This window comes from Enterococcus sp. DIV1094 (assembly GCF_017316305.2).
Taxonomy (GTDB): domain Bacteria; phylum Bacillota; class Bacilli; order Lactobacillales; family Enterococcaceae; genus Enterococcus_B; species Enterococcus_B mangumiae.
The window spans coordinates 1-115,343 of sequence record NZ_CP147250.1 but is presented as its reverse complement, the minus strand read 5'-3'; the positions used below and the strand labels follow the sequence as shown (position 1 = coordinate 115,343).

Below are 115,343 nucleotides of genomic sequence, written 5' to 3'. Positions count from 1 at the left end.
GCAGGTTTATCTGTTTCCCGTGTTGGTGGTTCAGCGCAAATCAAAGCAATGAAAAAAGTTGCCGGAACATTGCGTCTAGACTTAGCAAGTTACCGTGAATTAGAAGCATTTACTCAATTTGGTTCTGATCTAGATGCAGCGACACAAGCGAAATTGAATCGTGGCCGTCGTACTGTGGAAATCTTGAAGCAAAAATTACATGCACCTCTTGCAGTAGAAAAACAAGTAGTCATCTTATATGCGTTGACACACGGTTACTTAGACAGTATCCCTGTTGATAGCATTTTAGACTTTGAACATGAATTATTTGAATATCTAGAAACAAACCATGCTGATCTCTTTGAAACGATCCGTACAACGAAAGATCTTCCAGAAGAAGAAGCGTTGAATCAAGCGATCCAAGAATACAAAGATATTTTTATGGCAACAAAAGGTAACAATTCTTCAACAGAAGACAAATTGAAATCCATTCAAAATGCATAGTGAGGTGAGATGAATGGGCGCTTCATTAAATGAAATCAAGACACGAATCGCGTCAACGAAAAAGACGAGCCAAATCACTCGTGCCATGCAAATGGTCTCAGCCTCTAAATTGACAAAATCTGAAGCTTCTTCACAGAAGTTCCAGATTTATGCCAACAAGGTCAGAGAAATCGTTACGCATCTAACAGCGACACAATTAACTGACATTGCTTCTTCTAATCCAAGAGGAGATGTCAATTATAATAGTATGCTGATCAGTCGACCAGTTAAAAAAACCGGATATATCGTGATCACAGCTGATGGTGGATTAGTTGGTGGCTACAATAGTTCTATTTTGAAACAGACCATGTCTATTTTGGAAGAAGACCATCAATCACCAGACGAATATGTCATGATCGCTATTGGCGGTACCGGAGCGGATTTCTTTAAAGCTCGTGACATCAACTTAGCGTATGAACTGCGCAATTTGTCTGATCAACCTAGCTTTGATGAGGTTCGTAAAATCGTGAACATGGCAACAACCATGTATCAAAATGAAGTATTCGACGAATTGTATGTATGTTATAACCATCACATCAATTCATTGACTAGTCAATTTCGTGTAGAAAAAATGTTGCCAATTTCAGACTTAGATCCGGGCGAAGCGAAAAGCTTTGAGCAAGAATATATTTTTGAACCTTCGAAAGAAGAAATCTTGGCTCAACTATTGCCGCAGTATGCCGAAAGTTTGATTTATGGCGCGATCGTCGATGCGAAAACCGCAGAACATGCTGCTGGTATGACCGCTATGAAAACCGCAACAGATAATGCTGCGAATATCATCGATGATTTGACGGTTTCATACAACCGTGCAAGACAAGGGGCGATCACCCAAGAAATTACCGAAATTGTTGCCGGAGCATCGGCACTAGAATAGCAAGGAGATTGGAGGAAAAAAGATGAGTTCAGGCAAGATTGTTCAAGTAATCGGTCCCGTTGTCGACGTGGAATTTTCTTTAGACCAATCCTTACCAGATATCAACAACGCATTAGTTGTTTATAAAAATGATGAGAAAAAATCAAAAGTTGTTCTTGAAGCAGCGTTAGAATTAGGTGACGGAGTGATCCGTACGATTGCAATGGAATCTACTGATGGATTGCAACGTGGGATGGAAGTCATTGACACAAGTAAAGCAATCTCTGTACCAGTTGGAACAGAAACGTTAGGTCGTGTGTTCAACGTATTGGGCGAAACGATCGATTTAGAAACACCATTTCCAGAAGATGCGCAAAGAAGTGAGATTCATAAAAAAGCACCAAATTTTGATGAATTAAGTACAAGTACAGAGATTCTTGAAACAGGGATCAAAGTTATTGACTTATTAGCCCCTTATTTAAAAGGTGGGAAAGTTGGATTGTTTGGTGGTGCCGGTGTTGGTAAGACTGTTCTGATCCAAGAATTGATCCACAACATCGCCCAAGAGCATGGTGGGATCTCAGTATTTACCGGTGTAGGTGAACGTACTCGTGAAGGGAATGACCTATACTATGAGATGAAAGATTCTGGCGTTATCGAAAAAACAGCGATGGTGTTCGGACAAATGAACGAGCCACCTGGTGCACGTATGCGTGTCGCACTAACTGGTTTGACGATCGCGGAATATTTCCGAGATGTCGAAGGACAAGATGTGCTCTTATTTATTGATAATATTTTCCGTTTCACACAAGCAGGTTCAGAAGTATCTGCCTTGTTAGGACGTATGCCATCAGCGGTTGGTTACCAACCAACGTTAGCTACTGAAATGGGACAACTTCAAGAACGGATCACTTCAACGAAAAAAGGTTCCATCACGTCGATCCAAGCAATCTATGTACCAGCGGATGACTATACTGACCCAGCGCCAGCAACGACATTTGCCCATTTAGATGCAACGACAAACTTGGAACGTAAATTGACAGAACAAGGGATCTACCCAGCGGTTGACCCACTTGCTTCTTCATCAAGTGCGTTGTCACCTGAAATCGTTGGAGAAGAACACTACAAAGTAGCAACTGAAGTCCAACACGTACTGCAACGTTACCGTGAATTGCAAGATATCATCGCTATCTTAGGGATGGATGAATTATCGGATCAAGAAAAAGTGTTGGTTTCACGTGCGCGTAGAATCCAATTCTTTTTATCACAAAACTTCAATGTAGCTGAACAATTCACAGGTCTTCCAGGTTCTTATGTACCGGTCGAAGAAACGGTTAAAGGTTTCCGTGAGATCCTTGAAGGTAAATACGACGATCTTCCTGAAGAAGCGTTCCGTAGTGTGGGCCGAATCGAAGACGTTGTCGAAAAAGCGAAAAAACTAGGCTACTAGAAAGGGGTGCCCCATGGATCAATATTTAACTGTTAATGTGGTTACTCCCGATGGTTTAGTTTATGATCACCATGCGGCAATCGTTGTTGCACGAACTACTGCCGGCGAACTAGGTATTTTACCGCAACATGCGCCCATCATCGTGCCATTAACGATCGATGAAGTGCGTGTCAAACGGACAGATTCAGATACACACGTTGACTGGATCGCTGTCAATGGCGGCATCATGGAAGTGCGTGATAACTTAGTTTCAATCGTCGCAGATAGTGCGGAACGTGAACGAGATATCGATGTATCTCGAGCAGAGCGTGCAAAACAACGTGCTGAACGTCAAATCGAAGAAGCCAAACAAAAAGAAGATAAGAACGAATTGAAACGGGCAACTGTTGCTTTACACCGAGCAGTGAACCGAATCAATGTATCGAAGCATAAGTAATTACTGATCAACTAAGTAGTAATTGAATGGAGTGAACAACTCCAAAAGAAGAGAACGAGATACCTTTGGATGCATCAGCTTCCATGAGTGTCTCGTTCTCTTCTTTTTTTTACACAGTGCTGATTGCTTGCAGTACACCATATTAAAAAACTCTAAGTTAATTTCGTTGCTATAACTCATCATCGCTAGTCCTTAATAATAAATGAATTGAAATTTATTATATATATGATGTAAATGAATGTTTTTTTCATTCATTTTTCAGAGTTTGTCAAGAAAATTACAGATATTTATCATTTTTGCAACCAATAATTTCTACTTTTATAAAATTTATGGTATCATCAGTGTGTTAGTTATCAAAAAACATTTGTTAGAAAGGGCGTAATGATGCAAGTATATGGTATTGATGCAATCATTCGGATCGTTAGTCACTTGGCATTTATTTACTTAGCCTTTTGGTCTTTGCGTTCTTTACGCGTTGACGCTTTTTTTCGGTCAATGCATACGACACAAATTAGAATGGCAATTGTCCTTTTTTCAATTTTTTTAGGGTATACAGCGAGCAGTTTTTTCTTAGAGATCATTGCGCTATGTCGAAATCTTTTCGTCAGCCTATAATTTTAAAAAAAGGTACTATTTTAAAACAAGAAGTGATATAATAAAAAAGATTTTGAGCGAATGTATACTCAACGGATTTTTTTTGGGGGGAACAACATGGAAGAGATCATCGTAAAAGGTGGCAATCAATTAAAAGGAACAGTAAAGATTGAAGGAGCAAAGAACGCGGTTTTACCGATTTTAGCCGCAAGTTTATTGGCTGAAGAAGGAACAACCGTTTTAGATAATGTGCCAATTCTTTCTGACGTGTTCACTATGAATCAAGTGATCCGTCATTTGAACGTAGATGTAGCGTTTGATGAAGAAAATAATCGTGTGACACTTGATGCATCGAGAGAATTAGAAATTGAAGCACCTTATGAATACGTAAGCCAAATGCGTGCCTCAATCGTAGTAATGGGACCATTACTAGCTAGAAATGGTCATGCAAAAGTTGCGATGCCTGGTGGATGCGCGATTGGAAAACGTCCGATCGATCTACACTTGAAAGGCTTCCAAGCATTGGGAGCAAAAATCATTCAAAAAAATGGTTATATCGAAGCAATCGCGGAACAACTGATTGGAAATACGATTTACCTTGATTTCCCAAGTGTTGGTGCGACACAAAATATCATGATGGCTGCTGTCAAAGCAAAAGGCACAACGATCATCGAAAACGTTGCACGTGAACCTGAGATCGTCGATTTAGCGAATATCTTAAATAAAATGGGTGCAAACATTTATGGCGCTGGTACAGAAACGATGCGTATTGAAGGCGTGGATCATTTGCATGCAGTCAATCATTCGATCGTCCAAGACCGTATTGAAGCTGGAACCTTTATGGTAGCAGCAGCAATGACTGAAGGCGACTTATTGATCGCTGATGCCATTTCTGAGCATAATCGTCCATTGATCTCTAAATTGATCGAAATGGGCGCAACGATCACAGAAGAAGCTGGTGGCGTTCGTGTCATCGGTCCAAAACACATTTTACCGACAGATGTTAAGACAATGCCTCATCCAGGGTTTCCAACGGATATGCAAGCACAAATGACTGCTATCCAATTGGTTGCAGAAGGAACGAGCGTTGTGACTGAAACAGTCTTTGAGAACCGTTTCCAACATCTAGAAGAAATGCGCCGAATGAATGCACATGTGAAAATCGATGGCAATATTGCGATCATGGATGGCAATCATGAATTACAAGGTGCTGAAGTTTATGCAACAGATCTAAGAGCAGCAGCAGCACTTGTCTTAGCCGGTCTGAAAGCAAATGGCATCACACGCGTTCGTAATCTTAAATATTTAGATCGTGGCTATTATAATTTCCATATTAAATTGCAACAATTAGGTGCAGATGTGGAACGAGTAAACGTAGAAGAAACACCAATCGAAAAAACACCACAAACAATCGCTTAAGGATGTGACGAGAGATGACGAATTCACGCTATATTTTAATAAGTATGGTAAAAATTTTAGCTGTCATATTACTTGTACTCCTGCTGTTCATCATTGGGACAATTATCGGATATGGTTTGATTGGCGGTGGAAGTCCATTTAAGGTCTTTCAACCGAGCTTATGGTTGCATATCTTCGATTTCTTTAGTTAAGTATGTACACTAAGAAGTAGATAAGATAAAATAAAGAGGCTGGCAGCTACTGTCTTGCCTCTTTTTTATGGAGATGAAAATATGAAAAAAGTTTTGATTTATTTAGTCCGAGGGTATCAGCGGTTTATTTCGCCTGCTTTTCCGCCAAGTTGCCGATACTATCCAACTTGTTCTAATTACATGATCCAAGCGATCCAAGTGCATGGCGCGCTTAAAGGAACACTGATGGGTACAGCACGGATCTTTCGTTGCCATCCATTTGTGAAAGGCGGAATCGATTATGTTCCTCGGAACTTTCGCTTGACTCGTAATAAAGAAGATAAAGAAATGCCAGAATACAAAAAATACACGAAAAAAAGGCACTGATTTTTCAAGATAGGAGAATAAGATGTTTGAACAATTGAACAAAAATGATTTGCCATGGGCGTTGCTATTAGAAGCAGATCCTGACAAAGATAAAGTGATGGCGTACGTCACAAATGGCGATGGTTTTATCTGGAAAGAGCAAGATGAAGTGATCGGTGTACTTGTTTATGAAATTAGAGACACAGAATTTGAGATCATGAATGTTTCTGTTGCTGATGCGCATCAAGGGAAAGGCATCGGAGGTAAGCTGCTTGATCATGCCATCGAACGCTTGAGCAAAGAAAGTGGGCAACAAACAAAAATCTTGATCCGTACAGGAAGTATCACCAATCCAGCGTTACATCTTTATCAGAAAAAAGGATTTGAAGAAGTATCAAGGGAAAAGGATTACTTTATCAATAACTATCCAGAACCAATCTATGAAGAAGGGATCCTTCTCAGAGATCAAGTAACCTTAGCCAAAAAACTGTAACTCAAAAAAGAAAGCGTTTCATAATAAGGGAAATCAAGTACTGAGGAGGAAGAAGTAAAAATGGGTATTTTAGCATTCGACTTTGGCGGTTCAGCTGTCAAGTATGGTTATTGGGAACAAGAAACACTTACGCACAAAGATCAATTCACGACACCGGCTACATGGGAAGAAATGAAAGCGCAATTATTATCGGTATTCCAACGATTGTCACAAGAAGTAGCAATCAGCGGGGTTGCTTTTAGCGCACCTGGTGTAGTTAATAGTGAGCGACAAGTGATTGAAGGCATCAGCGCGATCCCTTATATCCATGGCTTCGATATTTATACTGAATTGCAAGAATTATTTGGCCTACCAGTTGCTATGGAAAATGATGCGAATTGCGCGGGTATGGCTGAATTTTATGAAGGTGCTGCTCGTGACTATCAAAATGTTGCTTTCGTTGTGATCGGTACAGGAGTAGGGGGTGCAATGTTCACCAATGGCGAGTTGAATAAAGGTGCCCATCTATATGGCGGTGAATTTGGCTTGATGTTTCTGAATGGTGAGCATACCTTCAGTACGTTAGGGACAGCCGTCCAAATGGCGTGGCGATACTGTGAGCGCAAAGGCTTAGATAAACATACCTTTAGTGGAAAAGAAGTGTTTGAATTAGCTGAAAAAGGTGATCCAATCGCACAGGAAGAAGTTGAATCTTTTTATGATTATTTAACTAAAGGATTATTTAGTATCCAATTTTCATTTGATCCTGAAATAATCGTATTAGGTGGCGGCATCTCAGCGAAAGAAGGGTTATTGTCAGAAATCAATCAACGCATGAAAAAATTGACATCTCATTTTGGGTTAAATGATTTTGATCCGTTGATTTCTTTATGTGAATATCGCAATGATGCGAATTTAATAGGAGCAGCAGCTAATTATTTAGCACAACAAGAATCTATGAAATAAATTATCAGTTAGAAAACACACAGTGAATGTTTTCTGCCGTCAAATGTGATAAACTATTGAGGAGGTGGAGAATGATGTCAAAAAAGAATAAAGATATTGAAGTGCGTACCGAAGAGATCAAAAAAACGATCAAAGGGAACACATATGATGTAACACAGTTATTTATTGGTAAAAAAATGATTGGTGAAATTTTAGCTTATGGGCCCAAAGAATTTGAGATTTTCTTGGGCGAAGAAGATTTCGGTAAAGAAAAAAGTCTTGAAAATGCGATAGAAACAGTGATTCGTCATTGGAATCTACACGAATAAAAAAATATCAAAAAAATTTTCAATAAAGGGTTGCAATCACTTGGAAAATTAGGTATTATAACTAAGTCAGGTTGATACAAACCTTTCGGAGGAGTAGCGAAGTGGCTAAACGCGACGGACTGTAAATCCGTTCCTTAGGGTTCAGTGGTTCGAATCCACTCTCCTCCATTTCATTGGGGTATAGCCAAGCGGTAAGGCAAGGGACTTTGACTCCCTCATGCGTTGGTTCGAATCCAGCTACCCCAGTTTCTAGAGTGATCCGTCGAAGATCACTCTTTTTTTTGTGTAAAACACCTTGTTTCTTGCTGATTTTTCTATTATAGGCTAGAGTAGATATAAGAAGAAAAAAGGAGGCGGCACAAATGAAATGGAAACAAAAAGTAGATGAAACAGCAGAAAAAATTTACGACCTGATCAAATCAGAAAAGTACAATGTAGAGATCCAAGTACCGAAGAAATCAGAAAAGTTTGTCCAAATCAAAGCAAAACGTCCGACGAATCATACGAAGAAATGGTTGTCTAAAAATCGTTAAGAATAACAAAAGCTCTGAAGTTCACATAATCTTGTGTTCTTCAGAGTTTTTGTTATTTTTCAATCTCAATACCTAAGACGGTCAAGTGACCATTACCAACTAATTTGATGACTAAAGCGGCCAATTGTTTTGGTGTCATGTCCGTATCACTTGTGACCCACCAGTGTAAAGTGCCAGTGAAAATGGCAGTCATGTACTCCGTAATAAAGTCAATGGGTACCTCTAATTCGTTTTCGGTGATTCTCAAATGGTCAAAAATGGTGGCGTATTTATCCGACAAAAAAATTTTTAACTTCTTTCTGAAAAACTCGATCGACGTGCCATCTAACGTCGTTATAAATATCGCTTTGTTTTCAGCAATCAATTGATAAATTTGGGTCAATGCTCGATTGACCCGTTTCAACTTCAGTTTATTCCCTTCCATCAATGGCTCCAAGTCTAAGATCGAAGTAAAGGTCTGGATAGCGATGTGGAATAAATGTTCATAAAGATCTTGTTTATCTTTGAAATGGGCATAAAAAGTTGCCCGATTGATCATTGCTTCATCTGCAATCTCTTGGATCGTGATCTGTTCCATGCTTTTTGTTTCTAGTAAACGTAAGAACGCTTCAATAATCATTTTGTTGGTACGCTTCACTCGAAGATCATTTTTCTTCATCATCAAAATCTCCTCACTTTTGGTCGACAAATCGTTCACAATTGTTGTTTATCTCACAAACGGACGGTTATTGCTTATTGTAATCGATAAAAAAGGTTTTAAAATAGATATATGTAGTATAACAGACGGTTTGTTCAATATTCAACAAAGTGTCTTTTTTAAGAAGGTGGCGAGTCGATGAAAATGTACGGAGGTATCGATGTTGGATCTACGACAGTAAAATTAGTGATCCTGGATAAAGACGGAAAAGCTCTTTTTACTAAATATGAACGACATTATGCAGATATTAGAAAAGCAACCATCAATATATTAGAAGAGGCCCAAGCCAAGCTCCAAGATCAGGCGATTGCTTTTGCGATCACAGGTTCTGGTGGTATGGGCTTAGCGGAACAGTTGCAATTGCCATTTATCCAAGAAGTGATTGCTTGTACAAAAACGATTGAAGAAAGAATCCCTGAAACAGAAGTGGCCATCGAATTAGGTGGAGAAGATGCAAAAATCACCTTTTTTGGTTCTTCTTTAGAACAACGGATGAATGGTAGCTGTGCAGGTGGGACAGGGGCATTTATCGATCAGATGGCTGCACTCTTAAAAACAGATGCGAATGGCCTGAATGACTTAGCCAAAAACTATCAACAGCTATATCCGATTGCTTCTCGTTGTGGTGTATTTGCTAAAACAGATGTACAGCCTTTGATCAATGAAGGAGCAGCTAAAGCGGATATCGCCGCAAGTATTTTCCAAGCTGTCGTCAATCAAACGATTGCCGGCTTAGCAGCAGGGAGAAAAATCAAAGGGAAGGTCGCCTTTTTAGGTGGACCACTTTATTTTATGTCTGAATTGCGTCAACGCTTTATTGAAACGCTTGATCTTTCATCAGAAGATGTGATTTTTCCAGAAAATCCTCAACTATTCGTTGCGCTAGGTGCAGCGTATCACGCAAAAGCTTCTGAGGAAGAGATATTGAGTCAATTGATCCAGAAGTTGAAAAGCCAAAACAAAGAGTCGCTTGATAGTTCTCGTTCTTTAGCGCCTCTTTTTCAGACAGAACAAGAGTTAAATGAGTTTCACCTTAGGCATGAAAAAGCAACAGTGAAAGAACGTCCCCTCGCTACTCATCATGGGGTGGCATTTTTAGGCATCGATGCGGGTTCGACCACGACGAAAGTCACCTTGATCAATGAATCAGGAGATCTATTGTTCTCGTTTTATGGAAACAATGAAGGTCAGCCCTTAGAAACAACGATCAGTGTATTGAAAAACATGTACCAACAAATGCCTACAGGCTGCTTTATCGGAAAAGCAGTAGTGACTGGCTATGGCGAAGCATTGATCAAGAGTGCCTTGAAGATCGATATCGGCGAAGTCGAGACGATGGCGCATTACAAAGCAGCGAATTTTTTTCAACCAGGTGTTGATTTTATTTTAGATATCGGCGGACAAGATATGAAGGCGATGACGATCAAGGACGGCGCGTTATCCTCGATCCAGTTGAATGAAGCGTGCTCTTCGGGCTGTGGTTCATTTATTGAAACATTTGCCAAATCATTGGGATACGAGATCCAAGATTTTGCTAAAGCGGCGATCACTGCCAAACATCCAGTAGACTTAGGTTCAAGATGTACGGTCTTCATGAATTCGAAAGTGAAGCAGGTACAAAAAGAAGGGGCTTCGGTTGGAGATATTTCAGCTGGACTCTCTTATTCTGTGATCAAGAATGCGGTGTACAAAGTGATCAAAATCAGAAAACCAGAAGATTTGGGCAGTAAAATCGTTTGCCAAGGCGGAACGTTTTACAATGATGCAGTCTTACGAGCTTTTGAAAAAATCAGTGGGCGTGAGGTCGTTCGCCCGTCGATCTCAGGATTGATGGGCGCATATGGTGCTTCTTTGATTGCATTAGAAGCCTACCAAAAAGGCGAAAAGAGTGAACTACTCTCATTAGAAGAATTGTCGCAATTGACGACAGAAAAAGAATTGACGCACTGTGGGTTATGTGAGAACAATTGCTTATTGACTGTCACTTTATTTTCAGATGGCAGAAAGTTGATTTCTGGGAATCGTTGTGAACGAGGTGCACAGATCAAAATCAAAAAAGCGGATAAGAAAATCAATTTAGTGGCTGAAAAATCCCGACAGTTATTTCGTTACCGGCCATTGCGAAAAACGGAAGCTGTCAATGGCGAGATCGGTCTTCCAAGAGTGTTGAATATGTATGAAAACTTTCCGTTATGGCAGACGTTCTTTCGGTCGTTAGGCTTTCGAGTGGTCTTGTCGCCTCGTTCGAGTAAGGAAATCTATGAACAAGGGATCGGCACGATTCCTAGTGATACCGTCTGCTATCCAGCGAAGCTCGCCCATGGTCATATCCAATCATTGATCGATGCTGGTGTTTCTTGTATCTTTTATCCTGGTGTGATTTTTGAGCAAAATGAGAATCGCCAAGCGGACAATCATTTTAATTGTCCCATCGTCCAAAGCTATCCAGATGTCATTAAAAACAATATCGATGCGATTCGTGAAGGGCGAATCGATTATCGTCATCCATTTCTGAATCTAGCAAACGAAGCATCTGTCGCAAAAACGTTACATCAAACATTTGCTGACTACGGTTTTTCAAAAGAACAAATAGCAGAAGCCTTACATCAAGGATACGAAGCATTAGCAATGTTTAAAAAAGATCTTCAAAAGAAGGGCGAAGAAACATTGAGGATGCTTCACGAAAACAATGAACGGGGTATCGTCCTTGCAGGGCGTCCGTACCATCTCGATCCAGAAATCAATCATGGGATCGCAGAGTTGATCACACAAGAAGGTTTTCATGTCCTGACAGAAGACAGTATTGCCCATCTAGGAGATGTCGGTCAGTTACGTGTAGTCAATCAATGGGTCTATCAATCACGACTGTATGCCGCGGCACGTGTCGTTGCCAAGTCCAACGAGTTAGAACTCGTGCAATTAAACTCCTTCGGTTGTGGCATCGATGCGGTGACAACGGATCAAGTCGAAGAAATAATGGCGCAATATGGCAAGTTGTACACGGTATTGAAAATCGATGAAGGCGCAAATTTAGGCGCAATCAGGATACGCTTGCGTTCATTAAAAGCGGCGGTCAATGAACGAACAAAACAACAGTTCTATCCGACGAAACAATTTGCGGAACCGAATAAAATCACGTTTACCAAAGAAATGAAGAAAAAGCATACGTTATTGTTACCAATGTTAAGCCACATCCATCAATCTGGCTTAGTCGATGTCGCATTGAATGCTTCTGGGTATCAAGTCGTTTGTTTGCCAGAAGAAAGTGGAAATGCCATTGATGTGGGATTGAAATATGTCAACAATGATGCGTGCTATCCAGCGATTATTTCAATTGGACAAATAGTAGAAGCATTAGAAAGCGGAGCATATGATTTAGCACATACGAGTGTGATGATGACACAGACAGGCGGTGGGTGTCGAGCGACCAATTATATTCCACTTCTGCGAAAAGCGCTTGATGAAGCGGGATTTCCGCAAATTCCAGTCGTTTCTGTTTCTTTCGGCAATCAAGGAGTCGAGTCATCTCCAGGCTTTACGTTCACTTTGCCTTTATTGAAACGTTTAGCTGTCGCATTTTTATATGGCGATCTTTTTGAGCGGGTCGTTTACCGCACGAGACCTTATGAGATCGAAAAAGGGGTGGTCGATAAGTTACACCGTGACTGGCTGGAACAAGTAAAAAGCAATGTGAAAAATGGTTCTCTGATACGATTCAACCGTAATATGGAAAAAATCATTCGTGATTTTGATACGATCCCGCTAACCAATCAAACGAAACCAAAAGTAGGAATCGTTGGAGAAATACTCGTCAAATACTCATCGACAGCCAATAATAATATCGTTCGTCTATTAGAAGAAGAAGGAGCTGAAGTCGTTGTACCTGACATCATGGGTTTTATGAATTACTCGTTATACAACCAAGTTTGGAAATATGAACATTTAGGTCATGCGAAAAAAAGTAAATGGGTCGCTCAATTTCTTATTCGATTGATTGAACAAGTGGTCAAACCAATGGATAAAGCGTTAAGACAATCGCAACGTTTCGATGGGATAACGCCGATCAGTCAATTAGCAGAGGAAGCAAGTCAGATTCTATCCATCGGTAATCAGACGGGTGAAGGGTGGTTCTTGACAGGAGAAATGATTGAATTGTTGGAAAACGATGTCGCGAATATCGTTTGTATGCAACCATTTGGCTGTCTACCGAATCATGTGGTAGGAAAAGGGGTATTCAAAGAATTGCGTTATCGTTATCCTAAAGCTAATATCACAGCAATCGATTATGATCCAGGAGCTTCGGTAGTCAATCAACTGAATCGTATTCGTTTGATGATGGCGACTGCAACGAAAGCCTTGAATCAATAGCTTGTAGGATGACTTCCGTGGATGAATCGCCTATTTACTGAGTAATAATCAAGTGCGCGTGTTACTTTAAACCGATACTTTAGTAGAGTTGATAATCAAAGAAACTTAGATAAAGGCTGGTACGTCAGTTTGTTGGAACTTTAGCGAACAGTATCCGTTTACTCTTTTTGGTTGTGAATTAGGTATATACCAGTTATAATAAAAGAAATGAAAGGGCGGGTAGATGTTATGTCGAATCAATTACCGGTATATATACAAATCCATGATCAAATCAAAAGTGAAATCGAGCAAGGCGTTTGGAAGATCGGGGATCGTCTTCCTTCAGAAAGAGAATTAGCCATTAAGTTCAATGTCAGTCGAATGACTTTAAGACAAGCCATCCAAAACTTAGCAGACGAAGGGATTCTTGAAAGAAAAATCGGTTCGGGAACTTACGTTGCACGAGAAAAGGTTCAAGAAAAAATGTCTGGCGCAACAAGTTTTACCGAAATCATGGAGTCACAAAATCGTGTGCCATCCAGTCGAACGATTTCTTATTTTCTGACTTCACCAAGTTCAAGTGAGATGGAAAAATTGCAACTAAATAAAGAGGATACGATCTTACGAATGGAACGTATTCGTTTTGCTGATGATATCCCGATTTGTTTTGAGATTGCCAGTATTCCTCAAAAAATCATCGATGGGTACAGCAAAGCGGAGATTACAGAGTCGCTTTATCGAACCCTTGAAGAAAAAAGAGGGAATAAAATCGGTGCGGCCAAACAAACGATTTCAGCAGTTCTAGCTTCAGAAAAAATTGCTGAATATTTGGATGTCAAACGAGGAGATGCGGTCTTACGATTAAGACAAATCTCTTATTTCGAAGATGGTACACCTTTTGAATACGTACGTACGCAATACGTGGGCGATCGTTTTGAATTTTATTTAGAAAGATGATCGTACGTGAACAAAAAACCAGAGGATAGGAGGCTGCGATGCCATTGCCTACTCTCTGGTTTTTGTTATACAGTGCTTAAATCAATCTTTTGGTTGAACGAGCTGTTCATAATAGGAGACAGCTCCCTCAGTAAAGTTCACTTGACCACTCAATAGCTCAATGATCGACTCTTGAAATGCAGTGATTTCTTTTTCGTTGACCATACAAACAACGATCACTTTATCCGTATAAAGGATCTCTTTGACATTGACCTGCTGGAGCTCTAAAAAATTCTCTATTTTTCCTAACTGTGGATAGGCAAGATGAATCGACAACTCTTGCTGTAATGTCCCTTCAACGATTCCGATTTCCTGCAATGCGTGGGAAACCGAGTGCGCATAAGCTCGGATCAAACCTCCAGCGCCTAGTTTGATTCCGCCAAAATAACGAGTCACGACAGCCGCGACGTTGATCAATTCATTTTTTTTGATGACCTCTAACATCGGTACACCGGCAGTACCGCTCGGTTCTCCGTCGTCACTACTTCGTTGGATCTCATTTTTTTCGCCGATGACGAAGGCGCTGCAATTATGGTTGGCTTTCCAATGTTCTTTTTTTGTTTCTTGGATAAATTGTTTGGCTTCTTCTTCCGTTTCGACACGTTTCAGTGAACAGATAAAACGTGATTTTTTTATTTCGAGTTCACTTTGACCATTTTCTTTGATCGTATAATAACGTTCTAACATCTGTCTCACTACTTTCATTGGTTTGTTCTTCTCTCTTTTCAAGTATAGAGAATTTTTTTCTTCATTTCAATTATGTTAATAGTTGCTTAACGAAAGGAATATGGGATAATGAAGAAAAGAGAGGGGGCGTAAAAATGAAAGAACGAGTCAAAAAATATGATGCAATCACTCATTATTTAAAAACGAATGGTGGTTCTCAGATCACGTTGACTTTCACTCAAATCGATGAATTGCTTTTTCCAAGCAGTGCCTTGCCCCGTTCTGCGCGAGAAAGTACGGATTGGTGGGCAAATGATTACAAACATCCTGAAAAAGGAGCCTATGGTTGGATCAATGCAGGATATGAAGTCGTTGTGATCAATCTAGAAAAAGAATTTATCGTATTTAACCAATTAGTCAAATCCAGCTGGTTGTTTGACGAATAACCATTCTTCGACTGGATGAAGATCCAAGCACTTGCTTTTAGTCCAGTTCCAGGGACTAGCTACATATATCAGTATGATGTGAGAGGTTACTTCTGCTCCCGCCGTTTATTCGTTTTTTAGGTATACAGCAAAAGTAAATTTTACTTTTTTCTCAGACTCCAGTTTCATACTTTTTTTGTATCTCCTTTGCACGTGAGAATCTTTTTTTTTTCGTATTTATTTTACGAAAGGAGAGAATTGAACATGCAAGTGGAGGATTTTCATGGGCGCCGTTTATTGTCGAGAGAAGTCGACGGGAATGAACATTATTTTACGGAATCAAAGTATAAAGTGGTCGATGCAGTCACACTAAAAAGAAAGCAAGTTTACTGCAATCGTTGCAGCCAAAGAACGCCATTACAAGAAGCAAAGATCAACGAATCTTGTTATTACTGTCCCCATTGTCTACTTTTAGGGCGTTGCGATAACTTGCAACAACTCTACTTATTCGAACAACCAAAGGGGCAGGAACGCCGTGTAAAATACTGCTGGGAAGGACAACTGACAGTGTTGCAACAACGGATTTCGAGTGAACTCAGTGAGCAGTCTGGTCAGCATTTGGTATGGGCAGTCACAGGATCAGGTAAAACTGAAATGCTTTACGAGAGTATCCGCAAGACATTAGAAAAAGGCAATAGAGTCGCTATTGCCTCACCAAGGATCGATGTCTGTCAGGAACTATACCTCCGACTAGTGAATGTGTTTCCTGAAGAAACGATTGGTTTGCTTCATGGAAAAGCAAAAGAACCTTATCGATACAGTTCCGTAGTGATCTGCACAACGCATCAGTTGTACCGTTTTTATCAGGCATTTGCCTTATTAGTAGTCGATGAAGTCGATGCTTTTCCATTTGTTGGTGATCTAGGCTTGAACTACGCAGTGAGAACAGCTTTGCAACCAAGCGGAAAACTGATCTATTTAAGCGCGACACCAGACGACCGATTATTGAAAAAAAGTCGAACCACGATGGCTATCCACCAGCTGGCTTTGCGCTTTCATCAACGGTTATTGCCGGAACCTAGCTTGCTTTTTTGGAACAAGTGGGCGAGTCGCTGTCTGCACCCAAGAAAAAATCGACCGTTGCGCCGTTTGATCCATGAACTGATCAAAGAGAATCACGTCTTGTTGTTTTGCCCAAGTATCCAATTAATGGAACAACTGGAAAATCAGTTGAAAAACCAACTTTCATGTCGCATTGTATCTGCCTCTTCAAAAGATGAGAGGCGTAGCCAAAAAGTCCAGAGCATGAGAGAACAGCAATACGATCTTTTTTTGACTACGATGATCTTAGAGCGTGGTGTGACCTTTGAGCGAATCTCAGTCATCGTTTTAGGTGCTGACCACCCTGTATTCAGCAAATCGTCCCTAGTCCAAATCGCAGGGCGGGCGGATCGAAAGGGAGGATTTACGAATAGCCAAGTCTATTTCTTGTATGAAGAAAAAACACTGGCGATTGCAAAAGCATGTAAAGAAATCAAGCAAATGAACAGAAAAGGAAAAGCGCAACGTGATGAAATGCGTCTATTGTAAGAAACCATCCATCAGAAATTTGCAATTAAGTGAATTGCTTGGGCTGGCAAAAATCCCTAGATGTTGCGCTGCCTGTCATTCCTTATTCCAACGTATCCAACAAGAAGACAACCGTCACTGCCAGGGATGTCAAAAAGGAGTGAGTAACCTTGATATTGCTCAGAGCAGGTATTGTCAAGACTGTTTGACTTGGATTGCGCGTTACCCTAACTATGCATTTTGCCATCGAGCTTTTTTCCATTATGATAAAGCGTTCCAAGCTTGGCTCAAACAATATAAGTTTATGGGAGACATCCAGTTGGCACAGACATTTATCGTAGAATTGCAAGAATTGAGAAAACGCTACAAGTCGTTTATTTTTTGTCCAATTCCATTGTCTGAGGAAAGAATCAAAGAAAGAGGGTTCAATCAAGTCAGCGAAATGTTAAAAGCTGCGGGACTTCCTTTTCAAGAATTATTGCTGAGAGAAAAACACCAGACACCACAAGCAAAGAAGACAAGGGAACAACGTCTTGCTACGCCACAGCCGTTTGTATATCAAGAAGATAAAAATAAAATCGAAGGAAAAAATATCTTGTTGATCGACGATGTTTATACGACTGGTCAAACAATGTTTCATGCAGCCTCATGCCTCTTTCCGCAGTCACCGAATAAAGTACAGACGTTCTCACTTGCTAGATAAGCTTTTTATAGAAACCATCGTAAAATGACAGCGATTTAGTTTGCAAAAGCCTAGGAGTTCGATATAATGGATATAAGAAGAGGGAAAGAGTGGTCCTTCTCCTTCTTGATTGTGGTAGATGAAAGGGGTAGTTTTTATGTTTAGATATAATGTACGCGGCGAAAATATCGAAGTAACTGAAGCGATTCGTGACTACGTTGAGAAAAAAGTAGGGAAATTAGAACGTTATTTCAGCGATGCTCCCGATGCTACGGCGCATGTGAATTTAAAAGTTTATACTGAAAAAACAGCAAAAGTGGAAGTTACGATTCCATTACCTTATCTCGTATTACGTGCCGAAGAAACTTCACCAGATCTATATGCAAGTATTGATTTGGTTGTTGATAAATTGGAACGTCAAATCCGCAAATTCAAAACAAAAATCAATCGTAAATCTCGTGAAACTGGCTTGAACACAGCGAACGCTGCGGTTATGTTCAACAATGAAGACGAAGAAGAAAACGAATCTGAATTAGATATCGTTCGCACAAAACGTTTGTCATTGAAACCAATGGACAGCGAAGAAGCAGTCTTACAAATGAATATGTTAGGCCATAACTTTTTCATCTTTGAAGATGCTGAAACGAATGGTACAAGCATTGTTTACCGTCGTAAAGATGGCAAATATGGATTGATCGAAACTGATTGATAAATAACGAAATAATAACATGAAAAAAACTTGCAGTGGCCTATGATGGCTACTGCAAGCTTTTTTTTCGCTTGAGCATATGAAAAAGAATATGAAATAATTATGAAGATATTACTTTAATTGACGTAAGTTATTTCATTTATCCACAACTAATGATAAAATAGGAAAAGAGTCTACATAGTTTGGATATTATATAAAAGGAGATTACACAACGCATGGCCAATTTTATTCGTTCGATTATCGAAAATGATAAGAAAGAACTAAAACGTTTAGAAAGTATTGTAAAAAAAATCGAAGCTCATGCTGATGAAATGGCAGCATTAACAGATGAACAATTACAAGCAAAAACAACAGAATTCAAAGAAAGATATAAAAAAGGGGAAACATTAGATCAACTTTTACCAGAAGCTTTCGCAGTGGTTCGTGAAGCAGCGAAGCGCGTATTAGGTTTGTACCCTTATCCTGTCCAGTTGATGGGGGGGATCGTCCTTCATGATGGGAATATTCCAGAGATGCGTACCGGTGAAGGGAAAACCTTGACTGCTACGATGCCTGTTTATTTAAATGCTTTGACAGGAGAAGGCGTTCACGTTGTCACAGTCAATGAATACCTATCCACTCGTGACTCCAATGAAATGGGTGAATTATATAACTTCTTAGGTTTGACAGTTGGTTTGAATATCAATTCAAAATCAGCAGACGAAAAACGTGAAGCTTACAATTGTGACATTACGTATAGCACGAACAATGAACTAGGATTTGACTATTTGAGAGATAACATGGTCGTATACCGTCATCAAATGGTACAACGTCCATTGAACTATGCAATCGTCGATGAGGTCGATTCGATCTTGATCGATGAAGCTAGAACACCATTGATTATTTCTGGACAAGCAGAAAAATCAACTGCTTTATATACTCGTGCAGATAATTTTGTCAAACGCTTGAAAGAAGAAGAAGATTATAAGATCGACGTACAATCAAAAACGATCAGTTTGACTGAATCAGGGATCGAAAAAGCAGAAGAAACTTTCGGTTTGGATAACTTATACGATATCGAAAATTCTGCCTTGACGCATCATATCGATCAATCATTACGTGCGAACTATATTATGATCTTAGATATCGATTATGTGGTTCAAGACGGTAAAGTAATGATCGTTGACCAATTTACTGGTCGTATCATGGATGGACGTCGTTATTCTGACGGGTTGCACCAAGCAATCGAAGCAAAAGAAGGCGTGGAGATCGAAGATGAAACCAAAACAATGGCTTCGATCACCTTCCAAAACTATTTCCGTATGTACAAAAAATTGTCTGGTATGACAGGGACAGCGAAAACAGAAGAAGAAGAGTTTAGAGAAATCTATAACATCCAAGTAATCCAAATCCCTACAAATCGTCCGGTCATTCGTGATGATCGTCCAGATTTACTTTATCCGACATTAACTAGCAAGTTCAATGCAGTTGTTCAAGACATCAAAGATCGTTACCGTAAAGGTCAACCCGTTCTTGTAGGTACGGTTGCAGTTGAAACATCTGAATTGCTTTCTGATCTATTGAACCGAGAACGCGTCCCTCATGAAGTCTTAAATGCGAAAAACCACTTTAAAGAAGCCGAGATCATCATGAATGCTGGTCAAAAAGGAGCAGTGACGATCGCGACGAACATGGCCGGTCGGGGAACGGATATCAAGTTAGGTTTAGGAGTCCGTGAGTTAGGCGGTTTAGCTGTTATTGGTACAGAGCGTCATGAATCAAGACGTATCGATAACCAGTTACGTGGACGTGCAGGTCGTCAAGGAGATCCAGGGATGTCACAATTCTACTTGTCTCTTGAAGATGATTTGATGAAACGATTTGGTTCAGAACGAATCAAAGCATTCTTAGAACGCATGAAGATCGGTGAAGAAGATGCGGTGATCCAAAGCAAGATGTTGACGAAACAAGTTGAATCTGCGCAAAAACGTGTCGAAGGAAACAACTACGATACACGTAAAAACGTTCTTCAATACGATGACGTGATGCGTGAACAACGTGAAGTCATCTATAAACAACGCCAAGACGTGATCATGGAAGAAACAAGTTTATCTGAACCATTGATGAATATGGTCAAACGCACGATCAGTCGAGTGGTGGATGCACATACACAACTTGAAAAAGAAAACTGGAATCTTGAAGGGATCGTTGACTTTGCCGGTAGTACACTTGTCCATGAAGACAGCATTTCAATGGCTGATCTAGAAGGCAAGACACCACAACAAATCAAAGATTTCTTAAATGAAAAAGCGCAAGAAATCTTTAACACGAAAGCAGCACAACTAAATGGCCCTGAGCAATTGCTTGAGTTTGAAAAAGTTGTGATCTTACGTGTCGTCGATTCTAAGTGGACAGACCATATCGATGCGATGGATCAATTGCGTCAATCGATTGGATTACGTGCCTACGGACAAAACAATCCGCTTGTTGAATATCAAACAGAAGGATATAAAATGTTTGAAGACATGATCGGTGCGATCGAATATGAAGTGACACGTATCTTTATGAAAGCTGAGATCCGTCAAAACGTTCAACGTGAACAAGTGTCTCAAGGACAACCTGTTCAACCAACGGAAGGTGACGCGAAAGAAAACAGTCGCTTGAATGTGAAATCACAACCTGTCAACGTCAACAAAGTGGGACGTAACGACCCATGTCCATGTGGCAGTGGCAAGAAATTCAAAAACTGTCATGGTAAAAATGCTAATTAACCTTTAGTGATCAGAAAAATAAATCATTGAGATTGATTAGCGCTACTTGAAAAATATAGAAGAAAAAACTTCGCTCACACCTTTCTGAGCGATTCTCTTTACAAACAAAAATAGTTAGGGGATTCCTAAAATCCAATTTTCGATTGGTATGGATACCCTGAGGTCAAGAAATATTCAGCCTCTAATAATAAGGTGGAATCCGCAAAAATTGTTCGTTGAATTTTTGTGGATTTCACCTTATTTCCGAAGAGGTTGCTTTTGGCACACACAAATCTCTACTATTTATAAGAACTGGGTGAGAGGAAGAAGCACGTGCAGTCGCATCTTATTCTTTCTGTTCGCACAAGATTCTGGTAGACTAAACAATGAAGATTAGACAGAAAGAAGGAAATCGAAATGGAAATTTCTGAGATTCGAAACCTCCTAACCGAAATGCAAGAGAAAGTCACAAGTTTTAGGGGGTCTCTTTGACTTAGATCAGCTGGAAGAAGATATTGCTGAAGCAGAAGCAAAAATGGCTGAACCAGGTTTTTGGGATGATAGTGAAGCAGCACAAAAAGTAATCAATGAAAACAACACAAACAAAGAAACCTATGACCAGTTCAATGAACTTGCTCAAGAGTTAGAAGAATTAGAGTTGATGGTGGAAATGTTACAAGAAGAGCCAGATGCGCAAATGCAAGAAGAGGCGCAAGAACGAATCAGCCTTTTAGCAGAAAAGATGACGACTTATGAATTAGCGATGTTATTAGATGGACCTTATGACCGCAACAATGCGATCGTTGAGCTTCATCCAGGTGCTGGTGGAACAGAGTCTCAAGACTGGGGAAGTATGTTGTTGCGCATGTACACACGTTGGGCAGAGCAACACAGTTACCAAGTAGAGATGTTAGACTATCAAGCAGGTGATGAAGCGGGTATCAAAAGTGTGACATTGTTGATCAAAGGGCATAATGCTTATGGTTATTTGAAATCGGAAAAAGGGGTGCATCGCTTAGTCCGGATCTCACCGTTTGATTCTGCGAAACGCCGACATACATCCTTTTGTTCGGTGGACGTGATGCCGGAACTAGACGACATGATCGATATCGAGATCAACCCTGATGATTTGAAGATCGACACTTATCGCGCAAGTGGAGCTGGTGGACAGCACATCAATAAAACTGAATCTGCGGTTCGAATCACTCATTTGCCAACAGGTACTGTCGTTGCCAGTCAGGCACAACGCTCACAATTAAAAAACCGCGAACAAGCGATGGGGATGCTGAAAGCCAAACTTTATCAATTAGAAGTGGAAAAGAAAGAGCAAGAAGCAGCTGCGTTGCGTGGCGAACAAATGGAAATCGGATGGGGTTCACAGATCCGTTCTTACGTTTTCCATCCTTATTCAATGGTCAAAGATCACCGAACAAATGTAGAAACAGGTAATGTTCAAGCGGTGATGGATGGTGAATTAGACCCGTTCATCGATGGTTACTTAAAAATGCACATTTAAGAGATGATCGTCTTGGCAGTAAATTGAAATAAAATTGTAAGATTTCGCAAGCAAGCTGAAACATTCCCATGCTATAATGACTAAAGACTGAAAAGATATGGAGAGAACGCCATGATTGAAATGAAGGATGTAATGAAGAAGTACTCAAATGGTACCACGGCTATCCGAAATCTCTCGATCGTCATTGACCAAGGAGAGTTTGTCTATGTAGTAGGACCATCTGGTGCTGGTAAATCTACATTCATCAAGTTGATGTACCGAGAAGAAAAAGCAACGAAAGGCACGTTGAACGTTGCTGGCCATGATCTAATGGAAATCAAGGATCGTGAAGTACCTTATTTACGTAGAGAAATTGGAGTAGTGTTCCAAGACTATAAATTATTACCTCGAAAAACGGTATACGAAAATGTCGCTTATGCGATGCAAGTAATCGGCAGAAAGCCTCGCGACATTAAAAAACGGGTAATGGAAGTGTTAGACCTCGTTGGCTTGAAGCATAAAGTACGTGTTTTCCCAAGTGAACTATCAGGTGGGGAACAACAACGTGTGTCGATTGCACGAGCGATCGTGAATACACCGAAAGTACTGATTGCAGATGAACCGACAGGAAACTTGGATCCGGAAAACTCATGGGAGATCATGAAGTTATTGGATCGAATCAATGCACAAGGAACGACTGTCGTTATGGCGACACATAATAGTACGATCGTTAATACAATTCGTCACCGAGTAATCGCTATTGAGAATGGCCGGATTATTCGTGACCAAGCGGAAGGGGAATATGGATACGATGATTAGAACCTTTTTCCGCCATTTATTAGAAAGTATCAAAAGTTTAAAACGAAACGGTTGGATGACGATCGCCTCGATCAGTGCAGTAACGATCACATTGACACTAGTCGGTGTATTTATGGCGATCATCATGAATGCGACTAAATTAGCTGAAGATATTGAAGGCAACGTAGATGTCTCAGTATTCGTTGATATCGGAACAAGTGAAAAAGACATGGAAACACTCGAAAAAGAGTTGAAAGAGCTTGATCATGTCAAGAACGTTGATTTTTCAAGTAAAGATCAGGAATTAAAGAAAATCCAAGATCAAATGGGTGATTCATGGAGTTTGTTTGAAGGGGACGGCAATCCGTTGTATGATGTGTACGTAGTAACAACGACAGAACCTTCACATACAAAAGAAGTTTCTGAAGAAGCAGCGAAGTTGAAAAATGTTTTCCGTTCGGATTACGGCGGAACTTCATCTGACCGTATCTTTGATATCGCCGCTGCTGTTCGTACGTGGGGCTTAGCAGCTGCTGCATTACTATTGTTCGTTGCGATGTTCTTGATCTCAAATACGATTCGTATTACGATCATTTCCCGCCAAAGAGAAATCCAGATCATGCGCTTAGTTGGTGCCAAAAATGGCTATATCCGCTGGCCGTTCTTCTTGGAAGGTGGTTGGATCGGTTTGATCGGTGCGATTCTTCCTGTATTGATCATTACATTTGGGTATCAACAAATCTATGGTTTACTCAATCCAACCTTGTTGCGCTCAAATTACTCGTTGATACAGCCACAGGAGATCGTTTGGAAAATCGACGTATTGATGGCCGGTATTGGTGTCATCATTGGTTCATTAGGTTCGATTATTTCAATGAGAAGATTTTTGAAATTTTAATTTACGATATGAAACAGACCAGTGGGAGCGATCCTGCTGGTTTTTTTGTACGCAAAATTTTTCTTATTTTATTAGGAAAGTTGTTTGTCTAAGTTAAAAAACGCTCTGACCAAAGCATATAACAGGTAAATCGATACTTTTTCTTTACTTAACAAAACAACTTCGCTATCCTAGAGAAGATAGCCAGACAAGAGGTGAAACAATGGATATTATTTTTGATAATTTTTCAACGATCTTGCTACTTACGAATACACTATTATCTCTAGTAATCGTATTTACAGAAAGAAAAGAGACTGCTCAGACGTGGGCATGGTTGCTGGTGTTGACTTTTATCCCGATCCTTGGTTTTTTCCTTTACATATTCTTTGGGCGAGGCATTTCAAAAGATAAGATTTTTGATTTGAAGATCCAAGGAAAGATCGGGAAGAACTTAGAGATCGAAGAGGATCGGCAGGCATTGATGCGCGGGCTTTACCCGCACCCGCCTACTGGACAAGTTGATGTAAAACAGTTGATCTACATGTTGACTGTTGGTGAAAGCACCTTGTACACCACAAGTAATGATGTCACATTATTTACCGATGGTCGTGAGAAATTTGACCGTCTGATCGAGGATATCGATCAAGCGACCGATCACATCCATTTACAGTATTATATCTATCGTAGTGATAGCTTAGGCGTTGAAGTATGCCAAGCATTGACTGCGGCTGCAAAAAGAGGCGTCCAAGTGAGGGTCTTGTTAGATGCGTGGGGATCAACAGAAGTTTCATCTAAGTTCTTCCATGAGTTAAAGGAAGCTGGCGGAGAAGTGGCTTTCTTTTTCCCGCTTTTTGTTCCTTATTTGAACCCGCGGATCAATTATCGCAATCACCGAAAAATCGTAGTGATCGATGGACAGATTGGTTATACCGGTGGATTCAACGTCGGAAATGAGTATTTGGGACTCGTACAAAAATTTGGTTATTGGCGAGATAATCACCTACGGATCTATGGTGAAGGAGTCTATGCGTTACAAAACCGTTTCTTGATGGACTGGAATTCCCAACATACAAAAGAAGTAAACTATGCGGCACGCTATTTCCCAAGCATTGCTTCAGGCGGGGAGATTGCTTTACAAGTCGTAACCAGTGGTCCAGACTCAGAACATGAACAGATCAAAATGACGTACCTTAAAATGATCTCACTTGCTAAACGAGAGATTTTGATCCAAACACCGTATTATATTCCAGATGAATCGATTCATGAAGCCTTGAAATTGGCTTTATTGTCGGGCGTGAAAGTCCATTTACAGATTCCTAACAAACCAGATCATCCATTAGTCTATTGGGCAACATATTCTTTTGCTGCAGAACTGATTGAATATGGTGCAATCATCGAAACCTATGAAAATGGTTTTATCCATGCGAAAACAATGATCATCGATAGCGGCATCGTTTCCGTAGGATCTGCAAATATCGACGTGCGTTCTTTCCGTCTAGACTTTGAAGTGAATACATTGATCTATGATGAACGACTCTCCACGCAAGTTCGCGGTGCTTTTTTTGAGGATGCGAAAGTTTCTGAGCGCCTGACAAAAGAACGCTATGAGGCACGAGGTTTGGTGATCAAGCTAAAAGAGGGCTTGGCTCGTCTTGTCTCCCCACTCTTGTAAAAAAGTGAACAAAAAAGGACATGAAATAGACTCGTTAGAGTAGATTTTCATGTCCTTTTCTATCGGGGCCATTTCTGTAGTTCATTACAAGAAATGGAGAAAGCGTCTCGCAAGAGCGGGAATTAACTTTTGGGGTATTTCTTGTTTTTTGGGGAAAGCAAGAAATAAGTTAATGCTTGCTTGGTACAGAGACACATTTCAATGCCAGTATAGCATAGAAAAATTTATTGAGATAGTATTTTTTTCAATTATATTAAATTATTTGTTATTTAATAAAATCAATTGATTTTCAAGTAATAATGAAAATGTTAAAATGGATTTACTTTAGGATTGAAGGAGATTTCTAATGAAAAAATTACGTTTATTATTACCAATGATTGTACTAGCCATAACAATGTCTGGGTGTTCAAACCTAGTCGATCAAGGAGAATCAATCACAGCGGTCGGATCATCCGCTTTACAGCCTTTAGTGGAGACGGTTGCTGAAACTTACCAGTCAGAAAATCCTGGTAAATTTATCAATGTACAAGGTGGAGGAAGCGGGACTGGTTTATCTCAAGTCCAATCAGGAGCTGTGGAGATCGGGAATTCTGATTTGTTTGCAGAAGAGAAATCAGGAATCGATGCAGCTGCATTGATCGACCATCGAGTGGCAGTTGTCGGTATCACACCGATCGTCAATAAAGAAGTCGGTATCGAAAACATTTCAATGGAAGATTTGAGAAAAGTTTTTACTGGTGAACTAACGAACTGGAAACAATTAGGTGGGAAAGATCAGCCCATCGTCATCTTGAACCGCGCAGCAGGCAGTGGAACTAGAGCTACTTTTGAAAAATGGGTCTTAGACGGCGAGACAGCGATTCGTTCACAAGAACAAGATTCTAGTGGAATGGTTCGTCAAATCGTTGCTGATACACCAGGAGCAATCAGCTACGTGGCCTTTTCTTATGTATCAAAAGATGTAGATACATTGAAAATCGACGGTGTGGAACCAACTGAAGAGAATGTAACGACAAATGATTGGACGATCTGGGCATATGAACATATGTATACACGAAAAGAAACAAGTCAATTGACGAAAGACTTCTTAGCTTACATCTTGTCTGATGAAGTACAAAACAATATTGTCGGTGATCTAGGCTATATTCCGGTTTCGAGAATGGAAGTTGAACGCGATTGGGAAGGTAATGTGGTGAATTAACCATCTTTACACAAAATTTACAAAGTTAGCAAAAAATTTACATGTTATTAAAATCAAATTGATATTCGCTTAGTAGACTGTATAGGTATGTTAAAGGACCAAGGAGGAATCATCTGTGGAAGATGTAAAAAAAGCACTAGTAACTAAATCCAAGCGCTCGAAAATGGAACAACGTGGAAAGTTTATCAGCTTTTTATGTATTGCGTTGATCGTAGTGGTTGTTTTAGCAATATTTTATTTTGTTGCCAGCAAAGGGTTAGCGACCTTTTTTGTTGATAAAATCAATATCTTTGATTTCTTGTTTGGAACAAATTGGAATCCGAGTGCGTTAGGGCCGGATGGCAAACCAATGGTTGGAGCCCTACCGATGATCGCGGGCTCGTTTATCGTCACTTTTTTATCTGCTATCATTGCAACACCGTTTGCGATCGGTGCAGCCGTTTTTATGACGGAAATTTCACCCAAAAACGGAACAAAGATTTTACAACCGGTCATTGAGCTACTTGTAGGGATTCCTTCAGTTGTTTATGGTTTTATCGGTCTATCAGTCATCGTTCCATTTATCCGTGGCATTTTCGGTGGAACTGGTTTTGGTATTTTAGCCGGAACATTTGTCTTGTTCGTCATGATCTTACCGACAGTTACGACAATGACTGTCGATGCATTAAAAGCTGTTCCAAGACATTATCGTGAAGCTTCGCTTGCATTGGGAGCGACAAGATGGCAAACAACGTATAAAGTAGTTTTACGTGCGGCAGTTCCAGGAATCTTGACAGCGATCGTTTTCGGGATGGCTCGTGCCTTCGGTGAAGCCTTGGCGATCCAAATGGTTATCGGTAATGCTGCATTGATGCCAACAGGCTTTACAACACCAGCTGCGACGCTGACATCGATCTTGACAATGGGTATCGGGAATACGATCATGGGAACTGTTGAAAATAATGTTCTTTGGTCATTGGCTCTGATCTTACTCTTGATGTCATTATTCTTTAATATCGTTATCCGCTTGATTGGTAAGAAGGGAGAATTGAAATAATGAATGCAAAACGTTCTGATAAAATAGCAACAGGTGTTTTATATGTGATTTCAGGCATCATTGTCCTGATCCTCGCTGCGTTGCTTCTTTATATTTTAGTTCGCGGTATTCCACATATCTCATGGTCATTCTTGACTGAACCGTCAAAAGCGTATCAAGAGGGCGGCGGGATCGGGATCCAATTATTCAACTCTATCTACTTACTGATCATCACAATGATCATCAGTTTTCCAATCTCACTTGGTGCAGGGATCTACTTGTCTGAATATGCAGGGAAGAACTGGTTGACAGATGTGATCCGCACATCGATCGAGATCCTTAGCTCATTACCTTCTGTCGTTGTCGGTTTATTCGGTTTCTTGGTTTTCGTTATCCAATTCCAATATGGATTCTCGATTATTTCAGGTGCCTTAGCCTTGACAGTCTTCAACTTACCTTTGTTGACTCGGACAGTCGAAGAATCATTACAAGCTGTCCATTACACACAACGTGAAGCCGGTTTAGCTTTAGGCTTGTCTCGTTGGGAAACAGTGCTTCGTGTGGTCGTTCCTGAGGCGACACCAGGGATTCTAACAGGAGTCATCCTAAGTTCTGGTCGTATTTTCGGAGAAGCCGCAGCTTTGATTTATACAGCTGGTCAAAGTGCACCAGCCTTAGATTTTACCAACTGGAATCCATTAAGCATTTCCAGCCCGATCGGTATCTTCCGACAAGCTGAAACACTAGCTGTCCACATTTGGAAAATCAATACAGAAGGAACGATGCCAGATGGTGTTTCCGTTTCAGCAGGAGCTTCTGCGGTATTGATCATTGCAGTGTTACTATTCAACTTTGGTGCTCGAGCAATCGGAAAACGTCTGCACCGTAAAATGACTTCAGCTTAAGGAGAAGAAGCAGAATGAAAGAATATAATATGAATGAAACCAACATCATCAAAATGGGCACTGAAAAAGAAGTCGCTCTATATACAGATGATTTGCATGTATGGTATGGCGATAACGAAGCCATCAAAGGGGTAGATCTTGAATTTGAAAAAAACAAGATCACGGCTTTGATCGGACCATCAGGATGTGGGAAATCTACGTACCTTCGTTCGTTGAACCGGATGAATGATGGAATCGCTAATACGAAGATCACCGGAAAAATCATGTACAAAGAAGTTGATGTCAATGCACCGCAAATCGACGTTTACGAAATGCGTAAAAGAATCGGTATGGTGTTCCAACGTCCGAACCCATTTAGTAAATCGATCTATGACAATATCACGTTTGCACTGAAACAACACGGTGAGAAAAATAAACAAAAATTAGATGAAATCGTTGAAACGAGTTTGAAGCAAGCAGCGTTATGGGATCAAGTAAAAGACAGTTTACACAAAAGTGCCTTGGCACTTTCAGGTGGACAACAACAACGTCTATGTATCGCTCGTGCGATCGCAATGAAACCTGACATCTTGTTGCTTGATGAACCAGCGAGTGCCTTAGATCCGATCTCAACAGGGACGGTAGAAGAAACATTAGTCAATTTAAAAGAAGATTATACGATCATCATTGTAACGCACAATATGCAACAAGCTGCCCGTATCAGTGATTATACTGCTTTCTTCTATCTTGGAAATGTGATCGAGTATGACAAGACGAACAAGATATTTACTAGACCAAAGATTCAGGCAACCGAAGACTATGTGTCCGGTCATTTTGGTTAAGACGGAGGACTTGCTATGACAAAAGAAATTATCTCATCAAAAGATCTTCATCTGTATTATGGGGAAAAAGAAGCCTTGAAAGGCATTGATCTAAGTTTCAATAAAGGCGAGATCACGGCGATGATCGGGCCATCTGGTTGTGGGAAATCAACTTATTTACGTTCATTGAACCGTATGAACGATTTGATCCCAGGTGTGACGATCACTGGTAGTGTGGTTTATAAAGGCAAAGATATCTACAGTCCTAAAACGGATATCGTTGGCCTACGTAAAGAAATCGGCATGGTGTTCCAACAACCAAATCCTTTCCCTTTTTCCATCTATGAAAATGTCATCTATGGATTGAAGATCAAAGGGGAAAAAGACAAAAAAGTTTTAGACCAAGTAGTCGAAGAAAGTTTGAAAGCAGCATCTGTGTGGGAAGATGTTAAAGATAAACTGCATAAAAGTGCGTTGTCTTTATCCGGCGGACAACAACAACGTGTTTGTATCGCCCGTGTGTTGGCAGTCAATCCCGACATTATTTTGCTAGATGAGCCAACAAGTGCCCTAGATCCGGTTTCTACTGGTAAAATAGAAAGTATGTTGTTAGAGTTAAGAGAACGCTACACAATGATCATCGTGACACATAATATGTCACAAGCATCACGTATCTCAGATAAAACAGCCTTCTTTTTAGATGGCAATTTGATTGAATTCAACAATACGAAAAAAATATTTATGAATCCAGAGAAAAAAGAAACCGAAGATTACATCTCAGGACGATTCGGATAAGGAGGAAAGAGGATGTTACGAACACAATTTGAAGAAGAATTATTGAACCTTCATAATCAATTTTACGAAATGGGAATGATGGTCAGTAATGCCGTGCATAAATCAGTGCGCTCTTACACAAAACACGACAAGGTTCTTGCAAAAGAAGTGATTGAAAATGACATTTTGATCAATGATATGGAAACACGCTTAGAGAAAAAAAGCTTTGAAATGATTGCTTTACAACAACCAGTGACGACCGATCTACGGACGATCATCACAGTGATGAAAGCAAGTTCAGATCTAGAGCGTATGGCTGACCATGCTGTATCGATCGCCAAATCAACGATTCGTCTTAAAGGAGAAACACGAATTCCTGAAATCGAAAAAGAAATCTCTGATATGTCAGATTATGTCAAAAAAATGGTAGATAACGTCTTAGTCGCATATGTCAAAACAGATGAGAAAGACGCACGTACGATTGCAAACATGGACCATCGTGTCAACGAATCGTTCAATCGCATCTACAATGCAACGATCAAAAACATGCAATCCAATCCGGAAACAGTGATCAGTGGAACAGACTATGTGAACGTGGCAAGTTATTTAGAACGTATCGGTGACTACGTAACAAACATCTGTGAATGGATCGTGTATCTAGCCACAGGTAAAATCACTGAGTTGAACACAAACCATAACGAAGAGTCTAATCAACGATAAAAAGCATCAATTGATTTTTATCAAATGCTGAGCAGGATTTCTGAGAGATAAAAGCCAACCTCCGAAAATAGAGTCCTATTTTTGGAGGTTGGCTTTTACATTAAGTAGGGAATGATTATTTGTAATTTGGTGATGACTGATGCTCATTGTTGACCATTTTATAAATTTCATGAATCTTGGACATAAGTGTCTTGTGCCCTTAAAACTGAAAAAATGGTGTGCAAGAAGCTGACTACTTCTTTTACAACCTATGATAAACGGTGTTCAAGAAGCAACACTTCGGACATAAGGCAAAAAAATCAAAAATGAAAAAGCCATTTTCAATTTTCTTGCCTTATGCCTTAGTGCTAAACGCTTCTTTCACAACCCAGATAAACGGTGTTCAAGAAGTAGCTCCTTCAGAAATAAGCGGGAAGCCCCAAAAATTTGAAGAACAATTTTCGGTTCTTCCCGCTTATTTCTCGGAGCTGACCACTTCTTTCACAACCTATGAAAGGAAGGCGTATGCAGAATAAAATTCGATTATTGATCAAATGTTTGATCCTTTGTAGTTGTTTCCTCGCCGCATGGGCAATCCAAAACACGACATTTTGGTATGAAGAACCAATCATGCAAGTCCAGCAAGCTTCGATAGAAGAGGAACAACAAGTGATCAAAGGGGAATTAATGAATACAGAAGCGAAAGGAACGATTCTTACTCTGGCTGTTCCGTATCAAGAAAATCAAATCGAACACGCGAAAGTCCAACCTGATCAACTTTATCTCGTAAGAAAAATCGGGGATGAATGGCAAATAATGAGCAAAAAGAATGATGGTTGGATGTTTCTTTTTACAAGTTTATTTATATGTGCGTTACTATTCATCGGCGGCAAAGCAGGGGTGTTCACTTTGGTCAGCGTGGGTCTCAATCTCTTTTTACTGATATTCCTTCTGCAAGGCTTCACACAGACACAAGGAATATCATTAGTTATGACGAGTATGCTTTTTGTCTTTTTAGGGACGATCATCGGTGTTTTTGCGTTAGATGGTTGGCAAAAAAGCGGACTGGTAAAAATCGTAGCGACTATTAGTAGTGTAGGTATCGCATTTCTAATTTGTTTATTGGTAATGGAATACTTAAATGATAATGGCTTGCGTTATGAGGAAATGAGCTACTTGACTCGACCTTATCGTTCCGTTTTTTTGGCTAGTTTATTAGTCGGAATGACCGGTGGTGTGTTGGATACGGTCGTAACTGTCACGACGACTTTGGATGAATTGGTGAGCAAACAGCCAAACCTAACCATGAAACGATTGTGGCAGTCCGGTCAAATGGTCGGGCAAGATGTGATCGGCTCGATGACCAATATTTTACTATTCGTTTATATTAGCGGCACGATCCCCATGTTACTTGTTTACTTTAGTAACGGTTGGCCTTTGAGAGATGCAATTGAATTGCATCTTTCGTTGGAATTGTTACGGGTGATCAGCGGGAGTCTGGGAATCGTCCTTTCGATTCCGATCTCCCTCTTGTGTTACTTAGGTCATTTGAACTATCGGAGGGCGAGTCGATGAATGTACTATTATTATTGACACTTCTTTTAGTGCTTTTGATTTTTTTAGTGGGAGGCAAAAATGGTCTGTATACGATTTTAGGATTGTTTGCCAATGTACTTTTGTTTTTTCTCTTATTGCTTCTTTACCATTTTCGTTTGCCAGTATTGCCAAGTGCTGTAGGTATCTTTTTATTGATCACTTGTGTGACGTTGTTTTTTGTTAACGGCTATAACTTAAAGATGAAAGCAGCATTTGTTAGTGTAGTATTCTTTCTAGTTGTCTTTTTATTCGTGACGCCACTTTTATCTGAATTGGCGATACAAGGTTTTACAAGAATCGAATTAGATGAGCTGACAGGTTTTGATTTACATGTGTCATTGGATTTTCTCGCATTGACCCGGGCGATTTTATTGATCAGTGTGAGCGGGGCAGTCTTAGATGCAAGTGTATCGATCGCCAGTGCGACCTATGAGGTATACCTTGCAAATCCAGTACAAACCTATCGTGAGTTAGTAAGATCAAGTCTGCGGATCGGCAGAAAAATCTTAGCGACCACAGTGACGACATTGGTCTTTGCTTTTATGGGAAATTGTTTAGCGCTGATTTTATGGTTTATCGATCTAGAATTATCTTTTGGACAATTGATCAACGAAAAAACGTTCGTTTTAGAATATGTAACAGTAATGATCACGACAAGTGCAGCAATCCTTGTTTTACCGATAACATCAGTCATTTCTTCATTTTTTTTCACTCGGCAAGAAAAATCATCCTAAGAATGAGAGAAAGTTACAACTTAAGTCCTATGACTTTTTCTTCAAACCATTGCATAATATGTATGTAAGGAAAAGCTTGCAAACAATTTTTGCTATAAGGAGGCAATTTCCATGAAAGAAAGAGAACGTATTTTAGAACTAGTTAAAAAGGGCATCCTTTCAACAGAAGAAGGCTTAGACCTATTGGAGAGTATGGCAACTGAAAAAGACGAAAAGCAAATCGCAAAAGAGGCAGATCGTGTACATGCTAATCATAAAGAAACAGATGAAGCGAGTCGCTTGATCGATGAACTTGAAAATGGCAGAGCTGAACGTGAAACGGTAGAAGCAGATCCAAAACAAAAAGAACAAGAAGATCAAGAAAATCTAGAAAAAATCTTAGATGAGTTGGCAACTGAAGCAAACAAAGCTTCTGCTCACTTGGATGAAGTCAACGCAAAACTTTTTGAAAATAAAATTGCACGCAATGAAAAACAGGAAACATTGATGCAATTGAATACAAAAGAAGAGTTAGATCAATTGTCTGAAGAAGAGTTAGCACAACGCCAACAACTTGAACAAGAAATCAAAGAACTAGAAGAAGCTGGCGATCTTTTATCAGAAGAACGCATCAAGCTTGAAGCTGAGTTGAAAGATATCCGTAAAAATCAGTGGAACGAGAAAAAAGATACGTTTTCTGAAAAATTTGACTTACCAGAAGATTGGAAAGAACAAGCCAACGATACGTTGAACCAAGTTGGCGAGAAAATGACTGAAGCTGGAACGCAGTTAGGTAAATTCTTAAAGAAAACCTTCCAAACTGTATCTGTAACAGTCAATGACAATATGGAATGGAAAGATGTCAGCTTACGTGTACCTGGAATCGCTACGACTAAATTCGAGCATGAATTTTACTACAGCGCACCACAAGCAAGTATCATCGACATCAAAGCAGCAAACGGAAACGTGACTGTGAAGACTTGGGATAGCGAAGACGTAAAAGTGGAAGCGAAAATCAAGCTTTATGGAAAAATGGGTGCTGAGCCTTATGAAGCATTTGCTGAACGTAGCCAGATCGAAGTCAACGATGAACACATTTCGTTCCAAATCCCGAACAAACGCGTGCGTGCTGATCTAGTTTTCTACTTACCAAAACGCACATACGACCACACAGCAATCAAATTGCTAAATGGTAATATCCAAGTTGAAGATTTAGATGTCAAAGATATTTACATGAAATCAACGAATGGGAATATCGTGGTTGATCAAATGGCCGCAACGATGCTTGAGATTGGTGGAGTAAATGGGAATATTGACGTACGTAATGGCGATATCTTAGATTCCATCATTGAAACTGTCAATGGCACAGTTACTTTTGGGGCAACACCTGAAAACTTAGCGATTTCATTAGTCAATGGCGATGTTCGCTTGACTGTAAGAGAAGATCGTTTGAAAAAAATCGAAGCAAGCTCAGTCAACGGGAACGTAAAAGTTGCATTGCCAACGACTATCGGCATGGACGGACATGCAAAAACTAGCCTAGGTAGTATCAATAGTCGTCTTTCTGACTATGAAGTGATCCGTGAAAAGAAAGAGCGCACGAATCAAATGTTAGAATTCCGTCGTCTTTCTGAAAATGAAATGGCGAATATCCAATTGTCTACGACAACAGGTAGCATCTATCTAAAAGACACAGATAAATAATTTCTTTCGCTTCGACTTTCTGAAAAGGGGAAGCTCGAAGCGAAAATCGTACTTATATGAATCAAAAAGATTTACGATTCAATAAATCTTTTGAAGTAAGATTGTCAGACCAGTTTTCTTCCATTAAAATAGTAGAACAGAGGTGAAAGATAATGAGAAAAAAGTTGACAAAATCAAATAAAAATATCGTATTGACTGGTACTTTAGCAGGGATCGCTGAATATATCGGTATTGACCCAACAGTAGTACGTGTAATCTACGTATTTTTAAGTTTAGTTGCATTTGGAAGCCCGATTATTTTATATATTCTGTTGGCTTTACTTGTGCCGTCAGGAAAAAGAGATTCACGACGTTATGGACATGACAACGATTATTATCAAAAAAATAACTACAGAGAACAAACCAATAAACGAAAAGAGGCAGAGAAAATCAACGATGACGAATGGAGTGACTTTTAATGTCTTATCTTCAACGTATTGTTGTTAGTACGCTGACGTTTATCTCTCTGGCAGTCATCTTTCCAAATATGATTTTTGTAAATAGTATTTGGACGGCAGTCGTGGCTAGTTTTGTTCTTTCTGTATTGAATCTATTGATCAGACCGTTTATCATGTTTTTTTCCATCCCGATTACTTTATTGACTTTCGGCTTGTTCACTTTTGTTATCAACGCACTGATTTTACAAATGACCTCCTTCTTTGTCGGAGCAGCTAATTTCAGCTTTTCGTCATTTGGCTCAGCGTTGGTGATTGCAGTGATCATGTCATTCGTAAATATCGTGGTGAGTAAACGGAATTTCGACAAGAACCATTAGAAAACAATGCAAAGAACATTGTATCATCATAGAATAAGACAAATGAGGAAGTGGCAAATGTCGCTTCCTCTTATTATTTAGTGGAGTTTTAATAGCGCTTTCTTCTTTAACGACTGATAGAAAAAACGAGTGTAATGAAAAGGATATCCTTTGTTCTTTTTATTGGTAGTACTTTTTTCGATAGAATGATAAAATAAAAGAGAACAGTTTAATAGAAATGAGGGTACACGAATGGCAGAAATGGTAAAAGTTAGCCAATTAGTAGAAAAACTATCATTAGAAATCGTCACTGGTGACGAGCAAAGTTTAAATCGTGTCATCGTAACTGGTGATATCTCCAGACCTGGTTTGGAATTGACCGGTTATTTTAATTATTATTCTCATGATCGACTACAGTTATTTGGGAGTAAAGAAATCAGCTTCGCAGAACGTATGATGCCAGAAGAGCGTTTAATGATCATGCGTCGCTTATGTAGTGAAGATATGCCAGCATTTATCATCTCTAGAGGATTAGCTGCGCCAGAAGAAATGATCCAAGCAGCAAATGAACACGGGATGGCAGTCTTGCGCTCGCCAATTTCAACTTCACGGTTGCTAGGTGAGCTATCAAGTTATTTAGATGGACGATTAGCACCTAGGACAAGTGTTCACGGTGTATTAGTCGATGTCTATGGGTTGGGTGTCTTGATCCAAGGAGATAGTGGCATCGGGAAAAGTGAAACGGCATTAGAGTTGATCAAAAGAGGCCATCGTTTGATTGCAGATGATCGAGTAGATGTCTATCAACAAGATGAACTGACCGTTATTGGTGAACCACCAAAGATCCTTGAACATTTGATTGAGATCCGTGGCATCGGGATCATTGATGTAATGAATCTTTTTGGAGCTAGTGCAGTCAGAGGTTCGATGCAAGTCCAATTAGCTGTCTACTTGGAAGCTTGGGCGAAAGATAAAAAATATGATCGTTTAGGTTCTGAAGATACCTCTGTTGAAATTGCAGAAGTTGGGATTCCACAAATCAAGATCCCTGTGAAAACCGGACGAAATGTCGCAATCATTATTGAAGTTGCTGCGATGAATTTCCGTGCAAAAACAATGGGATTCGATGCAACGAAAACATTTGAAGAAAGATTGAGCCGTTTGATCGAAGAAAATTCAGGCGGACAATAATACCAAGGAGTGAAAGCATGGTTGCACAAATCAATCGGGTCGCCTTTGACCTTTTAGGAATCCCTATTTACTGGTACGCGTTGATCATTGTTTCAGGCATCATCATTGCCATGTGGTTAAGCAGCCGTGAAGCAGTAAGAGTTGGAATGAAAGCCGAAGATGTCACTGACTTTATGTTATGGGGATTACCCCTTTCGATCATCGGAGCGCGTTTGTATTATATATTATTCGACTTGCCACAATATATCGAAAATCCCATCCAGATATTCAATATTCGCTCAGGTGGCTTAGCGATTTATGGCGGTTTGATCGCTGGTGGAATCACGTTATATTTTTATACCAAATATCACTTTATTGATATTTGGACATTCTTAGATGTTGCGGCACCAAGTGTTTTGTTAGCACAAGCAATCGGACGTTGGGGGAATTTCATGAATCATGAAGCATTCGGCCCAGATACAACGAGAAGTTTTTTAGAAAGCTTATACTTGCCAAATTTTATCATCGACAATATGTATATCGATGGCATTTACCGCCAGCCAACGTTTCTTTATGAATCGTTGTGGAGTCTTGTTGGCGTGATCATTCTCTTGCTGTTACGAAAGAAAACCCATCTTTTGAAAAAAGGAGAAGTCGCACTTGTTTATTTGATGTGGTATAGTTTTGGTCGTTTCTTCATCGAAGGTCTGAGAACGGATAGTCTTTACCTCTTTGATGTGATTCGAGTATCGCAGCTTCTATCCGCTGTACTTTTCATCGGAGCGATCGTGCTATTCATTTTACGTCGAAAAAAAGGAAATGTACCGGATTACGACCGATCTTTAGGGAAAAATCAATTGATTATCTAAGGTCCAAGTCGAAAAAAATGAAAAAATTTGCAGGAGTGGTAAAATGAGATATAGGGTAGCGGTTTTAGGTGCTGGCTCGTGGGGAACAGCATTAGCACAAGTGCTAGCTGAAAATGGTCATGACGTTCGACTCTGGGGGCATCGTGCCTCACAGATCACTGAAATCAATCAAAAGCATACCAATGAGCGTTATTTGCCAAATCACCAATTGCCCGAATCGATCATTGCTTATACAGACATGGCTGAGGCAGTTTCTGATGTAGACGCTGTGTTGTTCGTAGTACCAACCAAAGCGATTCGTTCTGTCAGTCAGGACCTTGTCCAAGTATTGCAGACAAAACCAGTGATCATCCATGCAAGTAAAGGCTTGGAACAAGGCACACACAAGCGGATCTCTGAAATATTAGCAGAAGAGATCCCAGCAGAAAAAAGACAAGCGATTGCTGTCTTATCTGGTCCAAGTCACGCTGAAGAAGTGGCTCGTCGGGATATCACGACGATCACGGCAGCAAGTACAGAAGCAACAGCTGCTCAATTTGTTCAAACATTGTTTTTGAATCATTATTTCCGCATCTATACGAATCCTGATGTTATTGGGGTTGAAATGGGTGCCGCTTTGAAAAACATCATTGCTATTGGAGCGGGTGCAATCCATGGACTAGGTTTTGGTGATAATGCCAAAGCGGCTATCATGACAAGGGGATTAGCTGAAATCAGCCGCTTAGGTGTCGCAATGGGCGCGGATCCTCTGACTTTCATAGGACTAAGCGGTGTCGGAGATTTGATCGTCACCTGTACAAGTATCCACTCAAGAAATTGGCGTGCTGGTAATCTCCTTGGACAAGGCCATGAGTTAAACGAAGTCTTGGACAATATGGGCATGGTCGTGGAAGGTGTGCAGACCACACGAGCAGCTAAAGAATTAGCTGAGACCATGGGGATCGAGATGCCGATCACTCAAACGATTTATGAAGTGCTGTATGAGCACAAAAACATAAATGAAGCAGCAACAGAAATCATGTTGCGCGATGGCAAACAAGAGAATGAATTTCACTAACATTTTTAAGGGAGAGAAAAAAATGAAAGTAAAAAAAGCAGTTATTCCAGCAGCAGGTTTAGGAACAAGATTTTTACCTGCAACAAAAGCGATGGCAAAAGAAATGTTACCGATCGTTGATAAACCAACGATTCAGTTTATCGTAGAAGAAGCGTTGAAATCAGGAATTGAAGATATCTTGATCGTCACTGGAAAAGCAAAACGTCCAATCGAAGATCATTTTGACTCAAATATTGAATTGGAAACGAACTTAGGCGAAAAAGGAAAAACTGAATTATTGAAATTAGTTGAAGAAACAACTGACGTCAATCTTCATTTCATTCGTCAATCGCATCCTAAAGGGCTAGGACATGCTGTTTTACAAGCAAGAGCATTCATCGGGAATGAACCATTCGTTGTCATGTTAGGCGATGACATCATGGAAGATGAGATTCCATTGACACAACAATTGATCGATGACTACGAGCGTACACATGCATCAACGATCGCCGTTATGCAAGTACCACATAAAGATACGTCTAAATATGGGATCATCAATCCAGGAGAAGAATTAGAAGACGGTTTATTCAATGTAAAAGATTTTGTTGAAAAACCTGAACCAAGTAAAGCACCAAGTGATTTAGCAATTATTGGACGCTATTTATTGACACCAGAGATTTTTGATGTGTTAGCAGAACAAAAACCAGGTGCAGGTAACGAGATCCAATTGACAGATGCAATCGATACATTGAATAAAACACAACGCGTTTTCGCTCGTAAGTTTACTGGAAAACGTTATGATGTGGGCGATAAATTTGGCTTTATGAAAACGAGCATCGAATATGGATTGACGCATCCAGAAGTGGGTGGACCATTAAAAGAATATATCATGTCATTAGGTAAGTCTTTAGCAGCAGAGGCTCCTACATCTTTAAATAAACCAACAGAAACTTCTCAAGCAACCGACAAAAAATAAACAAGCGAGATGCTTCAGCTGCTGATCAAACTGTAGGTAGTTGAAGCGTTTTGCTATTTTATATTTGTTTAAAAAATACGAAAATGCTATCCTTATAGCAAGAAGAGGAGAAGGGGGCTTGATTATGACAGTTGGAGAAATTGCTGGCTTGATTGCAGCAATTGCTTTTGCGATACTCGTGGTCTTTCTAGTACGCGTATTGATTCGATTAGCAAAAACGATTGAAAAAGCGGAACAAACCGTAAATGAAGCAAACACAACGATCGAAGTCGTTACAAAGGATGTTGATCTTTTATCGAGGCAAGTCGAGGGCTTGTTAGTAAAAAGTAACGAATTGTTGAATGATATCAATGGAAAAGTAGCAACGATCGATCCTTTATTTACAGCTGTCGCTGATTTGAGCGAGAGCGTGTCAGAATTGAATTCTTCAAGTAGAAACATCGTAACGAAAGTCGGTGGCATCGGGAAAACAACAGCAAAAGCAACTGTTGCCGGAAAAGTCGGTGGTACTGCAATGAAATTCTTCAAACATAAAAAAACAACAACAGACACGACAGGAGGAAAATAATCATGGCAAAAAAAGGTGGATTTTTACTAGGTGCAGTGATTGGTGGGACAGCAGCAGCGGTGGCAGCTTTATTACTTGCACCAAAATCAGGTAAAGAATTACGTGATGAATTAGCAGCACAAGCAGATGATTTTCTAGATATGGCTTCTGATTATACAGATATGGCAAAAGAAAAATCAACTGAATTTACAAGCATTGCAAAAGAAAAAGCACACGATCTTTCACAACAAGCTGGCGACTTAGCTGGCAATGTAAAACAAACAGTTTCAGACGCTACAGCAGATGCAGGAGATGAATCTGAAGATATTTTAGTTACATTGAAAGAACAATCAGCTGATCTATCTGATCGCTTCAAAAAATCTGCTGCTGACTTAGGCGACACTGCGGCATCTGCTAAAGACGATATCTTGATCGATGTCAAAGATACAGCAGACCAAGCGGGTAGCACGATCAAAGAAGGTATCGAAGAAGCGAAACCAGTTGCCGAAGATGCAAAAATCTTGTCTGAGATGGCAAAAGAAGATGCAGCGAGTGCAAAAGAAGACTTAAAAGATACGTTTAAATAAGCGAGAGTAACCAGTAAAAGCAAAAAGGCGCGATCAGATAGCCATCTGTTTCGTGCTTTTTTTTACTCTTCTATCATGAAGTTAAGGAAGGAGTTTGATGATGTTTGAAATCAAGAAAAGCGATATTGAAAAAAACGAAAAGAAAATCATTGCAGTATTGAACGAGCAATATACGCAATCTTTTACTGGAAATGAACCCTTAACAGCGAAGACAATTTCGATCAGTGCCATCAAGGATGAAAAATGGCTCGGAGGAGCAGTGGCATCTTTATTTGGGAATACCTTGCACCTCTCATTGCTCGGTGTAGAACAATCGCACCGTCATGAAAGCATCGGCTCACGATTGATCGAAGCCGTTCAACAAGAAGCCATGGAAAATCAATGCCTGTATATGACGGTCAATACCCAAGATTATCAGGCACGAAGATTCTATGAAAAATACGGTTTTGACGTATTTGCTTCGGTCGAAGATATGCCTTTTGTGGGGACGACAAAATTTTACTTGAAGAAACAATTATCAAGTCAATAGCAAAAACCGAGTACGTGATGAATCAGATATTTCTCATTGAAAAAAAGCGATGATCCCCGAAAATAGTTTCCTATTTTTTGGGATCATCGCTTTTTTTAGGAGAAACTATTTTCTCAAGTTCTACCTTAATACTCGGAGCTGAACGGCTTTCTCACAACCTAGATAAACGGTGTTCGAAAGCCAGCCCCTTCAATAGTAAGTCGAAACGTGAAAAAATATGGAAAGCTATTTTCCCACGTTCCGCCTTACTATTCGGAGCTGAACGGCTTTCTCACAACCTTACTCCACTACTAATAATTCTTTTGGTGTTGTTGTAAATGGCACGCAGCCGTTGCTTGTGACATAGACGCAATCTTCGATTCTTACGCCGACTTGATCTGGGATGTAAATACCAGGTTCCAATGAAAAACACATGCCTTCTTCAATCACTAGATCATTGCCAGCTACAAGGGATGGATATTCATGGACAGTCGTGCCGATTCCGTGTCCTAAACGATGATTGAAATATTCGTCGTAGCCATAGCTTTCAATCACGTTTCGAGCGATTTGATCGAGTTCAGCGGCTGTTATCCCGGGACGAACTGCTTCTTGTGCTGCTAATTGTGCTTCAAGTGTGATCTGATAGATTTTCTCTTGAAATTCCGTTGGCTTGTGGTAGGCAACAGTTCGGGTGGCATCACTGCAATAGCCATCCCATACGACGCCTAGATCAAATAGGACCAGTTCATTGGGTTGGATCGTCGTGCTGCCAGGAGTTCCATGAGGGCTTGCGGCATTTGTCCCAGCTAAGACCAATGTATCAAAAGACATTTGAGAAACACCTTGTTTTTTTAATTGATATTCGATTTCAGCGATGATTGCTTGTTCTGTGACACCTTCTTTAATCGAACGAAAACCAATCTCAAAAGCAACATCTGCCCATTTTCCTGCGGCAATCAATTGATCTTTTTCTTTTGTTGTTTTGATCAATTGTAATCGTTGGATAGCAGGAGTCAGATCAGCATACTGAACAGTACCTGTCATTTGTTGTGATAACGCATCAAAGCGGTCAACCGTCAACGCATTTTTTTCGATCCCGATTGTTTTAAGTTGTGGATAACGTGTGCGGATCTCCTGACCGATCAAGACCCAAGGATCTTCACTATCAAGGTAACCACGTACATCATAAGACCAACTGCTATTTTGCGCATCTTCTACTTCTAAAGCTGGCGTGAATAAGAAAGGATCTTGCTCAAGTGGCAGGAACAGCGCGAGGACACGCTCATGTGGCTCACTTTCATAGCCGGAAAAATAGGCGATATGACCTGGATCACTGATATAAGCAAGGTCGATTTGTTTTTGGGCCATCCATTGGCGTAATTCGTTGATTTTTTCAAGATTCATTTAGACATCCTTCTTTCACATTTATGACATGTTTCGATAATTCATTGTACCACTCTTATAAAAAAAGACCAATTGACTAAAAGTGAAAAAGGTGTTTTTTTTCATGAAAACGCTAGTAAAACGGTTGCAATTTCTGTCAATCTTTGATATCCTGTTTTAGAAATGTAAATCGTATTTTCAGAAAAGATATAAAAACAGAATAGGAGAACAACGATGGAAAAACAAACTATCACTATTTATGACGTAGCGAGAGAGGCAAATGTTTCGATGGCTACTGTTTCACGTGTTGTCAATGGGAACCCAAATGTAAAACCTGCGACACGAAAAAAAGTATTGGAAGTTATTGATCGCTTAGATTATCGTCCAAATGCTGTCGCTCGTGGACTTGCAAGTAAAAAAACAACAACTGTTGGGGTTATTATCCCAGATGTCAGCAATATGTTCTTTGCTTCATTAGCACGTGGGATCGATGATGTTGCGACAATGTACAAATATAATATCATCTTGGCAAATTCAGACGGAAATGATCAAAAAGAAGTGAACGTATTAAACAACTTGTTAGCAAAACAAGTGGACGGCGTGATCTTCATGGGTCACCATATCACAGATGAAATCCGTGGTGAGTTCTCACGTTCAAAAACTCCTGTTGTTTTAGCTGGTTCGATCGATCCAGACGAGCAAGTAGGTAGTGTCAATATCGACTATACTTCAGCAACAAAAGATGCAGTGACTAAATTAGCTAAAAATGGCAACAAAAAAATTGCTTTTGTCAGTGGTGCATTGATTGATCCAATCAACGGGCAAAACCGTTTGAAAGGCTACAAAGAAGCATTAAAAGAAAACGGTCTGACTTACAGCGAAGGATTGATCTTTGAATCAAGCTATAATTTCAGAGATGGCTTGTCATTAGTCAATCGCATCTACAACAGTGGGGCAACTGCTGTTTATGTTACTGATGATGAATTAGCAATCGGTATTTTAGATGGCTTGATCGACCGCGGTGTGAAAGTGCCAGAAGAATTTGAGATCATCACAAGCAACAACTCATTATTAACAGAAGTTGCTCGTCCACGTTTGACAAGTATTACTCAACCATTGTATGACTTAGGTGCAGTATCGATGCGTCTATTGACAAAAATGATGAACAAAGAAGAAGTGGAAGAAAAAACGATCATCTTACCATATGGAATCGAAGAAAAAGGTTCTACAAAATAAGACGGTTGAGTTAGCGTTCAAAAGATTTATTTCTTAAAAACGATGATCAAAGTGGCTGAAATGACAAAAAGTTCATTTCAGCCACTTTTTTGTGTGAAAATAGAAGTGGGTTTCTGCTGTTTCCATAAAGAAAAACAAAAAAATGAGTCTGATTTTGACGTGTTTGATCAAAATCAGACTCATTTTATTTTGAGAAAGAGTAGTTACCTTAGACTTTTTTAATCGTCGTCTTTGTCGTCATCTTTGTTCTGTGGATTTTCACGTTCAAATGTGCCGACAGTGTTCCAGTAATCTTTATAGTTCTCATCCGTTCCACCTACACCAAATTTGAAGGTGCTTTTCTCAGGACCGTCTTTTGCCCAAAGTGATTCGACAGTTTTGCTCGGTGTATTGATGGATCTGCGGTCAACTGTTACTTTTCCAGGTAATTGTCCTGTAAAGGCAGCGACATCTTCTTTCTTCACATCAGAAGCGAGTGAGAATTTCTGATCAGTACCGAAAATCGACGGGTTGACTTGATACACTTGATTGATCAAGTTTGCGAGATATTTTGAAGAACGGAATCTCGCTTGAGAATCCATTCCGGTGTTATCGTCGTGTCCAGCCCAGCTACTGATCGTGATAGACGGTGTGGAAACAACTAACCAAGAATCACGGAATTCATTCGTTGATCCAGTCTTACCGATCCAGTCCGCTTGACCTAAACTTCCATTAAGGCTAGAGATATCATCTTTGAATGGTGTAGTGATCTTTTCATCGATGACGCTACGCATCATGTCATTGACGATCGAAGCAGCCGCTTCAGAAAAGACACGTACTGGTTTGTGTTCGTGCTGATAAATGACATTTCCATCGTTATCAGTGATCGAATCAATGATATATGCTTGCTGGAATTCACCATTGTTTGCTAATGTTTGGAAGCCATTGGTTTGTTGAAGCGTCGTTACATCAACTGTTCCAAGTGGTGCAGATTCAACGCCCCAGTTGGCATTTGTTGGATAGTTCATTTTTGATAAATATGTTTCATATGCGTATTGCTTTGAGCCACCATTATTCAAAACGTCTTGATATAAGTGGTAGGCAGGAATATTGTTCGACCATTCCAATGATTCACGCACTGTTTGGAAGGTATTTGAACCTTTGTTTGTCGCATTAACGATGTCTTCACCGGCATTCGCGCCTTCTTGCCAAGTGGTTTCATAATCAGAAACACGTGATTCAGAACCAACTAAGCCCATATCGATCGCTGGACCATAAACGAGCATCGGTTTGATCGATGAACCTGCTTGTCTTTGAGTATCAAAAGCATGATTATTTTGATTCAATGCATAATTACGACCACCGACAAAACCATACACGCGGCCTGTTTTATTGTCCATCAGAACGTTACCAGTCTCAACAGGAGTACCTCTTCCGTCATCAAGTAAGTAACCAAAATTGGCAACGCCTGCTTGCATCGCTTCATAGATGTCTTTGTCGATCGTTGAATGGATCGTGTAGCCTTGATTTTGGATCGTTTGTTCTGCGCGTTGATAGTATGCATTGTAGACATCTGCATCAGAAAGATCTGCTTCGTCTTTTTCTCCTAATTGTCTCGCAATGATATCTGTCGCAGCATTCATCACTGTGTAATATAAGAAGTCGCGGTCACTTTGTTCTGCCACTTGTTGACCTAAGAAATCTTGGGTTAAGTCATAGGCTTTTGCTTCTTCATATTCTTCTTTCGTGATTTGGTGTTCACGGTACATGCTAAATAGCACGATGTCTTTTCTTTCTAAACCAGCAGATAGGTCTTCTTTCAATGCCCCTGTATTTGTGTACGGGCTGTAAGTGATCGGACTTTGTGGTAAGCCTGCGATAAATGCGGCTTGCGGTAAAGATAAATCACTCGCATTGACGCCGAAGATCCCTTGTGCAGCTTCTTGGACACCGGCAATATTTTGTCCTTTATTGTTTCTTCCAAAAGGCGAGACATTCAAATAAGTTGAAATAATCTCATCTTTTGTAAAGTGCTTCTCGACTTGAGCAGCTAACAAAATCTCATTTGCTTTACGTTTGAAGGTTGTTTCATCAGTCAAGATCTGTTGTTTCACTAACTGCTGTGTCAGTGTCGATCCACCGGATGAACCAATCCCAGTTGCTTCAGAGAAGAGCGCTCGGATCACTGCTTTAGGAACATAGCCTTTATGCTCTTCGAAATATTCATCTTCTGTGCTGATGATCGCAGATTTTAAATAAGGAGACATTTGATCTGAAGGCACAGTTGTACGCATCAAATCAGTTTGGATCGTCGAAATCTCTGTATTGTCAGCATAGACAAGTTTTGATGTTTCGGTTATATTGCCTAGCTCAGATTGTAACTCAGATTTGGAAGGAAGCTTTGTATCTTCAACTAGATACGCAAAATAGCCGGCGCCAACTCCCACACCTAATGCAGCGAATAGAATGATAAGAACCATGATAAAAACGGTTAATGATTGAAAAACGCGAAAAATGACCTTAGGAACAAACCACTTTTCTTTTGTTCGTCGTGCTTGTTTTCTTCGTGTATTATTACGTGGCAAAGGTTTCACCTCAACTAATGGTTTTATTTCGCTAATTATAGCAAATAATAGAACAAAAAAACAGACATGGCTTTTTTTCTGCTATTTTCGAATACTGATTTTGAGAAAATATTAATGAATACCATGGTTATTTTACTTATGCTCCGAGCAATGGACAGTTTTCAAACTTTTCTTTCAAATCAGTTTCAGTTAAGATAAAAGTAGAGTGAGAAAATCCATTCACTGAGCGACCAGCCGAGAGGGCTTTATAGGAGGTAACACGATGTTATTAGGTTCACATGTCAGCATGAGCGGTAAAAAGATGTTATTAGGTGCAGCAGAAGAAGCAGCGAGTTATGGGGCTTCTACATTTATGATCTATACGGGGGCACCACAAAATACCCGAAGAAAATCAATTGAAGAAATGAATATTGAAGCTGGAACAAAATATATGGAAGAAAATGGTCTGACAAATATAGTAGTCCATGCACCGTATATCATCAATTTAGGAAATACAACCAAACCAGAGATGTTTCCTTTTGCTGTCCAGTTTTTAAGAGAAGAGATCGTTCGAGCGGAAGCATTAGGTGCTACTCAGATCACTTTACATCCAGGTGCCCATGTCGGTGCTGGTGCAGAGGCAGGGATCGCAAGGATCATTGAAGGCCTAAACGAAGTCTTGACGAAAGAACAGACCGCTCAGATCGCTTTGGAGACGATGGCGGGAAAAGGTACAGAGATCGGCCGTACATTTGAAGAATTGGCACAGATCATTGATGGCGTGACATTGAATGAAAAACTGTCAGTGACCTTTGATACATGCCATACCAACGATGCCGGTTATGATGTGGCAAACGATTTTTATGGCGTAATGGAAACGTTCGATAAAGTAATCGGCTTAGATCGTTTAAAAGTCTTACACATCAATGATTCAAAAAATCCACAAGGTTCACATAAAGATCGCCATGCCAATATTGGATTTGGTACGATCGGCTTTGACGCCTTGAATAAAATCGTCCATGAGCCGATGTTCAAAGATGTTTCAAAGATCCTTGAAACACCATATGTGGGTAAAGATAAAAAATTAGCCTATGCGCCTTATGGCAAAGAAATCGCAATGTTCAAAGCTGAAAGCTTTGATCCGGAAGTATTCCCAGAATTATTAGCAGATGTAGAAGCCTGATCAGTCAGTAAAGTGTAATCTTACTGGAAAAAGTTCAGACAAAGAAAAAAGCCTAGGTAACCAAAAATGTCTAAACATATTTTTGGCTATCTAAGCTTTTTTTATTTAGTTTAAAAACAGCTGATCAAGACAACTCTTGTAATCGTTCGGCATAGCGTTTATTTCCCTTATAAAGATCCACGATCGTCCAAGCGAGTAAAGCGAGAACAGCCACGATGATGATGTAAGCGATCCGATCAGCAAGGGCGATAGACGCACTGGAAGCTTGATCGCCGAAAAAGGCTTCGATTTGTCCAGGGAGACCACGTAAGTTTAGGTACGTCAAACTGATAACGGAAAACCAGCCGAGTATTTTGACGATGAGTGAATTTTTGAAACGATTGCCCATTTCTGCTTGGCTGTTAGTCATCATCAATAAAGGAATCATTGAAAAAGGTAAAGCAAAGGCTAAGAAAACTTGAGATTCATTCATTAGATTGTTCAATGCTGTATGTTCTTCGATCGTACCTTTTGAGCTGGTGAACAAGACACAAAGAAGTACTGGGATGACGGATAATAGTCGAGTCACTAAGCGACGCAACCAAATCGGCATACGCATATGGATAAAGCCTTCCATGATGACTTGTCCAGTCAAGGTACCGGTAATCGTTGAATTTTGACCGGAAGCAAGCAGTGCCACTGCGAATAAGGTCGATAAAATCCCGGATTTTGCTACGGCGATCAAGACACCGTTACTCATGGCAGAAGGATCAGAGAGTGCTTCATACAAGCCGAAGAATGATGGGTCTTGTACGGCGCCAGTTTTAAAGACCGCAACCCCCATGATCAACAGTAAAGCATTGACAACGAAAGCCATTGTCAATTGAATATTTGAATCCCAAGTGGAGAAACGGACGGCTCTTGCAATATCTTCTGGATCTTTTCGATCGATCTCTCGTGTTTGAGAAACAGCAGAATGTAAATAAAGATTGTGGGGCATCACTGTCGCACCGATGATCCCTAAAGCGCCTGTCAAGGGTGTTTCTCCGCCGATTTTTGGTTCTTCCGCAAATGTTTGGCTGTTAGGAATAAATCCTTTGAACAAACTAGCCCAATCAGGATTTGAAAGAGCGACTTGATAGACAAAGACAAACAGGATAACGAAAATCAAACAAACGACTAATGCTTCGATTTTCCGAAAACCGATCTTTGTCAAAAGGAGCAAGACAAAGACATCCAAAACAGTAATAAAGACAGCGATTGCCAAAGGAATATCAAACAATAAATAAAGAGCGATTGCGGCACCGATGACTTCGGCGATATCTGTAGCCATGATCGCTAACTCTGTTAAAATCCAGAGAATGACGCCTAATGTTTTGCTTGTCCGAGCGCGTATCGCTTGTGCCAAATCCATTTGGCTAACGATCCCAAGTTTGGCAGCCATATATTGTAGCAACATGGCAATCAAACTGGACATCAGGATGACTGACATCAATAAGTATTGAAAATTTTGTCCGCCGGTGATCGAGGTTGACCAATTGCCGGGGTCCATATAACCGACTGCGACGAGTGCGCCGGGGCCGGAATAAGCAAGCAAAGTCCGAAAGAAACTTTTTCCTTTTGGCACTTTGACTGTGCCGTTTACTTCTGAAAGGGATAACCCATTAGTATGTTCGATCCATTTATGATTCTTTTCGTGATTCTTCAAAGGAAAACCACCTTTCTATTTCTTTTCGAATTCATTCTACACCCAGAAACAAAAAAATAAAAGAAAAAAATTCGGTTAACCTAAAAATTAAATGTGGCTTACTTTCTAAATCAGGTCTTTTTGGATAATCATGAAATAAAAATGACTTTTTTTACATATTATTAAGAAAACGCCTTTCTTTTTTTTGTAAGTTTTAGTAGAATGTATCATTGAGAGCAATTAGGAAAAGGAAAGGAGAGATTTACATGGTATCAACAGGAATCGTTGTACTTATTGCAGTTATTGCATTATTAATCGGCGCAGTCGGTGGATTCTTTCTTGCGCGTAAATATATGAAAGATTACTTAGAAAAAAATCCTCCCGTTAATGAGGAAATGTTAAGATCAATGATGATGTCTATGGGGCAAAAACCATCTGAAAAGAAAATTCGTCAGATGATGCAACAGATGAAGAACCAAGGGAAGAAGTAGGTTCTTGACCGACAACATCAAAAAGCGGGCTGATTGATTTCAGCTCGCTTTTTTCTTTTTCTCAAAATGAGAAAAGCGCATTCATTTACGCCGTTAAGCAATTATTTTATAAAAGTATGATGATCAGATTTTTTCGATTGTGATCAACGATATCAGAGGACGCAATTCGACCTCTGAAGTAAAATGAAATTTTTAGGAGTTAGAAGGAGGAAATATATGTCGATTTTCAGAAAATTGGGTTGGTTTTTTAAACAAGAGAAAAAGCACTATTTGATTGGCGTATTTTCTTTGTTCGCGGTCGCATTAGTGCAATTGATCCCACCTAAAGTCATTGGGATCATCATCGATGAGATCGCCGATCAAAACATCTCGATGCAAATCATTTCATTGTGGATCGGGGTACTGATCGTAGCTGCTTTTTTACAATATTTATTCCGCTATATTTGGCGAATGAACATTTGGGGAAGTGCAGCAAGACTTGAAAAAGAATTACGTCAACGCCTATTTGCCCATTTTACTCGAATGGATAGTTTGTTCTATCAAAAATACAGAACAGGCGACTTGATGGCCCATGCGACAAATGACTTGAACGCCATCCAAAATGTGGCAGGTGCTGGGATTTTAACATTTGCAGATTCAGTGATCACTGGCGGGACGACGATCATTGCGATGGTTCTATTCGTTGATTGGCGTTTGACACTGATTGCCTTGATCCCATTGCCTTTACTGGCGGTCACTTCAAGGATCTTAGGTTCAAAATTACATGATGCTTTTCGTGATTCACAAGAAGCATTTTCAAGTATCAATGATAAAACGCAAGAAAGTATCACAGGTATCAAAGTGATCAAAACGTTTGGACAAGAAAAACAGGACTTGGAAGACTTCCAAGAAAAAATCGATGATGCCATCAAGAAAAATAAGCGTGTAAACTTTTTAGATGCGCTTTTTGATCCATTCATCACATTGATCATTGGCTTGTCTTATGTGGCGACGATCATTTTAGGTGGACGTTATGTACTGAATGGTACGATTTCAATTGGGCAGATGGTTTCTTTTATCAGTTATATCGGGATGCTTGTTTGGCCAATGTTTGCCATCGGACGTTTATTCAACGTGTTAGAACGTGGGAATGCTTCCTATGATCGTGTCAATGAGTTATTGCATGAAAAAACACATATCGTCGAAAAAACTGGGGCAGAAAGCACACCCGCTAAAGGGGAGTTGAATGTTGCAATCACGCAATTTACTTACCCTGACGATAAACAACCAGCGTTAGAACACATCAAATTTGCGATCAATGAAGGAGACACGTTAGGGATCGTTGGTAAAACAGGAGCCGGCAAGACTACGATCATCAAATTATTGATGCGCGAATATGACCATTATCAAGGAGAAATCAAGTTTGGCGGACGAACAATCAAAGACTACTCCTTGGATGCGTTATTACGCTCGATCGGTTATGTACCACAAGATCATTTCTTGTTTTCGATGACGATCTTAGATAATGTCCGATTCTCCAATCCACAAAAATCACCAGAAGAAGTGGAAGAAGCAGCGGAATTGGCGTATATCAATAAAGAGATCAAAGGTTTACCAGAAGGTTATCAAACCATGGTCGGTGAACGTGGCGTTTCTCTGTCTGGTGGACAAAAGCAACGTTTGTCGATCGCTCGTGCATTGATCCAAAGTCCAGAATTATTGATTTTGGATGACGCACTATCTGCTGTCGATGCAAAAACAGAAGAAGCGATTTTGCGTAACCTTAAAGCAGAACGGAAAAACAAAACAACGATCATTGCCGCGCATCGTTTAAGTAGTGTCATGCACGCCAATGAAATCATCGTTATCGATCACGGACGGATCGTTGAACGTGGGACACATCAAGAATTACTAGCTCTTGGTGGTTGGTACGAACAAATGTGGCAGAAGCAACAATTAGAAGCAAAAATTGAAGGAGGCGGTGAATAATGGAAGATCAATATCAGTCAGAATGGTCAAAATCCATGACCTTCAAAGAACAAGCCTCGATCATCAAACGTTTGATGCACTTTGCGAAACCTTTTCGCTCGACATTCATCATTGCAATTTTATTTGCTTTCGCACTGTCAGTCATCAATGTTCTTTTGCCGAGGATCATCCAAACATTCATGGATGAGCATTTAGCCAAGCAGTCAGCGACAACTCAAGTCATTCTTTTCTTTGCTGGGTTATATCTTTTTGGGGTCATTGTCAAAAGTATCATTTGGTTTTTCCAATGGTATTTATATTCGATGGCTTCATTGAAGACGTATCAGCATATCCGTGTGAAGTTATTTGAGAAACTTCATACGTTAGGTATGCGTTACTTCGATCAAACACCCGCAGGTTCCACTGTATCTCGTGTGACGAATGATACTGAGACACTTTTTGAATTTTGGTATGTCTTTCTAATGGTTTTAACAGGTATTTTTGCGGTCGTCTCCTCATTTATCGCAATGTTTCAGATCAATGAAAAAATCGCGTTATGGTGCTTGATCTTCTTGCCGATACTTGGTGTAGTGATTTGGTATTATCAAAAATTCAGTTCAAGGATCTATCGCAATATGCGTGAACGTTTGAGTCAATTGAATACAAAATTGAATGAATCGATCTCTGGGATGCGTATCATCCAACAATTCCGTCAAGAATCACGTTTGGCAAAGGAATTTGAGGAAGTCAATGAAGAATATCTTGCGACACGCTATGCCATGATCAAGACAAACTCGATTCTTTTGAGTCCGATCATCAGTTTTCTATATGCCTTAGCGATTGCTTTGACATTGACCTTATTCGGACTTGATGCATTGAATTCACCAGTTGAAGTCGGTTTGATCTTTGCCTTCACGACGTATGTGCAAGGATTTTTTAACCCGATGTCACAAATGATGGACTTCTTGAGTGTCTTTACAGACGGAACGGTCGCGGGTAGTCGTATCTTGAAGATCATGGATACGGAAGAATATGCCCCACAGCAAAACGAAACAGCGGATCGTACAATCACTGCTGGGAAGATCGAGTTTCGTAATGTCAGCTTTTCTTATGATGGAAAAAACAATGTATTGAACAATATCTCATTTGTTGCAAATCCAGGAGAAACAGTCGCATTAGTCGGTCATACTGGAAGTGGGAAAAGTTCGATCATCAATGTGCTGATGCGATTTTATGAGTTTTATGAAGGGCAGATTTTGATCGATGATCATGATATTCGTGAATATCCAATCGAGGAATTACGGAAAAAAATGGGCTTAGTTTTGCAGGATGCTTTCTTATTTTATGGTGATATTGCAGGGAATATCCGTATGATGGACCCCGATATCACAGATGAGCAAATCAAAGCGGCTGCGGAGTTTGTCCAAGCGAATCAGTTCATCGAAGAATTGCCAAAAGGGTATCACTCAAAAGTGATCGAAAGAGGAGCGAGCTATTCGAGTGGTCAACGTCAATTGATTACGTTTGCGCGAACGATTGTTACTGACCCTAAAATCTTAGTCCTTGATGAAGCGACAGCGAATATCGATACGGAAACAGAAGTGTTGATCCAAGAGGGGCTTGCAAAAATGCGCCAAGGACGAACGACGATTGCCATCGCCCATCGACTGTCAACGATCCGCGATGCCGAATTGATCCTTGTCTTAGACAAAGGCCATATCGTGGAACGCGGCAACCACGAAACACTATTAGCTGAAGAAGGGCTATACGCCGATATGTACAAATTACAAAGTGAATAATAGCAGAACTGAAGTTTTTGTATATCACCGATCAATCAGGTGAAGAAAAATCAGTCAATGCTGACAAACAAGCTGCATCCTCCGAAAAATTTTTACGTTTTTGGAGGGGACAGCTTGTTGTTCTTTTATCATTCCTTATTTTGATAGTGAAGTGATAGCTTCTGAGTACACACGTAAAAATATTTTTGGAAATAGTAGAACAACAAAAAAGAAAGCGTTGACATTTTGAAAATAGTTCGCTAATATGAAGAAAAGAATATAATGTTGGATAGTGATTGCATTACGCAAGCTAAACCTAATTAGTCACCATGAATAGACGCCATGGCCGACTTTTTGGGTTTTTTTGTTTTTATTGGGAGTGACAATCATAGAAAGGGGATATTATGCGGATTGAAAAAATTCTAAATAATAATGTCGTTGTCACAAGGGATAAGTTGAATCGAGAAATGATCGTCATGGGAAAAGGATTAGCATTCAAAAAAAAGATTGGTGATTCGATTTCAGAAACGTGTGTCGATAAGGAATTTTATTTGACAGATGATGGACTGTCTAGGCATTTTCAAAAATTAGCAGAGGATATCCCCATGGAATATCTCGAACTATCCTACGAAATCATTGAGTATACGAAAGAAACCCTTGATGTGACGTTGAATGAGTCAATCTACATTTCGTTGACCGACCATCTATACAATGCGATCAAACGTTATAAGACAGGGGTCGGGTTATCCAATGTTTTACTTTATGATATCAAGCAATTATTTCCTAGAGAATATCAAATAGGTAAAAAAACGATCGAAAAAGTCCACCATAAATATGGCTTTGATTTATCTGAAAACGAAGCAGGGTTCATTGCGCTTCATTTAGTCAATGCCCAATCTGAGCAAGACCGTATGAATAATATGTACCAGTTTACGAAAACCATTCAAGATATTTTGAATATCGTTCGCTATTATTATCAAACACCATTCGATGAAGAATCGATATATTTTTTCCGTTTTGTGACACATCTGCGTTTTTTTCTGAATCGTGTCATGAATACCTCTCTTACCCATGAGGGGGAAGTCGAAGAAGAGCTGATCCAGATGATCCAGCGAAAATACCAGACTGCTTCAGGTTGTGTGGATAAAATCGCTTTATTTTTAGAGGAAACATTCAATTATCATATGTCTGACGATGAAATTGTCTACTTAACGATCCATTTGGCTCGTTTAGCAGATAATGATCATTTGAAAAATCATTAAAAGGAGGAACGGATTTTTTATTGAGGAAGTAACAAAGGATAGTGACATTCAGTTGGCTAAACCTTCAATCAAACAATTGGAGGAAGAAAACATGGGAAAATATCAAGACTTAGCAAAAGAAATCGTCAAATATGTTGGCGGCAAAGAAAATATCAGTAGTTTGACGCATTGTGTGACTCGTTTACGGTTCCGATTAAAAGACGAGAGCAAAGCGGCAGATGAAGTATTGAAGAATATGGATGGTGTCGTGACCGTAATGAAAAGCGGGGGGCAGTATCAAGTAGTCATTGGTAATCATGTGCCAGACGTATATGCAGACGTATTGAGTGTGGCAGGCATTTCTGAAGATGCCGAATTAGCCCCTGCCAAGGGGAATATCTTAAATCGCTTGATCGATATTCTAAGTGGCTGTTTCCAACCATTCTTAGGGGCATTAGCAGCTGCTGGTATGGTCAAAGGGTTGAATGCCTTATTCGTTTTCTTAGGACTTTATGAACAGACTTCTGGAAATTATATCATGCTGAATGGGATCGGCGATTCAATCTTTTATTTCATGCCCGTCATTTTAGGTTATACAGCAGCCAAAAAATTCAAATTGAATCCAATGGTCGGGATCGTGATCGGTGCAGCCCTTGTCTATCCGACGGTTCAAGGACCCGTATTACAAAGTAGCTTTGAAGCAGCAAATCAAGGGGCAGCCGCACCATTTAGTCTTTTAGGTTTACCAGCCTATGAGAGCTTCTTAGGTATCCCATGGGTGGGCGCTTCTTATACATCCAGTGTCGTTCCCGTCATCTTTATTATTGCATTTGCCGCACAAGTCCAAAGATTGGCGAAGAAAATCGTGCCAACAGTTGTTCAAACGTTCGTTGTGCCATTTATGGTCTTATTGATTGCATTACCGATTGGCTTTTTAGTTATCGGCCCAATCGTTAGCTTATTGACAGACTGGTTAAGTGCTGGTTTCGAAGCGTTGATGGCTTTTTCACCTGCCCTTTATGGTGGTGTTCTTGGCTTCTTCTGGCAAGTATTGGTCATCTTTGGTTTACATTGGAGTATCATTCCTTTAGCAATCATGCAGTTGGCACAAAACGGCTCAAGCCAAATGTTAGTAGCTGTTTATGGGGCAAGCTTCGCTCAGACCGCAGTTGTGTTAGCGATGTATTTCAAATTTAAAGATAAGAAAATGAAAGCTTTATGTATGCCTGCGTTTATCTCAGGAATCTTTGGCGTCACAGAACCAGCAATCTATGGGATCACACTCCCTAAAAAAATGCCGTTTATCTATTCAATGATCGGCGGCTCACTTTCTGGAATCTTCCTTATGATGAGTGGTACCACAGGCTACACAATGGGTGGCTTAGGTATTTTTGGGGTAGTCAACTTCATTGATGGAAGTGATGCAAGTGGGATGTACAATGCCTTTATTGGTATCGCGATTGCTGCAGTCATTGGTTTTACTTTGACGTTCTTATTCTGGAAAGATACGGAAGAAGTCGTGGCTGAGAAAAAAGAAAGTAAAATCAAAGAAATCGTTAAAACACCGATTCAAGGCGGGATTGCTTCATTAAGTGAAGCAAAAGACCAGGCATTTGCCAAAGGTGCGTTAGGTCGCGGCATCTTGATCTACCCAGAAAAAGGCGAAGTCGTGGCACCATTTGACGGAACTGTGATGACCTTATTCCCATCAAAACATGCGATCGGTTTAGTTTCCGCAAGTGGTTTAGAGCTGTTGATCCATGTCGGTTTAGATACGGTACAATTACAAGGAAAGCATTTTGAAGCATTTGTGAAACAAGGGGATTCGGTGAAACAAGGGGACGTCTTATTGCGTTTTGATATCAATGCAATTGAAAGTGAAGGATACAGTGTAGAAACCCCTGTCATTATTACAAATTCAGCAGATTATCTAGATATCGTCGAGAATCAATCGAAGATCGTGACAAGTGGGGATGAGTTGATCACCGCCCTGACATAACTGAGTAAAAAGCCTATAAAATCAAGGTTTTATAAGGGATGAATGAAAGACACCAAGCATTTTTCCACAGATGATCATGTTCGGAAGGTCTCTCTCCGAGAAGTAATCCGTAACATCCGAGGAACTCCCTCATGATTTGGATGTTACGGTTTTTTCTGAGGAAGTCATTTATTCGTTGCTAAAGGAGTTGCTTTTCAGCTTGGCACACGACCTAATCACCTGGCTCGAGTGGATCAGTGAAGAGTTCTTCTTTCATGATCGACGAGCTGATTTGGCGGGTGTCGACTTTTTGACCGACTTCAATCAAATAATCGAGGTTTTCGCGGTAGTGTTCAGCGAAGACACAACTATACAGAACATCCAACAAATAGGAAATCGACGTATTGATCGTGAAACTACTGATCTTTGAGTACAACCGTTCTCGTGTGGTCAACCGCAGCACGACGTCACTTGCTGTTGATAAGCTCGACTCACCAATGCTTGTCAACGATAAAATCGGCACATGCTTTTCCTTCAATATTTCAGCAGTCCGCAACATCATCTGATTTTCACCAGTATAAGAGATCAAGATCGCACAGTTCTCAGGCTGACAATTGTAGGCGTCATAATAAGACTCGCCAGAAGTCGGAACAATGGTCACTTCCTGCTTGATGCGATTCATCTTCAATTTGAATGATTGAGCGATCAGTGTGTTGGTATCACTAGAAAATAAAACGATCTTATTGGAACGTAACAAAAGCTGTTTGGCTTGTTGGAGATCATCATGCAGCAACAACGATAAGGTGTCTTGGATCGTCATTCGTTCAAGGGATGCAATTCGATTGGCGATCGTCATGATTCCCTCATTTTCGGAAAAAGGGAGGTTGGCATCTACTTCTTGAAAATTCCCTTGAAGGTATTCGGTTTCGGCAATGAACGCATCTCTAAAATCGACCCACCCGTGAAACCCCATTTTTTTAGCGATCCGAATCAACGTAGAAGGATGGACGTAACAAGTCGCTGCAATTTGTTGAATTGTTTGATCGGCTAACGTTGTTTCATTTGTTTGAAGAAAGCGAATAACTTCACTTTCTGAAGGTGAGAAGTTGATTTGTTTGAGCTTTTCCTTTAATAGCATGATTTTATCCTCTTTTTTACGTTTTTATGAAAAATATGTAAAATAATTGTAAACGGTATTATTCGGTGTGTCAATAAAAGGAATCCCCTAATTTAGGAGTCTATCTTTTGAGGTTATGTAATATAAAATGTTGGTTAATCAAATATTTTCTCCGTAGATCAGTATTCTGTTATGCGCAATAAATTTACAAATAATCGCAAGATAATCGCTCGTTTTGTAAATGAATATGCAAAGTAATTAAAAAGTATTGTGTCTTTTATTTACAAAAATGATAATAGAGTTGTAAAAAAGAAGAAGGAGTGAGGATATGAATCAAGGAATCAAGATTGCGACAATTGGTGGCGGAAGTAGCTACACACCAGAGTTAATGGAAGGATTTATCAAACGTTACGATGAATTGCCGATTCGTGAGATCTGGTTAGTTGATGTTGAAGCTGGTCGTGAAAAATTAGCGATCGTCAGTGAAATGGCTCAACGGATGTGGGATGCTTCTCCTTACGACGTGAAAATCTACGCAACGTTAGATCGTGAAGAAGCGTTGAAAGATGCTGACTTTGTCACCACACAATTTCGCGTCGGTCAGTTAGATGCTCGTGTGAAAGATGAACGTATTCCTGCTTATTACGGCATGTTGGGACAAGAAACGAATGGTGCAGGCGGCATGTTCAAAGCGTTTCGTACGATCCCGATCATTTTAGCAGTCGTAGAAGATATGAAACGTCTTTGTCCGAATGCTTGGTTGATCAACTTTGCCAATCCAAGTGGTATGGTGACTGAAGCAGTCGTTCGTTATGGAAAATGGGATAAAGTCATTGGTTTATGCAATGTTCCAGTCATGGCGATGATGACAGAACCGGTGATGATCAGTGAAAAGAAAGAAGATTTGATCTATAAATTTGCTGGACTAAACCATTTCCATTGGCACAAAGTAGCGGATGCCAATGGAAATGATCGGACAGGAGATCTGATCGAACAACTTTATGCCGAAGATAATGGATTACCAAAAAATATTTTCGATGTACCATTTTTCAGAGAGCAACTTGACCAAATGCAAATGATTCCTTGTGGGTATCATCGCTATTACTATCGTGAAGAAGAAATGTTGGCTCATGCGTTAGAAGAATACCGCACGATCGGCACTCGGGCACAGCAAGTCAAACAAACAGAAGCAGAGTTGTTTGAACTTTACAAAGACCCACAACTTGATCACAAACCAGAACAATTACAACAACGAGGCGGTGCCTATTATTCGGATGCGGCATGTGAAACGATTGCTTCGATTTACGGCAATAAAGAAACCCAAATCGTGGTCTCAACGAAAAACAATGGCGCGGTTCCTGATCTACCAGCGGACTGTGTAGTCGAAGTAACAGCCTATGTAGGAGCGCAAGGAGCAAGGAATGTTGCATTTGGATCATTACCACCAGCTGAACGTGGCTGGTTACAAGTGATGAAAAACATGGAATTGCTGACGATCGAAGCTGCTGTCACAGGTGATTATGGCACGGCATTACAAGCCTTTACGATCAATCCGTTGGTTCGTTCTGGCGCAACAGCAAAACGTATGATGGATGAGTTGTTTATTGCTCACCAAGAGTATTTGCCACAATTTAAAGAAGCAATCGATCGCTTGATTGCAGAAGGTATCGAAGTACAAGATGAACTGGCAAGAGAATTGTCAGAAAAACGTGTAGTGGAGGAAGTGTAACGATGGGATTTAGAAAAGACTTTTTATGGGGTGGCGCAACAGCTGCCAATCAATGTGAAGGAGGATACGATGAAGGTGGGCGTGGTTTAGCGAATGTAGACGTCGTGCCAATCGGTCCAGATCGTTTTCCGGTGATCACTGGGCAACAAAAGATGTTTGAATTTGATGATGAACATTTTTATCCAGCAAAAGAAGCAATCGATATGTATCATCGTTACAAAGAAGATATCGCTCTTTTTGCAGAAATGGGCTTTAAAACGTATCGTCTATCGATTGCGTGGAGCCGAATTTTTCCAATGGGTGATGAGAAAGAGCCAAATGAAGAAGGCTTGAAATTCTATGAAGATGTCTTTAAAGAATGCCAGAAATATGGGATCGAACCATTAGTAACCATCACACACTTTGATTGTCCAATGCATTTGATCAAAGAATATGGCGCATGGCGTTCAAGAGAATTAGTTGGTTTTTATGAAAATCTTTGTCACGTGATTTTTAACCGCTACAAAGGATTAGTGAAATACTGGTTGACGTTCAATGAGATCAACATGATTTTACATGCACCATTCATGGGTGCTGGTTTGTATTTTGAAGAAGGCGACAACGTCGAACAAATCAAATATCAAGCTGCCCATCATGAATTGCTAGCGAGTGCAATCGCCACAAAGATTGCTCATGAAGTTGACCCTGAAAATAAAGTCGGTTGTATGTTAGCGGCGGGAGCTTATTATCCTTACTCATGCAAACCAGAAGATGTCTGGGCATCACGCCAAGCAGACCGTGAAAACTATTTCTTTATCGATGTACAATCAAGAGGGGAATACCCTGCGTATGCGCTAAAAGAAATGGAGCGACAAGGAATCGAGATCAAGATGGAACCAGGAGATTTAGAATTATTGAAACAACATACGGTTGATTTCATTTCGTTCTCTTATTATTCTTCTCGGGTCTCAACAACAGATCCTAAACTACTCGAACAAACAGCCGGAAATATTTTTGAATCAACGAAAAATCCTTATTTAGAAGCAAGTGAATGGGGCTGGCAAATTGATCCACTAGGGTTGCGTGTAACATTGAACGATATTTACGATCGTTATCAAAAACCATTGTTTATTGTCGAAAATGGGTTAGGTGCTGTGGATACTCCAGATGAGAATGGTTATGTTGTCGATGACTACCGCATTTCTTATCTTGCTTCACACATCCAAGCGATGAAAGATGCAGTTGAACTTGATGGTGTCGATCTTTTAGGTTACACGACTTGGGGTTGTATCGATCTAGTTTCTGCTGGAACTGGTGAAATGAAAAAACGCTACGGCTTTATCTATGTTGATCGTGACAATGAAGGCAATGGTACATTGAAACGAACAAAGAAAAAATCATTTGATTGGTACAAACAAGTGATTGCCTCAAATGGAGAAAACCTGGCGAACGAATAAGATGTAATGTTAAAGTCTATTGTTTTTGTCTATCGATTTCGAGTATAATATATCTATTCGAGACTCGTAGGCAGAACAATAGACTTTTTATGTGATTGGCTGTAAAGTAAGCTTACTTGATTTTTAAAACGGAGGAATCTACATATGTATGATGTAATCGTAATTGGCGCAGGCCCTGCTGGAATGACAGCTGCTTTATATGCTTCAAGATCAAACTTATCTGTAGCAATGATCGAACAAGGGGCACCTGGCGGACAAATGAACAATACCGCAGAAGTCGAAAACTATCCTGGATTTGACTCGATCATGGGTCCAGATCTTGCTTATAAAATGTATGAAGGTGTTTCACGATTCGGTACCGAAAACATCTATGGTATCGTCCAAGATATCAAAGATCATGGCAATTACAAAGAAGTCATTTGTGAAGACAAAAGCTATGAAGCAAAAACAGTGATCATCGCAACTGGTTGTATCCATCGTAAACTAGGTGTACCAGGCGAAGAAGAATATGCTGGACGTGGTGTATCTTACTGTGCAGTTTGTGACGGAGCTTTTTTCCGTAACAAACGATTAGTTGTGATCGGTGGTGGCGATTCTGCTGTAGAAGAAGCGGTATATTTGACACAATTTGCTTCAGAAGTCATCGTTGTTCATCGTCGTGACGAATTAAGAGCGCAAAAGATCATTCAAGATCGTGCATTTGCCAATGAAAAAATCTCTTTTGTTTGGGATACGATCACTGATGAAATCATCGGTAATGAGATGGTCGTGACTGGTGTCAAAGGCCACAATGCAAAAACTGGTGAACCAATCGAGTTAGCAGCAGATGGCGTGTTCATTTATGTTGGGTTAGATCCATTGACAGAACCTTTCCGTAAAGCGGGACTAACAAATGATGCAGGCTGGATACCAACTGATCAAGACATGCGCACGAATATGCCTGGTGTCTTTGCTATTGGCGATGTAAGAGAAAAAGACTTACGCCAAATCACCACAGCAGTTGGTGATGGTGGGATTGCGGGACAACAAGTTTATAAATACTTGGAATCTTTAGAAGAAACAAAAGCGTAATAAGGTGTCTGGAACAAAAATAAAATTCATTTTTGTTTCTAACTTTAAAACGGAATAAAAGGTGTTCCCAAAGTAACACCTTTGCAGATAAGCCATACCATGACCGAGATAGGAAACTATTCTGGCTCTTTGTCAATAAGGACTGATGAGTGCAATCAAGTGAAATCCGGAAGAAGAAGTGAACACTTCTTCTCCGGATTTTCTTCGTTATTTGACGTGAATGACTTGATTCGTCAAAAAGATTCGGATGCGCATGTTCTCAAATGATTTAAAGCCATAAGACACTCGTTTGAGTGTTTTGATGTGGGTGTTTTTTGCTTCAATTTTCCCATTAGAGTAAGGATAAATCAAAGAATGACGAATCCCTTCTTCATAGCTCAGAAGATTTTGTAGTTTTAGCCGAAATTCTTTATCTAATGTTTCTGGTAACTGATGCAAGAGAGTGAAAAATGACTCGTGGTCTTTGTCACGAAAGGCATCCGCTAGTTCATGGAACGCTTGATAGGCGACTTTCAAGGCAGTTGAAGCACTTAATAAACGGTCAAGCACCATGGCTTCTGTCAGGTAAGGATACTTTGGGGCACGAAAGCTACGCCAAGTTTTATATTCTGTGTGGTTGATATTCTTCCGATTTTTGGTGAGTAAGCGCCAATGGCTTTTTAATTTCCTTGGCATTGTCCGATTGCCCGAAGCAATCAGGCGTTTCATTTCACGGACACGAAAATCTTGGAACGCTTGATTCATGTGTTTGACCACATGAAAACGATCAATGACCAGTTTGGCATGAGGAAATACTTTTTTTGTTAGTTGAAAATACGCCGCATTCATATCAGTAACTAAATAGTCGACGTCAGATGGATTCACACATGTCTGGAAATAAGTGGTCAACCGAGACAATTTTCGAGTGGGTAAGATATCAACTAATTGCCCGGTTTCCCCATCGGCACAAATAAAACTCATCTTATCTTCTGAGGATACATGGGAACGAAATTCATCGACCATCAATACTTTGGGCAGGTGGCGCTTGGCTTGTTTTGGTAAATAGGTTTTTAACGACTTCAAAATACGCGTCACCGTTGGAATAGACACCTGGCAATGCTTTGCGATAAAAGATAAGGAGACCTTTTCGGTGAGTAAAGCAATGATTTTCATTTTTACATGCTCGGCAATCGAATGATTTGGCCGAACAAAATAGCTTTGGGCTGTCCAATGGGTATGGCAGTTTCTACAGTGATAACGTTGTTTCTTCAGCCGCATGATTAGCGGTAAATGGTTGAATTGATCGAAACGAATGCAGGTCATTTTCTTGCCATTTTTGACAATGACCGTTTTCCCCTTCGAATCTCTCACGGCAGAGCCACAAGTCAAACAAGCAGAAGTAGGAGGAGCTAACACTGCGTCAATAACTAAAGTATTGGTTTGATGGAACGTTTCGTAAGAAACATCTTGGATGGTTAAATATTTATCTGTTAATCGGAGCATTTTTTTGATAGAATTTTCCATAGAGCATATCGTCCTCTCAGTTGTTTATTTTGTGGTGATTTAATCATACTAGAGAACGATATGTTTTTTAATACCCAAAAAGAAAAAGTGGACTGACGAATCAGAATTGATTCATCAGTCCACTTTATTATAGAGCCACTATTCTCGGCTGGTAGGGCTTTTTTTATTAGCTTTTTCATCACCCAGATAAAAATGTGTTCCGGGCAAAGCGCTTCTTTCACAACCTTTTCTTATGCTTTGCTATCTAAAAAGAGAATGCTATACTTAGAAAGGAACATATTTTTAGAAAGAGGTGTCAGCTTCATGTCTTGGAAACAAGTTTACGAGCAATGGGCAACTGAAGAATCATTAGAAGAAAATTTAAAAAAACAATTAAAAGAATTAAGTGAAAATCCTGAAAAATTAGAAGATGCGTTCTACGCACCTTTGGAATTTGGAACAGCAGGAATGCGCGGGATCTTAGGTCCTGGTATCAATCGAATGAACATCTATACAGTACGTCAAGCCACAGAAGGACTTGCGCAATTTATGGATGAACAAGGAACAGAAACCAAAAAACGTGGTGTGGCAATTGCTTATGATTCACGCCATCAATCGCCAGAATTTGCGATGGAAGCGGCGAAAACTTTAGCACAACATGGGATTCCATCTTTTGTGTTTGAAAGCTTACGTCCAACACCAGAGCTTTCTTTTGCGGTTCGTCATCTTAACGCGTTTGCAGGGATCATGGTGACAGCTTCTCATAATCCTGCGGCATATAACGGTTATAAAGTCTATGGCGAAGACGGTGGACAAATGCCACCTGCTGATGCAGACGCATTGACAAAATATGTCCGCAACGTAAGTAATCCATTGAAAGTGGAAGTTTTAGCGGAAGAACAAGCAAAAAATAGTGATTTGATCACGATCATCGGCGAAGAAATCGATCAAGCATACTTGGAAGAAATCAAAGCAGTGACGATCAATCATGAATTAGTAGAAACATTAGGGAAAGAGTTGAAGCTAGTCTTCACACCGTTACATGGTACAGGCAAAATGTTAGGCGAGCGTGCGTTGACTCAAGCAGGCTTTGAACAATTCGTCTTGGTTCCTGAACAAGCGGTCGCTGACCCAGACTTCACTACCGTCAAATCACCAAATCCAGAAGAACACTCTGCTTTTGAATATGCGATCCGTCTAGGCGAAAAAGAAGGCGCAGACCTACTGATCGCTACTGATCCGGATGCCGATCGACTAGGTGCAGCTGTGCGCTTGCCAGATGGTTCGTATAAAGTGCTGACAGGAAATCAAATCGGTGCATTACTCGTTCAATATATTTTGGAAGCACATCTAGAAAAAGGAACGTTACCAGAAAATGCAGCAGTCTTGAAATCGATCGTTTCAAGTGAATTGCCAACAGCGATCGCCAAACATTACGGGGCAGAAATGATGAACGTCTTGACTGGCTTCAAATTTATTGCTGAAAAAATTCAACAATTTGAAGAGACAGACTCCCATACATTTATGTTTGGTTTTGAAGAAAGCTACGGCTATTTGGTCAAACCATTCGTTCGCGACAAAGATGCGATTCAAGCGCTATTATTATTAGCCGAAGTTGCAGCATTTTATAAAAAACAAGATAAGACGCTTTATGACGGCTTACAATCGATTTTTGAAACTTATGGCTACTATGCAGAAAAAACAATCTCAGTTACGATGAGTGGTCAAGAAGGTTCAGCGAAAATCGCCCAATTGATGGAGAAATTCAGAAACGATGCACCAACTGAATTTGCCGGAGCAAAAGTCTTACAAACAGAAGATTTCAAAGCACAAACAAGAACAGATGCAAATGGACAGACGGAAAAACTAACAACACCACCTTCAGATGTCTTGAAATACACATTGGAGGAAGATGGTTGGATTGCGATCCGTCCTTCTGGAACTGAACCAAAAATCAAATTTTATATTGGTGTCAAAGGTGATTCAAATGAAGCAGCCCAAGAAAAAATCTCTGCGTTTGAAGCCAGCATCAAATCAATGACAGAAGAATAAATAGTTGAGACTGACGAAAAAAGTGGTACACTTTAGTAGTCAGTCTTTTTGACGGAGGTGAAGCTGTTGGCAATCAATCAACACATACAAGTAGATAAAGTGAGTCAACTATTCAAAGTATTAAGTGATCCGACACGTTTGAATATTTTACTTTATCTAAAAGATGGAGAAAAGAATGTTACGTCGATCAGTCAAGCAGTTCAAATGGAACAATCGGCTGTGTCCCATCAGTTACGTTTACTGCGTGAAAATCATGTGGTGAAATCCCGACGTGAAGGGAAAACGATCCTTTATAGTCTAGATGACTTCCACGTTTTGGATATTTTAGAGCAAACGATCAAGCATGTAGCGCATCAAAAAAATTAACTTGATAAACGAAAAACAGGATTTGATCCACGCATCAGCGGATTCAAATCCTGTTTTTATCATCTAAAGAGAGTTGAACTATTTTTCTTCAGATGTTTCCGTGCCGTAATAGCTATGGTCTTCCAATTCCAACTCGTTTAATATCAATGAAGCTGTTTCTTCAATAGAAAGAGATGCGACATTGATGACCACACAACCTAATTTCTCATAAAGTTCATTGGCAAATTCAAGCTCTGCACGAATTTTTTCGATATCTGAGTAAGCAGTATCCGGGTTAAGACCATACGAACGCATCCGTTCTTTACGAATGTTATTTAAAATATCAGGATTATTTGTTAAACCAACAATTTTTTTTGGATCGATTTCCCACAACTGTTTAGGGATATGTGCTTGTGGAATCAGCGGTAGATTCGCAACTTTTAGATTCTTATTGGCTAAAAACAAACTTAATGGTGTTTTAGAAGTTCTAGATACACCAAGTAAGACGACATCGGCTTCTAAAAAACCACGAGGATCTTTGCCATCATCGTATTTCACTGCAAATTCCATCGCTTTGATGCGCTTGAAATAATTTTCATTCAAGAGATGAAGTGCCCCCGGTTGACGTGTCGGTTTGATGCCAGTCAAGCGCTCGATCTCGGCAATCGGAGGTGTCAATACATCAAAGCTGTATAACTTGTTTTTTTGACAAAACTCATTAGTCAGGTCGACTAATTCTTGATTGATCAAAGTATGAAGCACTAACGCTTTTTCTGCCAAGGCATCCGTTAGCGCACGCTGTAACGTATCCGGGTCTGTCACAAAAGTTCGTCGAAATAAACTAAATTCGATCGACGGGTATTGCGCCATCGTGGCTTGGGCTAATTTTGTCGCTGTTTCACCTGCGGAGTCTGAAATGACAAAGAAGGTAACGACTTCGTTTGATTCGGCAGTCATAAATAAAAAACCTCACTTGCTTTTTTTTTAGGTTTATTATACCATACTCAAGTATCCATACTTCGTAATCATTTTGATTTGGGGGATAATCATGAATAAACAAACATTGATCGAACAATCTTTAGAAACATTGAAAAATAACGGATTTAAATACACTAAAAAGCGGGAAGCATTGCTCGCTTATTTGATAAAACGCAATCGGTATGTCTCTGCAAAGGAAGTCTTTGATTATATGAGTCAGGAATTTAAAGGGGTCAGCTATGACACGATCTATCGTAATTTGCACGATTTTTCAGAGTTGGACCTTTTGGAAGAAACCGATTTAAATGGAGAGATGAAATTCCGTTTCCATTGTTGCCAAGGCGAGATCGGACACCATCATCACTTTATTTGTACCGTTTGTGGTGTGACAAAAGAAATCCATATGTGCCCAATGAATTACTTCGAAGAGCAATTAAGTGGATGTACCATTGAAGGGCATCGTTTTGAAATATTTGGTCGCTGTGAGAGCTGTCAATGATAATTTTCAATAAAATAACAATTGAATATTTAAAAAAATCATAAGATTCTCTTGACGGTCAAAACTGCATTAGCTATAATGTTTATAGAACAGTCTTGTTTCTTGAGATTAACATTTCAATAACAATTACGGTTACTTTTTAAGCTCGGAGGGAGGGAATTAATATGTCAAAAACAGTCGTTCGCAAAAACGAATCACTTGACGATGCTCTTCGTCGCTTCAAACGTTCCGTGTCAAAAGCGGGTACTTTACAAGAATCTCGTAAACGTGAATTCTACGAAAAACCAAGTGTAAAGCGTAAGAAAAAATCTGAAGCAGCTAGAAAACGCAAAAAATTCTAGTTCTTTGATGAATTGGAGTTGGTAGTGTGTCACTACTAAGTAGATTGAACGATGACATGAAGACAGCGATGAAAGCTAAAGATAAAGAATCTTTACAGGTGATTCGTATGATCAAGTCATCTATACAAAACGAGCAGATTAAAGAAGGTCACGACTTGACAGAAGAAGAAGAACTAACAGTGTTGTCTCGCGAAATGAAACAACGCCGTGATTCTTTGCATGAATTCGAGGAAGCTGGACGTGACGATTTAGCTGAAAAAGTGAAAAGTGAAATTGTGATAGTCGAAAAGTATATGCCAGAACAACTTTCTGAAGAAGAAATTCGACAACTTGTTCAAGAAGCGATCACGCAAACAGGTGCTTCATCTGTAAAAGAATTTGGTAAAGTCATGGGAGTTATCATGCCTAAAGTCAAAGGAAAAGCAGATGGAAACCAAGTCAATGCTATCGTAAAAGAACTATTGCAGTCTTAATCTTAGCAAATGAAACTACGGACATGAAAATGTCCGTAGTTTTTTTGTGTTTCTATGAGAAATTCTCAATAAAACAGTTTTTTTACTCATCATATAAAATTTTTGGAGTAATAAAGTACTGATTTTAATGTCTAGACCGCTTGATCAATCGTTGATTCTTATTTGTAACATCTTTTTGTAAAAACGTCGCATTTTATTCGCTATATAGTTTTTCGTGATTATGGTAGAATAGGGAGGAACGATTTGAAATAAAGGAGATGTCTATTTTTGACAGAAGAGTCTAGTTCTTTGGATATTAGATTAACAGCTGCTGATGATGTCAGTATGCTTTTAGGATCACATGATAAACATATCAAACTGATCGAAGAAACAACTGAAACGACGATCCATGCAAGAGGGGAAGTCATCCAGATCATCGGCGACGAAACCGATATTTCTTTGGCCGCTTCCGTGATTCGAACATTACAAGAATTGATCAAACGAGGAATCCATGTCAGTATGCCTGATGTAGTCACAGCATTAAAAATGGCGCAAAAAGGGACGCTGGATTATTTTGTTGAGATGTATGAACAAGAAATCGTCAAAGACCGGAATGGCAAACCGATCCGTGTCAAAAACAGCGGACAAAAAAAATACGTCGATTCTGTAGCAAAACATGATGTTGTCTTTGGTGTAGGACCAGCCGGCACCGGAAAAACATTTCTGGCTGTCGTACTAGCCATTGCTGCGTTGAAAAAAGGCGAAGTCCAAAAAATCATTTTGACTCGTCCAGCCGTTGAAGCAGGAGAGAATCTTGGTTTCTTACCAGGAGATCTAAAAGAGAAAGTCGATCCATACTTACGTCCTGTGTATGATGCTTTGTATCAAATTTTTGGATTGGATCATACGAATCGTTTGATGGAGCGAGGAATCATTGAAATCGCCCCAATTGCCTATATGCGTGGAAGAACCTTAGATGATGCTTTTGTCATTTTAGATGAGGCCCAAAATACGACGGTTGCCCAAATGAAAATGTTTTTGACTCGTCTTGGTTATCAGTCAAAAATGATCGTCAATGGGGATACGAGCCAGATCGATTTGCCAAAAGGGACAATGAGTGGATTGATCCATGCTGAACGAACACTCAAACAAATCAAAAAAATCGATTTTGTGAATTTTGAAGCTAGCGATGTCGTCCGTCACCCTGTCGTGGCAGAAATCATCAAAGCTTATGAAAAAGCGGATCTTCATCAGGAATAGCTTTTTTAGGAGGATTACCACATGTTGAACAAAATATTGCAGCACCTTCAAGCGAAACTAGGTAAAGCTGCTGCTCCATTTCTCTTATTGCTTTTCTTCATTTTGATGTGTGGGATAATGTTTAGCAGTGTAAAACAAAAGCCCAATGATTTTAGAGAAGGACAAGTAGCAGAAGAAAGTATCCGTGCCAATAAAACGATTGAGAACACGGAAGAAACAGAGCAAAAAAGGAAGTTAGCTGCTGAAGCGGTCACACCTGAATACACTTATCAAAGTGATCTAGCTTCTGAACAAGATCGTCGTATCAATCAACTATTTGTATTGATCAGGCGTGCCAATGACACGATCGACAAGCAATACGAAGAGAAAGTCAGTAAGGCAAAAGAAGATGAAAATGTACCAAAACCAACCGTAGAAGAACGGATAGCAGCTTTGAAACGAATATTTGAAAATTCAAATGCTGATGATGTCGCATTCTATCAGAAATTACCAAATAGTTTTTACTCAACGATCATGGATATGTCCGATAGTGAGATCACGACGATTCGTGATGAAAGCTTGAAATTGATCGACGAACAAATGAGTAAGCAAGTTCGAGAAAGTGATCTGGACAATTTCAAACAAGAAGCAGACGAGAAGATCCAATATTTGAATGTTTCGGCTGAACAACAAGAAATGATCCGTTACTTAGTGGATCAGGGAATCGTTGTCAATGACATTCTAAACGAGAAGCGGACAGAAGAATTGAAGCAAGAGGCACGAGATTCGATTCAACCTGTCATGATTTTCCAAGGGGAGATCATTGTTCGTGAAGGAAACCAGATCGATGCAACCGCGATGAAAAAGTTAGAATTGCTAGGGTTGACGAGTCAATCTACCTCAATTTTTCCACTTGTCGCAATGATTTTAGCGGTATTGTTACAAATTGGCGTGTTATTCTACAACTCACTCCAATATAAAGATCTATTCAAACGAACAGAATATATTCTTTTTTATGTGACAGCCATGTCCATCAGTATTTTATTGATGAAATTTTTCCAAGTCTTTCAAACAGAACAAGCAACTTATATTCCGCTGCTTTATCCAGCGGCGTTCGTACCGCTTGTGTTGAACTTTTTCCTAAATCGAAGAGCAGGTATCATGGCTGCGTTATTCCAAGCAGTTTCAGCGCTGTTCATTTTTTATAATTCGATTGGTACGAATTTCTTGACCGTTATTTTGATCTCGTATCTTTTTGCTGGCTTTTTAGCAGCGATCTTGAAGCGTCAACGGATTTCAGAACAATGGTTTCCAGCAATCATGTGGGTCGTTGTCTTTCCATTATTGATGGATGTCGTTCTAGTGGTTTATCAAGGAATGAGTTTTAGTGATGGTACGACTTGGTTGACGTTAGTGTGTGGTTTCATGGGTGCATTCCTATCTTATCTCTTGACGATCGGATTACATCCATATATCGAATTATTGGTAAATGACGACAGTGTGATCGTTTTGAATGAATTGAGTAATCCAAATCATCCTTTGTTGAAGCAATTACTAGAAGAAGCACCCGGCACTTACCACCATAGTATGATGGTTGCAAATCTAAGTGCGAATGCAGTCGCTGAGATCGGCGGGCGGTCACTATTGACCCGAGTAGCTTGTTACTACCACGATATCGGCAAAATCAAACATGCGAGCTTTTTCGTCGAAAACCTGCCTTCTGGCGCAGAAAATCCGCATAATTTTTTACTTCCTGAAGATAGTAAACAGATTATTTTTGGGCATGTGACAGATGGCGCTAAAATTTTAGAAGAATACGATATGCCACAAATGGTGATCGATATTTGCAAGCAACATCATGGGACGACCTTGATGCGTTATTTCTACATCAAAGCAAAAGAACGTAACCCGGAAGTAACGGAAGAACAATTCCGTTATCCTGGACCAAGACCACAAACCCGCGAAGCTGGGATCGTCAATATTGCGGATAGTTGCGAAGCCGCTGTGCGAGCAATGGATCATCCGACGAGCGAAAAAATCCAGGCTTTTGTGCATAATTTGATTGAAGAACGAATTTCTGATGGACAGCTAGATGACAGTGGATTGACACTCAAAGAAATCCGCAAAGTGGAAAAATCCCTTGTTAGCGGCTTGAGCAGTACCTTCCATTCAAGGATCAAATACCCTAAGATGAAATCTGAAGCAGAAAAAATGAAACAAGAAAAAGAATAGCAAGAAGGAAGCGATGCCTAATGGATATTACATTTATCGATGAAACAAATACTGTATCTGAAACGAAAATCAAAGAAATCGAAGAACTTCTTCAATTTGCCGCAAAAAAACTTTCTTTATCAGATGAAACAGAAATGTCGGTCACGTTCATGGATAATCCGTCTATTCAGGAAATCAATCGTACGTACCGTGGCAAAGATGCACCAACTGATGTGATCAGTTTTGCATTAGAAGATGAGGTTGAAGATGAGATCCCGGTGATTTTTGAAGAGGACGATGAGCCAATGCCTCGTGTGTTAGGTGATATCATGATCTCGATCGATCGAGCAAAAGAACAAGCAGAAGAGTACGGTCATTCCTATGATCGTGAATTAGGATTCTTAGCCGTGCATGGCTTTTTACACATCAATGGCTATGATCACATGACACCTGAAGATGAAGCGGAAATGTTTGGACTACAGAAAGAGATTTTAGATGCTTATGGACTTAAAAGGTAGAAAAGAAGAACAAAAGGCAGATAAAAACAAACATTTTTGGATGTCAGTGGAGTTTGCTTTACAAGGCGTTAAAACAGTTTTCGATGAAGAACGAAATATGAAGAAACACGTTGCTTTTGGCATCATTGCATTGCTAATGGGCGTCGTCTTTCAATTGGATCGAATGGAGTGGCTCTGGTTGCTCCTTTCAGTCTTTCTCGTATGGATCGTTGAGATCATGAATACTGTGTTTGAAAATGTAGTCGATATGTTCACAGACTTCCATTTTCATCCAATTGGAAAAAAAATCAAAGATATGGCAGCTGGTGCGGTGCTATTGACAGCTTGTTTTGCTGTGATCGTCGGGATCATTTTATTTGGTCCAAAAATCTATCAACTGTTTTTTAATTAAAAGGAGAGTAACTATGTCAGAACATAAATCTGGATTTGTCGCAATCGTTGGGCGACCAAATGTTGGTAAGTCCACATTGCTTAATCGGATCGTTGGTCAAAAAATCGCGATCATGAGTGATAAAGCGCAAACGACGAGAAATAAGATTCAAGGAGTATATACGACTCCTGAAGCGCAATTGATCTTCATTGATACACCTGGGATCCATAAGCCAAAACATCGCTTAGGTGATTTCATGGTAGAAACAGCCTATAGTGCATTACGTGAAGTCGATGCGGTATTATTTATGATCAGCGCCGATCAAAAAAGAGGAAAAGGTGACGATTTTATCATCGAACGATTGAAAAATGTTCAATCACCGGTATATTTGGTCATCAATAAGATCGATAAGGTTCATCCTGATGAGCTATTAGGGATCATTGAAGATTATTCGACACAAATGGACTTTGCACAAGTGGTGCCGATTTCTGCTACAGAAGGAAACAATGTGGAGCGTTTGATGGATGTTTTAGTGGATGAAATGCCTGAAGGGCCACAATATTTCCCTGACGATCAAGTGACAGACCATCCCGAGTACTTTATCGTTTCTGAATTGATCCGAGAAAAAGTTTTATTCTTAACACGAGATGAAGTCCCGCATTCAGTTGCAGTAGTGATCGACACAATGAAACGCAATGAGAACAATAAAATCCATATCCAAGCGACGATCATCGTGGAGCGCGATAGTCAAAAAGGGATCATTATCGGCAAAGGCGGTAAGATGCTGAAGGATATCGGCACAAAAGCACGAAGAGATATTGAGAACCTGTTGGGGGATAAAGTCTTTTTAGAGCTTTGGGTCAAAGTCCAAAAAGATTGGCGAGACAAGCGAGTTTATTTACAAGATTTTGGGTATCGTCAAGACGAGTACTAAACAAGATTGTGAGAAAGCTGGTCAACTCCGAGTATTAAGAAATAATTTGAGAAAATAGCTTCTCATATTTTTTCAAATTTTGGCTTAATATCGTAGGAGTTAGCTTTCGAACACCGTTTATCTAGTTGTAGCGTAAAGGATCAATAAGTCATGGAAGCAATTAAGACAAAAAGAGCCTAGTAATTTTGTCTTAGATGCTCGCATGACTTTTTCCTACTTTCTTGCTTATTAAAAAAGCAGTCGATGTTTAAATCAGAGGAGGCGTGACGATGAGTCAGCTTGCAGAATCAAAAGGGATCATCCTTTCAAGCCGGAACTACAAGGAAAAAGATAAATTAGTTAAGATATTTACAGAATCGGCAGGTAAAATGATGTTTTACGTCAAGGGAATCCATCGTCAAAATCAGCCGATCGCGCCGGCTTTGCTCCCTTTTACGGAAGCAGTCTATATCGGTCATTTTCATAATGAAGGATTGTCCTTTGTTAACAGCGTGAAAGATGTCCATTCGTTTCGTAAGATCCAAGAAGATATCTTTCTTAGCGGTTATGGGACGTACTTGTTGAACCTAATCGATGCGGCAATCGAGGATCGACAATATGATCCCAATCTGTTTCAATTTACCCATCAAGCACTACAACGTATGGATCAAGGAGATGATCCCGAGATCATTACCAACATCTTTGAGATCCAATTGTTGCAACGCTTTGGGATCTCGCCAGTTTGGACGCATTGTGCGGTATGTGGGCAGACTCAAGGAAAATTTGATTACTCATCAAAATATGGCGGTGTCTTATGTGAAAACCACTGGGAGTTAGATCATCATCGCTATCATGCCGACCCTCGTGCAGTCTACTTTGTACGGATGTTTTCGGCGATTTCGTATGATCGTATCAGTGGGATCAATGTCAAAGAAGAAACGAAGCAAAAAATTCGTCAATTGATCGATCTGCTATATGAAGAATACGTCGGGATTCATTTAAAAAGTAAAAAATTTATCGATCAAATGAAAAGTTGGGAGCATATCATGAAACCAGCGAATGATCGAAATCAGGAGAAGCCCACCGAAGAATGATCGGTAAATTGAAACAAAGCACTTTTTTTCAAAAATATTTGACAAAGTAGCTAGTTACCGTCTATTATAAAGCCTAGATAGTAACGATTATTTTTTCAATAGATGAGTGTAACTGATGAAGTACATTCAATATCAAATACGTACGATGATCAAGATCAGTAGGAAATCATGTGGCACAAGCGAGTTCGGGAGAGTGTGAGCCGGATGCAAACGATTTTTGAAGAGGCACTTGTGAGTACGATCAACGAAGCTGCCGAGTGACTCGGAAGTAGGGTGGAACCGCGAACATTTTCGTCCCTATGTTTGTTTATGCAAACATAGGGACTTTTTTTGTTACTATTTTTGATTCTTGGTTAAGATGAAAGGGGTAATTTTATGAGTAAGAAGCAAACAGTTCAAGAAATGATTTTGACATTACAAAAATTTTGGTCTTCAAACGGTTGTATGCTGATGCAAGCATACGATACAGAAAAAGGGGCGGGCACAATGAGCCCATATACTTTCTTGCGAGCAATCGGTCCAGAGCCGTGGAATGCTGCATATGTTGAGCCGTCACGTCGACCAGCCGATGGTCGTTATGGCGAAAACCCTAACCGTTTGTACCAACATCATCAATTCCAAGTCGTAATGAAGCCATCACCAGAAAATATCCAAGAACTTTATTTGGAAAGCTTGCGACTATTAGGGATCGATCCGTTGGAACATGACATCCGCTTTGTTGAAGATAACTGGGAAAATCCTTCGATGGGCTGTGCCGGTGTTGGTTGGGAAGTTTGGTTAGACGGTATGGAGATCACTCAATTTACGTACTTCCAACAAGTTGGGGGCTTGCCTTGTAAACCAGTCACTTCAGAAATCACTTATGGATTGGAACGCTTAGCTTCTTACATCCAAGAAGTTGAAAGTGTCTATGATCTTGAATGGTCAGCAGGTGTCAAATATGGAGAAATCTTCAAACAACCAGAATACGAACACTCAAAATATTCATTTGAAGTCAGTGATCAAGAATTACTGTTAAGCAACTTTGACCGTTTTGAAAAAGAAGCGAAACGTTGCATTGAAGAAAATCTGGTTCATCCAGCGTATGATTATATCTTGAAATGCAGCCATACGTTCAATCTATTAGATGCCCGTGGTGCGGTATCTGTGACTGAGCGTGCCGGTTACTTGGCACGTATTCGTAATATGGCGAAATCTGTAGCAAAAATCTTTGTCGCAGAACGTGAAAAACTTGGATTCCCACTGCTGAACGATCAAACAGAAAAACCAACGACCGTTAAGGAGGCTGAATAAGATGGCAAAAGACTTATTATTAGAAATCGGCTTGGAAGAAATGCCCGCGCATGTAGTGACACCGAGCATGAAACAATTAGAAGAAAAAGCAGCAGCTTTTTTAACAGCCAATCAATTGACTTACGATGCAATTGAGACATTCTCTACACCACGTCGTTTGGCGATCAAAGTAACAAACGTACCCGAACGTCAAGCGGATAGTGAAGAAGAAGTAAAAGGACCTGCGAAAAAAATTGCTTTAGACGCAGAAGGTAACTGGTCTAAAGCAGCGCAAGGATTTGTTCGTGGACAAGGAGTGACAACAGACGATATCACTTTCCGAGAAATCAAAGGCGTAGAATACGTTTATGTCACGAAATATACACAAGGAAAACCAGCCATCGAAGTCTTAACAGGACTGATCGATGTCATTAAAAGCATGACATTCCCTGTCACGATGCACTGGTCGTCATTTGACTTTGAATACATCCGCCCAATTCACTGGATCGTGGCACTGTTAGGAGAAGATGTGATCCCGTTTGAATTTTTAGATGTGAAAACTGGACGTACTTCTCGTGGGCATCGTTTCTTAGGAGAAGAAGTTACATTTGCCCATCCAGGGGAGTATGAAGAAAAACTATCTGAGCAATTTGTGATTGCCTCTCCACAAAAGAGAAGAGAAAAGATCATGGAACAAGCCACTCAATTATCAACAGAAAATGACTGGCATATTGATTTTGATGAAGACCTACTTGAAGAAGTCAATAATCTAGTGGAGTATCCAACAGTCTTTGCTGGTGACTTTGAAGAAAAATATTTGTCTGTGCCTGAAGAAGTTCTTGTGACTTCAATGAAGGAACATCAACGCTATTTTGATGTGCGAAATGCGAAAGGACAACTATTGCCACACTTTATCGCTGTACGAAACGGCGATCGTGTGAAGTTAGATAACGTTGTTCGTGGGAATCAAAAAGTATTGACTGCTCGTTTAGAAGATGCGGAATTCTTTTACAATGAAGATAAAAAATTCCCGATCGAACACTATGTCAATAAATTGAAATCAGTCACTTTCCATGAAAAAATCGGTAGCATTTATGAAAAAATGCAACGTGTACAAGTGATTGCATCAGTGATTGGTCAATCAGTCGGTTTATCTTCAGAAGAACTTTCTGACTTACAACGTGCAGGAGAAATCTACAAGTTTGACCTAGTCACGAACATGGTTGGCGAATTCCCAGAACTTCAAGGGATCATGGGTGAGAAATATGCGTTGTTGCACGGAGAAAATCCAGCAGTTGCGACAGCGATCCGCGAACACTACTTGCCGATCGCTAGTGAAGGTGAACTACCAGAAACAGCTGTTGGTGCAGTCTTAGCGATTGCGGATAAACTAGATAGTATTTTCTCTTTCTTCACTGTAGGAATGATACCAAGCGGATCAAACGATCCATACGCATTACGTCGTCAAGCCTATGGTATCGTTCGAATCATTGAAGAAAAACAATGGGCGTTCCCATTGGCACAATTACAACAAGAAGTAAATGATGCAATCAATGAAAACCAAGAGCGTTTTGGTTTAGCATTTGTTCAAGGAAATGATGTCATCGACTTTATCAAAGGTCGTTTGCGCCAACGTTTGGTAACAAAAGCTATCCGTCATGATGTGATCGATGCTGTCTTGAATGCAAAAGAAAGCAATTTGACTACAGTATTTGCAGCAGCACGTCTATTGAAAGAACGTCTACAAGATGAAAACTTCAAACCATCAATGGAAGCTTTGACACGTGTGATGAATCTAGCGAAAAAAGCGGAAGGCACGACAGTTGAAGTAGATCCAAGCTTATTTGAAAATGAAGCAGAAAAAGCATTGTATGCAGCGGTCGAAGAAGTGAAAGCTCAGTTTGCTGAACGGACACTCAAAGAGAATTATGACCAATTAGTTAGCTTGAGACCAGTTATCGATCAGTATTTCGATCAAACGATGGTAATGGTCGAAGATGAAGCTGTCCGCAACAATCGTCTAGCGCAATTACAACAAATTGCTGATATGGCATTGAGTATTGCAAGTCTAGATCAAATCATTACAAAGTAAAGCCAAGTAGAGCAAAAAGAGTCTGGGATGTTTACACATCCCAAACTCTTTTATTTTTTACGTTGTTGTTTGCCAGCATTACGCCCGCTATTATTGTTTCTATTCGCTGTTGCTTGTGTATTGATTTTTTTCGTTGATTTCGTTGTTTCTTCAGGTGTCACATCTTTTCGAGGTGTCACGACTTGTTTCGGTGGATTTTGTTTTAATTCTTCTGCCACCTGTGCTTTTAGTCGTGGTTTCATGATGACATTTGTAATAAATGTTTGAAGACAACTAAAGATACCGCCGACTACCCAGTAAAGTGTTACTCCGGCAGGGGCACTGATCGACATGAAAACGATCATCGCTGGCGACACGATCAACATCGTACGCATTGTTTTCTTTTGCTCTTCAGGAATACCGATCGTTGAGATATATCCTTGGAGCAAGTAAGCAATCCCTGCGATCGCAACTAAAACTAAACTTGGATTTCCTAGATCAATACCGTAAAAAGTCGATTCACGGATACCTTCTGTGTAACGAGCAGTAAAGTATAGCGCTGAGAAGATCGGCATTTGGATCAATAAAGGTAAACAACCGATACCACCAGTCATACTTAAACCATTTTCGCGATAGACTTGTTGCATTTCTGCTTGTGCAGCCATTTGTTCTTCACGTGTCGTTGCCGCTTTTAATTTTTCTTGGGCGGCACTGACTTGAGGTTTCAATGCTTGCATTTTTTCAGACTGGATCATTGTTTTTTTCGATTGACTGATCCCTAAAGGTAAAATGATGATTCGGACGATCACAGTCATCAAGATAACAGCCCAACCGTATGACCAGTTGAAATTCTGCACGAGATATGTAATCGCTTGTCCCATAGGTTGCACGAGTACTCGATAAATGATCCCAGATGTATCAGGGTTTCCGTCAGCATCCATTCTGACACAGCCAGATAAGAAAAGTAAGAGTGTTACAAGACCAGAACCTAGTAACCAGTTTTTCCATTTATTCATAAAATACTTCCTCTTTTAAAATTTTTACACAAGCTTAACTATACTAAAAATATGTGAATAATTCAATGAACTTCATAGAAAATTCAAATAATCCTCGTAAGACGAGTCAATCAAGTGAAGGTACATGATCACATACAATTAAAAAACACGAGCCTTCGCTATTTTTAGTAGACCGCTGCCAAAATTAGGAGATAGGGATAGACGAATCACTAAGTTTAGCCAATCACATCGAATTTTTTACGTTCCTCCATCATCGGATGTTCTTGCAAATCGACATATTGGACACGACCGCTTGGACTAGGTGACTGCTTGACTTCTTTAATGAACTGATCAATGACTGATTTTTCGCCAGCGGCTTCGATCGTCACCGAACCATCTTCTTCGTTCTTAACTGTGCCAGTCACACCTAATTGATCAGCCACCATTTTCGTCATATAGCGAAAACCAACACCTTGGACACGACCTTGTACATTCATTTTTACCTTTTTCATCTAAAGCACCACTCTTTCCTTTAGTTATAAATTTATGATAACGATTTTTTCCAAAACTAACAAGCTCCAAGATTGATTCCATGCTATAATAAAGTGAGGTGGAAAAACGTGAAAAAAATTCAATCAGCAAAAAATCCTAGAATCAAGGAACTAAAAAAATTACATAAAAAGAAGCACCGCGAAGAAGGTCAGGAATACCTGCTTGAAGGGTTCCACTTGATCGAAGAAGCTGTGAACTCCCAAGTTATACCGAAAGAGATCTTTCTGACAGAAAAAGGCTGGTCAGAGTGGGGGGCATGGGTCGAGCAACACGCATTGAATCACTTCTTAGTCACTGATGAAGTGATGTCAGCGATTTCTGACTTACCGACACCACAAGGAATCGTGGCAGTAATGCCATTAGAAGTCAGCCAGTCATCAATCGATACCGGCGGCTGGTTGCTATTAGACAATGTCCAAGATCCTGGAAATGTCGGAACAATGATCCGTACAGCCGATGCGTTTGGTTTAGCCGGCGTCATCTTAGGTAAAGGAACAGCTGATATTTATAGCACCAAAGTATTAAGAAGTATGCAAGGAAGCAATTACCATTTACCAGTCATCTCGCAAGAATTAGACGCACTCATTCCTGAATTAAAAGCAAAAGGGTTTGCGATTTATGGAACAGAACTCAATGAAGAGGCAATTTCTTTACCTGAAGTCATTCCAACAAAAAATTATGTGATCATTATGGGGAATGAAGGACAAGGGGTGCGATCAGAGTTGCTAGCGTTGACCGATAAAAATATCTATATCCCAATGAATGGACACGCCGAATCATTGAATGTCGGTGTTGCTACGGGGATATTGTTGTATCATCTCTCTTCTTGATTAAGGAACTATTAAGCTTTTTGGATTTTTAGTCAACCTCACTAGAATATTCCGAACGCGAGTGATATACTATGTACAATTTCAACGATAAATGAAATTCAAAAAGGTGGCAGATCGAAAATTATGACAGAAAAATGGCGTGAAGACGAAGAATACATGTCTTATATCGAAGATCTATTAGAAACAGAAGCTGTGCAAAAATTAGCTGACTATATTCAACATGTACATTCGACAAGATTGGAACACTCGATTAGTGTTTCTTACTATAGCTACAAATTAGCAAAAAAATGGGGTGGAGATGCAAGAGCAACTGCACGTGCAGGACTTTTACATGACCTATTTTACTATGACTGGCGTACGACAAAATTTGATGAAGGAACACATGCGTATGTGCATCCAAGAATCGCTGTAAAAAATGCAGAAAAGATCACAGAGCTTTCTGATTTAGAACGCGACATCATTTTGAAACACATGTGGGGCGCAACGATTGCTCCGCCAAAATACAAAGAAAGCTACATTGTGACATTTGTGGACAAGTATTGTGCAGTGAAAGAAGCGGCACAACCGGTAACAGATACGATGAAACAAAAATGGCAACGATATTTTGGTAAAGAACAATCGGTTTAACCAATTGACCAGCCGAATCGAAACAGTCAAAGAACCCGATTTTGGGCATTCTTTGACTGTTTTTTTGTGCGAAAGTAGTTGACGAAACAAGAGATATAAGGTTAACTCTTTATTAGATAACTGTACATAAATGAAAAAAGCATAAAGGGGGTGATGATAAGATGCCATATGTATCTTATTTAGCAGAGTTCAAGGACTTCAGTTATTAAGCTAACTTTGTTGAAGGACACTTTTTTCTTCAAAGTAGCAACTTTTGAAAGAAGAAAGGACTCAAAAAATCATGGAAACAACAATTAAAACCTATCAATATTTCTTTATTAAACGAGAAATCGAGCAATTACTGAATGTGTATCATTCAGTGAATGACAAAAAAACTGTCGCGACAGTCCAAGCGTTAGCAACAGAAAAAATCAATGAGGTAGTAGAAAATGATCCGCAAGCAATCGTTTTACTTGAACCATTTGTGCAGCAGATCATGGATACGAATTTGAAAAAAGAAAAAGCAGCAGAATTGCTCGAGCGTTTGAAAGAACATGTTGCGCCATTCAAGCAACCATCAAAAATCCAAGTGGAAAAAATATTCCGAAAAGTGAAAAAGTTGAAACAACCAGATTGGCAAATCTTAGATCTGAAAGAACACACGTATATTGGTTGGAACGACCCAGGAACACAAAAGAAATATCTGCTTTATTACGAGAATGACCAGCTAAAAGGGGTGCATGGAACACTTTCACCGACGATCATCAAAGGGGTGTGTGCGATTTGTCATAAGACCTCAAATGTTGCAATGTTTCTTTCCACAACGAAATCTGGATCAGATGGCACGTATACCAAAAAAGGGAATTATATTTGCCATGATAGCGATCAATGCAATCAACAACTTGTAAAGTTAGCACCATTCTATGAATTTACAGAAATCGTGAAGAAAGAGAAATAGTGTCATTGTTTTTTCTAAGAAGGTATGATAAACTTTCCGTAAATGAATAGGTGATGGTGTTCACCTTTAAATGTCAATCGATAGATGACTAATGACGCCTACTAAAAATCGGAGAATCCGTTTTTTTAGTAGGCTTTTTTTGTGGGAAGGAATGAAAGAAATGGAACAATGGTTGTACAATCCAATCAAAATAATCACGTATATGATCAAATGGCTAGTGATCACTGCCTGTTTGGGCCTATTGATGGGAGGACTTTCAGCTTTTTTTCTGAATAGCTTGACGGTGGTAACAAATCTACGAGAAGCCCATACGTGGCTATTGTATCTATTACCGATCAGTGGGGCATTATTTGCTTTTTTATATCAACGGTACGGTGGAAATGCTAGTCGTGGAAACAATCTGGTGATTGATCAAGGAAATGGTGGAGAAGAAAAAATCCCCCTTCGATTGATTCCCTTGACGCTTTTTGGCACGATCACGACACATCTCTTTGGCGGTTCAGTCGGTCGAGAGGGAACGGCGGTCCAAATGGGCGGTGCTTTGGCTGAAAATCTTGCTAGAGGGTTGAAATTAAGTCGTATTGAGCGAGAAGTACTGATCGTCAGTGGGATCAGCGCTGGCTTCAGTTCTGTTTTTGGGACTCCGTTAGCTGGCACACTCTTTGGGCTTGAAGTATTAGCAATCGGTAAAATGCGAACGGAAGCAATCTTTCCTAGTTTTTTTGCTGCCTTGTTTGCAAATTTTGTGACGGAGAGTATTGGAGTCACGCATGTCCATTACGCAATGGGGGAGATTCCTGTCTGGAGTCCCGCACTATTTGCTAAATTGATGGTGGCAGGGATCGCTTTTGGATTGATAGGTTGGGTTTTTAGCCGCTCGATCGTCTTTTTGAAAAAAGTGTATACGAAATGGTTCAAAGACCCAGTAGTTAGAAATTTTATTGGTGGGGGCATCGTCGTTATTGTCGCACTTATCTTCCAGACCCAACGCTACTTAGGACTTAGCCTGCCTTTGTTACAAGATGCGTTTGCAGGAACAGCCAACGCATATGATTTTATTGGGAAACTGGGCTTTACTGTCCTTTCACTAGGGGCTGGTTATCAAGGCGGTGAAGTGACGCCTTTATTTGAGATCGGTGCAACTTTAGGTGCAGCATTAGCACCACTTTTACATGTTTCGATTCCTTTTCTTGCAGCCTTAGGATTTATTGGGGTATTTTCTGGTGCAACGAATACGCCAATTGCTTGTTTTATCATGGGGATCGAACTCTTTGGTGGTGAAGCAGCTAGTTTCTTTTTCATGATTTGCTTGATCAGTTTCATGTGTTCAGGAAACTACGGGATCTATTCGGCACAAAAAGTGATGGTCAAAAAAGGGATTTTATTTTTACCAGTGGAAAAAAATCAGAGGAAAACAAAAGAGTGATCTCATATTAAAAAAAGAAGTTGCTATTTCAGCAACTTCTTTTTTTAGACGATCAATGTAAGCAAGGCCATCAAGACCGAAAAGCCAACGATTGTGCCACATACGATCATATGACGTTTTTTGTGGAGCATCAAGATTGCAATGTATTCTCTCAGAAAAGCATTTGGCAAATAATAAAAGGCTGTTTTTGCGCCAATGCCATTTGCTTTTAGTTGCGCTTGTTTCGCAAATAGTCCTGCACGGAAAATATGGTAATTATTCGAACTGAAAATGGCACGGTAAGCACCGCCACCAGACTCTCGGTCCATCAACTCTTTAGAGAAACGCATATTTTCTAAAGTGGTAGTCGAATTAGTCTCAACCAAAATATCTCTTTCAGGAATCCCTTTTTCTAACGCATAATTTTTCATCGCAATTGCTTCAGGCAATTTTTCGTCTGCACCTTGTCCCCCTGACATCAAAAGTGTCGGTGGGTTTAGAGTAGCATGACTTTGCGCCCAATAAAAAGCGATGGCTTTGTCGATTCGCTTGGCTAGGAGAGGGGAAACACGCTCACCGTTGATCAGTCCTGCGCCTAAAACAATAATATAGTCTTGATTATATCGTGGTCGGTTGAACTGATATAAGAAAGAAACGGTCATAAAATTATAGAAGACGATAAACAGATAAATCAAAATAACTGCTATACCAGAAAGAAATACATTGATCCATGCTGGCAAGTAACTAATCAAAAAGGTAGCAGTCCCTACATAAAGCATCAAAGCGATTCCTAGTAGTAAGGTCAAAAGATTTGCTAGAGACCTAGATTCTCTCTTTAGAACGATGATCCCATTCCAAACCAGAAAGACGACTAAAATATAAACACCAAATAATAAAATCAATACAACTGGCACTGCTATCAAGGCGAAAATACCACCGATAAAGACGTTTTGGGTCTCAAAGAGTAAGAGTAATAAATAAGTGCCAAAGCTGACTAAAAATAAATTGAAGATCAATCCATTCATGAGCCGTCGTTTTTCTGTAAAGTAAAAAAAGGCAAAAATACTAAAGAAGGCTAGAGGAATCAAGAAATAAAAACTTGCAAAAAAAATCTCTAACACAATGAAATACGTGAGCATCAATGCAAATGTCCAAGTACCACAATAAAAGAATAGCGCCGGGTCTTTTTGTTTTCGACGCCAGGTGATGATGCCAGTCATCCCTAAAATATAGAGAATCGAAAAAATCAAATCTCTTGTTAAATTCATAGAACCAACTCCTTTTTCTAAACGTGCAGTCATCGCTGCTAGGGATAGATAGCAGAAAACCGATGAGTTAATATACACGAAATGATAGTGTTACTTGCCCCTCAAAGAACAACCCTTCAAGTAACCATCTATCTTTTACAGTATAACGAAAAATGAACAAAAAAGCTGTTATAAAAAAAGAAAAAATATAAATTACGTTTATTTTCTGAAATAAGCAAAAAAATACCCAAACGATAATTTTGGCATTGATCCACGTCGTATCATGACGAAGAACCAAATTTTATCGTTTGGGTAGCTATTTGATGTAATCGATCAAGAGTTTTTATCTAGAATAGATTACTGAAAAAGTTAGTGACATTACGCCAGCCAATCACAAAAATATTGGCTTTTTCAACTGAACTAGCAGTGATGATGTCTGTGCTAGGAGAGGCATCGTCTTCTAAGTAGCCTAATTGATCATTAGCTAAAGTGATCGTTGCTGTACCAACTTTTGTGCCTCTGACGATCGGTGCTTCAAGTTCATTGTCTTTTACTTTTTCTTCATCGATTTTTGGTGTGATCGTCAATTGACCAGTATCCATGTCGTTTCTGACCCAGACACTGACAGGGCTTTTCAATACGACGTTGACAGAAGTTTCTTTCCCGTTCTTCACATTGATCGATTCAAGGGAAGGGATACTTGCATTTGATTTGCCGATTTCTTTGACTGACCAGTTATCATAGCAATAATCCATCAAGCGAGCTGTTTCAGTGAAACGAACACTTGGGTTTAGTTCATGGCCTTCAGCATTCAATACGACAGTGATAATGCGTTTGCCATCTCTTTCGATCGTACCAACAAAACAAGCACCAGCAAAATCAGTGGTTCCAGTTTTCAGTCCATCAACACCTTCTTTCGCATTGATAAATCCTGGAAGCATCCAATTCCAGTTGACCATTTCAACCGGTGATTGTGTATTTTCACCAAACATTTTTGTGGCTGTACTTGTTACTTCTAGTACCTCAGGAAAATCTAGTAATAGGTGACGTGCGATGATTGCTACATCTTTTGCGGACATTTGATTTTCATCTGTCTCGCCAGTACCTTCTGGGCGATTTGCACCAAGGTAAACATTGTTTAGACCAGAAACATTGACGATCGTTGCATCTTCAATGCCCCATTCTTTTAATTGATCATTCATGACAGTTAGAAAGGCTGTTTCACTACCAGAAATCTTTTCAGCTAAAGCGACCATTGAAGCATTGGCTGATTGGATGAAGGCAGAGTCAAAAAGTTCTTTTACAGTATAGGTATTCTCCTTATGTAAGGGAACATTTGATAAATTGGGTGCGATACTTAGGGTTTCAGCATAATCGGAGATTGCCACTTCATCGTCCCAAGATAATTTTCCTTCTTTCACTTGGTCGAGTACGATGTATAATCCAATGATTTTTGAAATCGATGCGATCCCCATTGTTTTATCCCCATCTTGATTGTATAAAATTTTTCCGCTTGTTGCGTCCACCGCAAATGCTGCTTGGGAATTCACAGAAAATGTATCATCTGCATGTACGGATAAAGTTGGCAGAAACGTTCCTAACGTCAAAAGAAGCGTTACCAACAGTAAAACGAAATGTGTTTTCTTAGTGCGCATGTCCAATCTCCTTGTTTTCTAATTTGATTTGCTACAAATTAAAATTTTATCAGAGAGCGTACGTAGTTTCAATCTTTCTGAAAAAAACTTTAGATAAACAAAACGAACACACCCAAGAAGCTTAACGTTGATTCTTTTTGATCCGAACGGGTTGTACTTCAGGTTCATTTAGACGAAAGGCAGTGAATACAAATAAAGCGGTCAGCCCTAGTAAACTAAAGATCATCAATAATTGCATAAAAACACCTCGATTTCTACTTTTTTTCATCTTAGCATGGATGTATGAATAATTTGGCTGTGAAGTGTAACGAATCATTGAGGAAATTTTGAAGAATCATTGAAGAAATAAATGATTGGCTATGGTTGGATTGGAAACGTTTTTTCTTTTAGGGACCATTTTGTTTTATGGATAAAAATGGTTGTGGTAGACTTTAGTTAGTAGTATTGAAGAAATGATTTTTTAGGAGGGGTACGTTTATGGCGAAAAAGGATAGAGCGTTACTGTCACAACTGACTTCAGAAGGTGTCAAAGGACCATTTATTACTATTATGCTAAATACTCACGTTGCACATCAAGATGTGGAAAAAGATCAGATCAAATTCAAGAACTTTGCAAAAGAAGCAAAAAAACGTTTTGAAAAGAAATATGCGGAGCATGATTGGTCAATCTTTCAAAAAAAGATCGATCAACTATTAGAAGATGCTTCATTTTGGCGTAGTGCCACTGCAAGTGTTGCCGTCATTTTGTCTACAGACAGTACGATTGTTCATCGTTTGAGTATTGCGGTAGACGATCAATATTATGTAAGTGATCTTCCTTACTTATTAGCGATCATCAAAAATGGACAGTTTAATTACTCATACTATTTACTAGGATTGAATCGTGACTCGATGAAGCTTTACGAAGTAAGCAACAAACAAATCAAAGAAATTGATCTGCCAGAAGGCGCACCAACAGATGTGGTCACTGCATTAGGGTCTGAGCTGACAGGTGGAGGGATCAATTATTCTTCAAATGGAAGTGAAGGATCGAATTTCCATGGTGTGAACCCGAAAGACGAGGAAGTGGAGATCGACTGGGTCAACTATTATCAAGCGGTCGATGAATTCCTCAGAGATACATTTGATAATCCTGAGAAATGGCCGATTTTCTTATACGCTTTACCTGAGAATCAAACCATGTTCAAAAAAGTAGCAAAAAATCCTTATTTCCGCTCAGATGTTGCCATCTCCGCTTCACCTGCCCAACTTTCATTAAAAGAAATTGAAGCAGGTAGTAAAAAATTATCGGAACAACTAGCAGCGAATGAAGCAAGCAGCTACAACCAGTTATTGGATAAAAAATTCCTCGATCAATTGGTCGATATCGTGCCGGCAGCAAAAGAAGGGAAACTTTCCCACTTATTTATCGCTACATCTAATCTTACTAACGGATTTGGTGAAGATCCAGAAACGGAATATGATCGTCGCCAAGTATTGAACCAACTTGCGGATGACGTGATCACGAATGGCGGACAAGTCTTTATTCTGGATCAAAAAGACGCTCCAGACGAAAAGAGCCTGACTGCAATCTTGCGTTATTAGGTCCTAGTCCAGTACACTTACAAAAGAAAAGTCATGAGATCATTCATTTGATTTCATGGCTTTTCTTATTTTTCGAAGAGCTTCAGTCGGAGGCACGGTTATTTTAAAACTGAATTTTTTATTGCCATAAATTCAAAACGTTCGTTTTTTTTTGGAAAATAAGCAAAAGAATGAAGAAAAAATAAAAAAAGTCGAAAATTTACTAGCTAAACTGTAATTAATGTGCTACAATAATTATGTAGTTTTTGTTCGGTAATCTTGGTAGCTTGTTTCAAATAAACATCTTCCAGATATTCACCATTCAAGTAATTGCAAAATATGTGTTTGATACACAAGGAGGATTTTTATTATGGAAACAGGTACAGTGAAATGGTTTAACTCAGAAAAAGGTTTCGGTTTCATTACAGCAGAAAACGGAAACGATGTATTCGTTCATTTCTCAGCTATCCAAGGTGATGGATTCAAAACTTTAGAAGAAGGCCAAACAGTAAACTTCGATGTTGAAGAAGGTCAACGTGGCCCTCAAGCAACTAACGTTGTTAAAGCTTAATTAACCCACTACTAAATAAAAGTCCAGTCTGCTAGTTTCTAGCGGTCTGGGCTTTTTTGTGTTTTCTGCTTATTCACTGTTAGACTCTGTCTAACTAAGGAATACAAGAGGGATAAATTACCTCTGAGTCGTGGAGAAATAGAAGGTATAACACCCACGCATTGTTTTCTTTAGAGGGCAATTGATCGTCTAGGCGTTTGTTTGAGGTTGATTTCCTAAGAATTTTTAGGTGATTTGTAGTATAATTTCAAAAGAAGACTTGAGGGAAGAGAAGAGGAAGCTATGTTGAAACCGAAAACTTATGCAGTCGTCGATATTGAGACGACTGGGACAAATCCAAAAGAAGATCGCATTATCCAATTTGGATGTGTCATGATTGAAGATGGGCGGATCACTTCTCGTTATTCTATGGATATCAATCCTGGACGTAAAATCTCAAAACAGATCCAGAATTTGACAGGGATCACCAATCAACGTGTTCATCGTTCACCTTATTTTGAAGATGTAGCACAAACGATTTACACCCTTCTAGCGGATACCATTTTCGTGGCGCACAATATTTATTTTGATTATCAGTTTTTGAACCATGAATTAGCTCGTTGTGGTGTACCAAAATTAAAGATACCTGGTATCGATACCGTTGAGTTGGCGCAAATATTCTTGCCGACTGAGCCAAGCTTTCGTTTAGCTGATTTGTCAGAAAGCCTGGGCTTTATCCATGACAATCCTCATCAAGCTGATAGTGATGCTGAAGTCACCGCACAATTGCTTTTATTGATTGAAGAACGAATGCGCCAGCTACCTTTAGTGACATTGGAACAAATCGTGAAGTTAAGCAATCATACTGGAATGGATACCAAGCTATTCATCGAACAAATCACCAATGAAATGAGAGAACAGCCAGCCCCGTTATCGGACGAATTAGAAATCGTCGAAGGGATCGCTTTACAAAAAAAAGAAGTCGAATTATTTTCAGAAGTCTATTACGGTCAAAAAGAATATCCAAGAAAAAAACAGGCAAAAGAAAAAATATTTGGCAAAACATTGATGTATCGGAAAGAACAAAATCGCTTGATGAATGTTGTTTACGATCATTTTACCAAAGATGAATCAAAAAATTTGATGATCGAAGCAGCAACTGGTATGGGAAAAACGATTGGCTATTTGTTGCCGCTCAGCTATCTCGCTACACCCGAGAAGCCGGTGGTGATCAGTACGGTCTCCCTTGTTTTACAAGAGCAGATCATGGAAAAAGATATTCCCTTGCTGAATCAATTATTCGACCAGCCGATCCAAGCCACAATCATCAAAAGCTATCGCCATTACCTTGATCTGCAACGTTTTAAAGCGACGCTACTTGAACCGAAAGAACAAAAACAGTATGCCCTTTACCAAATGACTGTTCTTGTCTGGCTGACGCAAACGAAAACTGGGGATTTAGATGAATTACATTTAACGAACTTGAATCATTCATTTTTTACAGATGTCTCCCATCGCGGCATCGATTTTTTAGCAAAAAAACAAGCATTTTACGAACAAGATTTTATCCGCTTTTTGCATAGACAAATCAAAGAGAGTAACTTTTTGATTGTCAATCATGCTTTCTTAGTCCAAGAAACGCAAAGAAAAACACCTTTGTTACCTGAGAGTCCCTATTTATTGATCGATGAAGCACATCATCTGCCTGAAATTGCAGAAAAAGTCAATGATCAACGGTTTAGTTTGAGCTATTTTAATAAAGAAGTACAATTATTCGAAGAACCGGATCGTCTTTTTGATCGCTTCAAAGGGTACCTCCCTAAAAATCATGAGGGACAGCGTTGGCTGGATATCTATAAAGAAGAGTTGACCGCACTTCGGGAAGCACAGCTTTTTTTAGCTGAGGGGTTACTTGAGATCGTCCCGCCACAAAAAGGACAGGCTTATCCTGAAGAAGTCATGATTACGAAAACTGATATAGAGAAACTATCTTTTGAGGCAAGTACAGCCATCGACCATCTTCATCTTTTTTACCAAGAAATAAAGGAATTGCAAGACAGGATTCGTGCAGGGGTAGAGGTGCTTCAAGAAAGCTGGACGAAACAAATGCGGGTTGATCTAGCCAGCCTGTATGCGTTATTTGATCGCTTGGAGCAACAAGCAAGTTTTATGGAAGAATGGCTGGAGAACTGGCAAGAAAGCTTAGTCCATTGGTTCGTTCCGGCTGCTACACCTCAACAGACGATGTTCCACCTCCACGATTTCACTGCGGCATTGATTCCTAATACTGTCTGGTATCAACGCTATGAGCGGATCTTGTATATAGGAGGAACGTTAAAAGTAGGTCCAGATCGCCAATATTTGGCGAAACGATTAGGGATTGAAGGAACACCTTTAAAAGTCATCGCTTCTCCTTATGATTATGAGGAACAAGCAAGGATCTATGTGCCGAAAGAAGCGCCAGAAATCAATCAATTAAGTGGCACAGCGTATGTCGACTATCTCACAGATGTCCTCTACCAATTGATTCGACAAGAAAAACGACCAATCCTTGTCTTGTTTACTTCCCATGATGTCTTGCAAAAGGTCTATCAACGGATGCATTTGACGATGCTTGAACAAGGAAGAGAGATTTTAGCGCAAGGGATCGGTGGCAGTCGTGAGAAGTTATTGAAACGCTTTGTACTTTCTGAAATGAGTGTGCTATTTGGTGCAGATAGCTTTTGGGAAGGGGTAGACTTACCAGGAGATGCGTTACAATTAGTTGTTATTACGCGTCTTCCATTTGATCACCCACAACGTCCGATGGTCAAAGCAAGAAATGCGTATTTAGAATCTGAAGGAATCAATCCGTTTTATCAAGAATCTTTACCAAAAGCAGCGTTGAAAGTGAGACAGGCATTAGGTCGTTTGATTCGTTCAGAAACGGATAAGGGAGTCTTGTTGATATTAGATCGCCGATTGGTGACTGCAAAATATGGGGCACGGATCATCCATGCGCTACCTAAAAAAGTGCCTATCCAAGAAGCTTCTTTTGAAGAAATTTGTCAGGGCATCCATGATTTCTTAAAGAAAAACGAAGAAATTAAGCCATAATCGAGGACTATTTTTGTCTCGAAATCTGTTATAATGAACATCAATGAAAAAAGAAGGAGCGACGGTCCTTGAAGAATCAGACAAACAAAGAACATACGATCAATCGCGTGTTATTGGGATTGATCATTGCCTTATTGACAGTGATCGTGATCAGTACTATTTTTTATCTGCGTGCGACACGACCAATGACGCAAGCAAAGCAAGAGGCGAAAAAGTTGGCGGAACAATATGCGAACCTTGAAGAAGTCGACCAATTTTATTGGTTTACTCGAGAAGCCACTTATTTTTCATTAACAGGACAAAATGATAAAGGACAAGATATTGCAGTGATCATTCCTAAATCAGGGGAGCGCGTGAAGGTATTAGATCAAAAAGCAGGCTTGACGGAAGAAGCTGCCCGAAAAGAAATCAGTAAGCAACATCCTGATCAACAAGTGGAAAAAGCTTCTTTAGGGATGTATCAAGACGAACCAGTATGGGAAGTCATTGCCAAAACATCAGATGATCAGTTGAATTATTATTTGCTTTCCTTTGAAACAGGAGAAGAAGTCAAAGTCATCAGCGGGGTGTAGAAAAGAAGAACGAAAGGATAGATGGGATGAAACAGTCAAAAAGAGTGGAACGCTTAGAGCCTTCTGTCACACTAGCCACTGCGGCAAAAGCAAAGGCATTGAAAGCACAAGGAAAAGATATTATCAGCCTAACCGTAGGAGAACCTGATTTTGCTACGCCTGAAAATATCCAAGAAGCAGCAATCGAGGCGATCAAGAATGGAAAAGCCAGTTATTATACGCCTACAGCAGGTATTCCAGAATTAAGACAAGCAATCGTTTCTTATCTGAAAACCTATTATGGCTTGACCTATGAATCTTCACAGACGATAGTGACGGATGGGGCAAAATTTGCACTCTATGCGCTGTTTCAAACGATCCTTGATCCAGAAGATGAAGTCATTATTCCAGTGCCTTACTGGGTAAGTTATGGTGAACAAGTCAAACTAGCAGAAGGAGCCCCTGTTTTTGTTACTGGTCAAGAAATCAATGATTTCAAAGTGACCCTTGAGCAATTGGAACAAGCTCGTTCTTCCAAGACAAAAGCAGTTATTATCAACTCTCCTTCGAATCCAACAGGGATGATCTATACAAAAGAAGAACTACAAGCCATTGGTGAATGGGCAGTAAAAAATGATATTTTAATAGTTGCTGATGATATTTATGGCCGATTAGTTTATAATGACAATGAGTTTACTCCAATAGCATCGATTTCAGAAGAGATACGTGAACAGACGATCGTCATCAACGGTGTATCTAAGACCTACGCAATGACGGGGTGGCGTATCGGTTATGCAGTCGGTAATCAGGATATCATTGATGGCATGATCGCGATTGCTTCTCAATCAACGAGTAATCCAACTGCTGTGAGTCAATATGCGGCTGTTGAAGCCTTACAAGGTGAACAAGACACTGTTGAAGAGATGCGTCAAGCATTTGAAGAACGTCTGGATATCGTATTTCCACTGGTTGCTGATCTGCCAGGTATGTCGGTCAAGAGGCCACAAGGCGCATTTTACTTGTTTCCAAATGTCAAAGAGACGCTGGCAATGTGTGGTTATGAGCAAGTCACACCATGGGTCGAGGACTTACTGGAAGAAGCAGGGGTTGCTTTGGTGACTGGTGAAGGGTTCGGTGCGCCGGAAAATGTCCGTTTGAGTTATGCGACAGATTTAGCAACGCTAGAAGAAGGCATCCGCCGTATTCGCCGTTTTATTGAGAGTAAAAGTCAAAACCAATAGAAATAGTATAGGATAAAGGAGAATTTTACGTGGAACAAATTCAAATCATCGATTCAAAAAAACATGTAGGTGAAACAGTAACGATCGGTGCTTGGGTCGCCAATAAGCGTTCAAGTGGAAAAATCGCCTTTTTACAATTACGAGATGGTACAGCATTTTTCCAAGGTGTTGTTGTAAAAAGCGAAGTACCAGAGGAAGTTTTCCAAACAGCAAAAAATCTTTCTCAAGAAACGTCGATCCTTGTTACAGGTGAGATCCGTGAAGACAGCCGTTCAAAATTCGGCTACGAGATCGGGATCACGAATATTGAAGTAGTGAGCGAAAGCCACGATTACCCAATCACACCAAAAGAACATGGGACAGACTTCTTGATGGATCATCGCCACTTATGGTTGCGTTCTTCTCGCCAACATGCTGTGATGCAGATTCGAAACGAAATCATCCGTGCAACCTACGAATTTTTCAACAACAACCAATTCGTTAAAATCGATCCACCGATCTTGACTGGTTCAGCACCAGAAGGCACAACGGACTTATTTGAAACGAATTACTTCGATCAAAAAGCTTATCTTTCACAAAGTGGTCAGCTATACATGGAAGCTGCAGCAATGGCATTTGGTAAAGTATTCTCATTCGGACCGACTTTCCGTGCTGAAAAATCAAAAACACGTCGTCATTTGATCGAATTCTGGATGATCGAACCTGAAATGGCATTTACACACCAAGAACAAAGCTTAGAAGTGCAAGAACAATACGTTGCCTTTTTAGTCCAAAGTGTTCTAGATAATTGTGAGTATGCTTTAGACGTATTAGAACGTGACAAAGAAGTATTGAAAACTTATACAAAATTACCTTTCCCACGTATCACATATGATGATGCAATCGAATTATTGAAGAAAAACGGGTTTGACGATATCGAGTGGGGCGATGACTTTGGTTCACCACACGAAACTTTTATTGCCAACTCATTTGAGCAACCAGTCTTTATTTTGAACTATCCTAAAGCAATCAAACCATTCTACATGAAACCACATCCAACAAGAGAAGATGTTGTGATTTGTGCAGATATGATCGCACCTGAAGGATATGGCGAGATCATCGGCGGAAGTGAACGTGCGACTGACTATGATTTCTTATTAGAACAAATCAAAAACCATGGCTTAGACGAAAAAGAATACTCATGGTACTTAGATCTGCGCAAATACGGCTCTGTACCACATTCTGGTTTTGGCTTAGGTTTAGAGCGTACAGTGACTTGGATCTCAGGAATCGACCATGTACGTGAAGCTATCCCATTCCCACGTTTGTTAAATCGTATTTACCCATAATATAAGACGCGATCCACGAAAATTGTTCATTGAATTTTCGTGGATCTTATTTTATTTAAGAGGATATTAAAAATGACTAAGGTGGCGATTCTTCCTTTCTTTGGGCAGACGACTATGGGATAATAACCTAAAAGTGGAATGGAAAGTAGGGTGTGTGATGGAACAACGACTTTTATTCATTGGCGATAGTATTACAGATGCTGGCAGAGGAACGGATGATCTCGGACATGGCTATGCGCTATTGACAGCAGCAAAATTGGCGGCAAGTGACCCAAAAAAATCATGGGTATTTTTCAATCGAGGTATCGGTGGCAATAAGATAGCAGACTTGAGAAACCGCTGGAAGAAAGACTGCCTTGAGTTAAAGCCCGACATCGTCTCGATTTTGATCGGTATTAATGATACATGGCACAATGTAGGTGAACCTACAGCTTTTGCGACAAAGGAATCGCTCGCTCGATTTGAAGCAGATTATCGCTATTTGCTTGATCGTTTAGTTGAAAATGGAATCAAAAAAATCGTCTTGATGGAACCATTTGTTTTGCCAGAACCTGATGATCGTAGAACTTGGCGTCGCGATCTTGATCCGAAGATCCATTTGATCCGTCAGTTAGCATACGAATATCAAGCAGTCTTTGTACCGTTAGATGGACGATTGAATTCTTTAGGGATCTCCTATGGCTATGAAAAATATACAGGAGATGATGGCGTTCATCCGACAGTACTCGGACATGAAACGATTGCGAATAGTTGGATGGAAACGGTCATGAAAAGAAAAGAGTGGTTTGAGTGATCATCCGGCAAGCAACCAAAGCAGATCTACCAAAGATCAATGAATTGATCAGACAGCAAGATGATCGTTTTTTGAAGGAACAAATGTTGGAAGACATAAAAGATCCACTAAATATATCACTTGTGGCAGAACAAGAGGAGACAGAAAAACAAACGATTCTTGCCTTTAGCCAAGTGAGACAAGTGAAAACCACAGAGGCTGATCCGAAAGCTGACACACTCGTGAGAACGGTATTTGTGGCAGGGGACCAAGAGCGAATCATAGCTGCTCAATTTATGGAGCAGTGGTTGTTAGAAGCAAAAAAACGTAAAATCAAGAGAGTCGATTTCAATGGATTTTAGAATAGGACTTTCGTTAGAATGGAGAAATAAGAAATGAGTTGTATCGGAAACATTATTTGGTTTATTTTTGGTGGTTTGCTCGGAGGACTGAGTTGGGCGTTAGCTGGAGTATTGTGGTGTATCACGATCATTGGGATACCAATAGGCTTACAATGCTTTAAAATCGCTTCATTGTCTTTTGCCCCTTTCGGTAAAGAAGTCATTTATACAAACAACGGTGTATCCTTGATCGTCAATATCATTTGGCTGATCGTGTCAGGATTACCAATTGCTTTAGGGCATGTGATCAGTGGGATTTTACTATGCATCACGATCATCGGTATTCCATTTGCAAAACAATCCTTTAAACTTGCACGATTAGCATTGATGCCATTTGGAGCAGAAATCGTATAATTAAGATCTAAATAAACTCTTTTGTACGATCGTACAAAAGAGTTTATTTGTGTAGCGAGTGATATCCATCATTTATTTGGTCATTTTTTTAGCTAAAAGAAGAGACTTGTTAATGGATTCTACCATTCGTGACTTTTACATAAACAACTTCTTTTATCCATTGAAGAAATAATGAATTTTCGGATTTTTCTTAAAATGAGCAGTTTTAATATAATCATTTGACATATGAATGATTACTCATGTATAATAACTTATGAAGAGATATTCATATGTTTAGTGAGGAGGGACTTAAAATGAAAAGTTATCAATTACAAGGTTTAGATTGTGCAAATTGTGCGATGAAAATTGAAAAGAAAGTACAAGCAATACCTGGTGTAAAAGAGGCAACAGTCAATTTTGCGACTGGTAAAATGATGATCGAGGCGGATGAAACAATGATTTCAGCGATTGAGGAGAAAGCAAAAGAAGAAATCAATCGTTTAGAACCAGATGTGACAGTTACAGAAGTGAAAAAAAATCCGCAACTGAAAAATAAGCAAGTTGAAAGCGAAAAAAATACGACGCTATGGCGGATCGTACTTGCTTCACTTGGCTTACTCGTCTTATTTTTATGGCAACCAGCAGAGCCAATCCGTTTCATTACGTTCTTTGCCATTTTTGTTCTCATCGGATTTGATGTCATTCAACAAGCAATCGTGAATATTCGTAAAGGACAGGTATTTGATGAAAATTTCTTGATGTCGATTGCAACGATCGGTGCGATGTTGATTGGTGAATATCCAGAAGCAGTCGCTGTGATGTTGTTTTATCAAATTGGCGAATATTTTCAACATTTCGCTGTCGATCAGTCACGTCGCTCGATTCGCAACTTGATGGCGATCCGACCAGAAATTGCACATGTGATCACTGAAAGTGGCTTAGTAAGTATGCAACCTGAAGAAGTGCAGATTGGTGAAACGCTCATGGTCAAACCTGGTGAAAGGATTCCGTTAGATGGAAAGATCATCAAAGGGCAATCACTCGTAGATACTTCAGCATTGACAGGAGAATCATTGCCAAAAGAAGTTATAAGTGGAGAAACAGTACTAAGTGGTTTTATCAACAAGACGCAGCCATTAACGATCGAAGTAGTAAAAAGTTATGAAAATTCAACAATCAGTAAATTATTGGAATTAGTCGAAACAGCAAGTAGTAAAAAGGCACCAGCTGAAAAATTTATCACTAAATTTGCTCGTTATTATACGCCGATCGTTGTCGCTCTAGCTGTTCTTTTAGCTATCGTCCCACCATTCCTTTTTGGAGAAGAATTTTCTGAATGGATCTATCGAGCGTTGACGTTTCTTGTGATCTCTTGTCCCTGTGCGTTAGTGATCTCTGTCCCACTTAGCTTTTTTGGCGGGATCGGAGGAGCTAGTAAACAAGGGATACTCGTAAAGGGCGGCAATTATTTAGAACTTTTAGCTCGTACAGAAACGGTCGTATTTGATAAAACAGGCACATTGACGAAGGGTGATTTTTCGGTACAAAAAATCGTTTCAGACATGGACGAAAAAGCGTTCATGAAGTACATTGCCAGTCTTGAAAATCTTTCGACACATCCAATCGCTAAGGCGGTCATGGATGCATATAGTGGGCCAATATATGAGATTGAAACACCAGAAGAAATTGCTGGTGAAGGAATCAAAGCACAAATCGAAGGACGAGATGTACTTGTCGGCAATCAAAAATTACTCGCTCGTTTTAAAATCAAGCAAGCAAATCCTCATGAAATTGGCACTTTGATTTATTTAGCGATCGATAATCAAGTAATGGGGTATTTAGTCATTGCTGATACGATCAAACCAGATGCAACATTAGCGATCGAGACATTGAAGCAAGTCGGTGTCAAAAAGACGGCGATGTTGACTGGAGATGCTCAAAGCATTGCGGAACAAGTCGCAAAAGAGGTAGGGGTCGATACAGTCTATAGTGAACTGCTTCCTGAAGATAAGGTTGAGAAGTTAGAAGCGCTGATGCACGACACATCACAAAAAACCGCGTTTGTCGGCGATGGGATCAATGATGCCCCAGTCTTAGCTCGAGCGGATGTCGGAATCGCTATGGGAGGCTTGGGCAGTGATGCGGCAATTGAAGCAGCCGATGTCGTGATCATGAACGATGAACCATCAAAACTAGCAGAGGCAATCAAACTTTCAAGAAAAACGTTGAGAATCGTCAAGCAAAATATCGCGTTTGCTATCGGCGTAAAAGTGATCGTGTTGATTCTTGGTGCAATTGGTTATGCTTCGATGGGAAATGCCGTCTTTGCCGATGTCGGTGTGACGCTTATCGCTGTATTAAATGCGATGCGTGGCCTCTCTGTCAAAAAGTAAACGAAATATTCAAAAAAGCAACGATAAACCACAGGAATCAGTAAAGTGAGGACTGTGGTTTTTTGCGCTTAAAATAACTGGAATATTTTAATTGTTCTGAAAATTCCAAAATAGTTAGAAAATAAATCTTTTTTATGCGCTTATATAAGGGGAGTTTTAGTCTAAAATGAAAATAAAATGTAAAAACGATGTGTTTTACCTAAAATAATCCACAAATAAAATAACGAAGTGTTGTAAACAATAAAAAAATTGAATATGATAGTCAATGATTAATTATTAAATATTTTTAAAGGAGAAATCAGATGAACGAAAAACAACTGCGCTGGTTTACAGTAGCATTGATTGCATTCAACATGGTCTGGGGTATGGGGAATGTCGTCAATAACTACGCGCAACAAGGGATTTCAGTAATCACTTCTTGGCTATTGATCCTAGCAATTTATTTTATCCCCTATGCTCTGATCGTTGGTCAATTAGGATCAGCATTTAAAGATAGTAAAGGTGGCGTTAGTTCTTGGGTAGAAAATACCACGTCAAATAAACGCTTAGCTTACTATGCTGCTTGGACTTACTGGGTCGTGCATATTCCATATTTAGCACAAAAACCGCAAGCAATCTTGATTGCTGCTGGGTGGGCAGTCCAAGGAAATGGCGATATCGTCAATACGATGTCCGTCCAAATGGTCGCAGTTATCTCATTGATCATTTTCTTAGCTTTCTTGTATTTATCAACTAAAGGTTTATCTACGTTGAAAGTAATTGGTGGTTTAGCGGGTACAGCAATGTTTGTCATGTCATTATTATTCATTTTACTTGCTGTCACTGCACCATTCATCAATCCAACGATGGAATTTGCGACAGCGAATATGAATCAAGTCCAAACGTATATTCCTAAGTTTGATTTTGGCTACTTCACAACTGTCTCCATGCTTGTTTTTGCTGTAGGGGGCGCTGAAAAAATCTCTCCTTATGTTAATTCAACGCGTAACCCTGCAAAAGAATTTCCTAAAGGGATGATTTTCTTAGCTGCAATGGTAGGAATCTGTGCCGTTTTAGGTTCTGTCGCAATGGGTATGTTGTTTGCAAGTGATAATATTCCAAAAGATTTAATGGCAAATGGTGCATACAGTGCCTTCCAAATCTTAGGTAACTATTACGGTATTGGTAATCTGTTGATGATCATCTATGCATTGACGAACATGGTCGGTCAGATCTCTGCCTTGGCTTTTTCAATCGATGCGCCATTGAAGATTTTATTAGCAGATGCAGATCCAGAGTTTGTCCCAAGCTGGTTACGTAAACGCAACAGCAAAGGTACATTAGTGAACGGTTATATGTTCACAGGTATTTTAGTAGGGATCATCATCCTCTTACCGATCGTCGGTATCAAAGATATGAATGAATTAGTCAAATGGTTGACGAACTTGAATTCAGTCGTTATGCCGATGCGTTACTTGTGGGTATTCTTAGCTTACATGATGTTGAACAAAGCATACAAAAAATTCACGTCTGAATATAAATTCGTGAAAAATCCAAAAGTTGGCTTCATCTTTGGTGCTTGGTGTTTTGCTTTCACTGCGTTTGCATGTATTTTGGGAATGGTTCCAAAAGTGGAATACGCCGCTGATCCAAAAGCTTGGTGGTTCCAATTGATCTCAAATATCGTGACACCGATCATCTTGATTTTACTAGGCATGATCTTGCCAGCGATCGCACGTCGTGATAAAAAGAAAAATGAAGTGAAACAACCAGTTACTCAACTATAACAATAGTGATGACCGAATCAATCCAACGATTGATTCGGTTTCTTTTTGCGTTATTACGGATTAAAGGTAGAATAAAGAAAAACTGATTTAAGGGGGGCAAAAGATGAAAATCATGATCATGGGACAATCCGGTGCTGGGAAATCTACGCTTGCCAGAAGTTTGCAAAAAATGACAGGAAGCCCACTTCTAGCACTTGATCGGCTGTGGCTCAAAACGGATTATGATAAAGAAGCAGAACGTTGGTTGTTTCAGGAACAAGAACGTTTTATGGCAGATAATAGCGATTGGATCATCGAAGGGAACTATCTATCAATCGCCAAAGAGCGAATCGAACAAGCAGACTTGATTCTATTGCTTCGCTTGCCGAGACACCATGCGATCTATCGGGTAATCAAGCGGTCGATCAAACGCAAATTAGATAAACGTACACGTCCAGATGTTCCAGAAGAATTCAAAGAAAAATTCGATCAGGAGTATCTGGATTTTTTGCGGTATGTTTGGCGGTACAGAAAAGAGAAAGAACCATTGGCTCTTAAAAAGCTAACCGAACAAGATGCAATGGCGAAAGTAGTTATTTTAGATGGGCCACATCAGCAAAAAGCATTTTTAGAAAAATGGCGAAACAAAAGTAGTTGACAACTTTCGTTTACAAGTGTAATCTTTAGATAGAAATTAAGTTTACATTTGTAAACGGAAAAGAGGCGATACATATGGAAGCATTGAAAAAGCCAATCAAAATCAGTGATTCAGAATGGGAGATCATGCGTGTGGTGTGGACATTACAAAACACAACTGCCCAAGAAATCACACAGATCCTTTCAGAATCGATGGGGTGGAAATCAGCAACGGTCAAAACGCTCTTAGGGCGCCTTGTCAAAAAAGAAGCGATTTGGACAGAACAAGAAGGGAAAAAATTTATCTATCATCCAGCGGTGTCTGAATCGGAAACGGTGCAAAGTGCCGCAGAAAATTTATTCTCACATATTTGTGCTAAGAAAGTCGGAGAGACGATTGCAGACCTTGTTTCAGAAGCAACTTTGACGCAAGCGGACATCGATCAGATCCTGGCAGAGCTAAAACAAAAAGAACCCGTAGCAACGATCCAGTGCAATTGTATCCCAGGACAATGCAATTGCCACCAACACGACTAGGAGGAATGAAAAGATGAAAACAAAATTAAAAATCAACGGAATGAGCTGTAACCATTGCGTTTCACGAGTAGAAGAGACAGTAAAGGCATTACCAGGTGTAAAAAAAGTCAACGTTCACTTAAAAAAAGAGATAGGAACTGTAACGTTAGATGAAACGGTGATCCAACCGTTGACGATCTGTCAAGCGATCAATGATCTAGGTTACCAAGCAGAGGTGATTTGATGGAGAATACAGCTAAAAAAGACACACTCGTGATTACTGGAATGACTTGCGCAAATTGTGCAGCACGCATCGAAAAGGAATTGAAAGAACAACCCGGAGTTTTGACCGCTACGGTCAATCTAGCAACAGAAAAGGCGACGATCAATTATCAAGAAGTATCCATCGAAGATTTGATTCGAAGTGTCGAAACGATTGGTTATGGGGCGATTTTATATGACGAGGCACATAAGCAAAAAATTGCTGAAGAAAAACGCACCTATTTAAAAAACATGAAACGTGATGTCATCATAGGGTCTATTTTAACTTTTCCTATGATGATCGCAATGATTGCCATGATGTTAGGTTTCCATGGAAATCTCGTCCACTTCTTCCATGATCCATGGGTCCAACTGATCTTGGCGATTCCTGTCCAGTTTTATATTGGCTGGCGTTTTTATGAAGGTGCCTATCATGCCATTAAAACGAATGCACCAAATATGGATGTCTTGGTTGCAATCGGTACGACTGCTGCGTTTGTTCTAAGTGTGTACAATGGCTTCTTTAGTACGCATTCTTCAGATCTGTATTTTGAGAGTAGTAATATGATCATCACGCTGATCTTATTAGGGAAATATTTAGAACATACGGCTAAAAATAAAACTGGTGATGCAATCAAACAGTTGATGTCTCTCCAGAAAAAAACAGCTCAAATCATCAAAAATGGCGAAGAAAAAACTATCCCGATCGAAGAGGTCGTTATTGGGGATGTCTTATTGGTTCGTCCAGGGGAACAAATCCCAACAGATGGAAAAGTCATAAAAGGCGACAGTGCGATCGATGAAGGGATGTTGATGGGTGAAAGTGTGCCAGTTGAGAAAAAGCCAGGTGATTTGCTTTTTGGTGGAACGATCAATTCAACCGGTCTTCTTGAAATGACAGTGACCCAAGTGGGCAAAGGCACGGTGCTTTCACAAATCATCCAAATGGTGGAAGATGCACAAGGAAGCAAAGCACCGATCCAAAAAATCGCTGATAAGATTTCTGGTATTTTTGTACCGATCGTGTTAGTTATCGCTTTTTTCACTTTAGTATTAACAGGAATATTTACACGCAATTGGGAACTTGCGGTGATCCATAGTGTGTCAGTTCTGGTGATTGCTTGTCCTTGTGCATTAGGCTTGGCTACGCCAACGGCTATCATGGTTGGCACTGGTTTAGGCGCACGAAAGGGCATTTTGATCAAAGGTGGCGAGGCACTAGAAGCTGCGACACATCTTGACACGATCCTTTTAGATAAGACCGGCACGATCACGCAAGGAAAACCAGTCGTTACAGACGTGATCGGAGACGAAGAAGTTTTAGCGATTGCAGCGACATTAGAGCAAGGGTCAGAGCATCCTCTAGGAAAAGCAATCGTCAATTATGGAAAAGAACAATCGATTCCTACACTACCTGTCCTTCAGGCTAAAGCGCATCCGGGTGCTGGGATCAGTGGAGAAGTCAATGGAAAATCTTATTTTATTGGTACAAGAAAACGTTTGGTGGAGATGAACGTTTCATTTGAAGCTTATCAAGAACAAGCGTTACAATTAGAACGTCAAGGAAAAACCGTGATGTTTCTCGCAGATGACAAACAAGTATTGGGCTTGATCGCTGTCGCTGACCAAATCAAAGAACACGCGCAACTGGCGATCAAACAGTTACAAGAACAAGGTTTGGCAGTCTATATGGTCACTGGGGACAATCAATCTGTCGCAACAACGATTGGACAAGAAGTTGGTATTCCAGCTGAAAACATCTTTGCTGAAGTGTTACCTGACGAAAAAGCCGGCTATGTTGAAAAACTGCAAAAAGAAGGAAAACAAGTAGGTATGGTTGGTGATGGGATCAACGATGCACCCGCATTGGCGTTAGCAAATGTCGGCATCGCCATGGGCAGTGGAACAGATATTGCCATGGAAACGGCTGATGTGACGTTGATGAATAGTCAACTGTCATCGATTGGACAAACGATCGAGCTTTCAAGTGTAACTCTGAAAAAAATCAAACAAAACTTATTTTGGGCATTTATCTATAATGTTGTCAGTATCCCATTTGCTGCTTTTGGCCTATTGAATCCAATTATCGCCGGAGGAGCGATGGCGTTCAGCTCAATCAGTGTATTACTAAATTCATTGAGTCTAAACCAAAAAATGAAGAAATAAGCGGTTCAAAAAAGGAAAGGACAGGATGAAAATGAACGAGCAAGAAAAAGGAAAGATGCACGAACATCATCATGATGAAACGAAGCAACAAACGAACAGGACAAATAAGATGGACTATCAACCGATGGCTCATATGGGCATGGATCATGAAAAAATGAACCACGAGGCAATGGGGCCTGACCATCATTCGATGAACCATCGTTCAATGGATCATGACTCAATGGGGCATGACCATATGGGCGGTGGGATGGATCATTCGATGCACATGGGGAATTTCAAACAAAAATTTTGGTTGTCATTGTTGCTAGCGATTCCGATTATCTTGTTTTCTCCGATGATGGGCATGGAATTTCCCTTCCAAGTGACTTTTCCTGGCTCTGATTGGATCGTTTTGATCCTAGCAACGATTTTATTCATCTACGGTGGACAACCGTTTTTAAGCGGCGCTAAGATGGAACTAAAACAAAAAAGTCCTGCTATGATGACGTTGATTGCTATGGGGATCACTGTAGCATATGTGTACAGTCTCTATTCCTTTATTGCAAATCTCATCAATCCGCATACACATGTGATGGATTTTTTCTGGGAATTAGCAACGTTGATCGTCATCATGTTATTAGGGCATTGGATCGAAATGAGTGCCGTTTCTAATGCAAGTAATGCTTTACAAAAATTAGCAGAACTATTACCAGAAACCGTCAAACGATTACGAACAGATGGGACTGAAGAAACAATTTCCTTAAAAGAAGTACAAGAGGGCGATCGCTTAGTCGTTCGAGCAGGAGATAAAATGCCAACCGACGGGACGATTCTCAAAGGGAAAACGATCGTCGACGAATCTGCCGTAACGGGTGAGTCAAAAGGAGTCAAAAAACAAGTCGATGATCGAGTGATCGGTGGTTCGATCAATGGCGATGGCACTATCGAGATCGAAGTAACTGGAACAGGTGAAAATAGTTATTTAGCCAAAGTCATGGATATGGTTCGTCAAGCACAAGGAGAAAAATCCAAATTAGAATCGCTATCTGACAAAGTGGCGAAATGGTTGTTTTATGTGGCGTTGGTCGCAGGAATTTTAGCTTTCGTTGTTTGGCTTGTATTGACCGATCTACCAACTGCATTAGAACGAATGGTCACCGTCTTTATTATCGCCTGTCCGCATGCGTTAGGTTTAGCGATACCTCTAGTTGTTGCACGTTCGACTTCCATTGCGGCTAAAAATGGACTGTTGCTTAAAAGTCGTCAGGCATTAGAACAAGCCAATGAACTTGATGTTATCATGTTGGATAAAACTGGTACATTAACTGAAGGAAAATTTACTGTGACCGGTGTTGAACGTTTGGACGATAGTTATTCCGAAGAAGAACTATTGAAATATCTAGGTGCCTTAGAAGCGAATGCCAACCATCCGTTAGCGATTGGTATCATGCGGTATTTGAAAGAACAAAATATTTCTCCTTATCAAGCCGAAAACCAAAAAAATCTTTCAGGTGTCGGCTTGACTGGAACAGTAGAAGATAAAACAATCAAAGTAGTTAACGAAAAAGAAATCAAACGTTTAGGACTTGCGTTCCCAAAAGAACGCTTGACGCCTTATGAAGAACAAGGAAATACAGTCAGTTTTCTATTGATCAATGATCGTTTAGTTGGTTTGGTTGCCTTAGGCGATATCATCAAACCAGAAGCGAAAAGCTTTATTCAAAGCCTTAAAGAAAGAAAAATCACTCCGGTGATGCTGACAGGAGACAATCAACATGCAGCAGAAGTCGTTGCGCAATACTTAGGGATCGAAGAGTATTATGGTGGATTGTTGCCAAACGACAAAGAAGCCATCGTCAAACGTTATCAAGAACAAGGCAAAAAAGTCATCATGGTCGGTGATGGAATCAATGATGCACCAAGTTTAGCACGTGCAACGATCGGTATGGCCATTGGTGCAGGAACAGATATTGCCATTGATTCGGCAGATGTCGTGTTGATCAACAGCGATCCAAAAGATATCTTGCATTTCTTGGATCTGGCAAAACAAACAAGAAAGAAAATGATCCAAAATCTATGGTGGGGAGCTGGTTACAATATTGTTGCCATCCCCTTAGCAGCAGGAATTCTCGCACCAATCGGGATTTTATTGAGTCCAGCTGTAGGAGCTGTGTTGATGTCATTGAGTACCGTCGTTGTGGCACTTAATGCATTGACGTTGAAAATCAAAGAATGATCAACTTGATAGGTGAGAGGGACAATCGTTCCTCTTTTTTTTGTCGTCAAATCACTTTACAGAAACGATACATGCTGGGTTAAGTTACAGTAAATTTTGTAAATAAGAAAAAGAAGAAAAATAAAAATTATTTATTTGCGTACTTTATAAAAGAGACATTTTCGGAGTTTTAGATAAATAGCTTTGAAAAGACTAATAATAGAGTGAGGCGAAGGAATGAACTGGCAAAAACTACTAACAAAACAAGCACAGAATCTCTTTTTATTGATCAATCAAATGAAGGATCTGAGCTGGAAGAAGAGTGATCTGGCTCAAAGAATGGGTGTAGATGTCAAAACGGTCGACCGCTATCTGAAACGATTGAAATCAGAAGATTATCCGTTAGAGTTGGCATATGAGAAAAAAGAAGTCCAATTGGTGTACCATCAAGCGTACAACGAACCCTTCCTTTTATTCGAATTTTTGATTCGATCGGATTCTTTTTGTTTGCTACGAGATCTGATTCTAGAAAAGAAGTTTTCATTTGAATATGATCGTTCCGCACAAGAACGATTGAAAAAATGGTTAGGTGATTATCATCTTTCCTTTTCCTATAAAAAAAGGCAAATCTATGGCTCGGAACGAAAAATCAGATATTTACTTTTTTGCTTTCTAAAAGAATTTCCAAGTTTTTTCAAGGAAGACCATGATCAGACATTTTCAGAGCTATTCATCCAATTACTGGATCGCCGCTCCCAACACTCAGAGATTGAGATTTTCGCAAACAATCGTTTATTCTTCTTTGAACTTTTTCCAGAACTACTCTTTCGCTCTGAAAAAAAACTTTCAACCAAAGAAAAAAATTATCGAGCGATCCTGCGATTGAATAGCCATTTGATCACGGATAAACGTTGGCAAAGAATCGAAAAAACCGTTGTTTATCAAAAACTAGCGATCGTCACAGAAAAACTAGATTCGTTATTTTGGTTGACGAATGATTTCGAAAGTTCCAACAAAAAGAAAATCACGAGAGTACTATTTCAAGAGTGGTTGAAATATTCCATCGGACTACATAATCGTTTTACTCCAGAAGAAGCGCATGCCTACCAAGTATTAGCAGAGACGATCCCTAATTTTATTGAAAAATCAAGCCAGTTCCGTTTCGCGTTGCAACAGGCTTTGTTTCAACCAACGATCGAATGGGCAAATATGTTACTGAAATTATTGAATGAACGAGGATATCTAGAAATGTATGCACCAGAAGTGAAGATCGTTTTCTTTTTTCGGTATGACCATGAAGAAGCTAGGCGACTTGCTGCGATTTTAGATAAAACGTTGCGTCATCGTAAACGAACATCGATCCACGTATGTACAAGGAGTAAACCACCTAGTTATGCCCAACTTGTCATTACGGATCACTTTTTCTCCGCAAATCTCAACAGTGACCAGAAAACTTATTTTTATCAGGATTCCTTAGGGATCGAAAGACTATTGTCAGACATCGATTATTGGATCAACACGAAGATAACTTTTACGAGTAAACGAATCATCGACCGGTAGAATATGCTATAATGGATTGGAAAAACAAAGGAGGGTATCCATTGGAATTAAAGAAACTAGAAGTACCTACATCTTCGATTACAGAAGTAAAAAGATCGCCGATGGATGTGTTTGACCAAGCTAGAAAAGCTGAAACGGGCGTATATATTTTTAATCGAGAAAAAGTTGCTGGTGTCATGTTGACACAAGAGCAATATGAAACGTTATTGCAGGAGCTGGCTACGTTGCGCCAACTTGTTACTACAGAAACTGAAGAGATAGAAGTAAGTGGGCCAGCTACCAACGAATCATTCCCGAAAAATCGCACAGCGATCGTTTCAACTTCTGAATCATTAGATGAATTGGTGAGTGCCTTAAAGCAATATTTAGTCACTGGTGTGTCGATCTCTGCGAAAAATCTTGATGAACGAATGGTCGCATTAGGCTTCATTACGAAGAAGACCGGTTTTGGCGGAGTTGTCGATATGCTTAATGAATTAACCGAAACGGGTAAGATCAATTATCAATTAAGGAAAAAACCAAATGGCAAAATCGTGATCGCAGAAATCATCGGCGAACAAGATAGTCAATCGCAGCTATTTGATAAGTTGATCATCAAAAAAATCTATTTACATGAAATCTAAAAAATATTGTCATCGATTGACAGTAATCTCTTATTAATTAGTGGAACAAATCAAAAACAACAAAAAAGTAAAGCATCCACCAGCTTGTTGCTGTTACGGATGCTTTACTTTTTTCTTTTATCCTTAAAAGCGGGTGCTTACCTCGCTTGACTACGTGAACGAACAAAGATATTTCCCCAAACGATCCCTAATAGCTGTGGTAATAAGTAAAGACCAGCAAGTAGTAAGATGAGCTTTTCGGGAGAAAAGGGTTGGTACAAAAAATGCCATTCTGTACATTTGGCAAAAAGCAGATAAGATGTCAACGTAGAGCAAAGATTACCAAGCAACAACGTCCTTAAGCGATTGGCTCGACTTAAAGCAAAGCCCAAGAGAAAAGCCAAAAATATCAATACGATGAATAGGTTAACTGAATGATAATAATAATCAAAAAGCAGAGCGAGATAAAGGTATGGCACACATAATAATAAGTAAACTAGTTTTTTTATGTAAAGTAATCGCAAAAATACATTCCTCCAAATAAATTCCCCACGATTTTCATTGTAAAATCAAACATAAAATAATCAATTCTTTTTGGCAATATTCTGAATTAAATGAATAAACTCTCATTGCTTTATTCTTAAAAAACTAGTCTATCCCCTTAGTTTTTTTAGAGAATTAGAATATAGTATGATAGATGGAGTGTCTTTTGGGAGGTTTTTTATGAAAAAGAGAATAAAACTAGAACAATTGTATTTGTTCCTTTGGTTTTTCCCGATTTTTCTTTTACCTTTTACATGGGTGAATGCAGTAGTACAAGGTGCCGAGATTCTGGGCATCATCAATGGAAGTGGCTTTATTATTTCCAAAAATTTTCCAACCTTGACCCTTTTTTATTTTCTGATCAGTGTGAACTTGATCGTTTCAAAAACATTTATAAAGAAGTATAATTGGCATTTGATCCAGTTTTCGTCGATGCTCGTCTTTACATCGTATTTCTCGATGCTACCGAGAATCATCATCGGCCCTAATGGATTAAGTGAAAGTGGACTTAAAGATACAGCTTATTCTTCGATGTACTTTTTGACCATCAAACCTTGTTTTTATATAGCGATTGCTTCGTTATCTCTAGCAGTTGTTCTATTCTATTATACAGAGATCCGTGAAAAATCTTTATTAGCAGAAAAAATATAGATTTTTCTCAAACGTCCATTTCTCGGACGTTTTTTTATTTTACGAGATATTTACACAACTTAACAATAACTTTACATATTCAATATGTAGGATTTACAGTACCCTGATACAATCAATTTGTAACTAAGAAAGGGGCATACAAATGAAAAAAGTTTTATTTTCTTTAGGAGTATTAGGTTTTATCTTAGCTGGATGTGGTTCTGGTTCAGGAAGTACGGATGGATCAGCAGCAAACGACTCAGCTAGTTCGGATGATCAAGTAAAAATCGTAGCGGTCGGTTCAACCGCTTTGCAACCTTTAGTGGACGCTGCGCAAGAAATGTTCACACAAGATAACCCCAACTATCAAATCTCTGTCCAAGGCGGCGGAAGTGGAACAGGACTTAGCCAAGTTGCAGCAGGCGCTGTAACGATCGGAAACTCTGATGTATTTGCAGAGCAAAGAGATGGAATCGATGCGAGTGCATTAGTGGACCATCGTGTAGCAGTTGTTGGGATGGCCCCAATCGTAAATAAAGAAACAGGTGTTGAAGACATCACTAAAGAACAATTGATCGACATTTTCACTGGCGAAATCACTAACTGGAGTGAATTAGGTGGAGCAGATCAAGAAATCAATGTTATCAACCGTGCAAACGGAAGTGGAACTCGTGCGACATTTGAATACTGGGCATTAGATGGCGCAGTGCCAGTCCAATCTCAAGAACAAGATTCATCAGGAACAGTACGTCAGATCGTGGCACAAACACCAGGTGCGATCAGCTACTTGGCATTCTCATATTTGGATGATTCGACACAAGCATTAAAAATCAACGGCGTAGAACCAACTCCTGAAAATGTTTCAGACAACAGCTGGGAAATTTGGGCTTACGAGCATATGTATACAAAAGGCGAACCAGAACCAGAAGTGAAGAAATTCTTAGACTTCATGATGACTGACGCAGTTCAAGAAGGACCAGTTAGAGACCTTGGTTACTTGCCAATCAGCTTGATGAAAGTTGAACGTGATGCAGAAGGTAACTTATCATAAGATCGTCAATTGTCCGATCTTTCAATCTAAACAACTATCATAACGACTACCATTGATCATTAAGCTTAGATTCTCGTTGAGAGTCTAAGCTTTTTTTGTTGTCAAAAGAACGTATCGTTCAATCTTCCTTTTCGTTTTTTTCCATATGACAGTTTTGAAAGAAGAATATCAGTTATATCTGAGGATTAATTTGACAAAATAACGTATGGTTAAAGAGTAGAAAAAAAGTTGAGGGATTAGTTATGAAAAGAAAAGAAAAACAACGAAAAATTCATGCACAGCAAATGTTGGAACAATTAGAACGTATCGATCCTAACACAAATGAAGGGTTGACAGACGCACAAGTACAAGAAAGAATACGTCTTGGTGCTGTCAATCAGGCGACTAACCCTACATTTAAAACGAACAAACAGATCGTTATGGAGAATGTCTTTACTTACTTCAATCTGATTTTTTTAGTCTTAGCCATTTTATTATGCGTGGTCAGTTCCTATAAAAATTTGACTTTCTTACCAGTTATACTAGCAAATACAGGAATTGCCATCTATCAAGAGATCCATTCAAAAAAAATCTTAGATCAGTTGAGTATGCTCCATGCCGCAACAGTCAAGGTACTACGCAATGGGCAAGAGCAGAAGATAAATATCGAAGAATTGGTTCTCGATGATCTGGTCATTCTAAAAACAGGAGATCAGATCCCAGCGGATGGGAAGATCGTTGAGGGGAGTTTACAAGTCAATGAAGCGTTATTGACTGGTGAAGCAGATGAGATCAGCAAAGGGATCGGGGACGAACTGATGTCTGGTAGCTTTATCATTGCAGGTCAAGCGCTCGTTCAATTGACTCAAGTCGGAAATGAATCGTATATCGCTAAATTAACGATCCAAGCTAAAGAGATGGGGACTGGAGAACAGTCAGAGATGATTGCTTCATTGAATAGAATCATCAAATGGGTCGGGATCATTATTATTCCTATTGGACTGACTTTGTTTTCTCAAAGCTACTTTTACAATGGCAATTCGTTGAGAGAGAGTATTGTTTCGATGGAAGCAGCCTTGATCGGTATGATACCAGAAGGGCTCTACCTACTTACGACGATCGCCTTAGCTATGAGTGCCACTCGTTTAGCGAAACAACAAGTTTTACTTCATGACATGAAGAGCATCGAGACATTAGCACGAGTGGATGTCTTATGTGTCGACAAAACAGGGACGATCACTGAAAATGCGATGGATGTTCAACGTGTGGTACTTTCTGAAAATCCTTTAGCGAAACAAACGGCGGAACAATTGAACGAATTGCTTGGTGATTATGCGCAAGCTATCGAAGCAGACAACGAAACGATGCAGGCAATCAAAAACTACTTCACGAAGCATTCGGACAAAAAAGCGACGCAGATCTTCCCGTTTTCTTCCGTTAGAAAATATAGTAGCGTGACATTTGGGGAGAAGTCATATGTTCTCGGTGCGCCAGAAATGGTCTTACGTGAAGCATTTCCAAATTATGCGCCTGAATTCAACGCCTACACAAGCCAAGGGTATCGTGTATTAGTTTTTGGGGAATATCAAGGTGTACTTTCACAAGAAGTTTTGGAAGAAGCAGTGATTCCTTTAGGCTATTTACTGATTGCCAATCCAATCCGACAAGAAGCTAAAGCAACGTTTGACTATTTCAAGAAACAAGAAGTGGCGATCAAAGTGATTTCTGGCGATAATCCAGCGACCGTATCCCACGTAGCAACACAAGCGGGGATTATGAACGCGGAGCGATACGTAGATGTTTCTTCGTTAAGTGAAGAGGAATTTCCAGAAGCGATGGAAACATACACCGTCTTTGGACGCGTCAAACCAGAACAGAAAAAAGAATTTGTTCGTTTACTAAAAGAGAATCATACCGTTGCAATGACTGGTGATGGTGTCAATGATATCTTGGCGATGAAGGAAGCAGATTGCAGTATTGCGATGGCATCAGGAAATGAGGCGGCTATGCAAGCGGCACAAGTCGTCTTGTTGGAATCAGATTTTTCTAAAATGCTAGAGATCGTCGGCGAAGGACGGCGCGTAGTGAATAATATCGAACGCTCTGCCAGTCTCTTCTTAGTAAAAAATATCTTTTCATTTTTACTCTCTGTTTTCTCTGTCTTGTTTGCCTTCACTTATCCATTGGAACCTTCACAAATCACCTTGATCAGTTTATTTACGATCGGTTTACCTTCCTTTTTATTGGCACTGGAAGAAAATGAGAACCGCATCCAAGGTCGATTTATTGAGAATGTTTTGGAAAAAGCGATCCCTGGTGGCTTGACCGATATGATGGTCGTCGGTGCATTAGTTGTGGGCGGTTCGATTTTAAATCTAAACAAAACCGATACGTCAACAGCTTCTACGATGTTGCTGATCGTCGTTGGCTTTTTAGTCCTTTATAAAATCTGTCAACCATTGAATCAATTCCGCACAAGGATCATGCTATTTTGTGCAAGTGGTATCGTCTTTTCTGTCGTCTTCTTGCATAAATTGTTCTCGATTTCAGCCATCTCACCAGTTTCTATTTTATTAGTACTGATTCTCTTTTTTGCAGCGGAATCGATCTTTAGACAGTTGACTTTTTTCGTGGAAAAATATCTGCATTTAGATAAAATCGATGCGACACATACGAAAAAACGCTGGCGAAAAGTCTATGCCTCTTTAAGAAGAGGGAAGTAAAGAGTTACTGATAGTAAAGAGACAAAAAAGCGTCCCTTTTCCGAAAACATTTCTGTTTTTTGGAGAGGGACGCTTATTATATTTTATCAATACTCACCTTGATTGATTTTAGGGATAGTGACAATAAAGGTAGAGCCGACACCAGGGTGACTCTCGATTTCAACTGTTCCATGAAGTAAGTTGACGTATTCTTTCACGATCGATAGCCCAAGTCCGGTACCACCGGAATGTCGACTGCGTGCTTTATCTACACGATAAAAACGTTCAAAGATCCGTTCTTGATCCTCACGATCGATACCAATACCAAAATCTTGTACAGAGAAAATCAGTTGCTCGTGACTTTCGTAGCGAATAATGATCTCACTTTCTTCTTTTGAATATTGGATCGCATTTTCAAACAAGTTTTTGATGATCGGATAAAGCAAATCAGGATGTGTCGTAAAGGCATTGTTTTCGCCAAGCAGTTTGATCGTCAATTGCTTTTTACGGATCATCGGTTGATAGCTTTGGATCACTTGTTGGAAATAAGGCTCCATATAGATCGTTTGTGTTTCATGTAAACTATCTTCATCTTTTGATAACTGGATGATTTCTCGAATCAGTTTATCCAGACGAATCGCATCTTTTTGCATGATCAATAAAAATTCAGTCAGTGTTTCAGGATCTTCTTTTGCCCCGTCCAACAAAGTCTCAGTAAAACCGATCAAAGAAGTGACAGGTGTTTTTAATTCATGAGAAACATTGCCGACAAAATCTTTTTGCATTTTTTCTAAATGTCTGACTTTGGTCAGATCATACGCAACGCCTAAAATTTGCCCAGTTTCTTCTGAACTATTGAAATAACGCAAGCTGATATCAAGTGTTTGTGTACCTTCTGCAATCGTTACTTCTTGGTGGACGATCGGTTCAGCTGGAGAAACTTGGTGGATCAACTGGATCAATTTTGGTTCACGGATCACTTCCGTGTAATGTTGATTTTCTTGATAATCTTTCACACCTAAATGAACTTGCATCTTAGGATTGAGTAAACGCAGTGTTGCATTGGAGTCGATAAGAAAAACACCGATCATCAATTCATTCAATAAGCTGTATAGTTGCTCTTCTGTTGTAGTATAGGCACGATACATTTTAGTCATTTGTTCACTCAAGCCATTGATCGTCTGGTATAATTCTTCCCATTGATCAGAAGTTTGCATAATGATCTCTGTCTGTTCTGGATTTTTGACCATCTTTTTCAAAACAGGGATCACCGTTTTGAGCGGTTGGTTCCTTTGATAGATCAGATAATAGATCATAAAGGTCAATAAAAGGAAGAAAACTAAGAAGAAGCCAAAGACCCAACGACGAAAACTTTCCGTTCGAGGGAGAAAGCCGCTTGTAGGTTCCGCAATGCGAATGATCGCTACAAGTTTGCCATTGACTTTTAGTGGCAAGGCAACATAAAGCAATTCTTCATTCAATGTATCACTTCTACGCAAAGAAGTACCAAGTGTGCTTCCTTCTAAAACCGCTTTGATTTCTGGTCGTGTTTTCCGTTGCTCATTCAAACCACGATCTTCTGTATCAAAGATGATTTTTCCAGTTTGATCGATCAATGTTACCCGCTCGTTGGATTGATGGACGAATTCTTCCAATACTGTTTTATTACTAGCGGAAGTAGGGTCATCAACGTCTAATTGACGTGCTAAGAGCTGGGCCTTTTTTGTCAAATAACTTTCTTGCTGTTCAATGATCTGTTGTTGGAAATAATGGGAGATGATCTGCCATCCACCAATAAATAAGCCAAGCAATAGGAGGAGAAAGAATAAGCGCTCGGAGAATTTTTTCCATTGTCTTTTCATCGTTTTGGTTCCTGGAATTTATAACCAAAGCCCCGAACAGTCAGTAAATATTTTGGATGCTTCGGATCACGCTCGATTTTTTCTCGTAAATGGCTGACATGGACATCCACGATCCGGCTTTGTCCAGAGAAATCAAA

General features: G+C 39.8%; 104 protein-coding genes, 2 tRNA genes and 1 riboswitch (1 of these 107 running past the window's edge). Of the genes, 91 read left to right on the top strand and 15 right to left on the bottom strand.

The genetic code is table 11. The features are described from left to right. From atpA to DOK79_RS00465, 14 genes are all read left to right on the top strand, one after another. Positions 1–483 carry the end of a F0F1 ATP synthase subunit alpha gene (gene atpA / locus DOK79_RS00530; protein ID WP_206853594.1) on the top strand. The gene continues 1,074 nt to the left of window position 1, outside the view, so the window shows 483 of its 1,557 coding nt (coding positions 1,075–1,557); its start codon lies beyond the left edge, outside the window; the stop codon is at positions 481–483. 13 nt (positions 484–496) lie between these two features. Continuing rightward, a complete protein-coding gene (locus DOK79_RS00525) occupies positions 497–1,399 on the top strand; it encodes a F0F1 ATP synthase subunit gamma (RefSeq protein ID WP_206853596.1) in 903 nt (300 codons plus the stop codon). A gap of 22 nt (positions 1,400–1,421) precedes the next feature. Beyond that, positions 1,422–2,828, top strand: a complete 1,407-nt coding sequence (gene atpD / locus DOK79_RS00520; protein ID WP_206853598.1) for a F0F1 ATP synthase subunit beta — start codon at positions 1,422–1,424, stop codon at positions 2,826–2,828. Between the two features lie 13 nt (positions 2,829–2,841). Beyond that, on the top strand, positions 2,842–3,264 hold the full coding sequence (locus tag DOK79_RS00515) for a F0F1 ATP synthase subunit epsilon (RefSeq protein ID WP_206853600.1): 423 nt from the start codon (positions 2,842–2,844) through the stop codon (positions 3,262–3,264). A gap of 384 nt (positions 3,265–3,648) precedes the next feature. Continuing rightward, complete coding sequence (locus DOK79_RS00510) at positions 3,649–3,879, top strand: DUF1146 family protein (RefSeq protein WP_029594144.1); 231 nt, start codon at positions 3,649–3,651, stop codon at positions 3,877–3,879. Between the two features lie 96 nt (positions 3,880–3,975). Then, positions 3,976–5,277: a UDP-N-acetylglucosamine 1-carboxyvinyltransferase gene (gene murA / locus DOK79_RS00505; protein ID WP_206853602.1), complete on the top strand. Its 1,302-nt coding sequence runs from the start codon at positions 3,976–3,978 to the stop codon at positions 5,275–5,277. A gap of 14 nt (positions 5,278–5,291) precedes the next feature. Continuing rightward, positions 5,292–5,468, top strand: coding sequence for a DNA-directed RNA polymerase subunit beta (locus DOK79_RS00500; RefSeq protein WP_206853604.1), 177 nt, complete (start codon positions 5,292–5,294; stop codon positions 5,466–5,468). Positions 5,469–5,549: 81 nt separating this feature from the next. Beyond that, a complete protein-coding gene (yidD, locus tag DOK79_RS00495) occupies positions 5,550–5,834 on the top strand; it encodes a membrane protein insertion efficiency factor YidD (RefSeq protein ID WP_206853606.1) in 285 nt (94 codons plus the stop codon). A 22-nt stretch (positions 5,835–5,856) separates the two neighbouring features. Next, the gene (locus DOK79_RS00490; protein ID WP_206853609.1) at positions 5,857–6,306 is read left to right on the top strand and encodes a GNAT family N-acetyltransferase; all 450 of its coding nucleotides are present in this window, start codon (positions 5,857–5,859) and stop codon (positions 6,304–6,306) included. A gap of 60 nt (positions 6,307–6,366) precedes the next feature. After that, the gene (locus DOK79_RS00485) at positions 6,367–7,251 is read left to right on the top strand and encodes an ROK family protein (RefSeq protein ID WP_206853611.1); all 885 of its coding nucleotides are present in this window, start codon (positions 6,367–6,369) and stop codon (positions 7,249–7,251) included. A 71-nt stretch (positions 7,252–7,322) separates the two neighbouring features. Beyond that, a complete protein-coding gene (locus DOK79_RS00480) occupies positions 7,323–7,559 on the top strand; it encodes a DUF2969 domain-containing protein (protein WP_206853613.1) in 237 nt (78 codons plus the stop codon). Between the two features lie 87 nt (positions 7,560–7,646). Further along, positions 7,647–7,727: transfer RNA gene (locus DOK79_RS00475), tRNA-Tyr, on the top strand. 6 nt (positions 7,728–7,733) lie between these two features. Next, positions 7,734–7,805, top strand: a tRNA-Gln gene (locus tag DOK79_RS00470). Between the two features lie 116 nt (positions 7,806–7,921). Continuing rightward, positions 7,922–8,092: a hypothetical protein gene (locus DOK79_RS00465; protein ID WP_206853615.1), complete on the top strand. Its 171-nt coding sequence runs from the start codon at positions 7,922–7,924 to the stop codon at positions 8,090–8,092. Positions 8,093–8,144: 52 nt separating this feature from the next. Here DOK79_RS00465 and DOK79_RS00460 read toward each other — a convergent pair whose 3' ends face one another. Then, positions 8,145–8,753: a TetR/AcrR family transcriptional regulator gene (locus DOK79_RS00460; protein ID WP_206853617.1), complete on the bottom strand. Its 609-nt coding sequence runs from the start codon at positions 8,751–8,753 to the stop codon at positions 8,145–8,147. Positions 8,754–8,927: 174 nt separating this feature from the next. On the opposite strand from DOK79_RS00460, the gene DOK79_RS00455 reads away from it, so the two are divergent. Continuing rightward, entirely contained in the window at positions 8,928–13,157 is a 4,230-nt protein-coding gene (locus DOK79_RS00455) for a 2-hydroxyacyl-CoA dehydratase (protein WP_206853619.1), read from the top strand. A 228-nt stretch (positions 13,158–13,385) separates the two neighbouring features. Beyond that, positions 13,386–14,093, top strand: coding sequence for a GntR family transcriptional regulator (locus DOK79_RS00450; RefSeq protein ID WP_206853622.1), 708 nt, complete (start codon positions 13,386–13,388; stop codon positions 14,091–14,093). Positions 14,094–14,174: 81 nt separating this feature from the next. Here DOK79_RS00450 and DOK79_RS00445 read toward each other — a convergent pair whose 3' ends face one another. Further along, positions 14,175–14,819: a YigZ family protein gene (locus tag DOK79_RS00445; RefSeq protein ID WP_206853755.1), complete on the bottom strand. Its 645-nt coding sequence runs from the start codon at positions 14,817–14,819 to the stop codon at positions 14,175–14,177. Between the two features lie 134 nt (positions 14,820–14,953). Between DOK79_RS00445 and DOK79_RS00440 the strand changes: the two genes are divergently transcribed. The 27 genes from DOK79_RS00440 to DOK79_RS00310 all read left to right on the top strand — a co-directional run bounded on the left by DOK79_RS00440 (position 14,954) and on the right by DOK79_RS00310 (position 41,668). Then, entirely contained in the window at positions 14,954–15,244 is a 291-nt protein-coding gene (locus tag DOK79_RS00440; protein WP_010734907.1) for a DUF7662 domain-containing protein, read from the top strand. Between the two features lie 243 nt (positions 15,245–15,487). Beyond that, entirely contained in the window at positions 15,488–16,813 is a 1,326-nt protein-coding gene (locus DOK79_RS00435; RefSeq protein WP_206853624.1) for a DEAD/DEAH box helicase, read from the top strand. Next, positions 16,794–17,495, top strand: a complete 702-nt coding sequence (locus tag DOK79_RS00430) for a ComF family protein (protein WP_206853626.1) — start codon at positions 16,794–16,796, stop codon at positions 17,493–17,495. The genes DOK79_RS00435 and DOK79_RS00430 overlap by 20 nt, the downstream gene beginning before the upstream one ends. 136 nt (positions 17,496–17,631) lie before the next feature. Beyond that, positions 17,632–18,183 carry a ribosome hibernation-promoting factor, HPF/YfiA family gene (gene hpf / locus DOK79_RS00425; protein ID WP_010734910.1) on the top strand — a complete coding sequence of 184 codons (552 nt, stop codon included), beginning with the start codon at positions 17,632–17,634 and terminating at the stop codon, positions 18,181–18,183. Positions 18,184–18,398: 215 nt separating this feature from the next. Further along, positions 18,399–20,933, top strand: a complete 2,535-nt coding sequence (gene secA / locus DOK79_RS00420) for a preprotein translocase subunit SecA (protein ID WP_206853642.1) — start codon at positions 18,399–18,401, stop codon at positions 20,931–20,933. Positions 20,934–21,329: 396 nt separating this feature from the next. Then, a protein-coding gene (gene prfB, locus DOK79_RS00415) for a peptide chain release factor 2 (protein WP_206853645.1) occupies positions 21,330–22,428 on the top strand; the annotation gives its coding sequence in 2 pieces (ribosomal slippage) (positions 21,330–21,401 and positions 21,403–22,428; 1,098 coding nt in all). Between the two features lie 111 nt (positions 22,429–22,539). Continuing rightward, a complete protein-coding gene (ftsE, locus tag DOK79_RS00410) occupies positions 22,540–23,226 on the top strand; it encodes a cell division ATP-binding protein FtsE (RefSeq protein ID WP_206853647.1) in 687 nt (228 codons plus the stop codon). Continuing rightward, complete coding sequence (gene ftsX / locus DOK79_RS00405; protein WP_277989366.1) at positions 23,219–24,103, top strand: permease-like cell division protein FtsX; 885 nt, start codon at positions 23,219–23,221, stop codon at positions 24,101–24,103. The genes ftsE and ftsX overlap by 8 nt, the downstream gene beginning before the upstream one ends. A 202-nt stretch (positions 24,104–24,305) precedes the next feature. Continuing rightward, a complete protein-coding gene (cls, locus tag DOK79_RS00400) occupies positions 24,306–25,754 on the top strand; it encodes a cardiolipin synthase (RefSeq protein WP_206853653.1) in 1,449 nt (482 codons plus the stop codon). A gap of 346 nt (positions 25,755–26,100) precedes the next feature. Next, entirely contained in the window at positions 26,101–26,955 is an 855-nt protein-coding gene (locus DOK79_RS00395; RefSeq protein ID WP_206853655.1) for a phosphate ABC transporter substrate-binding protein PstS, read from the top strand. Between the two features lie 115 nt (positions 26,956–27,070). Continuing rightward, positions 27,071–27,991 carry a phosphate ABC transporter permease subunit PstC gene (gene pstC, locus DOK79_RS00390; RefSeq protein WP_206853658.1) on the top strand — a complete coding sequence of 307 codons (921 nt, stop codon included), beginning with the start codon at positions 27,071–27,073 and terminating at the stop codon, positions 27,989–27,991. Continuing rightward, a complete protein-coding gene (gene pstA / locus DOK79_RS00385; RefSeq protein WP_206853662.1) occupies positions 27,991–28,875 on the top strand; it encodes a phosphate ABC transporter permease PstA in 885 nt (294 codons plus the stop codon). Before pstC ends, pstA begins: the two co-directional genes overlap by 1 nt. A 14-nt stretch (positions 28,876–28,889) precedes the next feature. Beyond that, complete coding sequence (gene pstB / locus DOK79_RS00380) at positions 28,890–29,696, top strand: phosphate ABC transporter ATP-binding protein PstB (RefSeq protein WP_206853665.1); 807 nt, start codon at positions 28,890–28,892, stop codon at positions 29,694–29,696. A 15-nt stretch (positions 29,697–29,711) separates the two neighbouring features. After that, positions 29,712–30,470 carry a phosphate ABC transporter ATP-binding protein PstB gene (gene pstB, locus DOK79_RS00375; RefSeq protein WP_206853667.1) on the top strand — a complete coding sequence of 253 codons (759 nt, stop codon included), beginning with the start codon at positions 29,712–29,714 and terminating at the stop codon, positions 30,468–30,470. Between the two features lie 12 nt (positions 30,471–30,482). After that, entirely contained in the window at positions 30,483–31,169 is a 687-nt protein-coding gene (gene phoU / locus DOK79_RS00370; protein WP_206853669.1) for a phosphate signaling complex protein PhoU, read from the top strand. Between the two features lie 504 nt (positions 31,170–31,673). Further along, positions 31,674–32,723: a YibE/F family protein gene (locus DOK79_RS00365; protein ID WP_206853670.1), complete on the top strand. Its 1,050-nt coding sequence runs from the start codon at positions 31,674–31,676 to the stop codon at positions 32,721–32,723. Next, positions 32,720–33,478 carry a YibE/F family protein gene (locus DOK79_RS00360; protein ID WP_206853672.1) on the top strand — a complete coding sequence of 253 codons (759 nt, stop codon included), beginning with the start codon at positions 32,720–32,722 and terminating at the stop codon, positions 33,476–33,478. Before DOK79_RS00365 ends, DOK79_RS00360 begins: the two co-directional genes overlap by 4 nt. Before the next feature lie 111 nt (positions 33,479–33,589). Further along, on the top strand, positions 33,590–35,161 hold the full coding sequence (gene liaX, locus DOK79_RS00355) for a daptomycin-sensing surface protein LiaX (protein ID WP_206853684.1): 1,572 nt from the start codon (positions 33,590–33,592) through the stop codon (positions 35,159–35,161). Positions 35,162–35,313: 152 nt separating this feature from the next. Continuing rightward, positions 35,314–35,619, top strand: coding sequence for a PspC domain-containing protein (locus tag DOK79_RS00350; RefSeq protein WP_206853686.1), 306 nt, complete (start codon positions 35,314–35,316; stop codon positions 35,617–35,619). Beyond that, positions 35,619–35,975: a phage holin family protein gene (locus DOK79_RS00345; RefSeq protein ID WP_206853688.1), complete on the top strand. Its 357-nt coding sequence runs from the start codon at positions 35,619–35,621 to the stop codon at positions 35,973–35,975. Before DOK79_RS00350 ends, DOK79_RS00345 begins: the two co-directional genes overlap by 1 nt. Before the next feature lie 231 nt (positions 35,976–36,206). Next, the gene (gene hprK / locus DOK79_RS00340; RefSeq protein WP_206853690.1) at positions 36,207–37,145 is read left to right on the top strand and encodes an HPr(Ser) kinase/phosphatase; all 939 of its coding nucleotides are present in this window, start codon (positions 36,207–36,209) and stop codon (positions 37,143–37,145) included. Positions 37,146–37,162: 17 nt separating this feature from the next. Further along, entirely contained in the window at positions 37,163–37,993 is an 831-nt protein-coding gene (gene lgt, locus DOK79_RS00335) for a prolipoprotein diacylglyceryl transferase (RefSeq protein WP_206853692.1), read from the top strand. A 43-nt stretch (positions 37,994–38,036) separates the two neighbouring features. After that, positions 38,037–39,050 carry an NAD(P)H-dependent glycerol-3-phosphate dehydrogenase gene (locus DOK79_RS00330; RefSeq protein WP_206853694.1) on the top strand — a complete coding sequence of 338 codons (1,014 nt, stop codon included), beginning with the start codon at positions 38,037–38,039 and terminating at the stop codon, positions 39,048–39,050. 22 nt (positions 39,051–39,072) lie between these two features. Continuing rightward, the gene (galU, locus tag DOK79_RS00325) at positions 39,073–40,005 is read left to right on the top strand and encodes a UTP--glucose-1-phosphate uridylyltransferase GalU (protein ID WP_206853696.1); all 933 of its coding nucleotides are present in this window, start codon (positions 39,073–39,075) and stop codon (positions 40,003–40,005) included. A gap of 124 nt (positions 40,006–40,129) precedes the next feature. Further along, positions 40,130–40,573 carry a DUF948 domain-containing protein gene (locus tag DOK79_RS00320; RefSeq protein ID WP_206853699.1) on the top strand — a complete coding sequence of 148 codons (444 nt, stop codon included), beginning with the start codon at positions 40,130–40,132 and terminating at the stop codon, positions 40,571–40,573. A 2-nt stretch (positions 40,574–40,575) separates the two neighbouring features. Then, complete coding sequence (locus tag DOK79_RS00315; RefSeq protein WP_206853702.1) at positions 40,576–41,139, top strand: YtxH domain-containing protein; 564 nt, start codon at positions 40,576–40,578, stop codon at positions 41,137–41,139. Between the two features lie 100 nt (positions 41,140–41,239). Next, complete coding sequence (locus DOK79_RS00310) at positions 41,240–41,668, top strand: GNAT family N-acetyltransferase (RefSeq protein WP_206853757.1); 429 nt, start codon at positions 41,240–41,242, stop codon at positions 41,666–41,668. A 279-nt stretch (positions 41,669–41,947) separates the two neighbouring features. Here the strand turns inward: DOK79_RS00310 and DOK79_RS00305 are convergent, their stop codons facing one another. Next, positions 41,948–43,051 carry an aminopeptidase P family protein gene (locus DOK79_RS00305; protein ID WP_206853705.1) on the bottom strand — a complete coding sequence of 368 codons (1,104 nt, stop codon included), beginning with the start codon at positions 43,049–43,051 and terminating at the stop codon, positions 41,948–41,950. A 213-nt stretch (positions 43,052–43,264) separates the two neighbouring features. Between DOK79_RS00305 and ccpA the strand changes: the two genes are divergently transcribed. Next, positions 43,265–44,266, top strand: a complete 1,002-nt coding sequence (gene ccpA, locus DOK79_RS00300) for a catabolite control protein A (RefSeq protein WP_206853708.1) — start codon at positions 43,265–43,267, stop codon at positions 44,264–44,266. A gap of 218 nt (positions 44,267–44,484) precedes the next feature. Here ccpA and DOK79_RS00295 read toward each other — a convergent pair whose 3' ends face one another. Beyond that, the gene (locus DOK79_RS00295; RefSeq protein WP_206853711.1) at positions 44,485–46,830 is read right to left on the bottom strand and encodes a transglycosylase domain-containing protein; all 2,346 of its coding nucleotides are present in this window, start codon (positions 46,828–46,830) and stop codon (positions 44,485–44,487) included. Between the two features lie 262 nt (positions 46,831–47,092). Here DOK79_RS00295 and DOK79_RS00290 point away from each other — a divergent pair, with 262 nt between their 5' ends. After that, positions 47,093–47,992, top strand: a complete 900-nt coding sequence (locus DOK79_RS00290; RefSeq protein ID WP_206853714.1) for a deoxyribonuclease IV — start codon at positions 47,093–47,095, stop codon at positions 47,990–47,992. 124 nt (positions 47,993–48,116) lie between these two features. Here the strand turns inward: DOK79_RS00290 and DOK79_RS00285 are convergent, their stop codons facing one another. Further along, positions 48,117–49,679: an Nramp family divalent metal transporter gene (locus DOK79_RS00285; protein ID WP_206853715.1), complete on the bottom strand. Its 1,563-nt coding sequence runs from the start codon at positions 49,677–49,679 to the stop codon at positions 48,117–48,119. Positions 49,680–49,924: 245 nt separating this feature from the next. Here DOK79_RS00285 and DOK79_RS00280 point away from each other — a divergent pair, with 245 nt between their 5' ends. The 5 genes from DOK79_RS00280 to DOK79_RS00260 all read left to right on the top strand — a co-directional run bounded on the left by DOK79_RS00280 (position 49,925) and on the right by DOK79_RS00260 (position 57,114). After that, positions 49,925–50,149: a YneF family protein gene (locus tag DOK79_RS00280; RefSeq protein ID WP_206853717.1), complete on the top strand. Its 225-nt coding sequence runs from the start codon at positions 49,925–49,927 to the stop codon at positions 50,147–50,149. Between the two features lie 216 nt (positions 50,150–50,365). Further along, the gene (locus DOK79_RS00275; RefSeq protein ID WP_206853719.1) at positions 50,366–52,117 is read left to right on the top strand and encodes an ABC transporter ATP-binding protein; all 1,752 of its coding nucleotides are present in this window, start codon (positions 50,366–50,368) and stop codon (positions 52,115–52,117) included. Beyond that, positions 52,117–53,895 carry an ABC transporter ATP-binding protein gene (locus DOK79_RS00270; RefSeq protein ID WP_206853721.1) on the top strand — a complete coding sequence of 593 codons (1,779 nt, stop codon included), beginning with the start codon at positions 52,117–52,119 and terminating at the stop codon, positions 53,893–53,895. Before DOK79_RS00275 ends, DOK79_RS00270 begins: the two co-directional genes overlap by 1 nt. Positions 53,896–54,278: 383 nt before the next feature. Continuing rightward, the gene (licT, locus tag DOK79_RS00265) at positions 54,279–55,136 is read left to right on the top strand and encodes a BglG family transcription antiterminator LicT (RefSeq protein ID WP_206853722.1); all 858 of its coding nucleotides are present in this window, start codon (positions 54,279–54,281) and stop codon (positions 55,134–55,136) included. A 91-nt stretch (positions 55,137–55,227) separates the two neighbouring features. Beyond that, positions 55,228–57,114 carry a beta-glucoside-specific PTS transporter subunit IIABC gene (locus DOK79_RS00260; protein ID WP_206853724.1) on the top strand — a complete coding sequence of 629 codons (1,887 nt, stop codon included), beginning with the start codon at positions 55,228–55,230 and terminating at the stop codon, positions 57,112–57,114. Positions 57,115–57,325: 211 nt separating this feature from the next. Here DOK79_RS00260 and DOK79_RS00255 read toward each other — a convergent pair whose 3' ends face one another. Next, positions 57,326–58,231 carry a MurR/RpiR family transcriptional regulator gene (locus tag DOK79_RS00255; protein WP_206853727.1) on the bottom strand — a complete coding sequence of 302 codons (906 nt, stop codon included), beginning with the start codon at positions 58,229–58,231 and terminating at the stop codon, positions 57,326–57,328. A 307-nt stretch (positions 58,232–58,538) separates the two neighbouring features. Between DOK79_RS00255 and DOK79_RS00250 the strand changes: the two genes are divergently transcribed. The 3 genes from DOK79_RS00250 to trxB all read left to right on the top strand — a co-directional run bounded on the left by DOK79_RS00250 (position 58,539) and on the right by trxB (position 62,446). Beyond that, entirely contained in the window at positions 58,539–59,939 is a 1,401-nt protein-coding gene (locus tag DOK79_RS00250; RefSeq protein WP_206853729.1) for a 6-phospho-beta-glucosidase, read from the top strand. Positions 59,940–59,941: 2 nt separating this feature from the next. Then, complete coding sequence (locus tag DOK79_RS00245; RefSeq protein ID WP_206853731.1) at positions 59,942–61,375, top strand: 6-phospho-beta-glucosidase; 1,434 nt, start codon at positions 59,942–59,944, stop codon at positions 61,373–61,375. 144 nt (positions 61,376–61,519) lie between these two features. Continuing rightward, entirely contained in the window at positions 61,520–62,446 is a 927-nt protein-coding gene (gene trxB / locus DOK79_RS00240; protein ID WP_206853733.1) for a thioredoxin-disulfide reductase, read from the top strand. 207 nt (positions 62,447–62,653) lie between these two features. On the opposite strand, the gene DOK79_RS00235 is transcribed toward trxB, so the two are convergent. After that, positions 62,654–63,949, bottom strand: a complete 1,296-nt coding sequence (locus DOK79_RS00235; protein WP_207115953.1) for an ISL3 family transposase — start codon at positions 63,947–63,949, stop codon at positions 62,654–62,656. Between the two features lie 303 nt (positions 63,950–64,252). On the opposite strand from DOK79_RS00235, the gene DOK79_RS00230 reads away from it, so the two are divergent. Next, the gene (locus tag DOK79_RS00230) at positions 64,253–65,980 is read left to right on the top strand and encodes a phospho-sugar mutase (RefSeq protein ID WP_206856295.1); all 1,728 of its coding nucleotides are present in this window, start codon (positions 64,253–64,255) and stop codon (positions 65,978–65,980) included. Positions 65,981–66,046: 66 nt separating this feature from the next. Next, a complete protein-coding gene (locus DOK79_RS00225) occupies positions 66,047–66,346 on the top strand; it encodes an ArsR/SmtB family transcription factor (protein ID WP_206856292.1) in 300 nt (99 codons plus the stop codon). 78 nt (positions 66,347–66,424) lie between these two features. Here DOK79_RS00225 and DOK79_RS00220 read toward each other — a convergent pair whose 3' ends face one another. Continuing rightward, a complete protein-coding gene (locus DOK79_RS00220; protein ID WP_206856290.1) occupies positions 66,425–67,282 on the bottom strand; it encodes a pyruvate, water dikinase regulatory protein in 858 nt (285 codons plus the stop codon). A 91-nt stretch (positions 67,283–67,373) separates the two neighbouring features. Here DOK79_RS00220 and DOK79_RS00215 point away from each other — a divergent pair, with 91 nt between their 5' ends. From DOK79_RS00215 to glyS, 11 genes are all read left to right on the top strand, one after another. Next, positions 67,374–67,802: a Fur family transcriptional regulator gene (locus DOK79_RS00215; protein WP_206856288.1), complete on the top strand. Its 429-nt coding sequence runs from the start codon at positions 67,374–67,376 to the stop codon at positions 67,800–67,802. Positions 67,803–67,966: 164 nt separating this feature from the next. Further along, complete coding sequence (gene rpsU, locus DOK79_RS00210; protein WP_002356740.1) at positions 67,967–68,143, top strand: 30S ribosomal protein S21; 177 nt, start codon at positions 67,967–67,969, stop codon at positions 68,141–68,143. A gap of 26 nt (positions 68,144–68,169) precedes the next feature. After that, positions 68,170–68,616, top strand: a complete 447-nt coding sequence (locus DOK79_RS00205; RefSeq protein ID WP_206856285.1) for a GatB/YqeY domain-containing protein — start codon at positions 68,170–68,172, stop codon at positions 68,614–68,616. A gap of 267 nt (positions 68,617–68,883) precedes the next feature. After that, positions 68,884–69,855: a PhoH family protein gene (locus DOK79_RS00200; RefSeq protein ID WP_206856281.1), complete on the top strand. Its 972-nt coding sequence runs from the start codon at positions 68,884–68,886 to the stop codon at positions 69,853–69,855. Positions 69,856–69,876: 21 nt separating this feature from the next. After that, on the top strand, positions 69,877–72,066 hold the full coding sequence (locus DOK79_RS00195; protein ID WP_206856279.1) for an HD family phosphohydrolase: 2,190 nt from the start codon (positions 69,877–69,879) through the stop codon (positions 72,064–72,066). 20 nt (positions 72,067–72,086) lie between these two features. Next, positions 72,087–72,563, top strand: a complete 477-nt coding sequence (gene ybeY, locus DOK79_RS00190) for an rRNA maturation RNase YbeY (RefSeq protein WP_206856277.1) — start codon at positions 72,087–72,089, stop codon at positions 72,561–72,563. Continuing rightward, a complete protein-coding gene (locus DOK79_RS00185) occupies positions 72,541–72,954 on the top strand; it encodes a diacylglycerol kinase family protein (protein ID WP_206856274.1) in 414 nt (137 codons plus the stop codon). Before ybeY ends, DOK79_RS00185 begins: the two co-directional genes overlap by 23 nt. A 13-nt stretch (positions 72,955–72,967) precedes the next feature. Continuing rightward, positions 72,968–73,867 (top strand): GTPase Era, encoded by a 900-nt coding sequence (gene era, locus DOK79_RS00180; protein ID WP_206856271.1) that lies wholly within the window; start codon positions 72,968–72,970, stop codon positions 73,865–73,867. Between the two features lie 269 nt (positions 73,868–74,136). Continuing rightward, positions 74,137–74,940: a DNA repair protein RecO gene (gene recO, locus DOK79_RS00175; RefSeq protein WP_206856268.1), complete on the top strand. Its 804-nt coding sequence runs from the start codon at positions 74,137–74,139 to the stop codon at positions 74,938–74,940. 375 nt (positions 74,941–75,315) lie between these two features. Then, entirely contained in the window at positions 75,316–76,233 is a 918-nt protein-coding gene (gene glyQ / locus DOK79_RS00170; RefSeq protein ID WP_206856265.1) for a glycine--tRNA ligase subunit alpha, read from the top strand. Position 76,234: 1 nt separating this feature from the next. Then, positions 76,235–78,304, top strand: a complete 2,070-nt coding sequence (gene glyS, locus DOK79_RS00165) for a glycine--tRNA ligase subunit beta (RefSeq protein WP_206856263.1) — start codon at positions 76,235–76,237, stop codon at positions 78,302–78,304. A gap of 50 nt (positions 78,305–78,354) precedes the next feature. Here glyS and yidC read toward each other — a convergent pair whose 3' ends face one another. Continuing rightward, positions 78,355–79,299 carry a membrane protein insertase YidC gene (gene yidC / locus DOK79_RS00160; protein WP_206856262.1) on the bottom strand — a complete coding sequence of 315 codons (945 nt, stop codon included), beginning with the start codon at positions 79,297–79,299 and terminating at the stop codon, positions 78,355–78,357. A gap of 215 nt (positions 79,300–79,514) precedes the next feature. After that, entirely contained in the window at positions 79,515–79,790 is a 276-nt protein-coding gene (locus DOK79_RS00155; protein ID WP_206856260.1) for an acylphosphatase, read from the bottom strand. A gap of 108 nt (positions 79,791–79,898) precedes the next feature. Here DOK79_RS00155 and DOK79_RS00150 point away from each other — a divergent pair, with 108 nt between their 5' ends. The 4 genes from DOK79_RS00150 to DOK79_RS00135 all read left to right on the top strand — a co-directional run bounded on the left by DOK79_RS00150 (position 79,899) and on the right by DOK79_RS00135 (position 83,650). Next, a complete protein-coding gene (locus DOK79_RS00150; protein ID WP_206856257.1) occupies positions 79,899–80,660 on the top strand; it encodes a TrmH family RNA methyltransferase in 762 nt (253 codons plus the stop codon). Positions 80,661–80,783: 123 nt separating this feature from the next. Beyond that, the gene (locus DOK79_RS00145) at positions 80,784–81,287 is read left to right on the top strand and encodes an HD domain-containing protein (RefSeq protein ID WP_206856255.1); all 504 of its coding nucleotides are present in this window, start codon (positions 80,784–80,786) and stop codon (positions 81,285–81,287) included. Between the two features lie 280 nt (positions 81,288–81,567). Beyond that, entirely contained in the window at positions 81,568–82,224 is a 657-nt protein-coding gene (locus DOK79_RS00140) for a FusB/FusC family EF-G-binding protein (RefSeq protein ID WP_206856253.1), read from the top strand. A 40-nt stretch (positions 82,225–82,264) separates the two neighbouring features. Further along, positions 82,265–82,332, top strand: a riboswitch (Fluoride riboswitch). 52 nt (positions 82,333–82,384) lie between these two features. Beyond that, entirely contained in the window at positions 82,385–83,650 is a 1,266-nt protein-coding gene (locus tag DOK79_RS00135) for a voltage-gated chloride channel family protein (protein ID WP_206856249.1), read from the top strand. Positions 83,651–83,694: 44 nt separating this feature from the next. Here DOK79_RS00135 and DOK79_RS00130 read toward each other — a convergent pair whose 3' ends face one another. Both DOK79_RS00130 and DOK79_RS00125 read right to left on the bottom strand, forming a co-directional pair. Next, positions 83,695–84,897, bottom strand: a complete 1,203-nt coding sequence (locus DOK79_RS00130; protein ID WP_206856248.1) for a YdcF family protein — start codon at positions 84,895–84,897, stop codon at positions 83,695–83,697. Positions 84,898–85,223: 326 nt separating this feature from the next. After that, positions 85,224–86,531 carry a serine hydrolase gene (locus DOK79_RS00125; RefSeq protein WP_206856247.1) on the bottom strand — a complete coding sequence of 436 codons (1,308 nt, stop codon included), beginning with the start codon at positions 86,529–86,531 and terminating at the stop codon, positions 85,224–85,226. A 477-nt stretch (positions 86,532–87,008) separates the two neighbouring features. Between DOK79_RS00125 and DOK79_RS00120 the strand changes: the two genes are divergently transcribed. From DOK79_RS00120 to DOK79_RS00035, 18 genes are all read left to right on the top strand, one after another. Next, positions 87,009–88,115 (top strand): hypothetical protein, encoded by a 1,107-nt coding sequence (locus DOK79_RS00120; protein ID WP_206856246.1) that lies wholly within the window; start codon positions 87,009–87,011, stop codon positions 88,113–88,115. A gap of 349 nt (positions 88,116–88,464) precedes the next feature. Further along, on the top strand, positions 88,465–88,665 hold the full coding sequence (locus DOK79_RS00115) for a cold-shock protein (protein ID WP_005875554.1): 201 nt from the start codon (positions 88,465–88,467) through the stop codon (positions 88,663–88,665). Between the two features lie 285 nt (positions 88,666–88,950). Further along, entirely contained in the window at positions 88,951–91,740 is a 2,790-nt protein-coding gene (locus DOK79_RS00110; protein ID WP_206856302.1) for a helicase C-terminal domain-containing protein, read from the top strand. Positions 91,741–91,808: 68 nt separating this feature from the next. Further along, positions 91,809–92,312, top strand: coding sequence for a DUF5590 domain-containing protein (locus tag DOK79_RS00105; RefSeq protein WP_206856245.1), 504 nt, complete (start codon positions 91,809–91,811; stop codon positions 92,310–92,312). 26 nt (positions 92,313–92,338) lie between these two features. Beyond that, on the top strand, positions 92,339–93,532 hold the full coding sequence (locus tag DOK79_RS00100) for a pyridoxal phosphate-dependent aminotransferase (RefSeq protein ID WP_206856244.1): 1,194 nt from the start codon (positions 92,339–92,341) through the stop codon (positions 93,530–93,532). A gap of 29 nt (positions 93,533–93,561) precedes the next feature. After that, positions 93,562–94,860: an asparagine--tRNA ligase gene (gene asnS / locus DOK79_RS00095; protein WP_206856243.1), complete on the top strand. Its 1,299-nt coding sequence runs from the start codon at positions 93,562–93,564 to the stop codon at positions 94,858–94,860. Between the two features lie 157 nt (positions 94,861–95,017). After that, positions 95,018–95,653 carry an SGNH/GDSL hydrolase family protein gene (locus tag DOK79_RS00090; protein WP_206856242.1) on the top strand — a complete coding sequence of 212 codons (636 nt, stop codon included), beginning with the start codon at positions 95,018–95,020 and terminating at the stop codon, positions 95,651–95,653. Then, a complete protein-coding gene (locus DOK79_RS00085; RefSeq protein WP_206856241.1) occupies positions 95,650–95,994 on the top strand; it encodes a hypothetical protein in 345 nt (114 codons plus the stop codon). The genes DOK79_RS00090 and DOK79_RS00085 overlap by 4 nt, the downstream gene beginning before the upstream one ends. 33 nt (positions 95,995–96,027) lie before the next feature. Then, complete coding sequence (locus DOK79_RS00080) at positions 96,028–96,387, top strand: YccF domain-containing protein (RefSeq protein ID WP_206856240.1); 360 nt, start codon at positions 96,028–96,030, stop codon at positions 96,385–96,387. A gap of 293 nt (positions 96,388–96,680) precedes the next feature. Continuing rightward, positions 96,681–98,759, top strand: a complete 2,079-nt coding sequence (locus tag DOK79_RS00075; RefSeq protein ID WP_206856237.1) for a heavy metal translocating P-type ATPase — start codon at positions 96,681–96,683, stop codon at positions 98,757–98,759. A 302-nt stretch (positions 98,760–99,061) separates the two neighbouring features. Continuing rightward, a complete protein-coding gene (locus DOK79_RS00070) occupies positions 99,062–100,525 on the top strand; it encodes an APC family permease (RefSeq protein WP_206856235.1) in 1,464 nt (487 codons plus the stop codon). Between the two features lie 103 nt (positions 100,526–100,628). Continuing rightward, a complete protein-coding gene (locus tag DOK79_RS00065; protein ID WP_206856233.1) occupies positions 100,629–101,162 on the top strand; it encodes a topology modulation protein in 534 nt (177 codons plus the stop codon). Between the two features lie 74 nt (positions 101,163–101,236). Then, entirely contained in the window at positions 101,237–101,677 is a 441-nt protein-coding gene (locus DOK79_RS00060) for a CopY/TcrY family copper transport repressor (RefSeq protein ID WP_206856230.1), read from the top strand. 13 nt (positions 101,678–101,690) lie between these two features. After that, positions 101,691–101,900 (top strand): copper chaperone CopZ, encoded by a 210-nt coding sequence (gene copZ / locus DOK79_RS00055; RefSeq protein ID WP_206856228.1) that lies wholly within the window; start codon positions 101,691–101,693, stop codon positions 101,898–101,900. Then, on the top strand, positions 101,900–104,083 hold the full coding sequence (locus tag DOK79_RS00050) for a heavy metal translocating P-type ATPase (RefSeq protein ID WP_206856225.1): 2,184 nt from the start codon (positions 101,900–101,902) through the stop codon (positions 104,081–104,083). Before copZ ends, DOK79_RS00050 begins: the two co-directional genes overlap by 1 nt. A 109-nt stretch (positions 104,084–104,192) precedes the next feature. Next, the gene (copB, locus tag DOK79_RS00045; RefSeq protein WP_422392104.1) at positions 104,193–106,298 is read left to right on the top strand and encodes a copper/silver-translocating P-type ATPase CopB; all 2,106 of its coding nucleotides are present in this window, start codon (positions 104,193–104,195) and stop codon (positions 106,296–106,298) included. 216 nt (positions 106,299–106,514) lie between these two features. Continuing rightward, positions 106,515–107,837 carry a hypothetical protein gene (locus tag DOK79_RS00040; protein ID WP_206856222.1) on the top strand — a complete coding sequence of 441 codons (1,323 nt, stop codon included), beginning with the start codon at positions 106,515–106,517 and terminating at the stop codon, positions 107,835–107,837. Positions 107,838–107,878: 41 nt separating this feature from the next. Continuing rightward, complete coding sequence (locus tag DOK79_RS00035; protein ID WP_206856220.1) at positions 107,879–108,460, top strand: type II toxin-antitoxin system Phd/YefM family antitoxin; 582 nt, start codon at positions 107,879–107,881, stop codon at positions 108,458–108,460. 137 nt (positions 108,461–108,597) lie between these two features. Here the strand turns inward: DOK79_RS00035 and DOK79_RS00030 are convergent, their stop codons facing one another. Further along, complete coding sequence (locus DOK79_RS00030) at positions 108,598–108,963, bottom strand: hypothetical protein (protein WP_206856218.1); 366 nt, start codon at positions 108,961–108,963, stop codon at positions 108,598–108,600. 199 nt (positions 108,964–109,162) lie between these two features. On the opposite strand from DOK79_RS00030, the gene DOK79_RS00025 reads away from it, so the two are divergent. From DOK79_RS00025 to DOK79_RS00015, 3 genes are all read left to right on the top strand, one after another. Beyond that, on the top strand, positions 109,163–109,633 hold the full coding sequence (locus tag DOK79_RS00025; protein ID WP_206856216.1) for a hypothetical protein: 471 nt from the start codon (positions 109,163–109,165) through the stop codon (positions 109,631–109,633). Between the two features lie 142 nt (positions 109,634–109,775). Continuing rightward, positions 109,776–110,663 carry a phosphate ABC transporter substrate-binding protein PstS family protein gene (locus tag DOK79_RS00020; protein ID WP_206856214.1) on the top strand — a complete coding sequence of 296 codons (888 nt, stop codon included), beginning with the start codon at positions 109,776–109,778 and terminating at the stop codon, positions 110,661–110,663. 242 nt (positions 110,664–110,905) lie between these two features. Then, the gene (locus DOK79_RS00015) at positions 110,906–113,365 is read left to right on the top strand and encodes a cation-translocating P-type ATPase (RefSeq protein ID WP_206856213.1); all 2,460 of its coding nucleotides are present in this window, start codon (positions 110,906–110,908) and stop codon (positions 113,363–113,365) included. A gap of 86 nt (positions 113,366–113,451) precedes the next feature. Here the strand turns inward: DOK79_RS00015 and DOK79_RS00010 are convergent, their stop codons facing one another. Continuing rightward, complete coding sequence (locus tag DOK79_RS00010; protein WP_206856212.1) at positions 113,452–115,206, bottom strand: sensor histidine kinase; 1,755 nt, start codon at positions 115,204–115,206, stop codon at positions 113,452–113,454. Beyond that, positions 115,203–115,343: helix-turn-helix domain-containing protein (locus tag DOK79_RS00005; protein WP_339093348.1), on the bottom strand; the 141-nt coding region annotated here is incomplete at its 5' end. The genes DOK79_RS00005 and DOK79_RS00010, both read right to left, overlap by 4 nt.

Excerpts from the sequence above, each read along its gene's own strand:
- DOK79_RS00525 (WP_206853596.1), top strand. The coding sequence starts at position 497 with ATGGGCGCTTCATTAAATGAAATCAAGACACGAATCGCGTCAACGAAA.
- atpD (WP_206853598.1), top strand. The coding sequence starts at position 1,422 with ATGAGTTCAGGCAAGATTGTTCAAGTAATCGGTCCCGTTGTCGACGTG.
- DOK79_RS00515 (WP_206853600.1), top strand. The coding sequence starts at position 2,842 with ATGGATCAATATTTAACTGTTAATGTGGTTACTCCCGATGGTTTAGTT.
- DOK79_RS00510 (WP_029594144.1), top strand. The coding sequence starts at position 3,649 with ATGCAAGTATATGGTATTGATGCAATCATTCGGATCGTTAGTCACTTG.
- murA (WP_206853602.1), top strand. The coding sequence starts at position 3,976 with ATGGAAGAGATCATCGTAAAAGGTGGCAATCAATTAAAAGGAACAGTA.
- DOK79_RS00500 (WP_206853604.1), top strand. The coding sequence starts at position 5,292 with ATGACGAATTCACGCTATATTTTAATAAGTATGGTAAAAATTTTAGCT.
- yidD (WP_206853606.1), top strand. The coding sequence starts at position 5,550 with ATGAAAAAAGTTTTGATTTATTTAGTCCGAGGGTATCAGCGGTTTATT.
- DOK79_RS00490 (WP_206853609.1), top strand. The coding sequence starts at position 5,857 with ATGTTTGAACAATTGAACAAAAATGATTTGCCATGGGCGTTGCTATTA.
- DOK79_RS00485 (WP_206853611.1), top strand. The coding sequence starts at position 6,367 with ATGGGTATTTTAGCATTCGACTTTGGCGGTTCAGCTGTCAAGTATGGT.
- DOK79_RS00480 (WP_206853613.1), top strand. The coding sequence starts at position 7,323 with ATGATGTCAAAAAAGAATAAAGATATTGAAGTGCGTACCGAAGAGATC.
- DOK79_RS00465 (WP_206853615.1), top strand. The coding sequence starts at position 7,922 with ATGAAATGGAAACAAAAAGTAGATGAAACAGCAGAAAAAATTTACGAC.
- DOK79_RS00460 (WP_206853617.1), bottom strand. The coding sequence starts at position 8,753 with ATGATGAAGAAAAATGATCTTCGAGTGAAGCGTACCAACAAAATGATT.
- DOK79_RS00455 (WP_206853619.1), top strand. The coding sequence starts at position 8,928 with ATGAAAATGTACGGAGGTATCGATGTTGGATCTACGACAGTAAAATTA.
- DOK79_RS00450 (WP_206853622.1), top strand. The coding sequence starts at position 13,386 with ATGTCGAATCAATTACCGGTATATATACAAATCCATGATCAAATCAAA.
- DOK79_RS00445 (WP_206853755.1), bottom strand. The coding sequence starts at position 14,819 with ATGTTAGAACGTTATTATACGATCAAAGAAAATGGTCAAAGTGAACTC.
- DOK79_RS00440 (WP_010734907.1), top strand. The coding sequence starts at position 14,954 with ATGAAAGAACGAGTCAAAAAATATGATGCAATCACTCATTATTTAAAA.
- DOK79_RS00435 (WP_206853624.1), top strand. The coding sequence starts at position 15,488 with ATGCAAGTGGAGGATTTTCATGGGCGCCGTTTATTGTCGAGAGAAGTC.
- DOK79_RS00430 (WP_206853626.1), top strand. The coding sequence starts at position 16,794 with ATGAAATGCGTCTATTGTAAGAAACCATCCATCAGAAATTTGCAATTA.
- hpf (WP_010734910.1), top strand. The coding sequence starts at position 17,632 with ATGTTTAGATATAATGTACGCGGCGAAAATATCGAAGTAACTGAAGCG.
- secA (WP_206853642.1), top strand. The coding sequence starts at position 18,399 with ATGGCCAATTTTATTCGTTCGATTATCGAAAATGATAAGAAAGAACTA.
- ftsE (WP_206853647.1), top strand. The coding sequence starts at position 22,540 with ATGATTGAAATGAAGGATGTAATGAAGAAGTACTCAAATGGTACCACG.
- ftsX (WP_277989366.1), top strand. The coding sequence starts at position 23,219 with ATGATTAGAACCTTTTTCCGCCATTTATTAGAAAGTATCAAAAGTTTA.
- cls (WP_206853653.1), top strand. The coding sequence starts at position 24,306 with ATGGATATTATTTTTGATAATTTTTCAACGATCTTGCTACTTACGAAT.
- DOK79_RS00395 (WP_206853655.1), top strand. The coding sequence starts at position 26,101 with ATGAAAAAATTACGTTTATTATTACCAATGATTGTACTAGCCATAACA.
- pstA (WP_206853662.1), top strand. The coding sequence starts at position 27,991 with ATGAATGCAAAACGTTCTGATAAAATAGCAACAGGTGTTTTATATGTG.
- pstB (WP_206853665.1), top strand. The coding sequence starts at position 28,890 with ATGAAAGAATATAATATGAATGAAACCAACATCATCAAAATGGGCACT.
- pstB (WP_206853667.1), top strand. The coding sequence starts at position 29,712 with ATGACAAAAGAAATTATCTCATCAAAAGATCTTCATCTGTATTATGGG.
- phoU (WP_206853669.1), top strand. The coding sequence starts at position 30,483 with ATGTTACGAACACAATTTGAAGAAGAATTATTGAACCTTCATAATCAA.
- DOK79_RS00365 (WP_206853670.1), top strand. The coding sequence starts at position 31,674 with ATGCAGAATAAAATTCGATTATTGATCAAATGTTTGATCCTTTGTAGT.
- DOK79_RS00360 (WP_206853672.1), top strand. The coding sequence starts at position 32,720 with ATGAATGTACTATTATTATTGACACTTCTTTTAGTGCTTTTGATTTTT.
- liaX (WP_206853684.1), top strand. The coding sequence starts at position 33,590 with ATGAAAGAAAGAGAACGTATTTTAGAACTAGTTAAAAAGGGCATCCTT.
- DOK79_RS00350 (WP_206853686.1), top strand. The coding sequence starts at position 35,314 with ATGAGAAAAAAGTTGACAAAATCAAATAAAAATATCGTATTGACTGGT.
- DOK79_RS00345 (WP_206853688.1), top strand. The coding sequence starts at position 35,619 with ATGTCTTATCTTCAACGTATTGTTGTTAGTACGCTGACGTTTATCTCT.
- hprK (WP_206853690.1), top strand. The coding sequence starts at position 36,207 with ATGGCAGAAATGGTAAAAGTTAGCCAATTAGTAGAAAAACTATCATTA.
- lgt (WP_206853692.1), top strand. The coding sequence starts at position 37,163 with ATGGTTGCACAAATCAATCGGGTCGCCTTTGACCTTTTAGGAATCCCT.
- DOK79_RS00330 (WP_206853694.1), top strand. The coding sequence starts at position 38,037 with ATGAGATATAGGGTAGCGGTTTTAGGTGCTGGCTCGTGGGGAACAGCA.
- galU (WP_206853696.1), top strand. The coding sequence starts at position 39,073 with ATGAAAGTAAAAAAAGCAGTTATTCCAGCAGCAGGTTTAGGAACAAGA.
- DOK79_RS00320 (WP_206853699.1), top strand. The coding sequence starts at position 40,130 with ATGACAGTTGGAGAAATTGCTGGCTTGATTGCAGCAATTGCTTTTGCG.
- DOK79_RS00315 (WP_206853702.1), top strand. The coding sequence starts at position 40,576 with ATGGCAAAAAAAGGTGGATTTTTACTAGGTGCAGTGATTGGTGGGACA.
- DOK79_RS00310 (WP_206853757.1), top strand. The coding sequence starts at position 41,240 with ATGTTTGAAATCAAGAAAAGCGATATTGAAAAAAACGAAAAGAAAATC.
- DOK79_RS00305 (WP_206853705.1), bottom strand. The coding sequence starts at position 43,051 with ATGAATCTTGAAAAAATCAACGAATTACGCCAATGGATGGCCCAAAAA.
- ccpA (WP_206853708.1), top strand. The coding sequence starts at position 43,265 with ATGGAAAAACAAACTATCACTATTTATGACGTAGCGAGAGAGGCAAAT.
- DOK79_RS00290 (WP_206853714.1), top strand. The coding sequence starts at position 47,093 with ATGTTATTAGGTTCACATGTCAGCATGAGCGGTAAAAAGATGTTATTA.
- DOK79_RS00280 (WP_206853717.1), top strand. The coding sequence starts at position 49,925 with ATGGTATCAACAGGAATCGTTGTACTTATTGCAGTTATTGCATTATTA.
- DOK79_RS00275 (WP_206853719.1), top strand. The coding sequence starts at position 50,366 with ATGTCGATTTTCAGAAAATTGGGTTGGTTTTTTAAACAAGAGAAAAAG.
- DOK79_RS00270 (WP_206853721.1), top strand. The coding sequence starts at position 52,117 with ATGGAAGATCAATATCAGTCAGAATGGTCAAAATCCATGACCTTCAAA.
- licT (WP_206853722.1), top strand. The coding sequence starts at position 54,279 with ATGCGGATTGAAAAAATTCTAAATAATAATGTCGTTGTCACAAGGGAT.
- DOK79_RS00260 (WP_206853724.1), top strand. The coding sequence starts at position 55,228 with ATGGGAAAATATCAAGACTTAGCAAAAGAAATCGTCAAATATGTTGGC.
- DOK79_RS00255 (WP_206853727.1), bottom strand. The coding sequence starts at position 58,231 with ATGCTATTAAAGGAAAAGCTCAAACAAATCAACTTCTCACCTTCAGAA.
- DOK79_RS00250 (WP_206853729.1), top strand. The coding sequence starts at position 58,539 with ATGAATCAAGGAATCAAGATTGCGACAATTGGTGGCGGAAGTAGCTAC.
- DOK79_RS00245 (WP_206853731.1), top strand. The coding sequence starts at position 59,942 with ATGGGATTTAGAAAAGACTTTTTATGGGGTGGCGCAACAGCTGCCAAT.
- trxB (WP_206853733.1), top strand. The coding sequence starts at position 61,520 with ATGTATGATGTAATCGTAATTGGCGCAGGCCCTGCTGGAATGACAGCT.
- DOK79_RS00235 (WP_207115953.1), bottom strand. The coding sequence starts at position 63,949 with ATGGAAAATTCTATCAAAAAAATGCTCCGATTAACAGATAAATATTTA.
- DOK79_RS00230 (WP_206856295.1), top strand. The coding sequence starts at position 64,253 with ATGTCTTGGAAACAAGTTTACGAGCAATGGGCAACTGAAGAATCATTA.
- DOK79_RS00220 (WP_206856290.1), bottom strand. The coding sequence starts at position 67,282 with ATGACTGCCGAATCAAACGAAGTCGTTACCTTCTTTGTCATTTCAGAC.
- DOK79_RS00215 (WP_206856288.1), top strand. The coding sequence starts at position 67,374 with ATGAATAAACAAACATTGATCGAACAATCTTTAGAAACATTGAAAAAT.
- rpsU (WP_002356740.1), top strand. The coding sequence starts at position 67,967 with ATGTCAAAAACAGTCGTTCGCAAAAACGAATCACTTGACGATGCTCTT.
- DOK79_RS00195 (WP_206856279.1), top strand. The coding sequence starts at position 69,877 with ATGTTGAACAAAATATTGCAGCACCTTCAAGCGAAACTAGGTAAAGCT.
- ybeY (WP_206856277.1), top strand. The coding sequence starts at position 72,087 with ATGGATATTACATTTATCGATGAAACAAATACTGTATCTGAAACGAAA.
- DOK79_RS00185 (WP_206856274.1), top strand. The coding sequence starts at position 72,541 with ATGCTTATGGACTTAAAAGGTAGAAAAGAAGAACAAAAGGCAGATAAA.
- era (WP_206856271.1), top strand. The coding sequence starts at position 72,968 with ATGTCAGAACATAAATCTGGATTTGTCGCAATCGTTGGGCGACCAAAT.
- recO (WP_206856268.1), top strand. The coding sequence starts at position 74,137 with ATGAGTCAGCTTGCAGAATCAAAAGGGATCATCCTTTCAAGCCGGAAC.
- glyQ (WP_206856265.1), top strand. The coding sequence starts at position 75,316 with ATGAGTAAGAAGCAAACAGTTCAAGAAATGATTTTGACATTACAAAAA.
- glyS (WP_206856263.1), top strand. The coding sequence starts at position 76,235 with ATGGCAAAAGACTTATTATTAGAAATCGGCTTGGAAGAAATGCCCGCG.
- yidC (WP_206856262.1), bottom strand. The coding sequence starts at position 79,299 with ATGAATAAATGGAAAAACTGGTTACTAGGTTCTGGTCTTGTAACACTC.
- DOK79_RS00155 (WP_206856260.1), bottom strand. The coding sequence starts at position 79,790 with ATGAAAAAGGTAAAAATGAATGTACAAGGTCGTGTCCAAGGTGTTGGT.
- DOK79_RS00145 (WP_206856255.1), top strand. The coding sequence starts at position 80,784 with ATGACAGAAAAATGGCGTGAAGACGAAGAATACATGTCTTATATCGAA.
- DOK79_RS00140 (WP_206856253.1), top strand. The coding sequence starts at position 81,568 with ATGGAAACAACAATTAAAACCTATCAATATTTCTTTATTAAACGAGAA.
- DOK79_RS00135 (WP_206856249.1), top strand. The coding sequence starts at position 82,385 with ATGGAACAATGGTTGTACAATCCAATCAAAATAATCACGTATATGATC.
- DOK79_RS00130 (WP_206856248.1), bottom strand. The coding sequence starts at position 84,897 with ATGAATTTAACAAGAGATTTGATTTTTTCGATTCTCTATATTTTAGGG.
- DOK79_RS00125 (WP_206856247.1), bottom strand. The coding sequence starts at position 86,531 with ATGCGCACTAAGAAAACACATTTCGTTTTACTGTTGGTAACGCTTCTT.
- DOK79_RS00120 (WP_206856246.1), top strand. The coding sequence starts at position 87,009 with ATGGCGAAAAAGGATAGAGCGTTACTGTCACAACTGACTTCAGAAGGT.
- DOK79_RS00115 (WP_005875554.1), top strand. The coding sequence starts at position 88,465 with ATGGAAACAGGTACAGTGAAATGGTTTAACTCAGAAAAAGGTTTCGGT.
- DOK79_RS00100 (WP_206856244.1), top strand. The coding sequence starts at position 92,339 with ATGAAACAGTCAAAAAGAGTGGAACGCTTAGAGCCTTCTGTCACACTA.
- DOK79_RS00090 (WP_206856242.1), top strand. The coding sequence starts at position 95,018 with ATGGAACAACGACTTTTATTCATTGGCGATAGTATTACAGATGCTGGC.
- DOK79_RS00080 (WP_206856240.1), top strand. The coding sequence starts at position 96,028 with ATGAGTTGTATCGGAAACATTATTTGGTTTATTTTTGGTGGTTTGCTC.
- DOK79_RS00075 (WP_206856237.1), top strand. The coding sequence starts at position 96,681 with ATGAAAAGTTATCAATTACAAGGTTTAGATTGTGCAAATTGTGCGATG.
- DOK79_RS00070 (WP_206856235.1), top strand. The coding sequence starts at position 99,062 with ATGAACGAAAAACAACTGCGCTGGTTTACAGTAGCATTGATTGCATTC.
- DOK79_RS00065 (WP_206856233.1), top strand. The coding sequence starts at position 100,629 with ATGAAAATCATGATCATGGGACAATCCGGTGCTGGGAAATCTACGCTT.
- DOK79_RS00060 (WP_206856230.1), top strand. The coding sequence starts at position 101,237 with ATGGAAGCATTGAAAAAGCCAATCAAAATCAGTGATTCAGAATGGGAG.
- copZ (WP_206856228.1), top strand. The coding sequence starts at position 101,691 with ATGAAAACAAAATTAAAAATCAACGGAATGAGCTGTAACCATTGCGTT.
- DOK79_RS00050 (WP_206856225.1), top strand. The coding sequence starts at position 101,900 with ATGGAGAATACAGCTAAAAAAGACACACTCGTGATTACTGGAATGACT.
- copB (WP_422392104.1), top strand. The coding sequence starts at position 104,193 with ATGGACTATCAACCGATGGCTCATATGGGCATGGATCATGAAAAAATG.
- DOK79_RS00040 (WP_206856222.1), top strand. The coding sequence starts at position 106,515 with ATGAACTGGCAAAAACTACTAACAAAACAAGCACAGAATCTCTTTTTA.
- DOK79_RS00025 (WP_206856216.1), top strand. The coding sequence starts at position 109,163 with ATGAAAAAGAGAATAAAACTAGAACAATTGTATTTGTTCCTTTGGTTT.
- DOK79_RS00020 (WP_206856214.1), top strand. The coding sequence starts at position 109,776 with ATGAAAAAAGTTTTATTTTCTTTAGGAGTATTAGGTTTTATCTTAGCT.
- DOK79_RS00015 (WP_206856213.1), top strand. The coding sequence starts at position 110,906 with ATGAAAAGAAAAGAAAAACAACGAAAAATTCATGCACAGCAAATGTTG.
- DOK79_RS00010 (WP_206856212.1), bottom strand. The coding sequence starts at position 115,206 with ATGAAAAGACAATGGAAAAAATTCTCCGAGCGCTTATTCTTTCTCCTC.